Source organism: Neobacillus camarae (assembly GCF_054950115.1).
Genome location: NZ_JBUCKX010000001.1, coordinates 502,672 through 618,014, shown reverse-complemented (window position 1 = coordinate 618,014; position 115,343 = coordinate 502,672). Strand labels below are relative to the sequence as shown.

117 protein-coding genes, 1 pseudogene and 1 other annotated feature (1 of these 119 running past the window's edge) are annotated in these 115,343 nt (G+C 41.0%); of the genes and pseudogenes, 44 read left to right on the top strand and 74 right to left on the bottom strand.

Annotated features, from left to right (window positions below; translation table 11 throughout):
• On the bottom strand, positions 1-99 hold the 5' end (the start) of the coding sequence (locus ACY8D0_RS02985; RefSeq protein WP_462409003.1) for a DUF1360 domain-containing protein. The gene continues 258 nt to the left of window position 1, outside the view; only the first 99 of its 357 coding nucleotides appear in the window; its start codon is at positions 97-99; its stop codon lies off the left edge, out of view.
• 141 nt (positions 100-240) lie between these two features.
• Between ACY8D0_RS02985 and ACY8D0_RS02980 the strand changes: the two genes are divergently transcribed.
• A complete protein-coding gene (locus ACY8D0_RS02980; protein WP_462409002.1) occupies positions 241-747 on the top strand; it encodes a CotY/CotZ family spore coat protein in 507 nt (168 codons plus the stop codon).
• A 100-nt stretch (positions 748-847) separates the two neighbouring features.
• On the opposite strand, the gene ACY8D0_RS02975 is transcribed toward ACY8D0_RS02980, so the two are convergent.
• A complete protein-coding gene (locus ACY8D0_RS02975; protein WP_462409001.1) occupies positions 848-1,438 on the bottom strand; it encodes a CotO family spore coat protein in 591 nt (196 codons plus the stop codon).
• Between the two features lie 333 nt (positions 1,439-1,771).
• On the opposite strand from ACY8D0_RS02975, the pseudogene ACY8D0_RS02970 reads away from it, so the two are divergent.
• Positions 1,772-2,912: pseudogene (locus tag ACY8D0_RS02970) on the top strand (IS110 family RNA-guided transposase).
• A gap of 179 nt (positions 2,913-3,091) precedes the next feature.
• Here the strand turns inward: ACY8D0_RS02970 and fabI are convergent.
• A complete protein-coding gene (gene fabI, locus ACY8D0_RS02965; RefSeq protein ID WP_462409000.1) occupies positions 3,092-3,862 on the bottom strand; it encodes an enoyl-ACP reductase FabI in 771 nt (256 codons plus the stop codon).
• Between the two features lie 84 nt (positions 3,863-3,946).
• A complete protein-coding gene (locus ACY8D0_RS02960) occupies positions 3,947-5,821 on the bottom strand; it encodes a cation:proton antiporter domain-containing protein (RefSeq protein ID WP_462408999.1) in 1,875 nt (624 codons plus the stop codon).
• 47 nt (positions 5,822-5,868) lie between these two features.
• On the opposite strand from ACY8D0_RS02960, the gene prpE reads away from it, so the two are divergent.
• Entirely contained in the window at positions 5,869-6,609 is a 741-nt protein-coding gene (gene prpE / locus ACY8D0_RS02955) for a bis(5'-nucleosyl)-tetraphosphatase PrpE (RefSeq protein ID WP_462408998.1), read from the top strand.
• A gap of 204 nt (positions 6,610-6,813) precedes the next feature.
• On the opposite strand, the gene ACY8D0_RS02950 is transcribed toward prpE, so the two are convergent.
• From ACY8D0_RS02950 to ACY8D0_RS02935, 4 genes are read right to left on the bottom strand one after another with little or no spacing between them, the layout of a single operon-like run.
• Positions 6,814-7,716: an RluA family pseudouridine synthase gene (locus tag ACY8D0_RS02950; protein ID WP_462408997.1), complete on the bottom strand. Its 903-nt coding sequence runs from the start codon at positions 7,714-7,716 to the stop codon at positions 6,814-6,816.
• 17 nt (positions 7,717-7,733) lie between these two features.
• Entirely contained in the window at positions 7,734-8,528 is a 795-nt protein-coding gene (locus ACY8D0_RS02945; RefSeq protein ID WP_462408996.1) for an NAD kinase, read from the bottom strand.
• A 41-nt stretch (positions 8,529-8,569) separates the two neighbouring features.
• Positions 8,570-9,208 carry a GTP diphosphokinase gene (locus ACY8D0_RS02940; protein ID WP_462408995.1) on the bottom strand — a complete coding sequence of 213 codons (639 nt, stop codon included), beginning with the start codon at positions 9,206-9,208 and terminating at the stop codon, positions 8,570-8,572.
• 23 nt (positions 9,209-9,231) lie between these two features.
• Positions 9,232-9,597 (bottom strand): UPF0738 family protein, encoded by a 366-nt coding sequence (locus tag ACY8D0_RS02935; RefSeq protein WP_462408994.1) that lies wholly within the window; start codon positions 9,595-9,597, stop codon positions 9,232-9,234.
• Positions 9,598-9,703: 106 nt separating this feature from the next.
• On the opposite strand from ACY8D0_RS02935, the gene ACY8D0_RS02930 reads away from it, so the two are divergent.
• The 3 genes from ACY8D0_RS02930 (at position 9,704) to ACY8D0_RS02920 (ending at position 11,822) form a co-directional block, all read left to right on the top strand.
• The gene (locus ACY8D0_RS02930; protein ID WP_462409932.1) at positions 9,704-10,291 is read left to right on the top strand and encodes a CYTH domain-containing protein; all 588 of its coding nucleotides are present in this window, start codon (positions 9,704-9,706) and stop codon (positions 10,289-10,291) included.
• A 257-nt stretch (positions 10,292-10,548) separates the two neighbouring features.
• The gene (locus ACY8D0_RS02925; RefSeq protein WP_462408993.1) at positions 10,549-10,956 is read left to right on the top strand and encodes a globin domain-containing protein; all 408 of its coding nucleotides are present in this window, start codon (positions 10,549-10,551) and stop codon (positions 10,954-10,956) included.
• A complete protein-coding gene (locus tag ACY8D0_RS02920; RefSeq protein WP_462408992.1) occupies positions 10,953-11,822 on the top strand; it encodes a ClpXP adapter SpxH family protein in 870 nt (289 codons plus the stop codon). Before ACY8D0_RS02925 ends, ACY8D0_RS02920 begins: the two co-directional genes overlap by 4 nt.
• 685 nt (positions 11,823-12,507) lie before the next feature.
• Here the strand turns inward: ACY8D0_RS02920 and pepF are convergent.
• The 5 genes from pepF to spxA form a co-directional block, all read right to left on the bottom strand.
• On the bottom strand, positions 12,508-14,325 hold the full coding sequence (pepF, locus tag ACY8D0_RS02915; protein WP_462408991.1) for an oligoendopeptidase F: 1,818 nt from the start codon (positions 14,323-14,325) through the stop codon (positions 12,508-12,510).
• A gap of 121 nt (positions 14,326-14,446) precedes the next feature.
• The gene (locus ACY8D0_RS02910) at positions 14,447-15,661 is read right to left on the bottom strand and encodes a competence protein CoiA (protein WP_462408990.1); all 1,215 of its coding nucleotides are present in this window, start codon (positions 15,659-15,661) and stop codon (positions 14,447-14,449) included.
• A 106-nt stretch (positions 15,662-15,767) separates the two neighbouring features.
• Positions 15,768-17,279: a cardiolipin synthase gene (cls, locus tag ACY8D0_RS02905; RefSeq protein WP_462409931.1), complete on the bottom strand. Its 1,512-nt coding sequence runs from the start codon at positions 17,277-17,279 to the stop codon at positions 15,768-15,770.
• Between the two features lie 85 nt (positions 17,280-17,364).
• Positions 17,365-18,036: an adaptor protein MecA gene (mecA, locus tag ACY8D0_RS02900; protein WP_462408989.1), complete on the bottom strand. Its 672-nt coding sequence runs from the start codon at positions 18,034-18,036 to the stop codon at positions 17,365-17,367.
• A 346-nt stretch (positions 18,037-18,382) separates the two neighbouring features.
• Positions 18,383-18,778, bottom strand: coding sequence for a transcriptional regulator SpxA (spxA, locus tag ACY8D0_RS02895; protein ID WP_462408988.1), 396 nt, complete (start codon positions 18,776-18,778; stop codon positions 18,383-18,385).
• Positions 18,779-19,327: 549 nt separating this feature from the next.
• Here spxA and ACY8D0_RS02890 point away from each other — a divergent pair.
• Positions 19,328-19,516, top strand: a complete 189-nt coding sequence (locus ACY8D0_RS02890; RefSeq protein ID WP_462408987.1) for a hypothetical protein — start codon at positions 19,328-19,330, stop codon at positions 19,514-19,516.
• A 59-nt stretch (positions 19,517-19,575) separates the two neighbouring features.
• Here ACY8D0_RS02890 and ACY8D0_RS02885 read toward each other — a convergent pair whose 3' ends face one another.
• The 5 genes from ACY8D0_RS02885 to ACY8D0_RS02865 all read right to left on the bottom strand — a co-directional run bounded on the left by ACY8D0_RS02885 (position 19,576) and on the right by ACY8D0_RS02865 (position 25,342).
• Positions 19,576-20,514, bottom strand: a complete 939-nt coding sequence (locus ACY8D0_RS02885; protein ID WP_462408986.1) for an ABC transporter ATP-binding protein — start codon at positions 20,512-20,514, stop codon at positions 19,576-19,578.
• Positions 20,515-21,558, bottom strand: a complete 1,044-nt coding sequence (locus ACY8D0_RS02880; RefSeq protein WP_462409930.1) for an ABC transporter ATP-binding protein — start codon at positions 21,556-21,558, stop codon at positions 20,515-20,517. It abuts the gene before it with no gap.
• 17 nt (positions 21,559-21,575) lie between these two features.
• The gene (gene opp3C / locus ACY8D0_RS02875; RefSeq protein ID WP_462408985.1) at positions 21,576-22,604 is read right to left on the bottom strand and encodes an oligopeptide ABC transporter permease; all 1,029 of its coding nucleotides are present in this window, start codon (positions 22,602-22,604) and stop codon (positions 21,576-21,578) included.
• Complete coding sequence (gene opp3b, locus ACY8D0_RS02870) at positions 22,605-23,534, bottom strand: oligopeptide ABC transporter permease (protein ID WP_462408984.1); 930 nt, start codon at positions 23,532-23,534, stop codon at positions 22,605-22,607.
• 113 nt (positions 23,535-23,647) lie between these two features.
• Entirely contained in the window at positions 23,648-25,342 is a 1,695-nt protein-coding gene (locus tag ACY8D0_RS02865) for a peptide ABC transporter substrate-binding protein (protein WP_462408983.1), read from the bottom strand.
• A gap of 211 nt (positions 25,343-25,553) precedes the next feature.
• Between ACY8D0_RS02865 and ACY8D0_RS02860 the strand changes: the two genes are divergently transcribed.
• Entirely contained in the window at positions 25,554-25,910 is a 357-nt protein-coding gene (locus ACY8D0_RS02860; protein ID WP_462408982.1) for a DUF3899 domain-containing protein, read from the top strand.
• 55 nt (positions 25,911-25,965) lie between these two features.
• Positions 25,966-26,225: a binding site (T-box leader), on the top strand.
• Positions 26,226-26,272: 47 nt separating this feature from the next.
• On the top strand, positions 26,273-27,265 hold the full coding sequence (gene trpS, locus ACY8D0_RS02855; RefSeq protein ID WP_462408981.1) for a tryptophan--tRNA ligase: 993 nt from the start codon (positions 26,273-26,275) through the stop codon (positions 27,263-27,265).
• A gap of 53 nt (positions 27,266-27,318) precedes the next feature.
• Here the strand turns inward: trpS and ACY8D0_RS02850 are convergent, their stop codons facing one another.
• The 4 genes from ACY8D0_RS02850 to ACY8D0_RS02835 form a co-directional block, all read right to left on the bottom strand.
• Complete coding sequence (locus ACY8D0_RS02850) at positions 27,319-28,065, bottom strand: YjbA family protein (RefSeq protein WP_462408980.1); 747 nt, start codon at positions 28,063-28,065, stop codon at positions 27,319-27,321.
• 183 nt (positions 28,066-28,248) lie between these two features.
• Entirely contained in the window at positions 28,249-29,028 is a 780-nt protein-coding gene (locus tag ACY8D0_RS02845) for a DUF2268 domain-containing putative Zn-dependent protease (RefSeq protein WP_462408979.1), read from the bottom strand.
• Positions 29,029-29,148: 120 nt separating this feature from the next.
• Entirely contained in the window at positions 29,149-30,387 is a 1,239-nt protein-coding gene (gene fabF, locus ACY8D0_RS02840; protein ID WP_462408978.1) for a beta-ketoacyl-ACP synthase II, read from the bottom strand.
• A 102-nt stretch (positions 30,388-30,489) separates the two neighbouring features.
• Entirely contained in the window at positions 30,490-31,422 is a 933-nt protein-coding gene (locus tag ACY8D0_RS02835) for a beta-ketoacyl-ACP synthase III (protein WP_462408977.1), read from the bottom strand.
• A gap of 199 nt (positions 31,423-31,621) precedes the next feature.
• Between ACY8D0_RS02835 and ACY8D0_RS02830 the strand changes: the two genes are divergently transcribed.
• Positions 31,622-31,936 carry a hypothetical protein gene (locus tag ACY8D0_RS02830; protein WP_462408976.1) on the top strand — a complete coding sequence of 105 codons (315 nt, stop codon included), beginning with the start codon at positions 31,622-31,624 and terminating at the stop codon, positions 31,934-31,936.
• Positions 31,937-32,005: 69 nt separating this feature from the next.
• Here the strand turns inward: ACY8D0_RS02830 and ACY8D0_RS02825 are convergent, their stop codons facing one another.
• Together ACY8D0_RS02825 and ACY8D0_RS02820 are read right to left on the bottom strand one after the other, a co-directional pair.
• The gene (locus ACY8D0_RS02825; RefSeq protein ID WP_462408975.1) at positions 32,006-32,833 is read right to left on the bottom strand and encodes a hypothetical protein; all 828 of its coding nucleotides are present in this window, start codon (positions 32,831-32,833) and stop codon (positions 32,006-32,008) included.
• Positions 32,834-32,911: 78 nt separating this feature from the next.
• Positions 32,912-33,631, bottom strand: a complete 720-nt coding sequence (locus tag ACY8D0_RS02820) for a hydrolase (protein ID WP_462408974.1) — start codon at positions 33,629-33,631, stop codon at positions 32,912-32,914.
• Between the two features lie 163 nt (positions 33,632-33,794).
• On the opposite strand from ACY8D0_RS02820, the gene ACY8D0_RS02815 reads away from it, so the two are divergent.
• On the top strand, positions 33,795-33,977 hold the full coding sequence (locus ACY8D0_RS02815) for a YjzD family protein (protein WP_462408973.1): 183 nt from the start codon (positions 33,795-33,797) through the stop codon (positions 33,975-33,977).
• A 54-nt stretch (positions 33,978-34,031) separates the two neighbouring features.
• Here ACY8D0_RS02815 and clpB read toward each other — a convergent pair whose 3' ends face one another.
• The gene (clpB, locus tag ACY8D0_RS02810) at positions 34,032-36,629 is read right to left on the bottom strand and encodes an ATP-dependent chaperone ClpB (protein ID WP_462408972.1); all 2,598 of its coding nucleotides are present in this window, start codon (positions 36,627-36,629) and stop codon (positions 34,032-34,034) included.
• 184 nt (positions 36,630-36,813) lie between these two features.
• Positions 36,814-36,993 (bottom strand): YjzC family protein, encoded by a 180-nt coding sequence (locus tag ACY8D0_RS02805; protein WP_462408971.1) that lies wholly within the window; start codon positions 36,991-36,993, stop codon positions 36,814-36,816.
• Between the two features lie 251 nt (positions 36,994-37,244).
• Here ACY8D0_RS02805 and ACY8D0_RS02800 point away from each other — a divergent pair, with 251 nt between their 5' ends.
• Positions 37,245-37,937, top strand: a complete 693-nt coding sequence (locus ACY8D0_RS02800) for a Crp/Fnr family transcriptional regulator (RefSeq protein WP_462408970.1) — start codon at positions 37,245-37,247, stop codon at positions 37,935-37,937.
• 29 nt (positions 37,938-37,966) lie between these two features.
• On the opposite strand, the gene ACY8D0_RS02795 is transcribed toward ACY8D0_RS02800, so the two are convergent.
• The 3 genes from ACY8D0_RS02795 to ACY8D0_RS02785 form a co-directional block, all read right to left on the bottom strand.
• Entirely contained in the window at positions 37,967-38,692 is a 726-nt protein-coding gene (locus tag ACY8D0_RS02795) for a YwiC-like family protein (protein WP_462408969.1), read from the bottom strand.
• 176 nt (positions 38,693-38,868) lie between these two features.
• Positions 38,869-39,414 carry a molybdopterin-guanine dinucleotide biosynthesis protein B gene (gene mobB / locus ACY8D0_RS02790; RefSeq protein ID WP_462408968.1) on the bottom strand — a complete coding sequence of 182 codons (546 nt, stop codon included), beginning with the start codon at positions 39,412-39,414 and terminating at the stop codon, positions 38,869-38,871.
• Positions 39,402-40,667, bottom strand: a complete 1,266-nt coding sequence (locus tag ACY8D0_RS02785; protein ID WP_462408967.1) for a molybdopterin molybdotransferase MoeA — start codon at positions 40,665-40,667, stop codon at positions 39,402-39,404. Before ACY8D0_RS02785 ends, mobB begins: the two co-directional genes overlap by 13 nt.
• A gap of 222 nt (positions 40,668-40,889) precedes the next feature.
• Here ACY8D0_RS02785 and ric point away from each other — a divergent pair, with 222 nt between their 5' ends.
• Positions 40,890-41,588, top strand: coding sequence for an iron-sulfur cluster repair di-iron protein (gene ric, locus ACY8D0_RS02780; protein WP_462408966.1), 699 nt, complete (start codon positions 40,890-40,892; stop codon positions 41,586-41,588).
• An 80-nt stretch (positions 41,589-41,668) separates the two neighbouring features.
• On the opposite strand, the gene moaA is transcribed toward ric, so the two are convergent.
• Positions 41,669-42,685, bottom strand: coding sequence for a GTP 3',8-cyclase MoaA (moaA, locus tag ACY8D0_RS02775; RefSeq protein ID WP_462408965.1), 1,017 nt, complete (start codon positions 42,683-42,685; stop codon positions 41,669-41,671).
• A 234-nt stretch (positions 42,686-42,919) separates the two neighbouring features.
• Between moaA and ACY8D0_RS02770 the strand changes: the two genes are divergently transcribed.
• On the top strand, positions 42,920-43,618 hold the full coding sequence (locus ACY8D0_RS02770; RefSeq protein ID WP_462408964.1) for a Crp/Fnr family transcriptional regulator: 699 nt from the start codon (positions 42,920-42,922) through the stop codon (positions 43,616-43,618).
• 94 nt (positions 43,619-43,712) lie between these two features.
• Here ACY8D0_RS02770 and ACY8D0_RS02765 read toward each other — a convergent pair whose 3' ends face one another.
• The 3 genes from ACY8D0_RS02765 to ACY8D0_RS02755 all read right to left on the bottom strand — a co-directional run bounded on the left by ACY8D0_RS02765 (position 43,713) and on the right by ACY8D0_RS02755 (position 45,665).
• Positions 43,713-44,840: a TIGR04053 family radical SAM/SPASM domain-containing protein gene (locus ACY8D0_RS02765; RefSeq protein WP_462408963.1), complete on the bottom strand. Its 1,128-nt coding sequence runs from the start codon at positions 44,838-44,840 to the stop codon at positions 43,713-43,715.
• A 163-nt stretch (positions 44,841-45,003) separates the two neighbouring features.
• Positions 45,004-45,342: a DsrE family protein gene (locus ACY8D0_RS02760; RefSeq protein WP_462408962.1), complete on the bottom strand. Its 339-nt coding sequence runs from the start codon at positions 45,340-45,342 to the stop codon at positions 45,004-45,006.
• A gap of 14 nt (positions 45,343-45,356) precedes the next feature.
• A complete protein-coding gene (locus ACY8D0_RS02755; protein ID WP_462408961.1) occupies positions 45,357-45,665 on the bottom strand; it encodes a metal-sulfur cluster assembly factor in 309 nt (102 codons plus the stop codon).
• Between the two features lie 434 nt (positions 45,666-46,099).
• On the opposite strand from ACY8D0_RS02755, the gene ACY8D0_RS02750 reads away from it, so the two are divergent.
• From ACY8D0_RS02750 to ACY8D0_RS02740, 3 genes are all read left to right on the top strand, one after another.
• Positions 46,100-46,912 carry a Cof-type HAD-IIB family hydrolase gene (locus ACY8D0_RS02750; protein WP_462408960.1) on the top strand — a complete coding sequence of 271 codons (813 nt, stop codon included), beginning with the start codon at positions 46,100-46,102 and terminating at the stop codon, positions 46,910-46,912.
• A gap of 98 nt (positions 46,913-47,010) precedes the next feature.
• Entirely contained in the window at positions 47,011-47,157 is a 147-nt protein-coding gene (locus ACY8D0_RS02745) for a hypothetical protein (protein ID WP_462408959.1), read from the top strand.
• Between the two features lie 2 nt (positions 47,158-47,159).
• Complete coding sequence (locus tag ACY8D0_RS02740) at positions 47,160-47,345, top strand: DUF3813 domain-containing protein (RefSeq protein ID WP_462408958.1); 186 nt, start codon at positions 47,160-47,162, stop codon at positions 47,343-47,345.
• Between the two features lie 37 nt (positions 47,346-47,382).
• On the opposite strand, the gene ACY8D0_RS02735 is transcribed toward ACY8D0_RS02740, so the two are convergent.
• The gene (locus ACY8D0_RS02735) at positions 47,383-47,748 is read right to left on the bottom strand and encodes a Gmad2 immunoglobulin-like domain-containing protein (RefSeq protein WP_462408957.1); all 366 of its coding nucleotides are present in this window, start codon (positions 47,746-47,748) and stop codon (positions 47,383-47,385) included.
• A gap of 47 nt (positions 47,749-47,795) precedes the next feature.
• Positions 47,796-48,638 carry a YitT family protein gene (locus tag ACY8D0_RS02730; protein ID WP_462408956.1) on the bottom strand — a complete coding sequence of 281 codons (843 nt, stop codon included), beginning with the start codon at positions 48,636-48,638 and terminating at the stop codon, positions 47,796-47,798.
• A gap of 101 nt (positions 48,639-48,739) precedes the next feature.
• Here ACY8D0_RS02730 and ACY8D0_RS02725 point away from each other — a divergent pair, with 101 nt between their 5' ends.
• On the top strand, positions 48,740-49,600 hold the full coding sequence (locus tag ACY8D0_RS02725) for a DegV family protein (protein ID WP_462408955.1): 861 nt from the start codon (positions 48,740-48,742) through the stop codon (positions 49,598-49,600).
• 39 nt (positions 49,601-49,639) lie between these two features.
• Here the strand turns inward: ACY8D0_RS02725 and ACY8D0_RS02720 are convergent, their stop codons facing one another.
• A complete protein-coding gene (locus ACY8D0_RS02720; protein ID WP_462408954.1) occupies positions 49,640-49,771 on the bottom strand; it encodes a DUF3941 domain-containing protein in 132 nt (43 codons plus the stop codon).
• A gap of 67 nt (positions 49,772-49,838) precedes the next feature.
• A complete protein-coding gene (locus ACY8D0_RS02715; protein WP_462408953.1) occupies positions 49,839-50,705 on the bottom strand; it encodes a CvfB family protein in 867 nt (288 codons plus the stop codon).
• 191 nt (positions 50,706-50,896) lie between these two features.
• Here ACY8D0_RS02715 and ACY8D0_RS02710 point away from each other — a divergent pair, with 191 nt between their 5' ends.
• Together ACY8D0_RS02710 and ACY8D0_RS02705 are read left to right on the top strand one after the other, a co-directional pair.
• Entirely contained in the window at positions 50,897-51,388 is a 492-nt protein-coding gene (locus tag ACY8D0_RS02710; protein WP_462408952.1) for a YajQ family cyclic di-GMP-binding protein, read from the top strand.
• Positions 51,389-51,489: 101 nt separating this feature from the next.
• Positions 51,490-52,362 (top strand): SDR family oxidoreductase, encoded by an 873-nt coding sequence (locus ACY8D0_RS02705; protein WP_462408951.1) that lies wholly within the window; start codon positions 51,490-51,492, stop codon positions 52,360-52,362.
• A 51-nt stretch (positions 52,363-52,413) separates the two neighbouring features.
• On the opposite strand, the gene ACY8D0_RS02700 is transcribed toward ACY8D0_RS02705, so the two are convergent.
• Both ACY8D0_RS02700 and asnB read right to left on the bottom strand, forming a co-directional pair.
• Positions 52,414-53,919: an alpha-amylase family glycosyl hydrolase gene (locus tag ACY8D0_RS02700; RefSeq protein WP_462408950.1), complete on the bottom strand. Its 1,506-nt coding sequence runs from the start codon at positions 53,917-53,919 to the stop codon at positions 52,414-52,416.
• A gap of 100 nt (positions 53,920-54,019) precedes the next feature.
• Positions 54,020-55,867 (bottom strand): asparagine synthase (glutamine-hydrolyzing), encoded by a 1,848-nt coding sequence (gene asnB, locus ACY8D0_RS02695; protein ID WP_462408949.1) that lies wholly within the window; start codon positions 55,865-55,867, stop codon positions 54,020-54,022.
• A 219-nt stretch (positions 55,868-56,086) separates the two neighbouring features.
• Between asnB and ACY8D0_RS02690 the strand changes: the two genes are divergently transcribed.
• Complete coding sequence (locus ACY8D0_RS02690) at positions 56,087-56,650, top strand: DUF2777 domain-containing protein (RefSeq protein ID WP_462408948.1); 564 nt, start codon at positions 56,087-56,089, stop codon at positions 56,648-56,650.
• A 47-nt stretch (positions 56,651-56,697) separates the two neighbouring features.
• On the opposite strand, the gene ACY8D0_RS02685 is transcribed toward ACY8D0_RS02690, so the two are convergent.
• On the bottom strand, positions 56,698-57,726 hold the full coding sequence (locus ACY8D0_RS02685) for a ThiF family adenylyltransferase (protein WP_462408947.1): 1,029 nt from the start codon (positions 57,724-57,726) through the stop codon (positions 56,698-56,700).
• Between the two features lie 213 nt (positions 57,727-57,939).
• Here ACY8D0_RS02685 and ACY8D0_RS02680 point away from each other — a divergent pair, with 213 nt between their 5' ends.
• Complete coding sequence (locus ACY8D0_RS02680) at positions 57,940-59,769, top strand: aldehyde ferredoxin oxidoreductase family protein (protein ID WP_462408946.1); 1,830 nt, start codon at positions 57,940-57,942, stop codon at positions 59,767-59,769.
• 46 nt (positions 59,770-59,815) lie between these two features.
• Here the strand turns inward: ACY8D0_RS02680 and ACY8D0_RS02675 are convergent, their stop codons facing one another.
• The 4 genes from ACY8D0_RS02675 to ACY8D0_RS02660 form a co-directional block, all read right to left on the bottom strand.
• Positions 59,816-60,088 carry a MoaD-like domain-containing protein gene (locus ACY8D0_RS02675; protein ID WP_462408945.1) on the bottom strand — a complete coding sequence of 91 codons (273 nt, stop codon included), beginning with the start codon at positions 60,086-60,088 and terminating at the stop codon, positions 59,816-59,818.
• 1 nt (position 60,089) lies between these two features.
• The gene (locus tag ACY8D0_RS02670; RefSeq protein WP_462408944.1) at positions 60,090-60,362 is read right to left on the bottom strand and encodes a ubiquitin-like small modifier protein 1; all 273 of its coding nucleotides are present in this window, start codon (positions 60,360-60,362) and stop codon (positions 60,090-60,092) included.
• Between the two features lie 125 nt (positions 60,363-60,487).
• Positions 60,488-60,847 (bottom strand): YisL family protein, encoded by a 360-nt coding sequence (locus ACY8D0_RS02665; protein ID WP_462408943.1) that lies wholly within the window; start codon positions 60,845-60,847, stop codon positions 60,488-60,490.
• A 119-nt stretch (positions 60,848-60,966) separates the two neighbouring features.
• Complete coding sequence (locus ACY8D0_RS02660) at positions 60,967-61,881, bottom strand: fumarylacetoacetate hydrolase family protein (protein ID WP_462408942.1); 915 nt, start codon at positions 61,879-61,881, stop codon at positions 60,967-60,969.
• A 242-nt stretch (positions 61,882-62,123) separates the two neighbouring features.
• On the opposite strand from ACY8D0_RS02660, the gene ACY8D0_RS02655 reads away from it, so the two are divergent.
• The 6 genes from ACY8D0_RS02655 to ACY8D0_RS02630 all read left to right on the top strand — a co-directional run bounded on the left by ACY8D0_RS02655 (position 62,124) and on the right by ACY8D0_RS02630 (position 64,375).
• Positions 62,124-62,345, top strand: coding sequence for a spore germination protein (locus tag ACY8D0_RS02655; RefSeq protein WP_462408941.1), 222 nt, complete (start codon positions 62,124-62,126; stop codon positions 62,343-62,345).
• A gap of 17 nt (positions 62,346-62,362) precedes the next feature.
• Positions 62,363-62,641: a spore germination protein GerPB gene (locus ACY8D0_RS02650; protein WP_462408940.1), complete on the top strand. Its 279-nt coding sequence runs from the start codon at positions 62,363-62,365 to the stop codon at positions 62,639-62,641.
• 80 nt (positions 62,642-62,721) lie between these two features.
• A complete protein-coding gene (gerPC, locus tag ACY8D0_RS02645; protein ID WP_462408939.1) occupies positions 62,722-63,342 on the top strand; it encodes a spore germination protein GerPC in 621 nt (206 codons plus the stop codon).
• Positions 63,339-63,521, top strand: coding sequence for a spore gernimation protein GerPD (locus ACY8D0_RS02640; protein WP_462408938.1), 183 nt, complete (start codon positions 63,339-63,341; stop codon positions 63,519-63,521). Before gerPC ends, ACY8D0_RS02640 begins: the two co-directional genes overlap by 4 nt.
• Positions 63,522-63,525: 4 nt before the next feature.
• Positions 63,526-63,915, top strand: a complete 390-nt coding sequence (locus ACY8D0_RS02635) for a spore germination protein GerPE (protein ID WP_462408937.1) — start codon at positions 63,526-63,528, stop codon at positions 63,913-63,915.
• A 241-nt stretch (positions 63,916-64,156) separates the two neighbouring features.
• The gene (locus ACY8D0_RS02630; RefSeq protein ID WP_462408936.1) at positions 64,157-64,375 is read left to right on the top strand and encodes a spore germination protein; all 219 of its coding nucleotides are present in this window, start codon (positions 64,157-64,159) and stop codon (positions 64,373-64,375) included.
• Between the two features lie 96 nt (positions 64,376-64,471).
• Here the strand turns inward: ACY8D0_RS02630 and addA are convergent, their stop codons facing one another.
• The 5 genes from addA to ACY8D0_RS02605 form a co-directional block, all read right to left on the bottom strand.
• On the bottom strand, positions 64,472-68,254 hold the full coding sequence (gene addA, locus ACY8D0_RS02625) for a helicase-exonuclease AddAB subunit AddA (RefSeq protein ID WP_462408935.1): 3,783 nt from the start codon (positions 68,252-68,254) through the stop codon (positions 64,472-64,474).
• A complete protein-coding gene (gene addB, locus ACY8D0_RS02620) occupies positions 68,247-71,744 on the bottom strand; it encodes a helicase-exonuclease AddAB subunit AddB (RefSeq protein ID WP_462408934.1) in 3,498 nt (1,165 codons plus the stop codon). The genes addA and addB overlap by 8 nt, the downstream gene beginning before the upstream one ends.
• A gap of 224 nt (positions 71,745-71,968) precedes the next feature.
• Positions 71,969-72,523, bottom strand: coding sequence for a signal peptidase I (gene lepB / locus ACY8D0_RS02615; protein ID WP_462408933.1), 555 nt, complete (start codon positions 72,521-72,523; stop codon positions 71,969-71,971).
• Positions 72,516-73,178 (bottom strand): TVP38/TMEM64 family protein, encoded by a 663-nt coding sequence (locus ACY8D0_RS02610; RefSeq protein ID WP_462408932.1) that lies wholly within the window; start codon positions 73,176-73,178, stop codon positions 72,516-72,518. Before ACY8D0_RS02610 ends, lepB begins: the two co-directional genes overlap by 8 nt.
• Positions 73,179-73,217: 39 nt before the next feature.
• Positions 73,218-74,108 (bottom strand): LCP family protein, encoded by an 891-nt coding sequence (locus tag ACY8D0_RS02605; RefSeq protein WP_462408931.1) that lies wholly within the window; start codon positions 74,106-74,108, stop codon positions 73,218-73,220.
• A 308-nt stretch (positions 74,109-74,416) separates the two neighbouring features.
• Between ACY8D0_RS02605 and ACY8D0_RS02600 the strand changes: the two genes are divergently transcribed.
• Positions 74,417-74,782, top strand: a complete 366-nt coding sequence (locus ACY8D0_RS02600) for a YhjD family protein (RefSeq protein WP_462408930.1) — start codon at positions 74,417-74,419, stop codon at positions 74,780-74,782.
• 18 nt (positions 74,783-74,800) lie between these two features.
• Here the strand turns inward: ACY8D0_RS02600 and ACY8D0_RS02595 are convergent, their stop codons facing one another.
• A complete protein-coding gene (locus tag ACY8D0_RS02595; RefSeq protein ID WP_462408929.1) occupies positions 74,801-75,352 on the bottom strand; it encodes a competence protein ComK in 552 nt (183 codons plus the stop codon).
• A gap of 192 nt (positions 75,353-75,544) precedes the next feature.
• Here ACY8D0_RS02595 and ACY8D0_RS02590 point away from each other — a divergent pair, with 192 nt between their 5' ends.
• Positions 75,545-75,781 (top strand): IDEAL domain-containing protein, encoded by a 237-nt coding sequence (locus ACY8D0_RS02590; RefSeq protein ID WP_462408928.1) that lies wholly within the window; start codon positions 75,545-75,547, stop codon positions 75,779-75,781.
• Positions 75,782-76,101: 320 nt separating this feature from the next.
• Here the strand turns inward: ACY8D0_RS02590 and ACY8D0_RS02585 are convergent, their stop codons facing one another.
• The 7 genes from ACY8D0_RS02585 to hemE form a co-directional block, all read right to left on the bottom strand.
• A complete protein-coding gene (locus ACY8D0_RS02585; RefSeq protein ID WP_462408927.1) occupies positions 76,102-77,373 on the bottom strand; it encodes a M48 family metallopeptidase in 1,272 nt (423 codons plus the stop codon).
• Between the two features lie 172 nt (positions 77,374-77,545).
• Entirely contained in the window at positions 77,546-78,535 is a 990-nt protein-coding gene (locus ACY8D0_RS02580) for a lipoate--protein ligase (RefSeq protein ID WP_462408926.1), read from the bottom strand.
• A gap of 14 nt (positions 78,536-78,549) precedes the next feature.
• Positions 78,550-79,284 (bottom strand): MBL fold metallo-hydrolase, encoded by a 735-nt coding sequence (locus ACY8D0_RS02575; protein ID WP_462408925.1) that lies wholly within the window; start codon positions 79,282-79,284, stop codon positions 78,550-78,552.
• Positions 79,285-79,379: 95 nt separating this feature from the next.
• Entirely contained in the window at positions 79,380-81,533 is a 2,154-nt protein-coding gene (locus ACY8D0_RS02570; protein ID WP_462408924.1) for a YhgE/Pip family protein, read from the bottom strand.
• A gap of 181 nt (positions 81,534-81,714) precedes the next feature.
• Complete coding sequence (gene hemY / locus ACY8D0_RS02565) at positions 81,715-83,139, bottom strand: protoporphyrinogen oxidase (RefSeq protein WP_462408923.1); 1,425 nt, start codon at positions 83,137-83,139, stop codon at positions 81,715-81,717.
• A gap of 38 nt (positions 83,140-83,177) precedes the next feature.
• Positions 83,178-84,110 carry a ferrochelatase gene (gene hemH, locus ACY8D0_RS02560; RefSeq protein ID WP_462408922.1) on the bottom strand — a complete coding sequence of 311 codons (933 nt, stop codon included), beginning with the start codon at positions 84,108-84,110 and terminating at the stop codon, positions 83,178-83,180.
• Between the two features lie 507 nt (positions 84,111-84,617).
• Positions 84,618-85,667: a uroporphyrinogen decarboxylase gene (gene hemE, locus ACY8D0_RS02555; RefSeq protein ID WP_462408921.1), complete on the bottom strand. Its 1,050-nt coding sequence runs from the start codon at positions 85,665-85,667 to the stop codon at positions 84,618-84,620.
• 230 nt (positions 85,668-85,897) lie between these two features.
• Between hemE and ACY8D0_RS02550 the strand changes: the two genes are divergently transcribed.
• On the top strand, positions 85,898-86,392 hold the full coding sequence (locus ACY8D0_RS02550) for an antibiotic biosynthesis monooxygenase family protein (RefSeq protein WP_462408920.1): 495 nt from the start codon (positions 85,898-85,900) through the stop codon (positions 86,390-86,392).
• A 209-nt stretch (positions 86,393-86,601) separates the two neighbouring features.
• Positions 86,602-88,005: a hypothetical protein gene (locus ACY8D0_RS02545; protein ID WP_462408919.1), complete on the top strand. Its 1,404-nt coding sequence runs from the start codon at positions 86,602-86,604 to the stop codon at positions 88,003-88,005.
• Positions 88,006-88,024: 19 nt separating this feature from the next.
• On the opposite strand, the gene ACY8D0_RS02540 is transcribed toward ACY8D0_RS02545, so the two are convergent.
• On the bottom strand, positions 88,025-88,639 hold the full coding sequence (locus ACY8D0_RS02540) for a phosphatase PAP2 family protein (protein ID WP_462408918.1): 615 nt from the start codon (positions 88,637-88,639) through the stop codon (positions 88,025-88,027).
• A gap of 157 nt (positions 88,640-88,796) precedes the next feature.
• Here ACY8D0_RS02540 and ACY8D0_RS02535 point away from each other — a divergent pair, with 157 nt between their 5' ends.
• Positions 88,797-89,972, top strand: a complete 1,176-nt coding sequence (locus ACY8D0_RS02535; protein WP_462408917.1) for a M20 family metallopeptidase — start codon at positions 88,797-88,799, stop codon at positions 89,970-89,972.
• 108 nt (positions 89,973-90,080) lie between these two features.
• On the opposite strand, the gene ACY8D0_RS02530 is transcribed toward ACY8D0_RS02535, so the two are convergent.
• From ACY8D0_RS02530 to ACY8D0_RS02520, 3 genes are all read right to left on the bottom strand, one after another.
• Positions 90,081-90,803 carry an EcsC family protein gene (locus ACY8D0_RS02530; protein WP_462408916.1) on the bottom strand — a complete coding sequence of 241 codons (723 nt, stop codon included), beginning with the start codon at positions 90,801-90,803 and terminating at the stop codon, positions 90,081-90,083.
• A 93-nt stretch (positions 90,804-90,896) separates the two neighbouring features.
• Entirely contained in the window at positions 90,897-92,108 is a 1,212-nt protein-coding gene (locus ACY8D0_RS02525) for an ABC transporter permease (protein ID WP_462408915.1), read from the bottom strand.
• The gene (locus tag ACY8D0_RS02520; RefSeq protein ID WP_462408914.1) at positions 92,101-92,841 is read right to left on the bottom strand and encodes an ABC transporter ATP-binding protein; all 741 of its coding nucleotides are present in this window, start codon (positions 92,839-92,841) and stop codon (positions 92,101-92,103) included. The genes ACY8D0_RS02525 and ACY8D0_RS02520 overlap by 8 nt, the downstream gene beginning before the upstream one ends.
• 689 nt (positions 92,842-93,530) lie before the next feature.
• Here ACY8D0_RS02520 and ACY8D0_RS02515 point away from each other — a divergent pair.
• Together ACY8D0_RS02515 and ACY8D0_RS02510 are read left to right on the top strand one after the other, a co-directional pair.
• On the top strand, positions 93,531-93,953 hold the full coding sequence (locus tag ACY8D0_RS02515; RefSeq protein WP_462408913.1) for an HIT family protein: 423 nt from the start codon (positions 93,531-93,533) through the stop codon (positions 93,951-93,953).
• 137 nt (positions 93,954-94,090) lie between these two features.
• Positions 94,091-94,621 carry a tryptophan transporter gene (locus ACY8D0_RS02510; protein WP_462408912.1) on the top strand — a complete coding sequence of 177 codons (531 nt, stop codon included), beginning with the start codon at positions 94,091-94,093 and terminating at the stop codon, positions 94,619-94,621.
• 59 nt (positions 94,622-94,680) lie between these two features.
• Here the strand turns inward: ACY8D0_RS02510 and ACY8D0_RS02505 are convergent, their stop codons facing one another.
• Positions 94,681-94,872, bottom strand: a complete 192-nt coding sequence (locus ACY8D0_RS02505) for a membrane protein YhzF (RefSeq protein ID WP_462408911.1) — start codon at positions 94,870-94,872, stop codon at positions 94,681-94,683.
• A 292-nt stretch (positions 94,873-95,164) separates the two neighbouring features.
• Between ACY8D0_RS02505 and ACY8D0_RS02500 the strand changes: the two genes are divergently transcribed.
• Complete coding sequence (locus tag ACY8D0_RS02500) at positions 95,165-95,740, top strand: HTH-type transcriptional regulator Hpr (protein ID WP_462408910.1); 576 nt, start codon at positions 95,165-95,167, stop codon at positions 95,738-95,740.
• 7 nt (positions 95,741-95,747) lie between these two features.
• Here ACY8D0_RS02500 and ACY8D0_RS02495 read toward each other — a convergent pair whose 3' ends face one another.
• Positions 95,748-96,086: a DUF1878 family protein gene (locus tag ACY8D0_RS02495; RefSeq protein WP_462408909.1), complete on the bottom strand. Its 339-nt coding sequence runs from the start codon at positions 96,084-96,086 to the stop codon at positions 95,748-95,750.
• Between the two features lie 175 nt (positions 96,087-96,261).
• Between ACY8D0_RS02495 and ACY8D0_RS02490 the strand changes: the two genes are divergently transcribed.
• Positions 96,262-96,441, top strand: coding sequence for a hypothetical protein (locus ACY8D0_RS02490; RefSeq protein ID WP_462408908.1), 180 nt, complete (start codon positions 96,262-96,264; stop codon positions 96,439-96,441).
• Positions 96,442-96,516: 75 nt separating this feature from the next.
• Here ACY8D0_RS02490 and ACY8D0_RS02485 read toward each other — a convergent pair whose 3' ends face one another.
• Entirely contained in the window at positions 96,517-96,609 is a 93-nt protein-coding gene (locus ACY8D0_RS02485) for a YjcZ family sporulation protein (protein ID WP_462408907.1), read from the bottom strand.
• A 310-nt stretch (positions 96,610-96,919) separates the two neighbouring features.
• On the opposite strand from ACY8D0_RS02485, the gene ACY8D0_RS02480 reads away from it, so the two are divergent.
• Positions 96,920-97,798, top strand: coding sequence for a peptidylprolyl isomerase (locus ACY8D0_RS02480; RefSeq protein ID WP_462408906.1), 879 nt, complete (start codon positions 96,920-96,922; stop codon positions 97,796-97,798).
• Between the two features lie 37 nt (positions 97,799-97,835).
• Here the strand turns inward: ACY8D0_RS02480 and ACY8D0_RS02475 are convergent, their stop codons facing one another.
• From ACY8D0_RS02475 to ACY8D0_RS02450, 6 genes are all read right to left on the bottom strand, one after another.
• Entirely contained in the window at positions 97,836-98,033 is a 198-nt protein-coding gene (locus tag ACY8D0_RS02475) for a sporulation YhaL family protein (protein WP_462408905.1), read from the bottom strand.
• A 115-nt stretch (positions 98,034-98,148) separates the two neighbouring features.
• Positions 98,149-99,093: a 3'-5' exoribonuclease YhaM gene (gene yhaM, locus ACY8D0_RS02470; RefSeq protein WP_462408904.1), complete on the bottom strand. Its 945-nt coding sequence runs from the start codon at positions 99,091-99,093 to the stop codon at positions 98,149-98,151.
• A 43-nt stretch (positions 99,094-99,136) separates the two neighbouring features.
• Entirely contained in the window at positions 99,137-102,115 is a 2,979-nt protein-coding gene (locus ACY8D0_RS02465; protein ID WP_462408903.1) for an ATP-binding protein, read from the bottom strand.
• 15 nt (positions 102,116-102,130) lie between these two features.
• Entirely contained in the window at positions 102,131-103,351 is a 1,221-nt protein-coding gene (locus ACY8D0_RS02460; protein WP_462408902.1) for a metallophosphoesterase family protein, read from the bottom strand.
• Between the two features lie 109 nt (positions 103,352-103,460).
• Positions 103,461-104,714 (bottom strand): ABC transporter permease, encoded by a 1,254-nt coding sequence (locus tag ACY8D0_RS02455; protein WP_462408901.1) that lies wholly within the window; start codon positions 104,712-104,714, stop codon positions 103,461-103,463.
• The gene (locus tag ACY8D0_RS02450; protein WP_462408900.1) at positions 104,707-105,606 is read right to left on the bottom strand and encodes an ABC transporter ATP-binding protein; all 900 of its coding nucleotides are present in this window, start codon (positions 105,604-105,606) and stop codon (positions 104,707-104,709) included. Before ACY8D0_RS02450 ends, ACY8D0_RS02455 begins: the two co-directional genes overlap by 8 nt.
• Before the next feature lie 122 nt (positions 105,607-105,728).
• On the opposite strand from ACY8D0_RS02450, the gene ACY8D0_RS02445 reads away from it, so the two are divergent.
• Entirely contained in the window at positions 105,729-105,914 is a 186-nt protein-coding gene (locus ACY8D0_RS02445) for a YhzD family protein (protein WP_462408899.1), read from the top strand.
• Between the two features lie 58 nt (positions 105,915-105,972).
• Here the strand turns inward: ACY8D0_RS02445 and ACY8D0_RS02440 are convergent, their stop codons facing one another.
• The 4 genes from ACY8D0_RS02440 to ACY8D0_RS02425 form a co-directional block, all read right to left on the bottom strand.
• Complete coding sequence (locus tag ACY8D0_RS02440) at positions 105,973-106,764, bottom strand: enoyl-CoA hydratase (RefSeq protein ID WP_462408898.1); 792 nt, start codon at positions 106,762-106,764, stop codon at positions 105,973-105,975.
• 177 nt (positions 106,765-106,941) lie between these two features.
• Positions 106,942-108,459 carry a coproporphyrinogen III oxidase gene (locus ACY8D0_RS02435; RefSeq protein ID WP_462408897.1) on the bottom strand — a complete coding sequence of 506 codons (1,518 nt, stop codon included), beginning with the start codon at positions 108,457-108,459 and terminating at the stop codon, positions 106,942-106,944.
• 130 nt (positions 108,460-108,589) lie between these two features.
• Complete coding sequence (locus tag ACY8D0_RS02430; protein ID WP_462408896.1) at positions 108,590-109,459, bottom strand: Cof-type HAD-IIB family hydrolase; 870 nt, start codon at positions 109,457-109,459, stop codon at positions 108,590-108,592.
• A 207-nt stretch (positions 109,460-109,666) separates the two neighbouring features.
• A complete protein-coding gene (locus ACY8D0_RS02425) occupies positions 109,667-110,014 on the bottom strand; it encodes a YlbF/YmcA family competence regulator (RefSeq protein ID WP_462408895.1) in 348 nt (115 codons plus the stop codon).
• A 143-nt stretch (positions 110,015-110,157) separates the two neighbouring features.
• On the opposite strand from ACY8D0_RS02425, the gene ACY8D0_RS02420 reads away from it, so the two are divergent.
• The 5 genes from ACY8D0_RS02420 to ACY8D0_RS02400 all read left to right on the top strand — a co-directional run bounded on the left by ACY8D0_RS02420 (position 110,158) and on the right by ACY8D0_RS02400 (position 115,301).
• Entirely contained in the window at positions 110,158-111,537 is a 1,380-nt protein-coding gene (locus tag ACY8D0_RS02420; RefSeq protein WP_462408894.1) for a YheC/YheD family endospore coat-associated protein, read from the top strand.
• The gene (locus ACY8D0_RS02415) at positions 111,538-112,641 is read left to right on the top strand and encodes a YheC/YheD family endospore coat-associated protein (RefSeq protein WP_462408893.1); all 1,104 of its coding nucleotides are present in this window, start codon (positions 111,538-111,540) and stop codon (positions 112,639-112,641) included. It begins immediately after the preceding gene.
• A complete protein-coding gene (locus ACY8D0_RS02410; protein ID WP_462408892.1) occupies positions 112,619-113,983 on the top strand; it encodes a YheC/YheD family endospore coat-associated protein in 1,365 nt (454 codons plus the stop codon). Before ACY8D0_RS02415 ends, ACY8D0_RS02410 begins: the two co-directional genes overlap by 23 nt.
• Entirely contained in the window at positions 113,980-115,023 is a 1,044-nt protein-coding gene (locus ACY8D0_RS02405; RefSeq protein WP_462408891.1) for a YheC/YheD family endospore coat-associated protein, read from the top strand. The genes ACY8D0_RS02410 and ACY8D0_RS02405 overlap by 4 nt, the downstream gene beginning before the upstream one ends.
• A 92-nt stretch (positions 115,024-115,115) precedes the next feature.
• Complete coding sequence (locus ACY8D0_RS02400) at positions 115,116-115,301, top strand: hypothetical protein (protein ID WP_462408890.1); 186 nt, start codon at positions 115,116-115,118, stop codon at positions 115,299-115,301.
• Positions 115,302-115,343 lie beyond the last annotated feature (42 nt).

The following is a 115,343-nucleotide window of genomic DNA, read 5'->3' as shown; positions in this document are numbered from 1 at the left end:
CGCCCGAATAAATTCGGTAATCTTATCATAAACCAACAGTCTTGTCAGCCGGAAACTTGCCAGCGATAAAATGAACAGATTCAATAAGGTTATTTCCATAACGAAATTGTCCCTCACTTTTTGCCTATTGTATTGGACCCGCCTAATTTTATTAAAAAAGGCAATTGTCCGTAACCCATAAGGGCTCCCGGAAATATGTTAGTAATGTAAGATACATTACGGGTTAAGGAGGAAAAATAAATGGGTTGTGGAAAACATCGTGACGACCATCACGGCAATTGTGTTTGTGAAGTAGTGCGTGCGATTAAAGATATCCAAGATAATGCTGTTGAAGAAGAATGCCAGCCTTGTACCAGCTGCTTTAACGAGCCGCTCGGTTCTCTTGTTTCACCAGCAAGAACGTCACCCGATACGCGTGTATTCGTATTAAAGACTGCTGACGGTTCACCATTTCACGCATTCTTTCATGAGGAAGGCATCAGTTCCTGCGTATCCATCTATTTCAGGGTAGAAGATGTATTCGATAACTGCTGTGCGACTCTCCGCGTTTTAATACCTGGAACGACAGATTCTGCCGGTCACTTTATGCCAATCAACTTGCTGGGCGGCGAAAAGTGCTGCATTAACCTTTCAAAAGTATGTGAGGTTACTGACTTTGAAGCAACGGATGATTGCGTGACAGTTGACTTAAGCTGTTTCTGTGCGATTCAGTGCATCGCCGATGTAAACTTAGGAATTTGTGATTAAAAAACAAGCCAGTCGGTAATCGGCTGGCCTTTTTTATATTATGTTTTTCACTTTCTCACCAAAAAGTGGCGAACGCTAAGATAATCACTTTTCGAGAAGTTTACCTTCTGATTCCAATCATTGTAATGTTTTTTAATTCCTTCACCGGAATATTGATTGGATCCGTTTGATTTGGTACTTGTATGGAAACTTGATTATTCTCGTTTCCAACAAGAATTCCCAAATATTTAGAAGTTTCGGTGTAAAAGATACATTGGACTGGCGGAATAACTTTCGGAAAATCCAACAAATATTCAATTCGCTCTGTTAAATCCATCTCTTTAAACGGTTTAACCCTGCTTATAGTGGATCGTCTTTTTTGCGGATCTTGTGGTGTCAGCACCTGTTGCGGCACTTCTTGTTGTGACAATTCCATTGGTACCGGACTCTCAACTTTCTCAGGTTCACTCACCGTCTCAAGCATAACCGTTTCTTTAACTTCCGTGGTCTCTATCGTGATTTCTTCTGCTGCTTCTTCTGCTGCTTCTTCTGCTGCTTCTTCTGCTGCTTCTTCCGATACTTGTTCCGATACTTCCTCAGGTTGCATATTATGCCTGCTTGTAAACACCTCTTGCATCTGATGGTTTTGAGGAATCCTGATAAAAGGCTGTTCAATAAATAACCGCGGTCCCTGAAGCTTTTTGTCAGACAAACACGGCACCTCCTTTACCTCACCTTACATTCTATTTGTATGCAAGACGCCCATTTGCGTTAACTTTAATTTTTTACATAAAAAACAATCATGATTTAACACTCCCAACCCAGGCATGAAAATAGTTCTTCTCTGACCATAATGATAGTGACACAAACAGTATGTTATACGTGGCTCTTTTTGGTGGCTCGACCCTGTACAAAAAACTGTTTGAGTGAGCTTGGTGTTCAACCCTTTGTTAGCTCCCTTCGTTGGAGGGATGACTACGTACAGAAAAATGCTTATGTTCAATCTCACTCACTGTTTGTGATCCTATTTAAGAAGGGGATTTTTATGGAGGTATTTATTGAAAGGTGTGCTGGTTTGGACGTTCATTCGGAAATGATTGTGGCTTGTGTCATGACTGGAAATCAAAATGAAGAATTATTCAAGGAGATTGAGACATTTCCTACTTTAACAAAGGATTTATATCGTCTCTTAAAATGGCTTGAAAACCATGAGGTTTCCCATATTGCAATGGAGAGTACCGGAGTATATTGGAAGCCTGTATTCAATATTTTAGAAGGCTTTTTTGATATAACACTGGCTAACGCACAACGTATCAAGAATGTTCCAGGTAGGAAAACAGATGTATCGGATGCAGAATGGATTGCTAAATTATTACGACATGGTTTAATCGAAAAGAGTTTTGTTCCACCAGTCGATCTTCGAGAGCTTCGTGATTTAACTAGACTTAGAAAGAAATGGATTGGTCACTTAACTTCTGAAAAGAATCGAATTCAAAAGGTATTGGAGTGTTCGAATGTAAAATTAAGCACGGTCATTTCTGATGTGTTTGGCGTTTCAGGAAGAAAACTTCTTGAACGACTTATAGAACAAGGATATGTGGACGCCTCCGATGTAGAAGAAAGAATTCACGGCAGAATGGCGATGAAAAAGCAGAGGATTACGGATTCTTTGTTTGGCACACTAAATGATCATCAGCGTTTTCTAATCCGTCAATCCTGGTCGCATATTGAATACTTAGAAAAGCTTATTAAAGAAATTGAAGATCGAGTCGATATCATATTACAAAACTACCAAGACGAACTCCAGTTACTTACAACGATACCCGGCATTAAAAAAGATACTGCAGCGATCATTATTGCCGAAATTGGTGTAGATATGAGTCAGTTTCCAACACCGCACCACCTAGCTTCTTGGGCTGGTGTTTCACCAGGAAACAAACGAAAGTGCAGGGAAACGGTATAGTACAAAGACTGTAAAGGGAAATCCTCATATTAAATCGGCAATGTGCGAAGCTGCATGGGCTGTTTCAAGGTGTAGGAATCGCTGGTTAGCAACGAAATACTGGTCAATAGCTGCAAGAAGAGGAAAGAAAAAAGCACTCGTAGCTTTATCGCATCGAATGCTTCGAATTATTTACTCCATGCTTATCAACAAGGAGCCATTTAGAGAAATGCAAATTAATTAGTATAACCAAAACCAAATAGATATATACAAAGTTACCCTCCTACAGTTAGCTCTGCTTTCTTATTGGCTTTTTAGGTTATTTACAGGGTTTCCAACCTCGATCAATAGTATACGGGAGCCCCGGAGGATATTTATTTTCACAGAAAAGAGACTAGCACATTGTGCCAGCCTCTCCCACCATTAAAGGATATGATAGCCGGAATCGACATGAATATTCTCCCCGGTAATACCCCGGGATAAATCACTAAAAAGAAATACAGCGGTATCCCCAACCTCTTCAGGGGTAGTCGTTCTTCTCAATGGGGCTGTTTCCTCGATTTCTCTTAAAATGGAGTTGAATTCGCCTATCGCTTTTGCCGAAAGAGTTCGAATTGGCCCGGCAGAAATGGAGTTTACGCGTATGTTATCCTTTCCAAGGTCTGCTGCCAAATAGCGGACACTTGCATCAAGAGATGCTTTGGCAACGCCCATGACATTATAGTTGGGAATGGTCCGCTCGCCCCCAAGGTAGGTTAACGTAACAATACTGCCGCCTTCGGTCATGAGACCACGGGCTTCTTTCGCAACTGCTGTTAATGAATAGGAACTGATATTTTGCGCCAAGAGAAAACCATCCCGAGTTACATTCAGATACTCGCCTTTTAGGTCTTCTGTTCTCGCAAACGCAATACAATGGGCAATGCCATGAATGGTCCCGACAGCTTCTTTGATTTCAGCAAAGCATTGGGCTATCGCTTCATCACTTGTCACATCGCAAGGAAGCACCATCGTTCCTTCTGCTCCTAACGAATCAGCCAATTCACGGACACTGCTTTCAATCCGCTCCCCGGCAAAAGTAAAAATTAACCGCGCGCCGTAATTATGAAGCGAGCGGGCAATTCCCCAAGCAATACTGCGTTTATTGGCAACACCCATTACTACAAATGTTTTTCCAGCTAATGAAAAGGTCATATTATGGTTCCTCCTGATATCATAACAAGATATTAGTACTTGGTACTAAGTTTACACTAATTCTAAAAAAATGAAAAGCCGCTGTTAATAAAAATGGTGATCGGGTAAATTTTTAAACTCCAACTCCTGGATGAGTTCATCCACATACTCCTTGCCTCCTGTTACGATCAATCGGTCATTCATTTGCAACTCTGTTTCCCCATGGGGCACAATTGAGTCTTTGCCGCGAAATATCCTGACAAAGATAACATCCCCGGTAAAAGGAAATTTTCGAAGTGAAATGCCATCATATTGCTTATTTTTCATTACAATTTCATAAAGCCCCGTCTCTTGGTTGGTTAAAATGTTGATTACAGCAGGCGACTCAATGAGAGCCCTGAGTAGTACTCTTGTTGACATGAAAGAAGAAAACACTTCAATATCTTTTTGACGAAGGTTTTGTTCCAGCCCCTGGCTCTCAATCCTGGCAATTACCCTTGAAACTCCTCTTTCTTTTGCAACTGTAGCAAGAGAGGCATTGAGGTCATCATTCCCAGTGGAGATCACCACAATTTCCGATTGGAGTGCCTTGGTCTGTTCAATCGTTTCGATGGAGTAATCGGCAATTTCTTCAATTTCGAAAAGAGAATCGGAAATCGGAGCCTCCCCTTTTTCTATTTTCGGGTGGTAGATCACAGGCTGATAATGCCCTGTCTTAAGTTCCCTTGACACAGGAAGTGAGATTTGGTTAGCCCCTAAGAATGATATGGGTATTTTTTTGTTTACTGCCATCTCCCGAGGAAACCATTTTTTAAAGACAATAGGCGTGAATATGGATGTGATGACCGCAACTAATATAAAGGTTCCTTTCATTTGTTCGGAAATAACCCCTATGCGTTCACCAATGGTGGCGGCAGCGATTACCAAAGAAAGAGTGGACGTTAATAAAAATCCGGAAGCGGCTACCGTCCTCGTATCATACCAAATTTTTAATAAATAAACGGGAACTAGCTTAGACAACAATAATCCAAGTAATAACAAGGGGATTAATAACAGCATTTTCGGATCTCTTAACAGTGACCAAATATCCAGTTCTACTCCAACCATGACAAAAAAAATGGGGATTAAAAAACCGTAACCGAATGAATCGAGCTTGTGAACAAGCTCCTGATTGGGGGATAATAATGAGACAAGCACCCCCGCTATAAAGGCACCTAGAATATTTTCCGCACCAACAGTTTCAGACAGCCCGACCAGAACGATAATAAGGGTGAAAACTGCTCTGGTGCCAATTTGAACAGTCCCTGTTGACAATGTTTCCATAATGGACTTATTTTTAAACCGTTTGCCGATGAAATAAAGCACCAATCCGGCTGCTAATAATATCAGTAACAGCCAAGTGCTCCCATGTCCCTCTTCATATAAGGAAACAAAAACAGCAAGCAAAATCATGGTCACCAAGTCGGCTATCACCGCTGTAAGCAAGATGATCTGGCCAATACCGGTTTTCATCAGATGGGCCTCTTTCAAGGTCGGCACGACGACACCTAATGAAATGGTGGAAATGATTAAGGTCATTAAAAATGCATTGTCGATAAATCCTGCTATCACAAATAAATAAGATAATAATAACGATATCATAAATATTCCGGCGAATACTGCACCCGAAGCCATAAAAGAATTCGGTTCTTTCTTTCCACTCGGTAATGTTTCACGCTGTTTCCCGTTTGAAAAGGCAGTAAAGTCGATTTCGAGACCACTTAAAAACATCAAAAAGATAAATCCAAGGGTAGAAAGAGTAGAGAGCCATGTATCTTCATGGACGAGATCGAACCCGCTTTTTCCTAATATCAAGCCGACTATAATTTCAGCGACCACCATCGGGATAACATGCAATTTTAACCGATGAAGAATGATGGGGGTAATAAACGCCATTGTGACAACGATGACTAAAGAAGTGACAGATACACCATGTTCCAAATTACATTCCTCCTTCACATCAATTATTCTAAAAAGGGGTATTTTTTATGAAAATAGATATTATTGGCGATATCCATGGTTGTTTTCATGAGGTGACAGAGCTCACACAAAAGCTGGGCTACCGCTGGGAAGATAAAGTTCCCGTCCATCCTGACAATCGTGTTCTAGGATTTGTAGGTGATTTAACGGACCGTGGCCCTGAGTCATTAAAAGTCATTGAACTCGTCTGGAATTTGGCCATAAAAAGAAACCAGGCCTATTATACCCCGGGAAACCATTGCAACAAGTTATACCGGTACTTTCTGGGCAATAAAGTTCAAGTCAGTCATGGTCTTGAAACAACGGTTGCAGAATATGAAACATTATATAGTGAGGACAAGCAATCAATTCGTACAAAATATATGGAGTTATATGAAAATGCTCCTCTTTATCATGTTTTAGACGACCAAAAATTAATTATTGCACATGCAGGAATTCGTCAGGATTATATTGGCAGGATGGATGCTAAAGTAAAAACTTTTGTTCTGTATGGTGATATTACCGGTGAAAAACATTCTGACGGTTCCCCAGTGAGAAGGGATTGGGCGTTGCACTATCATGGCGGGCCTTGTATTGTTTACGGACATACTCCCGTTAACGAACCAAGAATCATTAATAACACCTATAACATTGATACAGGAGCGGTATTTGGAGGGAGGCTAACCGCCTTGAGATATCCAGAAATGGAAATCGTCTCTGTCCCTTCTACTATGCCATATGTAGAAGAGAAATTTAAGCATTTTGATTAGAAAAGCGTAAGCCCCTGATCAGCGCACGACAGGCCTCCTCGAAAAAGCTAACGCTTTTTCTTCGTGCAATGTAATTACTGTCGAAGCCTTCCTTGTGGAGCTGGACAATTCTCAAAGTTAGAATTTAGGATTTCTTTACAGACCAAAAGCGTCAGCCCCCTGGTAAGCGTATGGCCTCTGAGAATAATGAAGAGGCTGAACCAATCAATACGGTTCAGCCTCTAAAACTGCTCTCATATCTTCAGGAAGTGCTGCAGTAAACATCATTTCCTGTTGGGTAATCGGGTGGACAAACATGATCTTTTTACAATGCAACGCCTGTCTGTTCATTAAGAAGGTATCGCCTCCATAAAGATCATCCCCTAGGAGCGGGTGGCCCAGATAGGACATGTGCACCCGAATTTGATGGGTGCGGCCCGTTTCCAGGTTCAGTTCTATTTGGGTAAAATGTTGATGTCGATTGATCACCCGATAGTGGGTACGGGCAAATTGACCGTCTGGGCGTACTTCGCGCTCAATAATGCTTTGCTCCCTCCTGCCAATCGGAGCCGAAATCGTACCGCTATCATCGGGAATACACCCTTCCGCGAATGCTTCATAGGTCCTGTTCACCAAATGGTTCCGCTGCATCATACTAAACAAATGATGAATATGGCGGTGCTTGGCGATTAACACAATCCCCGAAGTATCCCGGTCAAGCCTGGTCACAATATGGGAAGTAGCTGGCAAACCGATTTTTCTATAATAGCCAATCAGGGCATTCGCAAGACTTCCGGCTGGGTGCTCACGGGATGGAATGGTATTCATTCTGGCAGGTTTATGAACGACCAGCAGGTAGTTATCTTCAAATAAAATGCTTAACGGGATATCCTCGCCGGAGATCCCGGCACTTGGCTCCTCTTGCGGGAAAATCAGTGTCAGCATATCCCTTTCCCGAAGCTGATAACGAACCGTGACCACATCCCCATTGACCAGAATATGGCCGCCTTTAAATTTAATATCCGTCAGGGCCGTGCGGGAAATATCTTTCATTTTTAAAAAATCACGAATGATGAGCCCCGCATCTTTTTCATCTATCAGCCATTGAAATTGAAAACGTGATGACATCTATTCATCCCTCCGCTTTAGTCCGAAATGAACGAATCATGTACCCTTTTCCAAAATGGAAATGGGCGAAAGCGGGCAAAACGGATTTTTTCTTCAGAGACCCTGTACTGAATCGACTTGACATCTTTATGCAGCATGGTCAAGTGATCTACTGTTACTTGAAAGTCAGTTCGATTCACCGGCTTTAACATGGCAGTATGGTGCGCCGGCAATATTAATGGGGAACCAACCGTTCTGAACACCCTATTATTAATGGAGGCCATTTCAGCAATTTGAATGGCCGAAATGGAAGGATGGATAATTGCTCCGCCAAGTGCTTTATTATAAGCAGTACTCCCGGAAGGTGTAGAAACACATAAGCCGTCACCTCGGAATCGTTCAAAATGCTGCCCGCGGATTTCCACATCCATCACCAGAGTCCCTTCGACACTCTTAACGGTCGATTCATTTAATGCCAGATAAGCAGATTCCTTACCGGCATGGGAATAACGGATAATCACCTCGCACAAGGGATATTCCACAACCTGAAAAGGAGTTTTCGCAATGGCTATGACCAGCTTTTCGATTTCATCAGGGGTCCAATCCGCATAAAAACCAAGATGGCCTGTATGAATACCAACAAAAGCGGTTTTACTTAATCGGCTGCTATACCGATGAAAAGCATAAAGCAGCGTTCCATCGCCGCCGATGGAAATCACGATATCCGGCTGGTCCTCATCATATTTTAAATCAAAATCAAGTAGATAGGTTCTCATCTTATGCATGAGAATATTAGAATTTTGATCACCTTTTGAGGTAATGGCAAATTTCATAATGGTTGCTCCTTGTACTAATATGCTTAACATGAATTGGCTTAATTATTTTCTTCTTGTGCCGCTTCTTTCTTTCTAGTGAAAAAGGCTTGGGCTTCCTTGATCTCGCCACGGATCAGCGACATTTCTTCATCAAGGTGAAACGCTGCTTCCGCCGCCCGTTGCAGCCGAAGTTTAATGTCTTCAGGAAATGCTCCCTTGTACTTGTAATTAAGGGAGTGCTCAATGGTTGCCCAGAAATTCATCGCCAATGTCCTGATTTGAATTTCCGCAAGGATTTTCTTTTCCCCATGAATGGTTTGTACCGGGTAGCTGATAACAACGTGATAGGACCTGTATCCGCTTGTTTTCTCATGGGAGATATAGTCCCTTTCTTCCACGATTTCGAAATCATTCCGGTTTCTTAACAGCTCGACAACCCGATAAATATCTTCCACGAATTGACACATAATTCGCAATCCGGCAATGTCCTGCATCTCAGTTTCTAATTTATCCAAAGGGATTCCCTTTTGATTCGCTTTATCCAGGATACTTGCAATCGGCTTCACTCTGCCTGTCACAAATTCTACTGGTGTATGGGTAGAGTCGAGTTCAAATTGTACCCTCATCCCTTTTAATTTGACCTTCAACTCATTTATAGCCTGCTTATAGGGCGCTAAAAACTTGTCCCAGTGTTTCATACCTAACACCTCTGTGCACCGATTTATGCTGAAAATACCGCTTCTACTTTAGAAACAAAGTCGTTTCCATAGTTGCTATTGTCCTTTATATTTGAAATCAAATATTCCATTTCATCATGAAAACATTCTAATTCGATTTTATCTTCCTCGAATTCAATAAACACAGGAAGCTTTTGTTCCAATGCCTCTTTCAAAAATGGCCAGATTGATTCCTGCAAAACAATATATGTATAATCTATTTGTTCCTCCATTAAGTAGATGAACGAAAATCGGTCCGAATCGACAAGGATTTGTCCCCCAGGAATTAACCCAGATACCGGTTCAGCTGCCTGCAGAAAAAGTTTATCATTTAGGGTGACAGCACTTATAATAGAAATACTCTTCTTCATTTATTATTTACCTCCATAACATACGTATTTATTTTAGCATATTTCAAGTAATTCTCCCAAAAATAGCAGCCCCTCGTTATAAGGAGAAAATGAAAGGATGGTAGAATTGTCTCAAAACATAGAAATTGAATTTAAAAACATGCTCACCAAACAGGAATATGGAGATTTATTTAAAAAATTCAGCTTGAATAAAAACGATATATTCTCTCAAGAAAACTATTACTTTGATACCCATGATTTTGCATTAAAAAAGAAAGGCTGTGCCCTAAGGATCAGAAACAAACAAAATACTTATGAAATGACTTTGAAACAACCTGCTGATGTCGGGCTCTTGGAAACGAATCAATTGTTGACCGTCGAAGAAGCAAAACTAGCGATCGATAACCAAAAGCTTCCCAAAGGCACCATCACAAAGTTACTTGAAGATAACGGCATATCCTATTCACAGATTCAGTATTTTGGCTCATTGGTTACCAATCGGGCTGAGACCATTTTCGAACAAGGATTGCTTGTATTAGACCATAGTATATATTTAAATCATGAAGATTACGAATTAGAATATGAAGTCCATGATTTCCAACGAGGCCAGAAGGACTTTTTGGCACTGTTACAAAGCTGTGGCATTCCGGAACGAAAAACAGCGAATAAAATTCAACGCTTTTATAATCAAAAGCTTCGGATTACTAACAAATAAATAAGAGCAGGAATCCTATATTTGCTTCTATTTCCGAAAAAACATCTATAAAATGCATACATTAATATCATAAACAAAAAGATAAAGTTATTATTACGATGCAATTCATTTGAGTTAAAAATAAGCCATTGATAAAATAAAGAAAACACCTGATAATCTAGTCCATTAGTAGCATGGAATTCTAATCGAATTGAAACGTCTGGAATATATCAGTGGCTTTTGTCTAGCCATTAAATGAAGTTAGAGGAGTTGTCAACATGATTGAGAACAAGCTTACACCATTTGAGGCCATTGGGGAACCAACCCTGCACCGGCTTGTGGATACATTTTATGGCCTAGTTGCACAACATCCTGATCTTGCTCCTATATTTCCAAAAGATTTGTCGGAAACAGCCCGTAAACAAAAACAATTCTTAACTCAATATTTAGGGGGGCCTTCCCTTTATACAAATGAGCACGGACATCCAATGATGCGTGCCCGTCATCTTCCGTTTCCGGTTACACCCAAACGGGCTAAAGCTTGGCTTTCCTGCATGAAACAAGCAATGGACACCGTGGGCCTGAACGGACCGATAAGGGATGAATTTTTTTCCCGGCTCTATTTAACTGCCCAGCATATGATTAATACACCCGACAGTGATGATCAATCCGGTGATCAATCGTGAATCATTCATACCCGCAAAGCCAGAAACACTCTTGTCATGGCAGTGACATAAAGCCGATTGAAATTTATATGTTTATCGACCCGCTAAGTCCGGAATGCTGGGCCCTCGAACCGGTATTAAAGAAATTGCGGATTGAATACGGCCGTTACTTTTCCCTTAAGCATGTGTTAAGCGGAAGAATAGCTAATTTAAATCAAACCAAAAAAAAGACTTTTGAGTGCATCACCGAAATTTGGGAGAAATCCGTAAGCAAATCGGGTATATCCTGTGACAGGAATTTATCGTTTGAAAATTCAGTGAATGGTCCCTATTACGTTTCCATTGCCTTAAAGGCCGCAGAGCTGCAAGGAAGAAGAGCAGGTTTTCGCTACATGCGTTGCTTACAAGAAGTCTTATTGGTAGAGAAACAAAATATTACGGATGTTCAAACATTAAAGGATTGCGCACAAAGGGCGGGACTCGATGTTGAAGAATTTATTAACGACATGCATTCGGAAAGTGCGGCAAAGGCATTTCAATGCGATTTAAAAATAACAGCTGAAATGGATGTATACGAAATTCCTACCCTAGTATTTTTCAATGAAAATGTAGAGGATGAAGGGATAAAAATTACCGGGACCTATCCATATGAGGTGTATGAGCAAATACTTGAAGAAATGCTGGCAGACAGGCCGGTGAAATCCTCACCTCCACCCTTGGAGACATTTATAAAAATATATAAATTTGTTACTTCAAATGAAATTGCTTTAATTTATAACATGCCAATTTCTCAGATTGAACGGGAAATGAAAAAATTGATTCTTAAGCAAATGGTGGAACAAATACCCGCGAGGTATGGCACATACTGGAGGTATATTGCTGAATAGGCCAAGGTCAAGTGTTAATTTGACACTGGTCTATTTTTTTATTGGCTTTGTTGAATACGGCTGTGATTTCCGCACCAGTCGCTCAACAAACCCGTGGGCGTGCGGGGGGCTTCCCCTGCCCCGAACTTTCGCAGAGTCGAGTGACCTTCACTTTAATGAACAGAGTTTCTAAAATTAAAAATATCGTTTAACATAGCCTTTTTATTATTATTCCAGAAAACGGAAAATGCCTTGCAGGAGATCTGCAAGGCATTTTTCTATTAATACGAACAAAGGGGATGGGAGAAATTTTTCACGGTCAAACAAAGGGGTATATGTTTGTTGTGATCAACTTCACGTATTTAATATACCATGGTTTCAGGTGAGTGACAATAAGTATGTGCCTTTTTTCACATATTTGTCAAATTATCATAGTTTCACAAGATGGACAATAGACTTTATAAACAGGATCATTTTCAGAAAGGTTGGTTATGATGGGACGATTGCAATTATTGATTATGCTACTGTTTTTCATTGCTGCTTTTTTTCTGCAGATACTGGCATTACTAAAGGTTTTTCCTTGGTTAGTCAGTTTTCCTCTGTTATTTATAGCGATTTTTATCCTCATTTTTACGTTCAATGATCGCAGGAAATTTAAAGGTTTCTAAAAAGGGATAGCACCGTTTCGGTACCATCCCTTTTGTTTTTATGATAATAACTGTTCCAATTCTCCCAGTTTTTCCTCGAATACTTTACAAGCATTTTCAATCGGTTCGGCACTTGTCATGTCAACGCCGGCTTTTTTCAGTACCTCAATTGGATAATCAGAGCTTCCGGCACTTAAATATTCAATATACCGCTTCACGGCAGGCTCCCCTTCTTCGAGGATTTGCTTACTTAAGGCCGTAGCGGCACTGAAACCTGTAGCGTATTGATATACATAGTAGTTGTAATAGAAATGCGGAATTCTCGCCCATTCCAATCCAATTTCCTCATCAATCACGATGTCTTCTTCACCAAAATATTTTTTGTTTAATTCATAATACATACTTGTTAACGAGTCGGCCGTTAACGCTTCATTATTTTGGGCCTTCTGATGGATCAGGTGCTCAAATTCAGCAAACATCGTCTGGCGGAACACGGTTCCCCTAAAGCCTTCCAAATAATGATTTAACAAATAAATGCGCTTTTGCTCATCGCCAATAGTTTTGAGTAAATAATCATTTAACAATGCCTCATTGCATGTGGACGCAACCTCTGCAACGAAGATGGAATAATTTCCGTATGGGTACGGCTGGTTTTTGCGGGTATAGTAGCTGTGAACCGAGTGTCCGAACTCATGAGCCAGGGTAAATAAATTGTTCACATTATCCTGCCAGTTCAACAAGATATACGGATGGGTACCATAGGCCCCCGAAGAATAGGCCCCGCTGCGTTTCCCTTTATTTTCATGGACATCCACCCAACGATTCTCGAACCCTTCTTTTAAGATGTTCAAGTACTCTTCTCCCATTGGGGCAAGTCCCTTTAGAACCAAATCCTTTGCTTCTTCATATTTAATTTCCATCTCGACATCTTTTACGAGCGGTGTATATAAATCGTACATATGAAGCTCATCAAGCCCCAAAACCTTTTTCCGGAGTTTTATATACCGATGCAGTAAGGGCAGATTGTCATTCACTGTCTTTACAAGGTTATCATAAACAGTTTCCGGTATGTTATTGGCTGAAAGTGCCGCATGTCTGGCGGAATTGTATTTCCGAACCCTGGCAAAGAAATTATCCTTTTTGACATTCCCGCTTAAGGTGCTGGCAAATGTATTTTTAAAATTCCCATACGTTTTGTAAACAGCTTTAAAGGCATCACATCTCACCCGCTGGTCCTTGCTCTCCAAGAACCGAATATAGCGGCCATGGGTGATTTCCACCTGCTCCCCTTTTTCATCTTGAATTGATGGGAATTCGATATCCGCATTGTTCAGCATCCCAAACGTATTGCTTGAAGCATCCATTACTTCCCCGGCTTCAGCTAAAAGGGCTTCCTGCTCCGCGGACAGCACATGGGGTTTTTGTAGATTAATCTCTTCAAGGGCGTGTTCATAAAGCTTTAATTCGGGCTTTCTGTTTAAAAATCCGGTTACTTTACTTTCTTCAATCGACAAGATTTCCGGTACGATAAACGCGAGCTGGCTTGCTGCCTGGGTATAAAGGTTTTGGATTCGGCTGTCCAGCCCTTGATAGAAGGAGTTAGTTGTATCCTGGTCATATCTCATATGGGCATATGTATAAAGCTTACCCAGTCTCTCAAGCAGCTGATCCTGGAATTGCAGGGCACTAAAAAGCATCTCTGCACTTTCAACCAACTTCCCCTCATATTTTTTAATTTCAGGAATTAACTTGGTAACCTCTTGGAATTCTTTTTCCCACTCCTGATCGCTCGCGAAAATGTCTTCTAATTTCCATGTTTCTTCAACTTGGATTTCACTCCGTGCAGGAAGTGTTTTTACGGCAGCTTCATTCGCCATTTGTCATCCTCCATTCGAATTACAAACAAATTTCATTACATTATCATATTATTCTTTATATGCATCCATTTTCCTCTATTATGCTTACCATCCCCCATATATTATGCCCCAACTTACGGTTTCATTGATTGTTTTTCATGATGCGGTCACATTTCTCAGTAAAAGCAAGTTTTCTTGCTTCACTTTGGCGGTTGGTCGACGGGATAAGCAGCGGCTGTCTCAAATAAAAGTCATTTGAAAGTTTATTAAGAACAAGTATTTCCATATCTACTAATATATGGAGGTATTCTAGCAGTGGTTTAATGGGGGGATTTTCTGGCTGGTCGAGTTGAGGGAGATGCCTAAGGATCACTTCTCTTCGGTTAATCCGCTGATTCAGATGTGCATTGATCTCGTGAGGGGTAACTCTTTCTCCAGGCTGCTTATTTTTTAAAACGTCCAGAAAGAAATATGTTTGCCAGATGAGCGGAGGGGTTTGTATAAGGAGGGCATGTGGCACAGGAAGTCCAATTTCGGGAGGCAACAAGAAAAGATTAAGACCTTGCCGGTACAACTCCGAGAGAAAAGGGCTGCTGCAAGCATCCGCATGAACCGACCAGGTCAATTTGGTCCGTTCAAGAGTTTTAAGCCATTGGGAAATTCCGGGATGACAATAGATTATTGGTCTAGGTTCCAACAAACCATTCAGCTGCAATTTTTCCAATGTATAAAAAGAATGGCTGGCAAATGCATTTTTTATGGAATAAGGTGTGATCGAGGATACAAAATGAAACAGCTGGTTTTCTGGGCAATAGGCGGGAATATAGAGGTTTCCAGAGGATGAACTTCTTAAAAATAAAAAGTTAAAGCTGGATAGTGTTATGAAATGGCCGTTGTCTTGTTTTAAGCGGTCACTCGATAAAATCCAAAGCGGCACGTAATCATGATCCAAATAACTGGTTGTCCGTTTGATGAAATCTTTTTCCGCAATAGTGGAACACTGGTATTCCAAGGCATACTTTCTGCCATTATATTGAAACATAATATCGGGGCGCTGTTGAATTTCCCGGTCATAATATTCTAACATGCAGGGAATCCTTTGCCTGAAAAGCCATTGATACAATTGACGTTTTCCTTCCATATGGCGGACAGTTTCCCCTTCAAGCGTCAAAGAACAGGCCGTTCCTTTTTTATGGGCAAAATGAAAGATTCGCTGTTCTCCTAGTTTTAGTGTTACTTCTTCCCCGCATATCGGGCAAAGGAACTCCTCCTTGTCCCGAAGCTCCAAAAGCTTTTCCTTTTTGTACTCCAAGCCAAGACTAAGCGATTTTCCAGACTTTGTTTTTGCTGTTAACAATGATTATCTCCTCCCTTTCCAACTATAAAATTCTCTACCCAAAGACAAAATCCTTTCTAAAAAAATAAAAACCCGTCATGGATGACGAGTTTTACTAAACTGTGTTTTAAAGCAGCGGTGATAACAACCTTGCGGTAGATTCAAGTAACCTATAGCCAAAATGACGCTCTTGAAAAGTTTTGAGATCAAGCTGAATTGAATATTCAAGGTCATTTACATATTCAGCGACCAGTTTTTCGGTGCTTTTCGTCCGAAATAAAAATGCATTGACTTCGAAATTTAAGTGGAAGCTTCTCATGTCCATATTTGATGTCCCAATCGAAGCAAGTTCACCGTCAACAATAACAATTTTACTGTGCATAAATCCTCGTTCATATTGGTACACCTTTACACCTGCTTCCAAAAGTTCAGGAAAATAAGATCTGGAAGCGTGGAAAACAATCCGTTTATCAGGGCGGTTTGGCACTAGCAATCTTACATCAACACCGCTTAACGCGGCAATTTTTATCGCTGAAAAAATATCTTCATCCGGAATAAAGTAAGGTGAAGCAATCCAAACGGACTTCTTCGCTGAACTGATCATTGAGAAGAAGATATTTTTTATGACGCTCCATTCATTATCTGGCCCTCCAGCAATTAGCTGAACACCACCATGGGTTTCCTGCCTTATTTGAGGGGATAGATATTCTGCCGTTAAAAAGCTGTGATTGGTCATATAATACCAATCTTGAAGAAAGATAAGCTGCAAGGTACGAACAGCTTCCCCTTTCAACATTAAGTGCGTATCCCTCCAAAATCCAAATTCCGGATTTCTGCCAAGATACTCGTCGCCAATATTGAGTCCGCCAACAAAGCCAATGTTCCCATCAATCACGATAATTTTACGATGATTACGGAAATTAAATTTGTTATTTAAAAAAGGAAGTCTTACTGGACCAAATAATACTGTTTCTACTCCCGCATTTTTTAATTCACTAATATATGCTTTGGAAAGCTGCCAAGACCCCACAGCATCATACATAAACCGAACTTTAACACCTTGGCGCGCTTTTTCCATTAACACATTTTTTATTTCCTGACCGATTTGGTCATGGCGGACAATGTAATATTCCATGTGAATGTGGTGTCTTGCTCTTTTCAACTCCGTCATGATATGGCTAAAGGTTTCATCCCCATTGGTTAAAATCTTTGTTTCCGTATCAAAAGAAATTGGGCTATTCCCCAGTTTTTGGGCCAAGATAAATAATTTCCCCTGGTGTTCCCCCATTAACTGCTGCTTTTCTTCACTTCTTGGGTCATCATCTCCCTCAACCGTTAAAAATGCCTGCTTATCAAGAAAGTACTTTTTGCGGAACATTCTCTCTTTGCGATAGCTTCTTCCGAATAGGAGATAGAAAATAAAGCCAACCAGCGGAAAACTTCCAAGCACCACAAGCCAGGTAATGGTTTGAGTGGGATGACGGTTTTCCAAAAAGATGACAAAGCCAATAAAAATAACGGAAAGCGAAATGAGCACACTCAAAAAACCAAGCACACCACTTTCCAGCCGGTCTTTAAACAAAAATAAGAGGATTGTTAACACCATTAAGTAAAGTAAAACCCTTACAGTGTTTTTCAGTGTCCATCACCTACCAACAAGGATTCACATGAAAAGAATATAACCGAAAGTAAAAAACCGATTTCAACAGAAATCGGTACGTTAGTCAATTAAAATGTTTTCGTAATTCTGCAAAAACATTTTCAGCGATTATTTCTTTGCCGTATTCTTGAATTCGATGTATGGTCAACTGTGTTTCGTACCCGTATTCAAGCAGAATACTCAAAATATCATCTATCTCATCTTCACCAAACAAATCTTCAGGGAATTCTGTATATAAATAATATTTACCTTCAAAGAAATATAATTTTGTTAATAAATCATCTAAACCTGACCGTTTCGATAGCATGATAACATCTTCAAAATCTTTAAATGCTAGGATGAATTCTAAAGTATCTTCTTCAAGCATTATTTCGTCATCGTCAGAGTAATTCGGATGAAAATGCTGATCCAAAAGCTCCTCAATTTTTTCATCCATAGGCAGGTCTTTTAGTTTTTCATTAGGGACAGGAAGTTCAAATTTCTGGCCGTCCTTTGATATTTGTGCTTTGGTCACAAGAATCTCGAGTCCTTTATCAAGGGCTTGAACCTGAATCCATAATGGACCTTCCACAGCAAACTCTTCCTCTTCATGGACCTCATCCATCATTTCCCAAAAAAGTTCTTCACTTCTTTCGCGATTGTACCAAATTTCCTCGCGGTCAAAGCCTCTTTCTTCTATATCAACATAGGAAATATAAAACTTAACAGTATTTTCATTGATACGTTCGATTTCCATCTTCACCTCTCCCTTCCATTGTCCATATTGAAGGGACTAAATACCCCCAAGCAGATAACGCCTATAGCATTTACTCTTATAAAAAAGTTTATTCCCAATAACACCTTTTTTATGAATAAATACTCTTGTACTTTATTTTATGACAAAAGAAGTAAATAGGGAAATAAAAAAGTTCAAAATAACAAAAACAATCATTTATCCTAAACCACGAAAAGAAATGCAGTTATTTATCACATTCCAGGGGGGGCACCCCCGCTATATATTCCTTTCATTATATCAAACCCAAAGAAAAATCACAAATAAAAGCTACATAAAAAGGACTCCCAAATGGAAGTCCAAAGCTTTATTAATTTACCATACGCTGTGCTTCAAGGAGTTGATAAGTTCTTACTTTCCTAGGCAAGAAGCGACGGATTTCGTCTTCGTTATATCCAACCTGCAATCGTTTTTCATCAATGATGATCGGACGGCGAAGCAGTCCAGGATTTTCTTTTATTAATTTAAATAAATCCTGAAGTGGCATTGTATCCAAATTAACGTCTAATTTTTGAAATGTCTTAGATCTGGTGGAGATAATTTCGTCTGTTCCATCCTCTGTCATGCGCAAGATTTCTTTTATCTCTTCCATTGATAAAGGTTCAGAAAAGATATTTCTTTCTTTATATGGGATTTCATGCTCTTCCAACCATGATTTTGCTTTCCGACATGATGTGCAACTTGGTGAGGTGTATAGTGTTACCATCCATCTTCACACTCCTCTAAATTTTACGATGCTTACGATATATTAGGTTATGAAATAATAAACTTGTTCTAAATAAATTAAAATTATTATAAATAAGGAATTTATATCATAGATTATACACCACTGTTTCAAAAAAAGATATGCTTTTTAAAAAATTTATCAGTTCACAAAATATCACGGTAATAGCATTGTAGTCATTAATTAGACGAATATTTCTTATAAAAGTTTCACGAATTTTCGATTATTTACCTTGTATCTTTAAAAGAGTATAGTTTTATTGAAAGATTATTCGTTATTTATTAGCGTTTTTCTGTGGGTCATTGTCCTAATTGCTGATTTTTTCATAATCATTGTTTATGCCCAGTATTATGAGTATAATAAATGGTATATTTGAATTATCAATTAATCATCGTTAATGAAAACGCATACAATTGGATAGTCCTGTATTTTTTGTTTTCCTCTTTCCATCAGGTGAAAGTTCTTTTAAAATAAGAGGTAGGGGAATGTCTATTAGTACGAAAGTGATTATTGAAAAAGTGAGGGATGTTCATGGCAAGCTACATAGCCGATTTACTCGTTGTTGCAGTGTTAATTATAGGAATTACCGCCATCATGGGGGTACTGACAAATGGCATTGGAAAAACCTTATTCTCCAGGAATCGTCGTAGTGAATTTGTAGACCAATCAGCAAAATTCCAAACAGGTTGGAAAATGGTTGGCGGTAAAAAAATTAATTGATATCCATTCATTAAAGCAATTAAAAAACGATCTCAACAAGAGATCGTTTTTTAATTTTATTACTTGGCTTGTGCTTGATAAAGTTTGAACTCTTTTTCAGAACAAAGTACAAAATGCCCAGGAGTCACTTCTCTAAACTCAATAGACTCGTTGTCTTCATATTGATGACTTGCAGGGTCATAACTTTTACGTTTCCGTGTTCTCTCACTTATCGGATCCGGTGATGGAATTGCGGATAATAAGGATTGAGTATATGGATGAAAAGGGTTTTTATATAACTCATCCGCAGGTGCAAGCTCCACCATTCTGCCAAAATACATTACGCCAATCCTGTCACTAATGTATTTTACCATTGAGAGATCGTGGGCAATGAACAAGTAGGTTAACTCCTTTTCCTTTTGCAGTTGCTTCATCAAGTTAACAACTTGGGCCTGGATAGAAACATCTAATGCCGAAATCGGCTCATCCGCGATGATAAATTCAGGCTGTACAGCCAAGGCCCGCGCAATTCCAATCCGCTGCCGCTGGCCGCCAGAAAATTCATGCGGATAACGATTAGCATGTTCTTTATTTAACCCGACAGTTTCGAGAAGCTCATAAACTCTTTCCATCCGTTCTTGGTTCGTTTTTGCCAAACCATGGATGTCTATTCCTTCAGCAATGACATCGGCAATCTTTAATCGTGGGTTTAATGACGCATATGGATCTTGGAAAATCATTTGCATCTTACGATTGAAGTCTTTTAATTCTTTTTTGGATTTTTTCCCGTGGACATTGACACCATCATACAAAACTTCACCGCCGGTTGCATTATACAATCGAATGATTGTACGGCCAGTTGTGGACTTTCCGCAGCCTGATTCCCCTACAAGCCCCATAACTTCACCCTTATAAATATCGAATGATACGTTATCAACTGCCCGAACTTCATTGGGTTTGCCAACATTAAAATATTGTTTTAAGTTTTTTATCTCCAGCAATTTTTTCTGTTCTGCCATCTATTTCCCCCCCTTTACTCCAACGTATTGATTCTGCCGTCTCTTAACAGCCTCCGGCGGTTCTACCTTTGGAGCATCCGGATGCAGCAGCCATGTTGCTGCATAATGGGTATCAGAAACCTTAAAGAAAGGCGGTTGTTGCTCCAAATCAATTTTCATTGCGTATGGGTTTCGTGGTGCGAATGCATCACCTTTCGGAGGATCTAATAAGTCTGGTGGTGTCCCGGGTATAGAGTATAACTCCTCGTCATCCGTATCCATATCCGGCATTGAACTAATGAGTCCCCAAGTGTATGGATGCTGTGGATTATAGAAAATTTCATCTGCCGTTCCGATTTCTACTATCTTCCCGCCATACATAACCGCAACACGGTCGGCCACATTGGCAACAACACCAAGGTCATGAGTAATGAAAATGATGGATGTATCAATTTTCTTTTGCAGGTCTTTCATTAATTCTAGTATTTGGGCCTGGATGGTTACGTCCAATGCTGTGGTTGGTTCATCTGCAATCAAGATTTTAGGATTGCATGCCAAGGCAATCGCGATTACCACCCTTTGTCTCATCCCACCGGAAAACTGGTGCGGGTATTGATTGACCCGAATCTCAGGCTTTGGAATCCCAACGAGTTTCAATAATTCGACTGCCCTTTCCTTTGCGGCATGCTTGCTCATATTTTGATGTTTGATTAACGGCTCCATGATTTGATTCCCGATTTTCATTGTCGGGTTCAAGGAAGTCATTGGGTCTTGGAAAATCATCGAAATATCATGACCGCGGATTTTTTGCATATGTTTATCGTTCAGTTTCGTCAAATCTTTACCATCAAAGAGAATTTCTCCGCCTTTAATCTCTGAGTTATGTTCAGGAAGCAGACGCATGATGGCTTTCGTTGTAACCGACTTACCTGATCCGGATTCTCCAACAATGGCTAAAGTTTCACCTTTAAACAAGTCAAAATTAATCCCCCGAATCGCTTTGACTTCCCCTGAAAAAGTATGGAACGAAATATTTAAATCTTTTACTTCTAGAATTTTCTCCACTGCCATTCACCTCTCTTCTAATCGCGCATTTTTGGATCAAGTGCGTCACGCAAACCATCTGCTACCATATTAAAGCACACCATTATTAAAGCAATCATAATGGAAGGAATAATCATTTGATAAGGAAAAGCAATCATTGATTTATAACCGCTCTCTACCAAAGACCCCAAAGAGGCATGCGGCTCTTGCAATCCTAATCCAATGAAACTTAAAAATGCCTCAAAGAAAATAGCATTTGGGATAGAAAACATTGTGTTGATAATAATGATACCAAACATATTTGGAATCATGTGCTTGAAAATGATAGAAATATTTGATGCCCCTAAAGTTTTGGAAGCCAAAACAAACTCTTGGGCTTTGAATTTTAGTACTTGTGCCCGGACGACACGTGCCATACTTGTCCAACCAGTAATCGTCAAAGCGACAATAATTGGCAGGATTCCCGGTTTCAATACGAGAATCATTAATACCACAATAATTAGGTTTGGAATACCGACAATAATCTCGATAATCCGCTGCAATATACTATCCGTCTTACCGCCCACATAACCTGAAACAGCACCATAGGTTACACCAATTAACATATCAACTAAAGCTGCCATAAAGGCTATGAATAATGAAATTTGGGTACCTTTCCAAACACGGGCAAATAAATCACGGCCCAGGTTGTCAGTGCCAAACCAGTAATAAGCGTCAACTTTCCGAACTTCATAAGCATTATACTCTGTACCATTTCTTCTGGTTAACGTACCATCAAACGGCAGCCAATGGACATTTTCCAAACCTTGGATTCTTGGCGGCAAGTTATTGTGTTTCGTATTTTGTGTATCATACTCATAAGGTGATAATAAAGGTCCTACAAATGCCATGATGATTAATAGAAGGAGAATAACCATACAGACAACGGCACCCTTATTTTTTCGAATACGGAGCCAAGAGTCCTGCCAAAAGTTCAGGCTGGCTTTGGCAATTTTTTCACTTTTAGAAGGATCAACATGGGCAGGTTCAAACATGTCTTTTGTAATCACAATATCTTTATTCGTCATTTAGTTTCCCCCCCCAGAAAGTCGAATACGTGGGTCGATTATTCCATACAGAATATCAACCAGCAATGTGACAGCCACAAATAACACAGCAAACAAAATATTTGTACCCATTATTACCGGATAGTCATTCATGTTAATGGATTTAACAAATTGCTCCCCAATTCCTGGAATCCCAAATATTTGCTCAATAACAAGTGAGCCTGTCATTAAGCTTACAGCCAAAGGACCTAAAACCGTCACAACAGGAATTAAAGCATTTCGCAATGCATGCTTGAGACTAATTTGCCAATAGCTGGCACCTTTAGCTCTTGCTAATGTAATATAATCAGATCCTAATACTTCTACCATTTCAGTCCGCATAAATCTTGCTGAAATGGATAACGGGAACATAGCTAACGCTATGGAAGGCAGAATCGTATACTCCGGCCCTTTCCAGAACATAACCGGAAGCCAGCCTAGTTTAACAGAAATATAATACTGAAGTAACCCAGCAAAGATAAATGAAGGTATGGATTTACCAACAACAGCGACAAAAGTAGATGTGTAGTCTACCCAAGTATTTTGTTTCAGTGCTGCAATAACCCCAAGCAATATACCAACTAATCCACCAAATATCATGGCTTCCAAACCTAAAATTGCGGAAGGGCCTACTCGGTTAGCGAGAAGTTCAGTTACCGGGGTATTATCAAACTGAAAGGAAACTCCCAAATCCCCCTGAATCATATTCTTCATATACGTAACATATTGAACAGGTACGGGATCATTCAGACCATATTTTTGAAGCAAGATATTTTGTTGTGCTTCTGAGAGCTTTTCAAAATTGTTAAATGGACTTCCAGGGATTAGTTTCATGAGGAAAAAAGTAAATGATGCAACTATAAATAGAGTGATAATCATATAAATAATCCGTTGCAAGATATATTTTGCCATCACCTGCACCTCCTAAATTAGTATAAAATTCGTCATATTTCGACAATTCTCTTACAGGTAAAAAGAGAGTATATCTAAATATACTCTCTTTTTTATTAGATTAGCAATAGTTACTATTCTGTAATTTTAATCCATTGGTAACTATAGTCTGGACCAAACGCATGGTGTGCAAAGCCTTTGACTTTTGGATTAATTAACAAGTTAACGGAACGTTGATAAAGTGGTGCAATCGCTGCATCATCTTCTAACAAAATCTTTTCAGCATCTTGCAATGCTTTCCAGCGCTCTTGGCCTTGTAGATTTTCGTTAGCATCTTTGATTAACTTGTCAAATTTCGCATCGCTGTAGCTCATATGGTTCTGACCGCCGCCAGTTACCCATAAATCCATGTAAGTCATAGGGTCAGCATAGTCTGGTCCCCATCCGCCCATTAACAAATCGTAATCTTCAGCGTCTTCACGAGCGATACGGATTTTGAACGGAACACTTTCAATGTTAATTTTCAAACCAGGAAGTGTTGTTTCTAATTGGTCTTTAATAAACGCATCACTAACTTTTGAAGTTTCGGTATCTTGACCGACATAAGTGAATGTTACTTCTTTTTGACCAAGTTCAGAAAGTCCTTTTTCCCAAAGTTCTTTTGCTTTCTTCTTATCAGTGCTCAAATAAGTATCGGTTGTTGCACGGAAGTCTTTGCCATTTTCATCAAAAGAGAAGCCTTTTGGAACAAGATAGTCTGCAACGACTGAACCGTTAGCTAATACATCATCAACCAATGCCTTTTTGTCAACTGCTAAAGCAATAGCTTTACGGATGTTTTGATTTGCTAAAGCAGGATTCTTTTCATTCATTTTTAACCACCAGATGGATGGCTCTTGGTATTGAAGCAATTCATCTGATCCTTCAAATTGAGAAAGAATGGCAGCTTGTGCAAGTTTTGGTGTAATGTCTGCTTCACCTGCAGTAAATGCATTTGCAGAAGCTTGTGGATCTTTCGATACGTTAAAGTTCACTTTATCTAAAGTGACATTTTTTGCATCCCAGTAGTCAGCATTTTTTTCCAGTGTCCACTCTGATCCAGTCGGGCCGTCCCAATTGGCAAGTTTGAATGGACCGTTATATAACACGTGCTCGGAATCTTTTGCATAGTCAGCGCCTTGTGCTTCAACATACTTTTGGCTTTGTGGATAGAACAATGGGAAAGTTAGATAAGATTCAATATATGGAAGCTCTCTTTCTAACGTAATTTCCAATGTATAGTCATCAACCGCTTTGATACCTAAAGTTTGTAAGTCTTGATCTGTTACTTTATCGCCTTTTTCAACAATTTCGCTAGCGCCTTTAATTTTACCTTCCATGAAGTATGCGCCATATGGAGCAGCTACTCGCGGATCGATAGCTCTTTGCCATGCGTAAACAAAGTCTTTTGCAGTAACAGGGTCACCATTTGACCATTTTGTGTCTTTTTTCAATTTAATCGTTAATACAGTTTTATCATCATTGTATTTAGGCATATCGTCAGCTACACCTGGAATAACCTTTTGGTCTGGATCCAAACGATATAAACCTTCATTTACTGCATTGGCCACCGTAAAAGTAAGTACGTCTTGACCCATGACAGTATCCATTGTAGGAATTTCAGCTGACTCAAGAACATTCAGTTCCTGCTTGGCAGCAAGCTTTTCTTCTCCGGCTTTTGAGCCTTTAGTGTCTTTACCTTCATTTTTATCACCGCCTGAACATGCTGCAAGGAACATGCTAAGAACTAGTGATATTACTAGAAGTAGTGAAAGTTTTGATTTCTTCACTTATAGACCTCCCTTTTCTATTATTCTGAAAAATTACTACATTCTCTATTATACATATTTTCATCTTCTTGTACATTACTTTTTTAAAATTAATTTACACAATAGCAACAATTGTAATGTATAGTTTACCATTTATTGTGTTATAATTTATTTTTATAAAGTTGTTTTTTGTTCATTTTTCTTGTTATATCAATGTTTTGGAGGCTCTCATGTGAAAGGCAGACTCAGGAAATATGTCATCATTTTAACAATTATTCAGGCATTAATATTTTCATTTTCATACCTGCGTTACCACGATATAACCATTCTAAGCTATATCAATATATCTTTTTATTTTACATTTTTCTTTTTACTCTCGTCTTTATTAATTTTCACCATACAAGGCGGATTTTTTGATGTCATTGCCAAGTCCTTTAATTTTGCTTTTTCAAGAGGACATGCTAGAAGAAGGTTTGAAGAAATTCCCTCTTTATCCTCCATGGTGACAATCCAATATAAACCGCTCCTTGCATATGGCATCGTGACAGGTGGACTCATGCTGGCAGCCCTGCTTGTTTATTATAATTGACCAACTTGCATCTAAATATGTAATTCTATATAATGTCTTTAGCAAAATGGATTATCCAAAAGCGATGACAAAGAGTAGTACGTATTGAACATTCGTTTTACAGAGAGTTTGTGGCTGGTGGGAACAAACACGAAAGACTTTACGGAATGGACTTTGAAGCTTCTTTCTGAAACCTGAAACATAGTTAGTAGGAAAAGACGTTTCCTTGCGTTAAAAGGAGTTCGGGCCTCTAAAATTCACATTTTTTATAGGCACCGAAGCAAAGTGACTCTTCATGAGTAATTAGGGTGGTACCGCGAGCCATTCGTCCCTATATGTTTTCGGGATGGATGGTTTTTTATTTTTATAAGGAGGAAAAATAAATGAAAACGATTTTTTCAGGCATTCAGCCAAGTGGAACGATAACACTTGGGAACTACATTGGAGCCATGATGCAATTCGTCGAACTCCAACATGAATATAATTGTTTCTTTTGTATTGTCGACCAGCATGCCATTACCGTCCCTCAGGACCCTGCTACACTTCGAAAGAACATTCGAAGTCTGGCCGCATTATATCTTGCAGTAGGAATTGACCCTGAAAAGGCAACCTTATTCATTCAATCCGAAGTGCCGGCACACGCCCAGGCGGGATGGATTATGCAGTGTGTTTCCTACATAGGGGAACTCGAAAGAATGACTCAATTTAAAGATAAATCTGCCGGTAAAGAGGCGGTGTCAGCCAGTTTGTTAACCTATCCGCCATTAATGGCAGCTGATATTCTTCTGTATAATACGGATGTTGTTCCAGTAGGCGAAGACCAGAAGCAGCATATGGAATTAACCCGTGATTTAGCTGAACGGTTTAATAAAAAATACAGGGATGTCCTGACCATTCCGGATATCCGCCTTCCTAAAATTGGCGCAAGGATTATGTCCTTACAGGAACCAACGAAAAAAATGAGCAAGTCTGATCCTAATCAAAAGGCCTTTATCACCCCGTTGGATGAGCCAAATCAGATTATCAAAAAGATAAAAAGCGCTGTAACGGATTCAGAGGGAATTGTAAAATATAATCCTGAACATAAGCCTGGTGTTTCAAATCTTTTGTCAATTTACTCCATCTTGGGCAATAAATCTATTCCTGAATTAGAAGAAATGTACCAAGGTAAGGGTTATGGGGACTTTAAAGGAGATCTGGCTGAAGTCGTCGTTAATGTATTTAAGCCCATACAAGAGAAATATTACAATCTGATTGAATCAAGTGAACTTGACGATATCTTGGACCGCGGTGCTGAACGGGCAAATCAGGTTGCAGGCAGAACTTTGAAGAAAATGGAGAATGCCATGGGCCTTGGACGAAAGAGACGGTTATAAAACAAAAGCCTGTCACCCTAACGATATGTGATACATAACGTTAGGGTGCAGGCTTAATTTACTTTCGGTCCATGTTCCATTTCCCATAGCTTTTCAAAAAATGGTTGTCCTTTAATTATATTTTCACAGAACATTTCGTGTCGTTTGGTCCACCCGAATTTAATTTCTTCATATAACTGTTCCCATGCATCGGCAAAGTTCAATTCTTGTATGCTGGAATAACGCTCTGGGCACCATTCAGTAAACCAGTAACGAATCTCGGCTTCATTTTTGGAAGAGAACAATTGATCAAGTGCCATAAACAACAGTTGTTTTAGCTGTCTCTCTTTTCTTGTCAATCCCAGCATTAAATCAGGTTCCGGGGAAAGAATATGGAATTCTTTTTCTTTGCCCTGGGGCATGAAAGGATAGATCTTTGGCTCATGCGTCCCAATCATTTCATAAACCAATTGTTCTTGCCTAGGTATTAATCTGCTTTTTCGTATTGGAATCGTATAACCGATGGTATCCACAGCTAAAATACCGACTCCATCGGTTACCACAAAGCAATATTCAAGTTGGATTCTCTCGTGGTTTTTTCGCAAGTAAGCTTTTTGGTAAACATCATCCAACAGCTGAGGAGGCAGTTCCGACAGGTCATTTTCAATATACTGAAATATATCCGGTTCGACTTTGAGCAGCGGAACTTGGTCAAGTAACTCCACACCGTCATCCTTACGCCATTCATGAAAGTGGCATACATTGTAGCCATTCTCTTCCCCTTCAAACCAATTTACCCAAACATCATGAAGATATAACATATAATCCCTCACTTCATTGGTACTGTTTGTCAATCAGTATGGGCAGACGTAAGTTAAATTATTCCTCTATATATATTTTGCTCCAAACGTTGTGATTTAGGGACTTTTTACCTATTAACATTTTCATATTATAGAAGTGTCTATAATGCCGGAACCAAACTAGACCTATGATTTTTCATTCAATTATCTGTATGCAAGATATTTCGATGATGGGGCCGTAAAACTTTGTTTTACGGAATAGCTTTCATTTTCATAAAACTTTTGAACAAGATGATAGCCAATTGCGTAACCAAGTAAAGGGGGAACGCCACGTCCGCCGAACAATAGCTCATCATGAATTGGCTGATTTTTACTTTTATCCAATTGCTTTTTTATATAGCGGTCCCAATACACATCCAGTTCTGCTTTTGAATACATATGGCACCAATCCGCAAGATAGTTTTCACCACAGTGTTTTAATACCGCGTACTCAGCAAGGCCTTCAATAATAATTGAGTCAAGCAATGTATAGTTTTCTTGTTTTTTATTTTTTCGATGAAGCCTGCATACATGGTGGTATTCATGGACTAGCAGTGCTTCTATTTCCTTCCCGTCATCATATTCCGACAGGAAAAGAAACATTTTATCCGGAAACGACACACCGCCTTTATCTTTATCCCCTTTTCTGGCAAAAAGGCCTCCTCTCTGGTTTAACGGAAACAGTAAAACTGGGATATCCGGCCCCGCCCATTTCTGTTTATATTTATTAAACAAGTCTTCTACCCGATTCCATGCTTTATAATCCATCATTTTATTGAAATTGTTTCTTGTATTCCATGAAGGCCTGTACATGCCAAAGTGTAATAGTTGTTCATAGATTTCTCCGGTTTTTTGTCCGATGAAATATGGTTTCAAATTTTCACAAATCTTAAGTGGATGTTCAAAATTCTCCTTTAACCATTGATCTGTCCGCACGATTCCCATTTTGGCACCTCAATTTTAAAACATATCTACTCTATTCACATTTTATGTGTAGTTTTTAAATGAGGTTCTACTTCTTTTCAAACGAAAAAGGACCAAGCCAGAGCTTGGTCCCAAGGAATTTTATTCATACTTTTTTAAAACAATCGTGGCATTATGGCCACCGAAGCCTAATGAGTTGCTCATTGCAGCCTTAATTTCTTTTGGCCGGGCAGCATTGGTTACGTAATCCAGGTCACATTCCGGATCTGGAGTCTGGTAATTCATTGTTGGCGGCAAGATGCCGTCTTTTAGGGCTAATGCGGTAAAAATGGCCTCAACACCACCAGCGGCCCCGAGAAGATGTCCTGTCATTGATTTTGTTGAACTTATTGCTAACTTGTAAGCGTGGTCCCCAAATACCTCTTTCACTGCAAGTGTTTCAAATTTATCATTATATTCGGTGCTAGTGCCATGGGCATTTACATAATCAATGTCGCTTGGATTAAGCCCCGCATCCTGGATGGCCATTTTCATCGCTCTTGCCCCGCCTTCACCACCAGGAGCCGGTGCCGTAATATGGTAAGCATCACCAGTAGCTCCGTATCCAACGATTTCGGCGTATATTTTAGCCCCCCGGGCCAATGCGTGCTCTAATTCTTCCAATACGACAATCCCGGCGCCTTCACCAATAACAAATCCATCGCGGTTCTTATCAAATGGCCGGCTGGCAGTATTCGGGTCTGGGTTTGTCGATAGAGCCGTATTTGCGCAGAAGCCAGCAACCGACATTCTAGTGATAGGGGCTTCGGCCCCACCGGATACCATTACATCGGCATCGCCGCGTTGAATAACTTTAAATGCATCCCCGATTGAATTGGTTCCGGTTGCACATGCTGTTACTGTACAAGAATTAAATCCCCTTGCCCCCAACACAATGGATACTTGTCCGGTTGCCATATCAGGGATTAGCATCGGCACAAAAAACGGGCTTACCCTCTTATAACCGCGCTTTTGAAATATTTCAAATTGTTGTTCAAACGTTTCCATACCACCTATTCCCGACCCGATCCAAACTCCGACACGGTGGGAATTTCCTTCATCAATGGTCAGGTCGGCATCCTTAACAGCCATGAGTGAACTGGCGACTGCAAATTGAGTAAACCGGTCCATTTTCCTTGCGTCCTTTCTATCCATAAACAATTCCGGATTGAAGTCCTTTACTTCCGCAGCAACCTTTGCCGGATATTCATCGGCATTTACTCTTGTCAGCGGTCCTACTCCGGACTTACCTTCCAAAATCCCTTTCCATGTTGTTTCAACATCATTACCCAGCGGCGTGACTGCCCCCACACCTGTTACCACGACCCTGCGTTTTTCCATGTCCACATCTCCTTTATCTACTTTTGACAATTGTCTTGTTGAATTATGTCTTATCATGAATCTTTTTAATAAAAAAGCAACAACCGGACATAAGCCGGCTTGTTACTTACCCCAGCGGATAGCAATTGCTCCCCAGGTTAAGCCCCCACCAAACCCGACCATGACAATCAAGTCATCATCTTTGATTTTGCCGGCTTCCAACTCTTCCACTATAGAAATAGGAATCGAGGCTGCGGAGGTATTTCCATATTTATGGACGGTTTTTGACATTTTTTCTGGCGGGAGATCCAGCCTTTGCCTCGATGCTTCCATAATCCTGATATTAGCCTGATGGGGAATCAGAAAGTCAACGTCCTCTTTTCCTAAACCAGCTTTTTCTAAAACATGAATACAGCTTTCTCCCATTTGCCTTACAGCAAATTTAAACACTTCTCGGCCGTTCATAATGATATATTCGTCCTGATACAGGTGTTTTCCTCCTGTACCGTCTGCACCAAGTTCAAATGAGAGAATCCCGCGATCTTCCGAAACAGATCCGATGATGGCCGCGCCGGCTCCATCACCAAAAAGGACAGCTGTATTCCGGTCAGACCAGTCGGTAATTTTGGAGAGCTTTTCAACTCCGACAACCAAAACATATTTATACGTTTTGGACTCAATGAATTGCTTTGCCGTTACAACACCATACATAAAACCGGCACAAGCTGCACTAATATCCATTGCAGCTGCGTTCCAAGCACCCAGCCTTTCTTGAATCTTACAGGAAACGGAAGGGAATGGTGTGTCTGGTGTAACAGTCGCAACTAATATCAGGTCAATCTCTTCCGGCGTAATTCCTGCATCTTGAATGGCCTTTTGTGCAGCAGCGAAGGCCATGTCCGATGTATCCATATCATCCGCTGCAATCCGGCGTTCTTCAATGCCTGTTCTCGTCCGAATCCACTCATCTGACGTATCCATCATTTTTTCTAAATCAAAGTTTGAAACTACTTTCTCGGGTAAATATCTTCCAATGCCAACAATACCTGCTCTCATTATGCCAACTCCTTTTATATTTTATCGGACGGGTACCATCGAATATTAATATCAATTATTATGACTTGGTACTAATTTTATCAAATTGATTCCTGTTTTAGCAACTGTTTCATTCCATTACCTATCCGCTAATATCCATTCCTTTTAAGAAAATATTCATATGTTAAAGTAGAAAATTGTTCCTGGAGGTTTGATTAATTTGGAGGAGACTGAATCACCATTGCAAGATAAACAGGAAGAAGCATTCGTCCCTGAGGAATCAAATGATGCAGAAGGACATCATAGAATCGATCCTTTTACTGCACTCATGTTCGGTCAGCAAAGATATTCCCAGCCGCATTTTGAGTTATTCCCTGATAGCCACCCTTCGCAAAACCCGCCGCCCAATCAGCAGGGGATTGACCTAGATCTGTTGTTGTATCACATCGATACATTAGTGGAATCTGTAAAAGGATTTAAGCCATTATTAGATAAGGCCTATCCCTATGTACAAAAGTATATACTCAAGAAGTAAAGCTGCTGAATCGTATCAGCAGCTTTTCCCTTAAATCTTCATAGTCTTCGATAAGAGCGGTACTAAAAATTAATCCTTTGAACGGAGCCCTATTAATCGGTTTGTATGGTCTCGTTGTCTGGCAAGAGACTCTGTAATCGATGATGGGGTCTTAACAGGCACACTCACCACATTTTGCGGCAATTCTTGACATGAAGGTTGCAGCGGCTCTGTCGAAATGGACAACTCCCGGGCACACTCCATCCATCCATTTTTCCCTCTGCTTTCCAATAAATATTTTCCAGATTTCCCTTCTTCCATTAAATCAATTATTGCCTCTGTTGCATCCTCTACGAAAATAGCATCACCCGTCCATTCTCGGTCCGATGGCTGTTTTAAATCGCTAGAGTGTCCTGAAATTATCGCTTGTTGAAATAAAAATTCATCGGGCTGCCATGGGCCATAAACTGTTGGTAAATAAACCATTTGCAGATCCTGCACCAAGCCCTCAGCCTCCTTTAAAAAGCAGGAAAAATCCTTGCCGCCAGATTGCCCCATCAACAATTGAACCGGTGCCAAAATCATTAATCGATTACCCTTACACTGTTTTTCTTCAATGAGTGACTTAAAATCAAGCTTAGATAATATCGCTTCTTTTCGGGTCATAAAAAAATCGTGGACAGAAATTACCATGATTGTGTTTACGTTGTCCTTTTCCCGCGTACTCTCCCAATCACGCAAAGAATAATCAACAAAATTGGCATTTCTCCCCACTTCAAGTTTTTTTTCCTCCAACAAACCCCAATGTTGATGTTCCTCTATATAAACGCCCTCCACCTTGACACCTTTATTCAAAAGTAACTTACATAGATGGAAACCAACAAAGTCAAATACATCCATTATTACTGCCTTGTCCATAAGAAATTCCTCCCCAAACATGCTTAAAATCATCCTATGCGCTGCATGAAGGAATTATTTATTGGGTTAGGAGAAACATTAGAGTATGGCCTCATGATTTGAAAAAAATTTACTGCAGATTTTACCTAATTGCAGCTTTTTTTCGGGCAGTATAAAATAAGGGCTGATGTTCTTATTACCCAAAATTTGTTGATATTGCTTGGATTGTTTGTACATCCTGCCTCCTGATAATACATGTATAATTTCAATCGGTACTTCATTCAAATAAACTGTTTCCTCCGTATTGAAAACAATTTTTTCAATGGCTGTCCAATCCATCTGAAAGGCGTCTTCTAATTCACGAATTAGCCTTTTATAAAAGAACTTATGTTCCTTCTCTTGTTCCAGATGGTATTTTAATGAAAGAATTGGATTGATTAGTAAGACCGATCGAATATTGCTATAGATTCTTTGCATTAGCTTCACTGCCGTTAACGCACCCATTCCTTCTGCTAAAATATGAATCTTGTTGTTTAAAATTTCACTTCTAATGACGTGGTGGTAAAGTTGTTCTGCCAGTTCTACCGCTGCATCACTTCCCCAGTTGCGCCCATACAGATTGGAGGAAAATATCGTGTATCCCTTTTCTTTCAACTCGTTAATAATCGCCAGTTTCCCTTCATTTTGTGCCCAAAAACATTTATTTTCTTCCACAAAATGCCTTTCATCGCCAATCACTAGGACCCCAAATCCGGTTGGTTTTTCAGGGTAATAGACAATATTCCATTGGGTGCCCATTAGAAAACTCCGACTTTCCATTGGTATAACTCCTTTTACATATTTCCTCACCATATATTGTATGATTAACCCCATAATTTGAAAGGAAATTTGCCTATTTTTCCCCATTTCCTTTTATTAATTGTTTTATTATTTCAACTTCTTATGGTAATATTATATGGAGTAAATTAGGCAGGTGAATATTATGCGGGTTATTTGGACATTTTTCTGGACTTTTCTTTTAACGGAAATGCTAACATATGTGGTTAGTTCCATGTCAGGTGTAGAAGTTAACTTAGTCACTGGTGCTATTCTTTCTGTCGTTGTGACCATTTTCATTTTCATTATCACTGCAATCATTCCAAACGAACCGGTCCATGAACATTAATAATGTTTAAAAGAGGTCTTCCCTTTTGTAAATGGGAAGACCTTTCTCTTTTTCTTAAGCATTGACGGATAAATGTAACTGGCCGCCCGCGACGGATATTTGAACCGTCGAGCCGTCATGCACTTTCCCGGCAATGATTTCACGCGCAAGCTTTGTTTCAATATTTCTTTGAATGTACCGTTTAAGTGGCCTTGCGCCATATATTGGGTCAAATCCATTAACCGCAATGAATTCCTTCGCATCTTCAGCGATGGTAATGTGAATTTGCTGTTCCTTTAATCTATTTTGCAATTCTTTTAACATCTTAACAACTATGTTCTTGATTTCACCTAATGATAATGGTTTAAATAGTATTGTTTCATCAATCCGGTTCAAGAATTCGGGACGGAAATGGGCTCTTAATTGGCCCATCACTTTTTCACGGGCGGATCCGGAAATTTCACTTTCATCCTCAGACCGCTCCAGTAAAAATTGCGATCCGATATTCGATGTCATGATAATAACAGTATTTTTAAAATCTACAACCCTTCCCTGTGAGTCGGTAATTCTTCCATCATCAAGTGCTTGAAGAAGGATATTGAATACTTCTGGATGGGCCTTCTCTATTTCATCCATCAATATAACGGAATATGGCTGCCGTCTGACTGCTTCCGTGAGCTGCCCCCCCTCCTCATACCCCACATAGCCCGGAGGGGCACCAATCAAGCGGGAAACCGCATGTTTTTCCATGTACTCAGACATATCTATCCGAATGATATGCTCTTCGCTGTCAAATAGTGCCTCGGCCAAAGCTTTTGCCAACTCCGTCTTACCAACACCAGTCGGTCCCAAAAACAGGAACGAGCCGATTGGACGATTTGGGTCCTTGATTCCGGCACGGGCACGCAGGACAGCATCCGCTACCAAATTTACAGCTTCATTTTGGCCAATGACCCGTTCTTGGAGGATTGACTCCAAACGTAGTAATTTTTCCCGTTCCCCTTCGACCAATTTAGCGAGGGGAATCCCGGTCCACCTGGAAACGATTGATGAGATTTCTTCTCCGGTCACTTCCTCGCGAAGAAGCCGGTTATCGTTTTCCGCCGCAGATTCGAGCTCTTTCAGTTCTTTTTCCTCCATGGGGATTAGACCGTGCCTAAGCTCAGCTGCCCTGTTTAAATCGTACTTATCCTCTGCCTGCTGAAGCTCACGCCGTAATTTTTCCAACTGTTCTCGTTTCTCCTGCAATTTTTGGATTTTCTGCTTTTCATCTAGCCATTTGGCTTTCTTTGCATTTGCCTGTTCCCGTAAGTCCGCCAATTCCTTTTGTAGTGTTTGCAGCCTTTGTTTGCTGATATCATCCTGTTCCTTAAGCAAAGCTGCCTCTTCTATTTCCAATTGCATGACTCTCCGGGTTACTTCATCTAGCTCGGTCGGCATGGAATCAATCTCCGTTCGAATCATCGCGCAAGCCTCATCGACAAGATCTATCGCTTTATCCGGTAAAAATCGATCCGTAATATACCGGTCAGATAAAGTGGCTGCCGTCACCAAGGCTTGGTCATGGATTTTTACTCCATGGTGCACTTCAAATCGTTCTTTTAATCCACGTAAAATGGAAATGGTATCTTCGACATTTGGTTCCTGGACAAGCACCTGTTGGAAGCGGCGTTCGAGCGCCGGATCCTTCTCAATATATTTCCGATGTTCGTCAAGTGTGGTAGCTCCAATACAATGCAATTCTCCTCGTGCAAGCATAGGCTTTAACATGTTGCCTGCATCCATGGCTCCTTCTGTTCTGCCCGCACCGACAATCGTATGAATTTCATCAATAAATAGAATGATTTGCCCTTCACTTTTTTTAATTTCATTTAAAACTGCTTTTAATCTTTCTTCAAATTCGCCTCTAAATTTGGCTCCAGCGATTAAGGAACTCATGTCCAAAGAGAATATCGTCTTATCCTTTAGGCCTTCCGGAACATCCTTCCGAACAATCCGCTGGGCCAGTCCTTCCACAATCGCTGTTTTCCCTACCCCTGGCTCTCCAATTAAAACTGGATTATTCTTGGTTTTTCGGGATAGAATGCGGATGACGTTGCGGATTTCCGCATCCCGGCCAATAACCGGATCGAGTTTACCTGCCCTCACTTCAGCCACAAGGTCCCTGCCATATTTTTTTAGTGCATCATAACCTGCTTCCGGGTTTTGCGTTGTCACCCTTTGATTCCCCCTTATTTCCTTGACAGCTTTCCATATATCTTCTGCAGTAATGCCAAAAGACCGGATCACCTTGTATAAATCCGATTCGTTCGCTTGGGTGCCTGCCAAAAGAATATGCTCTGCCGATATGTACTCATCGGAAAATTTTTTCATGATTTCTTCCGCGTTGACCAGCAGTTTTTGGAGCTTCCCAGTGATATACAATTTCCCTTGTTCGGCACCTGCTCCGGTAACTTGCGGCTTTTTTGCGAGTATATCTGTTAATTTATTTTGAACTTGTTTAGAAGGCAAGCCTGCTCTTTCTAAGATGGCCGTAATTAAACTATCCTCTTGGCCCATTAATGATAAGAATAAATGGGGTTCGTCAATTTCTTGATGATTATTTTTTATTGCCAGTGTTTGGGCGTCCATTAATCCTGATTGGGTCCGTTCTGTCATTCGATTCAAATCCATGACATATCACCTTCTTTGACCTTTCTTGACCTATTTTCATTATAAAACATTTGATATTTAAATGTAAAATTTAGTTAAGCCTATTCAAGAAAGAAACCTAAATTGATGTTGTTAATCATTCGCTCACCTGGCACTGATTAGCCTACGCATGTAAAAAGCCATCCGGATGGATGACTTGTTTACTTTATGGTTTTCGTGCGTATGTCCAAATTCTTTCGTCATTGGCTGTTTCAGGAAAACGCTCCCCGGCTTTTAGCTTGATCCTTTTCGGATTGACGACCGGGCTTCCAGTGTCACCCACTTCAATATAAATGCCGTTATTAGGGGCTTTTTGCCCCGAACGAAATTGACGATTTTGGCCCATTCGATTCCCTCCTTAACTTACATTCATATTATTTCCGTTTGGCATAAGTCCATTAAAGGAATTTCTTGTATTTTTTCACTATACGGAAATAATATTTCCCAAGGAATAATACAACAGTTTTGACGATTGTATGAACTTATTCAACAATTATTGCCAATTAATCTTCATTAACAATATAATTATAGTAATTTCTAGAGAGATCCAACTTTGTTTGTTAATTTTGGGATATCTCACTAAAGGTGGTTATTCGTATGCAGTTAACTAAAGACCTACCCGTTACATTAGCCCATCTATTCGAGACCGTCCACCATACAAGGAAAATGGAAAAAGGAATGTTTTTATTCCAAGAAGGAATGAAGGCGGATGAATTATATATTGTTCAAAGCGGGATTCTGCAGCTTAGCAAAATGATTCCTGATGGCAGGGAACTCACATTAAAACTGTGCTCCTATGGAGATTTCACAGGAGAAATCAACCTATTTTCTTCTTCACCCAAACACATGTTTAGCGGTCGAGTGATTGAAAGCGGTGTTGTGGCTGTAATTATGAAAAATGACCTTGAGGAAAAACTTTCAATGAACCTTCCACTTGCTCTTGAATTCATCCAATGGATTAGCCTGGAATACCGGAAAACCCAAACAAAGTTTCGCGACTTGGTTTTACATGGCAAAAAAGGGGCACTGTACTCGACATTAATCAGAATCAGTAATAGCTATGGAATCAAAACAAATAAAGGGATTCACATTGATTTGCCCCTAACAAACCAAGAATTGGCAAATTTTTGCGGCACATCAAGAGAAGTCGTTAATCGGTTACTCAGTGAGCTGCGAAAATCCGGCATTATCTCCATTGAAAAAGGGACCATTACCATTCATGATATCCACTATTTACGAAAAGAAATTGACTGTGAGGACTGCCCTATTGAAATTTGCAAAGTTAATTAAAAAAATCGGTCTCATAAAAGACCGATTTTTTAATTGATAAGAATTTGTATTGCCATAATGATGAAAAAGATGGCGGAATTTATAATCTCGTATATACCTATCTGTTTAGGTGAGAGCTTCCGCCCGTAAAATAAAAACGCCCTTGTTAAACTTGGCAAAAATGCCAAGGCCACGATCAACTGCCCCAATACCAGCGTAACAATCATCACAAGTATATGATAAATCCATGATATCCATTTATACTTATTATTGTTCTTCTCTCGAATCATAGTTTTTACATAAAAAGTACTGCCGATAAAAAATAATATCGATGATAGCCATGAAAAAAGAATGGTATGGAGTGTAATCGTTCCGGAACCAAAATAACTGCTGGCCAGTCCCGCCATGGAAAATGCCACTACGGCACTAATATCGTTTAGAAATGCTCGATCACGTTTAATGGATGAAAAATATGCATTAATCACAAAAAATGGAATCATTGCAAAACCAAAATAAATAATGGTTGGATCTTTCACGAGAGGGAAGGAAAGAAATGCTAATGCCAAAACAAGATAAATGGATGACCATTTGATATAAAACCGCATTTTTTTTCTTTTGAATAAAAAAAGTAACGGATAGGTAGCCAGATATAAAAAGAACCAACCTATGAAAAAAGGAATATGCTGCCATACAAATCCTCCATCCATCACCCCAAGCCAAAATGGAATAATCAGCATTGCCCATGCCCCATGCTGTTTTGGTATAAAAAGCTTCATTTTACATACACTCCTTGTCTTCCTTTTCTTTACTATAACCGAACACGGCGGGAGATATTGTGAACCACGTCACATAAAAAAACAAAAGAAGACCCTAGCCTTCTTTTGTTGCTGATAGGAAAGTATATAACTTTCAGGCATAAGTGCACCTACGCCTCTTTTTTCACCCGAGTGGGCTAGCCAATCGGCGAATTTTCTTTATCAATATTTTTTAACAATTGTGCAACCCGGCAAACGGCCAATTCATCATGTATGAAAAAGTGTGGGATAGTTAAATGTTGAATGAAAGGTTCTAACTGTTGCTGCCAATATCCAATCACCACTACATTGGGAACCGAATCAAGTAATAGAAGATCATCCGTGTTCCTCAAGAATAACAGCTTTGGGTACTCTTTCTCCTTGTAACCTTCAATGAGGACCACACCTGGATGAAACATACTTATTAGATCAATTTGCTCTTTTAAAGAATAACCTGAATAGTCCGCTTGCAGGATGAGCCTGCCTCCCCCTTCAACACTGGACACAATGGCACCAGCTTTCAGATATTTGGTGGAATCCTTTTCTCCTGAAATATCCGGTTTGCCGCCGTGGCCATGATGTTTAATCACAGCCGTTTTAACTCCTTGCTCTGTCAAATATTGAATCAGTTTTTCAATGAAAGTGGTTTTGCCGCTATTTTGATACCCGACGACCTGAAAAATAATGGGGGTCACCAAGGCCATTCACTGCCAGTCTGATCTTCCAGCATAAGAACATCTACTTCGGTACCCGAAGTATAACCTCTCGTCCCTCCCGGAAGAATAGTTAGGGAATTGGCCCCGGCTAGGCTCATGATAATATTGGACTTATCCAATCCACTTGGAGTAACCTTCAGTTTTCCAGACTCAATATATAGTGAACTCCGGACAAATCTTGTAAAGGGATTGGCTTTTGGAAAATCCGCTTCAAGGATGGCTGCTTCTCTCCGTAGGTGAGGGGCATTTGAATATAGCATAGTTCGGATAATCGGACGTGCGAATAATTCAAATCCCACATAACACGCGGAAGGATTGCCTGAGAGTCCAAATAAGATTTTTCCGTTTGATTGTGCAACGGTTGTGACACTCCCTGGCCGCATAGCAACCTTATTAAATAGGACCTTGGCCCCCAATTTATCATAAATTTCAGGGAGATAATCAAAGTCCCCAACTGATACCCCGCCGGTGGTGATTAAAATGTCAACTTTATTAAGAGCATTTTTTATGGCCTCGAAGCAGGTATCAAACTCGTCCGGCAATTTTCCAAAATAACGGACTTCTCCTCCGGCTCTTTTAATTTGAGCCGCAATCATGTGTGAATTGCTGTTGCGAATTTTCCCAGGTATTAGTGGCTCATCAACTTCCAACAATTCCGTTCCGGTTGCAAATAAACCGACAACCGGTTTTCTAGCAGCAGGAACCTGATGGTACCCAAACGTTGCCAAGACGGCTTGGATACCAGGATTAATCAGAGTTCCTTTTTTCACAAGTATCTCTCCTTCTTTGGCATCTTCGCCCCTAAAGGATACATTTTCACCTTTTTTAAAACTTCGCTTGATGGTAAAATATGGTCCTTCCTCTTTCTCAAAAGGGTGGACCAATTCAAACATGACCACTGCATCTGTTCCTTCAGGCATCATCGCGCCTGTCATGATTCTGACAGCTTGGTTTTCTTTTACTTGTTTATCCGAGACCATTCCGGCCCCAATATGATCGATGACTTCAAAGTCCACTGGGTTTGATTGGGAGGCATGCATGGTATCAATTGACCTGACAGCAAATCCGTCATATGGGGCCCGGTCAAAATGCGGCACATCACTTGTGGCCACGATATCCTTTGCCAAAAACCGTCCATAGCTCTGATCCAGCGGTATGTATTCGACTGCCCCTTCTACGGGACATTCCATAATCTTTTTAACTGCTTCCCCTATGGGAATGGGTTGTCTTCTTTCAAACAATCTCATCGGCTCCTTCTAAAAAACTGCTGGTCGTTAAAACAATTAAATTCATTATAAGCCTACAAAAATCTTTCCAACATAGCAAATGTCACAAATTCCATTGTTTTATTACGAAAAAAATCACCCAGTAAATCAGAAGGGTGTGATTTAAGTCACCATGTTTAGTTTCCTATTCGATTATCCTTAGATTAAGAAGCAATTCTAACTAAGGAGGAATTTAATATGACCTTTCCGTTTTCAGAGACTACGCTAGTTAAAGATATAGTAAACGAATTACCAAAAACGAGTGACGTGTTTAAGCGTAACCGTATTGATTTTTGCTGTGGGGGCAACATACCGCTGTCAGAGGCAGCTGCCCAAAATAGCCTGGACCTTAAAGTTCTATTGGATGAACTGAAAGTTGTCTATGAAAAGAATGAAAATGGTGAAAAGGATGTGGAAATATGGACCCAATCTGATTCCAACACCATAATTGAACATGTCATTGCCAATTACCATCGAGTATCGGAAGAAGAATTGACGATGCTTAGCCCATACGTCACAAAAGTATCCCGTGTGCATGGCTCCAATCATCCGGAATTGCTAAAAGTTTATGAGCTCTACTATGAATTCAAGAAGGAACTATTGGAACATATGGCTAAAGAAGAAGCAGTTGTTTTCCCATTAATCCGTAAGCTTGCTGACAATACCATTGAAGACCGTGATCAAGCCATTAATCTAATTATCGAACTTGAGAAGGAACATGATCATGCTGGCGAAATTTTACGGCAGATTCGTGCGGTTACATCTGACTTTGCACTTCCACACGATGCCTGCAATACTTACCGCTTAGTATACAATCGTCTGGAAGAACTTGAAGCATTGACTTTCATGCATGTCCATCTTGAAAACAATATCCTGTTTCCAAGATATATTGCCTAAGTGATACAATAAACTTGTTAAAAAAACTCTCTTCATGGTGAAGAGAGTTTTTTTACTATTAAAAGTACAACTGTAAATTTTCAACCGCCGATATAGGACATTTCAATTTTTTTGCGGTTTTTAGCCATTTCTTCTGTTCTTTCATCGGAATATCGATCGTTACGTCCATTCCATATGTTTATGATTCTGTGTGAAATTTCCTCATCAGATGCACCGTTTCTCATAAAGTTCCGAATATCATGCCCATTGCCATTAAACAAACAAGTAAATAGTTGGCCATTAGCAGAAAGGCGGGAACGGGTGCAGCTTGAGCAAAATGATTCTGAAACGGATGTAATAAACCCGACCTTTACTCCGGTATCTTTATAACGGTAATGTTTGGCTACTTCACCAAAGTACGCCGGGTCCACTGGCTCCATTTCAAACTGGTCCTTTAAAATTTCATATATTTGTTTTTTGGTTATCACATCATCCATTTTCCAGCCATTTGTAGAACCAACATCCATATATTCAATGTACCGCAGCTCCAAACCATTTTCTTTACAAAAAGCAGCCATTGGAACAATCTCAGAATCATTGAGGCCCTTTTTTACAACCATGTTTACCTTGACTCCTAATCCAGCTTGTTTGGCTGCTTCAATTCCTTCTAGAACAGGTCCTGTTCCTACACCACGACCGTTGATATTCCCAAACAATTCATCATTCAAGCTGTCAAGGCTTACATTAACCCGTTTTAGTCCGGCCTGTTTCAGCCTTTCTGCCAGTTTAGGGAGCAGGACACCATTAGTGGTTAATCCTAGGTCACTTAGCCCTTCAATTGCAGACAGTTTTTCAACGAGAACTGGCAAATCCCTGCGGAGAAGCGGCTCACCGCCCGTTAACCTGATTTTCTTTACTCCGAGACTTACAAATATTTTGGCAAGCCGTTCAATCTCCTCGTATGTTAAGAGGGCACTTCTGGGAAGAAACTTGAAATCTGGCCCAAATTGGTCAGCCGGCATGCAATATTGGCAGCGGAAATTGCAACGATCTATAACTGAAATTCTTAAATCGCGTAATGGTCGGTTTAATTGATCTGTAACGATCAAATTTTCCATTTCATCAACTCCATATTAAAGGAAGTTAGTTTTATATCCATTGTATCAGATAACCCAGAGAAAAAACTGTTATATTATTCACTATTACAATACTTTTTATCTTTTTCTTAAACAAGTTTTCACTATATTGTCATTGTTTACTTCGTTTTCGTGACTAAATTTACTTTAAAATATGGTTATAGAGAGTGAGACTGAACTTTTTTAATGCATGAATTTTTTGAAGAGGTGATATTAATGATCACACAGGTGAAACCTACACATTCCATTGAAATAAAAGAATTGTTAAAATTTGCAGACCACACATTCAAAAGTGAACGAGGGCGTTACTTATTTCAAGAAGGGGCTTCCGCCGATGAGTTATATGTCATCATTTCCGGTAAAATCCAAATCAGCAAAGTGACCTCCGATGGACGTGAGCTGTATTTAAGAATTTGCGGGGAAAACGATATTTGCGGCGAATTAACGCTTTTCACTGAACATCCTAAATACTTGTTCAGCGCAATGGTAATAGAAGATGGAGAAATAGCTGCCATTAAAAAGGATGTTATTGAAAGAAAGATTTTCGAAAATAGTGCACTTGGTTATGAATTTATGAAGTGGATGAGCGATCATTTCCGAAAAACCCAAACCAAGTTCCGCGATTTAGTCCTCCATGGAAAACGCGGTGCGCTTATTTCAACGCTTATACGGATGTCCAACAGTTATGGGGTCAACAAAGGGAATGAAATTCTTATTGATTTGCCGTTGACTAACCAGGAACTCGCCAATTTTTGCGGCACTTCCCGAGAAAGTACCAATCGGATTCTAAGCGAATTAAAGAAAAACAACATTATTGCCATTAAACGAGGAAAAATATCGATATTGGATTTACAATATTTAAAAGATGAGATTGGCTGTGAGAATTGTCCCGCCATCTATTGCAATATTGAATAAAGCTGGCATTGCGCCAGCTCTTTTTTTGTGCCGAAATCCTCCCGGATACCTTGGGGGGACGCAATCAAACCGATTGCTCCCGTGCCGGCTTTAGTTAAAGGTTTGCTTGTTTTTCCCGCAGTGCTTTAGGAATATAAACGCAAAATGGTTCACTTTCTAGATAATCCCCCGTCATCGCGTAAGCGCGTGACCTTGAACCTCCGCAAACATAACGAAATTCACAAACCCCGCATTTGCCTTTAAAGGAGTCTGGGGCTCGTAACGATTTAAAAATCGGTGACTCTCGATATATCTCAGCAAGAGGTGTTTCTCGGACATTACCGGCCTTAACCGGAAGCAGTCCACTTGGATAAACATCGCCAATATGGGAAATAAACACAAATCCATTTCCATCATTTACACCTTTTGGTGCTCTTCCCAAACCATCGATTGAACCTGTTAAACCTTTTTCCGTCAATGCATTCAAGTAATCAATTTCATCATGTTTGGATTTTGCTTCCCGCATTTTTTGCTGAATCACTACACGACGATAATGCATGGCTTCGGTTGTTTTAATATCAAATGGCACCCGTTTACTAAGCTCGTAAAGCCATCGTAACACCTTCTCGTGTTCAACGGGAGATATCATATCGGATACTTGTCCCCTGCCTGTCGGTACGAGAAAAAAGACGCTCCATAACACACATTTCAGTTCTTCCACTAAATTTGCCATCTCTTCTAAGTATTCATAGTTATATCTCGAGATGACTGTATTGATTTGTACTGGAATTTCCAGTTCATGCAGGTAGCGGATTCGTTCCATTGTCAAATCAAAGGACCCTGCGGTACCGCGGAAATGGTCATGGATCTCGGCATTAGGTCCGTCAAGACTAAACGCCCAGCGGGATAGGCCTACTTCTTTCGCCTTTTGAATGGCCTCTTTCGTTACATTGGGTGTAGCACTTGGGGTCATAGAAACCCGCACCCCTTTATCCACCGCATATTTGGCTATTTCGAATACATCCGGCCTCATAAGCGGGTCGCCGCCGGTAAAGACCAGCAGTGGATTATTCATTTCATATATTTGATCAATTAAGTTCTTACCTTCTTCAAACGTAAGCTCCCGAGGATCTCTTGTGTATTGGGCATCGGCACGGCAATGCAGGCATTTTAACTGACAAGCGCGCGTTAGTTCCCAAATGACAATAAACGGATCCTTATTAAATTCACGGTTAAAATTCATTGTTATGCCCTCCTAAGTACAGCTAGCAACCTGAACTAGATTTGATACTCATCATTATAAAGATGAATATAGGAGAAAGAAGTGAACTATCTCACAGTTCGCAACACAAAAAAAGCGTCAGGATGTCACCCGACGCTTTCGTGTAGATTTTTAAAATAGATTCTTAGGATATGGTAATAATTTCGTATTGGGCGGCAAGGTCAATAAAATCAGCCATGCCACTGATTTTTCCAGCTGTCAATTTATCGGTAACACCATAATGGTCCGCACATGTTTTACAGGCTAATATATCAACACCCTTTTCTTCCAGTTCCTTTAAATGTACCGATACTAATGATTCTTCGGTCATCGTCAAAACCCCACTGTTCATGCAAAAAACAGCTTTCGGGAGCTCTTGTTTTTGCTTAAGGATGGTAAAAAAGGTTTCAAGAATATTCTCACCTAGTTCTTGGTCCCCTCTTCCCAGTTGATTGGAGCTAACTAAAATTACCTTGTTATTCATCGGCTATTGTCTCCTTAACGAATTCCTAAAGCAATTTTTGCGTAGCGTGACATCATATCTTTGTTCCAAGGTGGATTCCAAACAATATTTACATCTGTTTCTTTAATTTCAGGAATATCAGCTATAGCTCGTTTCACTTGATCCACAATCGTACCGGCCAGCGGGCAGCCCATTGCCGTTAAGGTCATCGTAACCGTTAATTTTCCTTCATCGTCCATTTCCAAATCATAAACCAATCCCAAGTTTACTATATCAATCCCGATTTCAGGGTCAATAACCAGTTCCAAAGCACCCATAATATTTTCTCTTAATTCTTCATTCATATTGATTTCACTCCTGTTTATTTTTAAAATGGCTCTGTTAAACAATAATTTTGATTTTTTTCACTCTGTTGAATGGAGCTGATAAGCTCGACTCCTGCGGGAGTACGGGGCTGGGGAGACCCGCAGGCGCTTCCAGCACCGAGGAGGCTCCCCCGGCACGCCCGCGGGTTCGCTGAGCGCCTTTCGCTGCAATCAACAGCCAAATTTAACAATTCTTTAAATTTTACATGTCCCTCTATATAGTATAGAGTGAATTCAAACATTTTAGTGTGAATTTTTTTACACCCATGATACAAACTTGTTAACATAGTGAATATAGTTATAAATAATTCCATTCCGCATATGAATTTTTTATGTTTTTAGTTTAACATGAAGATAAAATTTTTCCTAAAAGAACGCTTAATTATGAAAATACACATTAAAGAGGGATTGAAATGGCCGAAAAACACTTAATTGCATTGGATTTGGATGGAACCTTATTAAAAGATAATAAGACAATATCGGAAAAAAATAAACAAGTTCTCAAAAAAGCAAAAGAAGCGGGACATGTTGTGATGATCGCTACAGGGCGGCCTTACCGGTCAAGCGAAATGTACTATCGGGAACTGGAACTCGATACTCCTATTGTTAATTTTAATGGGGCATTCACGCATCATCCGTTAGACGAAAACTGGGGATTTTATCATGAACCACTTGATATTAAAGTGGCAAAGGACATCGTGGAGGCGTGCCGCAGCTTTCAATTTCATAATATTATTGCCGAAGTAATGGATGAAGTGTATTTTCACTATCATGATGAAAAATTATTGGAAATTTTCAGTTACGGTAATCCCAAAATTACTACCGGTGATTTAACAAACTTTCTGCAAGATTCTCCAACTAGCATGCTGATACATACAGAGGAGGATCAATTGAAGAAAATCCGCAATCATTTAGCAGATGCTCACGCCGAAGTGATTGAACAACGGAGCTGGGCAGCACCATGGCATGTCATTGAAATTATTAAAACCGGATTAAACAAAGCGATTGGTCTTAAAAAAGCAGCCGATTATTATGGAATCCCCCGTGACAGAGTGATTGCCTTTGGCGATGAGGATAATGATTTGGAAATGATAGAGTATGCTGGTCGCGGGGTTGCCATGGGCAATGCGATCGACCAGCTGAAAAATATTGCCAGTGATGTCACATTGTCCAATGAAGAAGACGGAGTCGGAGCCTATTTGGCAAATTTGCTTAATATTAAGTAGCGACATTCCTTGATGAACCCTTTATAGTTTGCACATACTACATTTGAGGCAGCCATGCTGTTTCAACCTGAGCTTTGAAGCATATTGGAGGGATTCGAATGGGTAACAAATCCAGACGCTTTATCCAGCAAGGGAAGGATTCGGTCAACAAACATGCAGAACGAATACCTTATCACATGACCTACGCTGAAGCGGAAGCCCAGAAAATGGCTAACGTGCACAGGTCCCCGCTTGGAGGAATGTAACAATGGGTAACCAATTGTTCCAGGAAGCACGCAGATTTGTTGAGATGGCCATTACAGCCAGCCCAGAAGACCGCGATACCGCAGTGGCAAAGGCGAAAAATGCATTAAGCTCCGCTTATGCTAATTCGACCATCGCGGAGCAAAGCCAGCTCCAAAAAATGCAACAAGAGCTTGATCAATTAAGGTAGCAAAAAGCGGAAGCCTTGGTGCTTCCGCTTTTTGCGTTTAAAACCTTTCTAAAACAACCGGATATTCATATATGATTTGCCCGTTTTGCTTCCGTTGATAGAAGTGAAACATTAGTGTTCCGTTATCCGGCAGCCTTCCTGAAGGGATCCGCACAGAAATACTGAACTGTTGCCACTCCGTTTTTTTTCCACCTGCCAGAACCTTCTGCTCCTCAATATATTGATTATGGCCATCTTCAACAGTGTAAAAGAATCCTTCATTTGCTTCACCCTTGACAGTATAAGTTCCGTTCCCTCCTGATACCATCACATTTCGGATACCTGGAAAATGCACTACTTCATTTGCGTCGGTATTTAACATTAGAGGAAAGAAAATCAAGAGTATACAAATTAGAATACGCATAAATTCCCTCCTGAATCTTACGTTTGAATTTTTCCAAGAAGAGTGACCTAATCCTTACGAAAAAATCCGTAGACATTGGTTGTTTCTATAATATTGGTAAAGGCATTAGGGTCAACTTCCTTTATGACCCTCTCTAAATCAAACAACTCATATCTCGTAATGACTATCATCAGCAAATCTCTTGTTTCGTTGGAAAATGCCCCTTTGGCAGGAATCATGGTAATTCCTCTAACGAGTTTTGCTTGAATGGCTTTTTTCAATTCATCTGCTTTTTTGGTAATTATAAAAGCCGTGAGTTTCGCGTACCGTGTGTGGATAGCATCAATGACCCTTGTTGAAGTGTACAAGAAAACTAATGTATATAACGCTTTTTCCCAACCATACAGAAACCCTGCCGTAATGATGATGAAAAAGTTTAAAATAAACATGTAAGGACCGATTGGTTTATCTTTGATTCTTGACAGCACCATTGCAATGATATCCAGACCACCTGTCGATGCCCCCCATTTTAAAGTTATTCCAATACCTGCAGCCACGATGACTCCCCCAAAAACCGAATTTAGCAGGATATCGTTCGCAATCGGCTTCACCGGAATAAGTTCTAGGAACAAGGACGATAGGGCCACACTTAGGAAACTGTATATCGTAAAAGATTTTCCGACCTTTTTCCACCCCAAAGCTGCAACCGGAATATTTAAAATAAGCAGTAACAGTCCCATTGACACATGAAACGATGTATAATCACTTATCACTCTTGAAAGCAATTGGGCAATCCCGGTAAAACCGCTGGAGTATATATCCGCCGGGACTAAAAATAAATTCATTCCGGCTGCATTTAATAAGGCACCAATCACCACGATGCCAATTTTCCTTATTTGAAGCCAAACCAATATAAATCCCCCTTTTTTCCTGTTAACCATTAAGGTAATTGTATTTTTTATCCGAAACCGCTAAACTGAATATGATAGATTTTTGAAAGCAGGTGAGCTTCATGCAGGTAAAGATACTCGCTGATAGCGCATGCGATTTACCGAAAAGTTTTTATGAAGAAAACAACGTGACATTATTACCTTTAAAGGTCCATATAAACGGAGAAGAATATGAAGATGTAAAAAACGTCGATCCCAAAACCGTATATGATGCAATCAGGAGCGGTCAAATCCCGAAAACATCACAGGCCTCTCCCCTTTTATTCGAGGAAACCTTTACAGAAATGGCAGAAAAAAATGAGTCTGGCATATACATAGCCTTTTCTTCCCAATTATCAGGCACATATTCTACCGCTGTTATGATTCTTGACCAAGTAAAGGAAAAATATCCAAATTTGGATTTAACGATTGTCGATACTAAATGTGCTTCCCTGGGGCAGGGATTAATCGTTATGGAAGCGGCACGCCTCGCTGCCGCCAATACTCCGAAAGATGACATTTTAAAAGATGTCCTGTTCCGTGTCCGACATATGGAACATATTTTTACCGTTGAGGATTTGGATTATTTGGCAAAAGGGGGACGTGTCTCCAAAGCTTCGGCATTTCTTGGTGGTTTACTGAACATCAAACCGATATTGAATATGGAAGACGGAAAGCTTGTCCCGATTGAAAAGATTCGCGGCCAAAAAAAGGTCTGGCGCCGGATTATAGAAATCATGAAAGAACGAGGCAATAACCTTTCAAGCCAAGTGATTGGAATCAGTCATGCCGATAACGAGGAAATGGCAATAGAAATGAAATCAATGATCGAAGCCGAATTTCAGCCCAAACAGGTGTACATTTCTGCTATTGGCGCTGCGATTGGGGCTCATACAGGGGCAGGAACCATTTCCATATTCTTTTTAAATGAAATACCACAATAAAATTTAAGCAAAAAAAGGAGTGAGGTTACCTCACTCCTTTTACTTATGGTCTGTTTTCTTTGAATATTGACTTTTACCCATTTGACGATTCTTTTCCGCAAGCATGTTTTTTTCATGGTTAAACGCATTTGCGTCTTTTGCTTTTTTATCATTATCTGAAGTGTGCGGCATATAGTTTGCTCCTTTCCAATGATTCAAATTTAGTGTGAATCAAACTGGAATAGAGTATGTACCGATATTATTGTTTCTTTTCATAAGTCCAGCCATTCTCTTGGTAGACTTTATTTTCCTTTAACAATTTTCCTAAAGCCCGTTTGAACGCAGCCTTGCTCATTCCAAACCGTTCCTGAATGTCTTCAGCCATGCTTTTATCGCTGTACGGCATCGCCCCATTCCGGCCCATCAAATAATCAAGTATTTTTGTGGCGTCTGCGTCTAGAGATTCCTGTTTCCTGGCAAGCAGGGAAACATTAACCGTACCATCTTCCTTCACATCAATAACCCGGCCTTCCACTCTTTCCCCCAGACGCGGTTCCGTATGTCTCTGTGATTCATGAATAAATCCTTTATAGCCTTCAATCGTATAAACCCAGCTTCCGACTTTGGCAGTCCGATATATGTGGCCTTGGACATTTTTGTTAAAAATGCTGCGATCTGCTTTAATAGAAATATCTTTTATCACCTGGTCACTGGCCAGCTTTGCATAAAGAAGAAAGGTACGATTGACTCTTAAGGTAATATAGACCAAATCTCCTTCCTTTGGCCAAACCGATTTATGCGCAGGCAAGTCATCCTTCCCCAACAAGATATCCTTTGGTAAGCCTATATTGATAAAAACGCCGATATCTGGCTGAACATCTGTTACCTTCACCCATGCATATTGGCCAACGGACACTTCCGGAATAAAAGACGAAGCAGCCACTCTTCCTTCCGAATCCACATAAAGAAATACCTCTATCTCGTCGCCTTCCTCTAATGGATGCTTGGCTTGGTTTTTATGGAGCAGAACATCTTCTTCCTCATCATTTGTTAAAAAATATCCAAAGTCTGTGATTCGAGCTGTTTTTAGTACGGTTGTCTGCCCAATGAATTCTTTTAATGACATCTATCATTCCCCATTTCTTTAGGAGCTTTTTAGTAGTTTAAACATGATTTTATTTTTCTATTTGACCTGACGTTGATTCTTTAACATGACAGGCTATTCTTGTTCGAACTGCTATATTTTACTATAATGTAGGGATAAAGGGAAACTTTATCAGGGGTTGATCCCAATAAGTAAATGATGGAGGTTTTGACATGTCTAAAGACAGCTCATTCGATATTGTATCCAAAGTAGACTTTTCTGAAGTGACAAACGCTGTAACCCAAACAATGAAAGAGATTAGCACCCGCTACGATTTTAAGGGGAGCAAAAGCAATGTGACACTTGAAAAAGAGGAACTGGTCCTTGTCTCTGATGATGAATATAAAATGGAACAGTTAAAAGATGTGTTACTTAGTAAGCTCATCAAGCGCGAGGTTCCCATCAAAAACCTCGACTACGGAAAATTAGAAGGGGCTTCCGGCGGCACTGTCCGGCAGCGGGCCAAGCTGGTTCAAGGGATTGATAAGGAAAACGCAAAAAAAATTAATACGATTATTAAAAACAGCGGAGTTAAGGTAAAAACCCAAGTCCAAGATGACCAAATACGTGTCAGCGGCAAGAGTCGTGATGATTTGCAAAAAATCATCTCCTTGATTCGGGATGCCGACCTCAGCGTAGACGTCCAATTTATTAACTATCGATAGCAGCATAAAGCTTCCGCTTTATGCTTTTTTCATTCTTCAACATAATTTCCGGCACATTTCTTAAACTAATAATCGTAATGAATTGTGTGGAGGTTAAAAAAATGAGCAGCAATCAAAATCAAAAGAAGCAAAGTTTTCCGCCACAGCACCAAAACAGACAGCCTGGAATTGAAAGTGAAATGAATCCAAGACCGCTTTCCGATGGTCCTGCGTATAAAGCAGCCGGCAAGTTGGCCGGTAAAACAGCCATAATCACAGGAGGGGACAGCGGTATCGGGAAAGCCGTCGCGATACATTTTGCCAAAGAAGGCGCGGATGTTGGAATCGTGTACTTAAATGAGCATCAGGATGCAGAGGAGACAAAGAGATCAATAGTGGCAGAAGGCCGCAAATGCCAGCTTTTTTCCGGAGATATCGGGGACGAAGAATTTTGCCTGCAGGTTGTTCAAAAAACGATCGATGAATTCGGGAAGCTCGATGTCCTTGTTAATAATGCGGCTGAACAGCATCCGCAAAAAAGCTTATCGGATATCAGTTCAACGCAATTAGAAAGAACGTTCCGAACCAATATTTTTTCTTACTTTTACATGACGAAAATGGCCCTCCCCTATTTAAAGCAAGGGGCATCGATCATCAACACGGCATCGATCACTGCTTATGAAGGGAGTGAACAACTCCTGGATTATTCTGCGACAAAAGGTGCCGTCGTCAGTTTTACCCGATCTTTAGCCATGTCTTTGGCAAAGGACGGTATCCGCGTCAACGGTGTTGCACCAGGACCGATTTGGACACCGCTTATACCTTCCACTTTTTCCGCCGAACAGGTGGCATCATTCGGGTCCAATACCCCAATGGGAAGAGCAGGCCAGCCATTTGAACTTGCGCCAAGTTATGTTTTTCTTGCATCAGATGACTCTTCCTATGTCAGCGGGCAAATGATTCATGTAAATGGAGGAACCATTGTCGGGGGATAGGTCTAATAATACTATAAAAAGCATCAAGGTTTATCCTTGATGCTTTCCATGTTATGCCCTGTTCTGTTTTCCCCGTTTGATAATGAAGAGCAGGAACAATAATATTAATAACACAGATATAATGGTCACCGTAATATACGGCAGGTTGAACCCGGTTTTATCTGCCAATAGGAATATTTCAGAATTGTCCCGGTCTATGATCAGCATATATTCACCTTTCTGGCTGCGAACCACATTATCACTCAGCAATGAGCGAAGTTCTTTGTTCCCTTCCAATTGGTCGCTCGTTAATGTCACATTTTGTGATTCTCTCGTATTATTGATGGCAATGACAGTTGTTACTCCTTTATATTCCCTCTTATAGACTGCCATCCCGTTTTTGTCATACAACACCGTGAAGGTTCCCCGCGTTAATGAAGGCTGTTCTGCTCTTACTTCCGCAATGCGGGTGATATAATCAATCAGTTCTTTTTCTGCCCGAAAGCTCATTAGCCTGCGGTTATCCGGAGTCTCACCGCCCGTTAAAGCAATTTCTGTTCCATAATAAACCACTGGGATGCCGGGGGTTGTATAGAGATACGTCAAGGCTGTCTTCCAACGGGAACCGGGAAACTGCCTTTCCTCCACGATGTCACCAGTAAATCTTGTTGTATATTCATCATCAAAGAAATTTGCCGCCAGCGGCTGTTGTTGCGGCGTAACTGTCTTAAATGAGTGATTGGTAGTAGCAAAAACCTGCCGCAGTTTTCCGCTTTGAGAATAATCAAATAAGCTGTCTATACCGGCATTTTGATATTGTTCCAGGTTCACATTTGTATCTTTGGAGGGAATTCCTAAAAGAAAAAGGTTGTCTTTTTCGCCCTTTACCTCATCCGTAAACTGCTTCCAAAAATCCATCGGTACCCGGTTAACATCAGGAAGGCTATACCCGTCAATATCCGTATTCTTAATCCACCACTTTGCCGCATCAATTAGATATTGGCTCACCTCAGGATTTTCTTGGTTTAAATCAGGCAAACCATCCACCCAGCCGTTCTCGGCTTGCTCTTGGTTTGTCCAATCTACATTTTCTTGTTGTTTATGGTACCAATCCCGTTTATCTGGGTCATTTACCCACGGGTGATTTTTGGCCGTGTTATTGGCAACGAAATCAATCAGCACCCTAATCTTCCGTTTATGGGCTTCCTTGACCAGCGTTTGAAACTCTTTCAGGGTTCCAAAATGCTCGTCCACTTTGTAAAAATCCGTAACCCAATAACCATGGTACCCGCCATTTGCGTTTTCAAAAATGGGAGATAGCCGGATTGCTGTAAACCCCATGCTTTTTATGTAATCCAGTTTATCGATGATCCCTTGAAAATCACCGCCATTATATTGATTAGGATCATTTGTATTAACATCCAAATTATTTTTCTGGACCGAATCATTGAACCGATCCACCATAATGGAATAAATGGTTTCATCCTGCCACTGACGATCCTTTTCATTTACCTTTGCGTTGGCAGGCATTGCCGATAGTAAAAAAAAGATTAAAACAAATGGAATTATTTTATTCATGTAATTTCCCCCTATAAAAAAGAAGGGGATTCCCCCTTCCCTACACTCATTTTATACGAATACTCTATATATTCCAAATGGAATAACTGATTTTGTGTAATTAGTTCACTATATTAATATTATAGTCCTTGAACCATGTGTGGAGCTGCACAAAGTACGCTAATAGCTGTGGACCTGTCATCAACTGGCCAAACCATGGTTCCTGAAAAGAAGCCCCTCCTGATTCTACCAGTCTTTCTAATTGGTTTTTATCGAATATCTCATGTAATGCTGAAGAGGAATCTTGAAGTATCTCCTTCATCCATTTTTGTACCATGGAAGTATATTCTGGGTTATGTGTTTTAGGATATGGACTCTTTTTTCGATACAGGACTTCCTCAGGCAATATTCCTTCAAATGCCTTGCGAAGAATTCCTTTTTCCCTGTTGCCGTGCATTTTAATATCCCATGGGATGTTCCAAACATACTCCACCAATCGATGGTCGGCAAACGGAACCCTTACCTCCAGGCTCGCTCCCATACTCATCCTATCTTTGCGGTCAAGAAGTGTTGTCATAAACCAAATCATATTAATATAGAATAACTCCCGGCGTTTTGATTCTTCCAAACTTTCTCCCTCTAATTTAGGGGTTTCGGCAATGGTTTGGCGATATTGACTGATTGAGTACTCCGCCAGGTTCAAACGTTCCCGCCAATATGGGTTCAATAAACTCTCCCGCTCTGACACTGAGCGCATCCACGGGAAACCTGCCCGCTCGAGGTCCTGTTGCCGACGGAACCACGGGTAGCCCCCAAAGATTTCATCCGCGCATTCCCCGGATAAGCTCACCGTAAAATCTTGTTTTATCTCCTTGCAAAACCATAACAGCGATGAATCGACATCCGCCATTCCTGGCAAATCCCGTACATGAACAGCTTCCGTTAAATCATGGACCAATTGTTCCTGTGTAATGATCTTTTTATGGTGTTCGGTAGCGAAATGCTGCTTTATTAACTTGATATATTTCTCGTCAGAGTCTGGCTGGAATTCACTTGCGGTAAAATGCTTATCGTTGCCCTCATAATCAATGGAATAAGTATGAAGCTGCCCTCTTCCTTCTGTTTCGAAACCTTTAGCAGCAATAGCGGTTATGATACTGGAATCAAGTCCTCCCGATAAAAATGTGCACAACGGGACATCCGATACAAGTTGTCTTGTAATGGCATCACTGACTAGGTGTCGGACCCTTTCCGCTGTTTCCTCTACCGTTTCTTGATGTTCCACACTTTTCACATTCCAATACCGCCAAGTTTTTAAACCATTTTTGGAAAATACCAACGCATGAGCAGGTCTTAATTCATTAATTCCTCTAAACACCCCTGAACCGGGCGACCTGGACGGGCCAACCCCCAGCACTTGGGCCAAGCCTTCTCGTGTGATTTCTGTCTTTACTTCGGGGTGAGCAAGGATGGCTTTAAGCTCGGAGGCAAACAATAATCCTGATTTATGTTCTTTAAAGAATAATGGTTTTACCCCCAAGCGGTCACGGCCAATAAATAGCTGTTCTCTTTTGCTGTCCCAAATAGCAAAAGCATAAATTCCATTTAAATGATTTACACATTCTTCAGCCCATTCTATATAGGCAGTTAACAGAACTTCAGTGTCAGAATGACCTTTAAAGGAATATCCTTTAGTAAGGAGAATTTTGCGCAGGTCTTCTGTGTTGTACAACTCTCCATTATAACAAATGGTATAACTAAAACCTTCTTTCTGTTTGGACATGGGCTGCCTTCCTCCAGCGGGGTCCACTACTATAAGGCGTTTATGACCAAAAGCCACATGAGTATCCGTCCAAATATTGGTTTCATCAGGACCTCGCTTTGAGAGGGTTTGGGCCATGCTTGTTAAGATATCGGTTTGATTTTTTAATGGTTGTTGAAAATCAATCCAGCCTGATATTCCACACATGTATCGTTGCTCCTTTCCGCTCGAAAAACTGGTGGTTTTTCTGACATGTTCTATACTATTCAGCCCAGATTAAATCGTTAATTGTCCAAAACAAAAAGCGCCTAGATCGTAAAAATACTATGGTAAATTACCTGACATCCATTTTTAATAAAATCCGGTTATAAATTTTCAGAAAGATGTCTAAAAAGAAGAGTGAAGTATCTGGCACGGAGGTAAACAATGAATCGACAGCAACGAATCCATCTATTGGATATTCAAAAGCGGGCATATACCGAGGGATCGGTGGAACAGATTAATGAACAATGGATATTTTTCGATGAGGAAACGGAAGAAGCTTCCATGTTAGAGGACCATCTGCAACAGGAAATAGAGATCTTTCGATTAAACCGGTGGAGAAAAGGGATATTGCTCGAGCCAGGTAAAATCCGTATTGGACACGATCTGGTCATGCTCCGTGACCATGATTTGGTAAGAATCAGAAAGCACTTGATTTATTCTCTTGAACGGTTGTTAGAGGGGATTAGTGATGATGCTTTTATCCAATTCGTCACTACCTTAAACTCGCTGAGCTTCTCAATTTTCGATTGTATATACTGTTATAATCATTTATCCTTTTTATCCGATGATAATCGTAAAGACGGGGTAAACTTCATGGTTTTTGACAACCAGGAACAAATCTGCAACGTACAGCACCATTTTTGCTATTTTGAAAAGGTGAATGACCGGTTTGAATTCACCTTAAACACTGGCAAACGTCTGATTATCGAGAAATTAATTTCATAATATGAGAGGCTGCCTTTTACTAATTTGGCAGCCTTATTCATTATTGCTTAGTTGCCAATGTATTTCGAGTAAAGAGATTTTGCTTTCACCAGGTCATTTGTTCCATGGATTAACACTCTGGCATCCTTAAACACAACCATTGTGATCTCCTCCTCAGGTGAAAACCTCAACAAGAATTCATTTGCTGTCACCTTCCCGCTCTTTCCTAGCTTTTCCGCCGTCATTTTTAAATCCATTATCCGCTGGCTTCCTGGATTCACTTGGACCGTATCCCGGCCACAAAGAGTCGAATAGGTCTCTTGAAGCACCGATGATCGATTAAGAAAGTCAAATTGTCCCTTTGCACAGGCAGGACAGTTCGGATTTTTTCCTTTGGAGATATCCATCTGCAGGGCCGCATGATCCCAAACATCTATTTGCTCCAAATTGGGAGTCGTTTGGTGCCCAGTTAACAATTTTATCGTTTCCATTGCCTGGAAAGAACCTATAATATCGGTCAACGGTGAAAGCACTCCAACGGTATCGCAGGTCTCCCCCATTCCCGCTGGAACAATTGGATATAAACATCGGTAACATGGGGTAATGCCAGGCTTAAACACCGCAAACATGCCCCTTGAACTTACGGCTGCGCCATGAACCCAAGGAATTCCAGACTTAACCGCCACGTCATTAATCAAAAACCTGGACATAAAATTATCCGTGCCATCGACAATGACATCCATCCCAGTCAATAAATTTTCTGCATTTTCGAGGTTCAAATCGGCAATGACGGCCTCAACGGTTACCGTGGAATTAATCTTCATTAATCTTTTTTGTGCGGCAACGGCTTTAGGCAAATTTAATTTGGCGTCCTCCTCATCAAACAAAGTCTGCCGCTGCAAATTGGACAGTTCCACTAAATCCCTATCAATCAAGCGGATATACCCTACCCCGGAACGGACTAGATGATTGGAAATAACCGTTCCCAGTGCTCCTGCACCCACAACAGCCACACGCGAATTCAACAAGTCTCTTTGTCCTGTCTCACCAATCCCAGCAAAAAGGATTTGCCTCGAATAACGGTCTAAATCACCCATGAAATTCCTCATTTCCACCCTTACTGTGAATTTCGTTATAACTCTATCCATATTTATCATAACAAAAGATGATTTTAAGTTCCCTACTAAGTTTTAATTTTAAAAATATTATAACAATGGTATAATAATAATTGGATTTTAAGGTAATTTTTTGAATTTCCTCTTAATCTATTAAGAGATTCCATCCTTTATATCAGGAAAGAAGGGATATCAATGAATCTAGGCGGATTTAAGAACAAAGAAGTAATGGTCGATCTCACTAACGGAAAAGTTTCTTACAACTCAATCAACGAGGAGGATGCCAAAAAGTACATTGGCGGTAGAGGGCTTGGCGTTAAATATGTGTTAGACAACGGGCCAGATGTGGAACCGCTTTCTCTGGAAAATATTTTATGCATTATGACAGGTCCGGTGACAGGTTCCCGCTCTGCAATGAGCGGACGTTTATGTGTCGTTACTAAATCTCCGCTTACAGGAACGGTAACCGATTCCCATATGGGCGGTTGGACAGCTGCACGCCTAAAATGGGCTGGTTTTGATAATATCATCGTAAAAGGTAAAAGTGACAAACCTGTTTATCTTTATATCGAAGACGGCAAAGCGGAAATTCGTGATGCCTCAAATCTTTGGGGGACTAGTACCCGAGCCTTTATAAAAGCGATGCAAGACCAATACGGTGAAAAAGACCTTAGTGTCATGGCCATCGGTCAAGCTGGTGAAAATACGGTTCGTTTCTCTTCCTTTATTAATGAACACGACCGTTCAGCGGGACGCGGTGGTACTGCTGCCGTTGCAGGCTATAAAAAGCTAAAGGCCATTGTCATTAAGGCATCGCAAAAGGGAAATATGCCGGTGGCAAAATTAGATACCGAATATAAAGAAGCAAACAAAAAGGCTTTGAAAGCCGTTCTTGAAGGTGGGTTGACCGCTCCTAACAAGGGTGGGTTATCCGTTTACGGAACCAACGTATTAACCAACCTCATCAACGAAGTCGGGGCATTGCCAACGAAGAACTCACAGTTGACTCACTGGGATGAAGCCGAAAAGCACAGTGGTGAATATGTGAACCAGCATCTTCGCATTGCCAATAAGTCCTGCCACGCATGCCCCGTTGGCTGTAAGATTGAGGTCGAAGTTAAAGACGGCAAGTATAAAACCCGGGTGGAAAGCATCGAGTTCGAATCCGCTTGGTCACTTGGTTCAAACTGTTTATTAAGTGATGCGGAAGCCATTTCTTACCTAATCGACCGCTGTAACGAATACGGTCTCGATACAATCGAACTGGGCCATGCCTTCTCGATTACTATGGAAGCGTATGAGAAAGGGATTATTTCCGAAAAATTGAACTGGGGCGATGCAGACGCCATGATTGAACTGACAAGGAAGATTGCTTACCGTGAAGGTCTTGGCGGCCTGCTTGCAGAAGGACCGGCACGGGCGGCTGCAGCTTGGGGAGCTCCTGCACTATCCATGTCTGTTAAGGGACAGTCCATACCAGCCTATGATCCGCGTGGAATTCAGGGTATTGGACTAGGTTACGCAACAAGCAACCGCGGCGCCTGCCATTTGCGCGGCTATACCGTAGCAAGTGAGATTGCTGGTATACCGGAACCAACTGACCGGTTAAAGCCGGAAGGAAAAGGCGAACTATTAAAGATTTTCCAAGATATGCTTGCCTTCTCCGACTCTATGAATATTTGTAAATTCTCTTCCTTCTCGGAAAACGCCGAGCATTATGCGGAGCAGTACAGCACGATGACAGGTATTCCGATGACCGCTGAAGATGTGATGAAAGCTGGGGAAAGAATTTATAATCTGGAACGTTATTATAACAATTTGGCCGGCTTTAATAAACGCGAGAACGATTTCCTTCCTAAGCGTTTTACGGAAGAGCCAGCTACAGGAAATAGTGCGGGACATGTCAGCCGTATGGATATCATGCTCGAAGAATACTATCAAGTGCGTGGCTGGGTTGACGGCGTCGTTCCGGAGGCCAAACTTCGCGAACTAGGCATAATCGATCCTGAAAGCCAGACTGTATAAGCACAAACTAGTGAAAGGCTTCTGCTTAACCAAGCAGAAGCCTTTTTTATCCGCCAACCCTAGTTGTTTTATATCGATAGTTTTTAATCAGATCATTTAAATCAGACTCGTTTTCTGCTTGAAACCGTACGGTAACGGCATTCACTTTAAAAGAAGATGTGAACGCAATCTCCTGTTCTGATACGATTTCTCCTGTCCAGTTGTTCGCTGAAAAAACAAAAGGAAAATCATTTGTTTTTCGTCTTGCCCCAAGCTCTTCAAAATATAGACCAAGATGTTCTCGATTTATCCCACGAAACTCTAGCAGTTTATCTGGCATCTTAGCCACCAGCTACCGGCGGAAATAACGCAAATTGATCTGTCTCCTCCACCTTTGTGTCAAGCTCATTCAGATGAATAATATTTTGGCCATTTACATAGACATGAACAAATGGCTTCAAGCTTTTTTCCACTGTAAAGATTTCATCCTGTAACTCTGGAAACATATCAATCATCTTATTCAAAACATCAATAACCCGATCTCCATCAGGGCTAACTTCCACCGTTACTCCCCCACATATCTGCCGGAGATTTGCAAATACTTTTACGTGCACACAAATCCTCCTCTCTCCCTTTCTTTTCATATTAAATCCAAAAAAGGAAGTTGTCACCTTGTTTGAGTTAAAAAAAGATAAAAGGCTGCCAATTTTCGGCAGCCCTGTAGTGTAGAATATTCATGTTATGGGTTTAAAAATGACATCGGAAGCTTTACAAAGCCTAAATATAGAACCAAAAGCCATGCTACCACAAATTGGATCCAAAAAACAGAGGTTCTGCGGTCACTAGCGATGCGGCCGAGCAGCATTTCAAAAATTCCAATCACCCATAACCCCACAATAGCCTTCAAAATGTACCAAACATCAATTTTATATACCGAGAACAAAAGCCCGGCCCCGGTGGCGATAATCAGCAAATAAAGGACACGCAAAATCATTTGGACAATTTTAAAAGCTTTTGCCTTCCCATTTTTATGTAAGCTAATGGCAACAAAAAATAAAATCAGCGCTAAAATCCATGCCGTAATGTGACTATGTATCATTGTTAAATCCTCCTTATGTAAGGTTCTTTTTTCCAACCTATCATAACATAGGAAGGAAAGAAACACGAAGAAAAAAAGTAAGATACAGTATTTATCTAACTAATAGATAAAGGTACTGATTACGCCTCAACCTGGACCGTTGACCGCAGTGTTCCAATTTTCTCAATCGAAATTTCAATTTTATCACCTGGCTGCAGAAATCTAGGTGGTCTTAACCCCTTGCCGACTCCAGCTGGTGTGCCTGTAGCAATAATATCCCCTGGCTCCAATGTCATTCCAGCTGACAGTATGGCAATGATTTCTTCAACCGGGAAAATAAAATGTTTGGTATTAGAAGATTGGCGCACTTCCCCATTCACTTTTGTTTCAATGTTTAACTGATTGGGATTGTCAATTAAACTTTTGTGGACAATCCAAGGCCCCATCGGACAGGTGGTATCTAAGCTTTTGCCAATGAAATATTGTTTGTGCTTCGATTGCAGGTCTCGGGCGGTAATATCGTTAAGTACGGTATAGCCAAAAACATAATCAAGTGCCTCTTCTCTTTTAATTCCTCGGCCAGTTTTTCCGATAATAACAGCCAATTCTCCTTCATAGTCTAACTGCTCAGTAACTCCTTTATGATTGAGCACGTTTTCATTAGGACCAATAATAGTGGTCGGCGCTTTGGTAAAAACGAGTGGGTCTTTTGGGATATCCTCTTTACTACCCATCTCTAATGCATGTTCAACATAGTTTTTCCCTACACAAAAAATATTTTTGCTGGGTCTCGGAATCGGCGCAAGCAAGCTAATCTCCGTAAACGGGATATAATAGGAATTTGGTTCCTCTTGCGCTTGAACCCATTCCAGCAATTGTCTTACTTGTTGAATGTGCAGGTCACCATCTGATACAAACTCCAACATGGATTCAGGGAAGGCTTTATTACCGGTTCTCGCAGTTTCAGTTCGATTAAGCGGCAATACTGCCTTTTTGCCTTCTTCCACCAAGCATACAAATATTTCTTCCCGTTGCTTTGCAGTCGCAAATTTCATCTCCATCACCCTTTCTGTTCCTATATAATCAGAATAAATGAAAATCGGCTGTTGAACAAATTTAGATTTAGTTTTTTCATGAGATTAGTACCTTGGATATAAATTTGGGCGATTTAATCACATTACAAACGCCCATACATAAGATGAAGATAAGTAAGCGCAACTGGCTGTTTATTGTCATTTGCTCATGACCATTGTCAAAAGATGGTTTATCTTCTTAATTTCAAAAAAGGGTGTTGTTTATGCCAGCAATTGTTGGAGTTGCCCAGGTGATTACACTTGGAAACAGTTCCACTTTTCACATTGGGGATGTATATAAAATCATGCCTTTTTCAAGTGCCAAAACGTTCTCGGGAGCGGGTTCTTTTAATACAGGGGAACAATTAACGGTTCGAAACCAATTAAGCTCGACCAACACATATGATTCAGATGTCATTGACCAAGCCAATGCCTTTAATATGTAATCAATAGGTGGGTTACCATGAATGTTTATATTCAGCAATCGATTCATATTAATACCCTCAGAGTAGGCGGCATTACCAATTCCTCTGTTCTTCAGATTGGCAGTGCCGGAATTATCAAGCCTGCTGCTTATCTGTACAATACCGGAGGATTTACAGGACCTGCGCCTTCTGCAGTAAAACCAACCGAAAAGCCTGTACCCTATGCTTCTCATGCCTTTGGAACACCTCCCCCTACATTAACGGAACAGCCGTCGGTCCCTTTACAGGCTGCAGTTAGGGAGAAGAATCCAAAATAATCAGGAGTTCCTGTTTGATGTTAATAAATCGACTGCTGCTGGTTTCACTGTGGTCAGCTAAAGTCAAATAGCGGGGTGATATGATGTATCAAGACTTTTCACAGTACCTAGGGTGGCTTCAGATGTGCCTCCAAGCACAAGAGAATCGAATTGCCACATTGGAAGCTGCCGTTCAGCAAATGCGGGAAGAAATCAAAACATTACATGGAGCGAAAACGATTCACGTCGATCGCATTGAATACAAGTTTGACCAATTAAAGGTGGAGACCCTTGAAGGCACACTAAACATTGGTTTAAACCCAAATGATTTGTCTGGCATTGAAGAACTTGAGGTACAAAATCAAGCATTAAACACCCAATTCACTCCTGCCGATCAAATGCAACGGTCAATGAAAATTGAAGAAGCTATTTATCAATATTTAGAATCTGATTTACCGCAAATCGTAGAACATACCCAAAGAAGATTAAACATTTACCCTAATGAATCTTATTTATCTTTTATCAAACAGGATATTATGAAACAACTCCCAGACAGGGTAAATTATCACCTGAAGAATTTCCAAGCTGCCAATCGAATGGCAGATTCCTCCTTACCAGTCGACGATCAAATTATTGAACTCATCAAACAAGAAATCCAAAATGGGGTCCTTGCCTTCCTAAATCAGCTGCCTGAGAATGTGAAAGGAATGAAACCGGAATGATTTTTGAAGTTTATAACCGAGAACTTTGTGTAGGAAACATCATTATTACAGGTGTAGCAAGCTCCTCTATGGTTTTTGTTGGTGACACCGAGACCATCCAGCTTGCTTCTGCCTTTGATACTCCAGCAGAATCTCTAATAATCGGACCATTTGTCCCGCTTCAGCCGAGTGTGGAGTGAAAGTATGCTCCAGAGAACATCCTGTGTTGATCATATTCAAGTAAAGCTAGTCTCATTTTCCTCCACTTTTCAAATCGGAGATTCCTGGTTTATTAACCAATTTTCGAGGGCCATTGCCTTGCAGAGGGAGGCGGAACTGTTTTTTGGATCAGAAGTGAATTTTTCAAATTATCGAGTGTTTACTGACCCCATTCCTTTCGAACCAATTGACGAACAGGTTACCTTCATCCGCCACAATACTCCACCCTTAATTAAAGTAGGTAATATTGATATCACAGGGGTATCTTCTTCTTCCCTGCTGCATGTAGGAAATAGCGGCCATATCTATTCAGAGGCAAGGGTAAAACATATTCGTCAGCTCCTGCTGTATGGGCATGAACAAGACATCAGATAATGAATTGTTGCTGTGTGGCAACTCCCAAGAGATTTTAATCAATGGCTCTGTTAAATATTGCTGTTGAATTCCGCTCCAGGCGCTCAGCGAACCTGCGGGCGTGCCGGGGAGCTTCCTCGAATCCGCCCACGCACGAAGAAAATGCGATAGCATTTTCGAGGAGTCAAGCGCCTTCCGCCAATCAACAGAGTAAAAAAAAAATCGTTTAACAGAGCCTAATCAATTGAAAAGGATGTTTATAATGCCAGCGATTATAGGACCAGTTCAAATTGTTAACGTTTCTGGGGGTGTCGTCCAATTTGGCGACACATTATATATCTCTCCAAAGTCCGGTTCAAAAACCTTTGGGGGTTCAGGGGGGTTTAATACTGGAGGTTTCATTATTACTAATAATGGGTTAAGCGGAACAAATACCTTGGATACCAAACTGCTTGACCAGCCAATAGTCGGGAACAATTAGGGCACGATCATGTATTGGATGCGATTGCTTATGTTCCCGCTAAATGTGGATTAAAAAATGACATAAGCCATTTCTGGTTTATGTCATTTTTTATGGCTATTCTTCCTCAATTTTCAAAACATGGGCCCCGTCAAAGAAAAATAAATACTTGTCTGTCAATGGCCGTTTCCAAATCTGTTCAATCGCCCTTGCATATAAATTAACCTGAAGTTTATATCTGTCCTCCAAGATGGATTTTGCCTGTTCGAATCCACCTTTGTAGCGGTCGGTAATCCCATCAGATTTATAATCAATAAGAATGATTCCCGTTTCATCCTCCAAGATACAGTCAATAATTCCTTGAATAAAGATCTGCTCATCGCCTTCATTCCAATCAGGGTATACATCATGGGCAGGCAAAGACAAGGTAAATGGCACTTCCCTATGGACAGCTTTCGCCTTAAAGAATTTTTTCCCAAGTTCTGTTTCAAAAAATTGGACAATCAAAGGAATATTAATGATCCCTGCTTGTTCATCCGTTAATAATTCATTAGCAACCATCCAATGAACTTGATCAGAAACCGACTTCTCGGTCACAGGCTGTGTCAAATCCACATGCTGCATGACCATGTGCATAGCCGTGCCTCGCTCTGTTGGGCTCATTGATTTTTCTTGCATGAATTTCGGACGTTTTAAAATTGGTTTGCGGAACCGTTGGATGATATCTGTTCCGCTTTGTTCATCCATTACTTCCCGCTGTCGCTTCAATTCAGAAACAGACTGCTTAGAGCGATGAGTGGAAGAACTCAAGAAGGGATATTGCCATGAAAGTCTGGAAATGACCTCATCCGCATATATCGATGTTACCGGAACTGGTTGGCCTTTTTGGACCATACCCAAATAGGTGTGGTCGACTGACTCGCTGACCATTTCTTCTTTGCTGATTTCTTCAGCTTTTACAAGCGATAGTTTCCAAGAAGAAGGGTGCGTCGAAATATCCTGCGGTATTTCCCTTTCCACCTCTGGGCCTCTTACTTCCTTGAAGTCCTGATGGCGAATGAGGGCAGGGCCAATCCAATCTATATAACTTGTTGCAGACGCCCTTTTGTAATCAGGCAGTAACCAATCAGGATGGCGAGCCGCATCTAGCCAGTCTTCCATGTGTTTAGCGGCATCCTTTAGTGAGGCCGTTAGATAGAGCTTTTCCTTTGCTCTTGTCATGGCCACATATAGGACGCGCATTTCTTCAGCCAGCATTTCCATTTTCTTTTTTCGTTTAAAGGCAATTTGCGGCAAAGACGGGTACGTAATTCGCTTTTCTATATTTACGTATTTGGCCGCAAATCCAAAATCCTTATCAAGCATGTATGGCTTCTTCATATCCATCATGTTGAAATTACGCGCCATTCCCGCCATAAACACCACTGGAAACTCAAGTCCCTTACTGCTGTGGATCGTCATAATCCGGACGACATCCTCTTGTTCCCCTAGTGCCTTTGCAGCCCCAAGGTCATCCCCTCTATCGATCATGCGCTCGATAAAGCGCAAAAAACGAAACAAACCGCGGAAGGAGGTCTGTTCATACTGGCGTGCCCGATCATATAAGGCTCTTAAGTTAGCTTGGCGTTGTTTCCCGCCAGGCAGGCCGCCTACAAAATCATAATATTGGGTATCGCGAAACAACTGCCAGATTAGCTCGGAAAGAGCCCCTTGGCGGGCCATGGACCGCCATTTTTTCAGCATGTCATGGAATTGTCTAACACGATCGTAACAGCTTTCATTCTTTTGAGCATTTCCATCCTTGCAAAAAGAGGTTACAGCCTCCCAAAACGTTCCCCGTTTCTGGAAAATTCTTATTTTGGCCAGTTCCTCCTCATTCAATCCGACAATAGGAGAACGCAGTACCGAAGCTAAAGGAATGTCTTGGAATGGATTATCAATAATCCGCAGCAACGAAACCATTACCGATACCTCTGTTGCTTCGAAATATCCTGTCGATAATTCCGCGTATATCGGGATTCCCTGCTGTTTAAATTCCTCCATAATCGCTGGCGCCCATGTCATGGACCGAAGCAAAATCACAAAATCACGGTACATAATCGGTCGAGCTGATTTTGTTTTTGTATTGTAAACCGGAAAGCTATTAGCAATCAAATCCCTGATTTTAGACGCCATGACCCTCGCCTCAAGCTGTGATTGCTCCATATCGGCCCGATCAAGGTCTTCAGATGTCTCCGTTGCCGATTCTGGATCTGGAGTTGTTTCTTTCCCCATATCCGTTGATTGGTCAATTAAGATTATCTCAACTGGAAAAGGCTCCTCCTCCGGATATGGGGCTCCATTTCTCAATTCTGCCGCTTCATCATATTCAATTTCCCCAACCATGACACCCATTAATTGTTTGAATAAATAATTGGTACCATCAAGCACCTCTTTACGGCTTCGGAAGTTCCTGGCTAAATCGATTCTTAATCCTGAAGACTGGCCATCAGGTGTAAACCGGTTATATTTATCCAGGAAAAGATTGGGTTCAGCTAAACGGAAACGATAAATCGACTGTTTTACATCCCCGACCATAAATAGATTTCCAGTTTTCTCGTCTTCCTTGGAAACAAATTTTAATATCGTTTCTTGGACCATATTGGTATCTTGATACTCATCCACAAAAACCTCTTTAAAGTGGCGGCGATAGGATATCGCTGCTTCTGAGGGAGTATTGACACCGTTTTTGTCGGATTCTCCCATTAAAATCTCCAAGCAGAAATGCTCCAAATCTGAATAATCGACGATTCCTTTTTCTTTTTTTACTTGTTCAAAGCGAGCAGAAAACTTCCTGACGAGATCAGCTAACGTTAGAACGAAGGGATACATTTCCTCCATATCTCGCAGGAAGTTCTCCGGCTTGCGGGAAAACAGTTCATCTTTCAAATCTTGGATTTTCTTCTTGGCCTTTTCACGGAGCTTTTGAGCTTTTTCTGTCAGTTCCTTATCAAATTGGTCCCCTTTTACCGGTTTGGCTCTGGTGAAAGCCCAGGTTTGCATGGCCTGATAGAGTGTTTCCCATGAATCTTGTTTGGCCAGCATAAGTGTATGAATCCCCTTAAGGTCATCCTCAAAATTCTCTGCTTTTGGTGCCGGGCCATTCGGAAGTTTTGTCAAATTTAGAGCTTGTTTCAGCATTTCCTCTGCCGATTGCAATTGAAGGTCAATATCCAAAAGTAATGATTGAATAAATGGCAGTTCATCAAGCCCGGTGATTCCCGATACATCGTACATGGAAACTATTGATTGTAAATATTGCTCGGGTAATGGATTTGATCTGGCAAAATCGTAAACATTTTGAACAATTTCCTGAAGAGCGGTATCACTCCGGTCGTTAGTAAACGCATCTACCAATTGGTAAAATGCTTCATTATCCGGTTTCCCGTATTCCTCTTCAAATAATTCATCCATTACTTCGTCCCTTATTAATTGTGTTTCCGTTTGATCGGCGATTCGAAAATTTGGATCGACATCGATTAAGTAATAATATCTTCGGATGACTTCCATACAAAAGGAATGAAGTGTAGAGATGGAAGCTTTATTGAGCAAACTGAGCTGCTTTCTTAAATGACGGGAAGTGGGATTTTGATCAATGGCCTTTTCTAACGCTTCGCCAATCCGATGGCGCATCTCCGCTGCCGATGCACTGGTGAATGTTACGATTAACAATTCATCCACATTAATTGGGTCTTGTTCCGAAAGGACTTTTTGAATGATTCTTTCCACCAGAACGGCTGTCTTGCCCGAACCCGCCGCAGCTGCCACTAAAATATCTTTATTTCCTGCCATAATTGCCTTCCATTGGTCGTCTGTCCAAGTGGCATCTTTTGGTTTAGCCGGCATGGTCAAGTTACTCATGATCAGTATCCTCCTTTCTGATCAGTTCCAGAACATCTTCCTTGGAATAAGGAGTTAAAAGTCGAAAACGGTTGGTTTCAAGAGAGGCATCAAATTGACATACAGATTTAAACTCGCAAAAGGCACAGGGCGTTTTATCCTTCAACTTGTAAGGAGCGATATCAACCTGTCCACCCATGATGTTATTGCCCGCTTCCAGGTAAAGATCTCGTACATGGTTCTTTAGCTGGTCAAATTCTTCTATGCTGGCAGCTTTTGAATTTTTGGTCAACTGGCCATCTTTTTTAATTCCTGCAGCAATAATCCGGGAATTCCCTGATTCAAGCGTTTGGTCCATCAACCGAACCACATCCGGGTCTCTAAGCACCAAACCATTCATTTTAAACTTTTTCATCATTTCCGTTTCAATTTCATCCATGTTCAGCATTTTAGACGACTGGATAAATGGGTTGTGGACATGGAAATATAAAACTCCTGCTGGGCTCGCTTTTATGTCAACCAACTTGTCCGAATGCGTGATGATAATATCAAGATAAGTCAGCATTTGCAGTGCCAAACCGTAATAAACCTCTGTTAAATTAACATCCTTTTCACTAGATTTATAATCAATCACTCTCAAGAAAACACCATGATCCTCTTGCCGGGCTTGGTCCACTCTGTCAATCCTTCCAGCGAGTTCCATGCGCTTGCCATTTTTCAAGGAAAAAGAAAGAGGAGGCAGGTCCCCGTTCGGGCCAAAACCCAATTCCAACCCTACCGGTGAAAATCCGCTGGCTCTGGCATGCTCGCTTAAAACTAGGGATGCGCGGGTGATAATTTGCTCTAATTTCCGTTTGATATAATGATGGCGCTGTGAGCTCAGTAAAATTTCGTTCTGGAGTTTAGGAGCCAATGTGTTAACCGCCTCTTTCGATAACTCCTCACATTGCTGCCGGGACAGCATGGCCCAAGATAACTTTTGTTCGTTTACGGTTTCTGATATTTGTTTTAGGGCGGCATGAAACAGTTCTCCAATATCAGGGGCATCCAACCGAAAAATCTGGCGCTCTCTAAGTTTTAGTCCATGCTGGGCAAAATGGGAAAAGGCACAAGCATGGAACAGCTCCATCCGCGAAACACTGGCTTGTATGGTGTCGCCGTATAATTCCTCTGCGGTTGATTCTGAAAGCTGTACTGCTTGGTTGGTATAGAACAGGCTGGAAAATACCTTCCAAGCTTCGTCTTTCCCGCTGCTATTCATGTAATAGTTATAGACATCCCACCACAAATCAGGGATAGGATAATTTCGTTTGTTCATCTGCAGCTGGGCAGTAAGGTAAGCCATAGTCACAGCAAAGTTAGAAACAAAATCCAGTTGGTCTGCTGCAGTGAGTTCAGCAGGGTCCAGAACAAACATCGACTCACACGCATCGGGGAACATATCTTTTATTCTCTTAATATAGGAAGATGGCATTAATGCCTTCCCTTCATCATTCGCTAACGGGTAACAAATATAAAGTCTTTCTGTTGGCGCTGTAAATGCTTGATAAGCCAAGAAATTCTCATCCAGCAGGCGTATCCTGCTGCCAGGGGCTACCTGAATTCCCGCCGACATCAGGATTTCCCTGTCTTCGTCTGCAAGGATTCCTTCATCTGCCACTTTTGCTGGCAGAACACCCTCATTTACGCCGATTACGAACACGGCCTTGACCGATTTTAGGCGGGACTTTTCCAAATCACCAATCAAAACCTGATCCAGTGCAGGGGGAATCAACGAAAAATGCAATGATTCAAGCCCGGCTTCTAATACCGAAGCAAAAGTGGCAAGCGTTGCATCTTCTTCCTCCAAAATCTCCACATACTGGTCCAACAGGTCTATAACAGCATTCCAAACCTGTTCGTGTTCCCTTGCTTTTATAAGGCTTCCCTCTGCTTCGGCCTTCATTTTCCAGTTTTCCAGCTTAGCGGGAATATCCAGTTCTTCCAAATATAAATAAACGGCTTCACAAAGTTTTCGTCCATTATCAGCCTTTTTCAAACGTCTGGATAACCGAAGCAGCGGAGCTGTAACCATAAGCTTTAACTCATTAAATTCTTGCTCCACCTGCTTTTCGGACTCCGTTTGTACATTTACCCCAGACTCCAAACCTCTGATTCTCCGATAAATCCAACGATCCTTGCTTGTCCACTTACTGCCGTTGATTCCGTATGCTAGGCAATAGTTTTCAAGCCTGTCCATTTTTTCTCTCATAGCATCCGAATTCTCATTCAGCGGATAAACCAATTCTGTTTTTATTACCCGGAACACCGCTTCGTGACGCCAGAAAGATTGAATGACTTCAAGGCTGGAGCGGATTAGTTCAATTAACGGATGGTTGAGCATCGTCCTTTTTTGATCAATGAAAAAAGGAACCTGATAATCTGTAAAAACAGGCTCAATGATTTCGTGATAATCGCCTCCGTTCCGGACCAGCAAGGCTATATCCCGATATCGGTACCCCTTTGTCCTTACGAGTTCACGGATTTCACGGGCGATTCCTTCCACTTCAGCCCGACGGTTCACTGCTTGACAAAGTTGGATTTCCGTTTTCCCATGAAAGGACACCACCGGCCGGGAATCAAAATTTTCTTCTAAATGGCATAACGAAGGATCAAATGATTTCTCTTGTCCTTTTAGAATGAGTGGATGTTCCAATTCAACACCTGCTGTTTGGGCCATCCGGTAAATGGTAAAACAAGCCTCTTTTGAAGCTCGGAACAAGTCAAGTTCATCCGGAGGAGAATTGATTGCCAATGAATCGGCTGTCAAAGCAATTGAAACACGTTTACACTGCTTCATTAGCTCTTGGATGATCTGATATTCCTGTTGCGAAAAACGAAAGAACCCATCAATATAAATTTCCGCTTCCTTTAAATGCTTAGATGCCGAAATCTTCTCAGACAATAGACGAAAATAATCTTCCGAATCAATATACTTTCCAAAGGTTTCATCCTCTAGGCGTTGATAGATAATTTCCAAATCAGCCAGTTTATCATGTAAAGCCTTCGCGTCAAACGTGTTTTCTGACTCGAATTGCCTTAAACCTTGCAATAGATTATCGGGACTGACACAGTACCGCTTTAGTTCAATGATCATTTGTTCAACTTGCTGGATAAAACCGGTTTTATCCGCTGCGTTTTGAAAAAGCGTTAAGCGTTCCTTTTCCTCATTGATAATCTTTCGTATTAGCATATTCATCCCAACACTGCTTAAATGCATCCGGCTAATTCCGCCTGTCTCTTGGAGAACCCGCCAAGCAAGACGTGAAAAACTAAAGACCTCCGCCCTTATCATTCCGCCAATCTTTAGGTCGGTGACAAGTTCATACTCAGACATAAATGTCATCTGTTCAGGAACAATATAAACAATCGGGGCTCCTTCTGGATTTTCCATTAGCCTGCTGCGAATTTCGTTGAGAAACAAAGCCGACTTTCCGCTTCCCGACCTTCCAACTGTGATTCTTAAAGACATCGGACACCGCTCTCCCTTTACCAAAAACTCTGTATCCCCCATTTTACCACAAAATGAGCACAAACGTTTGGAAGAGCTAAACCCAGAATTGGTAAAACTTTTTTTAAAGATAAGGCTTTGTTAAACGATAATGTTGTTTTTTTAAACATCAACAGCCTAATTTTACAGAGCCATAGATAAAAAAAAAAAACACGACCAAATTATCGTGTGTTAGAAGAGATTTATTAAAAATGAACATCCATTTCGTTTAATGGCCAGTAGCGAAGGTCTACTTTACCCACCACCTGATTGACCGAAATAAAGCCAAAGTGCCGGCTGTCCCAACTGCCAAGCCGATTATCGCCAAGGACGAATAATTCACCTTCGGGAACCATATTCTCACCAGTAATTTCCTGTAAACTAAAATCACCGGTAATATTCACACCTGGTGACTTTTCCTTGTAAGCCTTCAAAAAGGGTTCAGCGTACCTATGGCCATTGACATACAACTGGTCATCACGATACTCAATTTTGTCCCCCGGCATGCCAATAATCCGTTTAACATAATCCTCTTTTTCATTCGCATGAAACACAATCACATCGAAGCGATTCAAATCCCCTGCTTGATAGCCCAATTTATTCACAACTAGTTTATTGCCATCTTGCAGGGTTGGCATCATGGACTCACCCTCAACCACATAATTGGAAAAGAAAAACGTTCGAATAAAGATAAAAATGATGATGCCTATGATAAAAGCCTTCATCCATTCGATTCCTTCCTGTTTCCATTCACTATTCATTGAATCCCCTCCGTTTTTTCTGCTCATTGAATGAATCTATTTTTCCATTATCGTCATTTTCGAGGCCCTTATTCAATCTTAGTTCAATTCTTTTTCCCACATACCAAAGAATAAATATCACACCCAAAACAATAGCCGTTCGGTATGGCTGGTTAATCAATGAACGAAGGTCATAGCCTATAAAACTCATTGTAAAAATCATCACCATTTTGCCAATAACCACGGCAAGTATGTATTGGGCAGCGCTAAGTTTGGAAAGGCCCGCCACAATATTAACAAGGGCGGATGGGGTAAAAGGAAAACAGATCAGTAAGAAGAGAGGCCCGAAACCATGACGGTCCACCCAATCCATTAATTTACGGACTTTAGGGTGCTTCGAAATAAACACCAATAACCGTTTTTGACCAAACTTTCTAATAAGCGAGAACACGAGAAAGGCTCCAACACAAGCCCCAAGCCAAGAATATAAAAATCCCAGCCAAAGTCCGAATGCATTTGCATTCGCCATTACAAAAACGACTAGAGGAAGAAACGGCAGGAACGCTTCAAGAACGGTTAAGCCGATTCCCGGAAGCGGTCCCAGTGCTCGATATTCTTGTATGAGGTTCATAATATTATCAAGTGTAAACCAGGCTCTAATGACTTCCATATCCATCCGTTTTCCCCTTCTATCTTTAACCAGATTTACTATGAACTACTTTGTAATAAATTCGTGGAGAGCATCTTTATTTTTCTGGAGGTTTATATCCAGAACAGCACCGTCAGGGGAAACTCTCTCCTCTGTAAAACTGTTGTCAATAGGAATACGCAGTGTATCCACATTCCCCCGATCACCCGAGAAGAAATCTTTGGCCATGAATAACATATCGGAAGTGCCCATATTTGTATTGATATATGGGGTAACCACACCAATCAGCTTGGGGATTTTGGCAACGGTTTCGACACTGGCCAATTGGTCTCCAATCGCCTTGAGCGCTTTCTGCTGGCGTTCAACCCTCCCAAAGTCGCCGACCGCATCATGCCGGAACCGGACATAGCTGAGCATTTGTTTCCCGTTTAATCTTTGCAGGCCAGGCTGGAGGGGCACGTCTACATATTGGGTCATTTTCTTTTCAACATCGATTTCCACACCATTTGGAAACGCCTCATCAATCAGCTGGACAAAGCCTTGAAAATCAACAATAGCGTAGTATTGCAAATCAATATCAAAATTTTGTTTTATCGTTTTTCTCATTAATTCTGGACCGCCACGTGCGAAAGCTGAGTTTATTTTATGCTTGCCATAACCGGGAATCTGGACGTAAGTGTCTCTCATGATAGAGGTCAGTTTAAAAGTCCCTTTATCTTCGTTATAGTGGGCTATCATAATCGTATCTGCCCTTGAAGCCTCGTCCCCTCGAGCATCACTGCCTAGCAATAAGATATTTGTATCCCCATATTGATCCTTTTGGCCCTCAAATGCATAGTTGACTTTAGTATCTTCTTGGTCTTTGTTAATCTTTTTTAAAGATTGGTTAACACCCTGCTTATATTGGTAGTATGAATACCCGACAGCCCCGCCAATCAGGATCAGAAATATAATCAAAATGGATGTCCATCTTCGCTTTTTTTTATTTTGATGCTTGTCCGCTCTCATTAAATCACCTATTACGTAAGTATTTGTAAAATCATTATTTACTGTTACTGTCTATCTTTAATTCATTTTCCCCCATCCGATATCCTTCTATTAATAAAAACTTTCTCATGAAAAAGATGAATTTTGCAATAAAAAAGCTCGCTATTAAGCGGGCTTTTTTCACATACTTCAATATAGAGGCATTATTGCGTTTTTCAACGGTTTTTAGTAAAATCAAATAAGAACATTAGTTCGCTTTTAGGGAGGTGTGAGTAATAATGACCAGAATTCCAGAAAACGATCGCGACATAATGGAAAAGGCCATTTATTTGCCTATGGTATTAACCATTCTAAACCGTGATCTCCAAGTGGTTGATAAAAGTCCTTTCAAGCTAAAAAAACCTTATTTGGAGTTAATAGAAGCCGTAATGAAAGAAATTCAAAGTGAGTTATTTAAGGTGAAACAATATATGAAAAAGAATCAACTACAAGTAATGGAAACAAAACGGGATGAAGCCTTTACCATGTTTATGTTTATTTATAAAGGATATGAAGAAAATCATAATTACTTTAATCCAAGAATCAGGAATAAGGTCCAAGAATTAATGCAGGACTATTTGTTAAATGGGCGCCAATCGTCATGAGATTTCATTATGGAACCGTTACTTTTCCGGTCCGTAATCCTTTCCGCTTTCTGAGGCATTCAATGTCTTAGGCCCATGGAGCAAATAAATCGATTTCTTGTGACTATCCATTCTTTGCAAAAGTTTGGTTTTAAGGAATGAGGTTCTTAGCATTTGTCCTTCTATGGTGCTAAAGGAAACCGGGAAAAGGTGAGAAGATTTATTCCGGAAAGTGATTAAGGTTTCATGTGGTCCTATTCGCCGATAGTTTTCAACATATTCATGGGAAATCCAAATACACTCCGGGCGGTTGGGTGAAGTGGTAGGGAAAAAGAAAATTTGATTAGATGGCTCAATGACAATTGGGATTTTACGGCTATACCCGATAAGCTGTCTGGTTCCCTTCTTTCTGCTTTCATAATCAACACCAAAATAATCACAGCTTCTTTTCACAATGTCCAAGGGTTTAATGGGGGAAACGTATTCATCTTCAACTTCAGCAATCTGTGAGAATATTTTACTGCCATATTCCACAGGGAACAAAAACATGGTACAAGAATTAATTTCATAATCCTGAATTTGATGCTTCAAACAAATCATCTCCTCATTTAAGATTCGAAACTATCTTAACATTTCCAAAACCATTCTCCCTTGTATTTCTGGATTGTTGCTAATTTATTCACAAAAATGTGTCAAAAAAAAGTACAATCAGAAAATTTTAAATATTATTGATATTCTCCCGAAAACTCCATATAATAGAAAAAAGCATTCGGGGTGATTTTCATGAAGGAAAAATCATATGCGGAATTAATGAAAATTGCAGCCATGAAACGAACTCGGTTAAAAGAAAACTTTGTCCAGGACCTTTATATCGATATGCTCCTAATGGAAATTCAATTAACGGTGGAAAAGGAAAAGCTATTACAAAAGATTGATTTGGCGATTGACCGTGGGGATAGAAAGTCATTTCTACAATTATCCAGCCAGCTTAAAGAAGTAAATAAAAAGTTTGGAACCTAAAAGACTTATTCCCGCCGTCCTAGACGGTTTTTCTTTTTTTAAAGCTTGTTAAATATGGCTGTTGATTGCAGTGAAAGAAGCCCAGCAACCAACCCCGCGGGCGCGCCGGGGAGCCGCCTCAGCCTCCTACTCCCGCAGGACACTGAAATTCATCAACGAATCCGCCACACACAAAGAAAATGCGATAGCATAATTGAGGATTTTCGAGGAGTCGAGCTTATCCGCTCCAATCAACAGAGGGAAATAAATCAACCTTATCGTTTAACAGATCCTTATCATAAATAAAGGCTGGGGCATAGCCCCAGCTTTTTCAATAAGTTTTAGTCCTGACGATGTTCGATTTCATATTGTTCAAGCCTGGAAATGCGTTCAAGCATCGTAGGGTGAGTGTACCGAAAAATCTTTACTAATAACGGAGGGTCAACTTGAGTCAATCCAGACTTGGCAAGCTCCTGAAAAGAGGTAATGGCAGCTTCCGGATTTTTGGTCATTTCAATGGCATACCGATCAGCCCTGGTTTCCTCATAACGAGAAGCCAGATTGGTAAACGGACTTGAGGCAAACATCAGCATCGAAATAATCATAAAGAATAACGGCAGTGAACGTATATCTCCCGTTTTAACATACTTTAAGCGGTTTCCAAATCGGTTTTGAGCCCAATTCATTATCCGGTATGTTAAATATAGTCCTAACAGTGAAAGCAGTAAATAACCGCCGATTCCCCAATATATATGTTTTTCCACATAATGACACATTTCATGGGCCATTATGAATAAAATTTGATTATCATTCAGGCGGTTCAGGGTGGTATCCCAAAGAACAATTCTGGCATTGGAACCTATTCCCGTTACGTAGGCATTTAATGCATTGGTTTTTTCAGCCATGTCCACTTCAAATACATTTTTGGCAGGAATATCCGCCTTATCGGCCATGGTTAAAATTTTTGCTTCCAGTTCCTTATTCTTCAACGGATAAAAATCATTGTAAAGCGGGTCGATAATTACTGGCTGCAGGAACATCATAAATAACGTAAATGGGACTGATAACAGCCATCCGTACAACCACCAGCGTTTTTTGCTTTTTTTCATCAGCCAGTACAGGACTGGAACAATCACTAACCATGTCCCATAATTGAGCCAAAAGTCAATCAACTCATCCTTCATCCATGATGGAAAGGTTTGTGTGGAGATATGATATGTCTTGGATAGGGTATAGCTGATATAACTTAACGGCAGAGTGGCCATAAAAGCGAATAATGATAACCAAAATAGATAAATCGGCGTATGCAGCAGTCTGTATTTGGACGAATCCTCTGCCCATCGTTTAAACCTATTAGTCAGACCGAAAATAAAAATGAGAAAATAAATAATCCATTCTAATGGAGTTGCCAGGAAAAATAATAGGTTGCGAATTTTCGAATATTCTTCACTAAGCATGAGCTCACGGCCGTTTAAGAACGTCGCCGGGTCTGCTTTTGTTCCCTGAAATTCGAAAGGCAGTTTTGGATCGGCCAAATGGAATAAATACCAGTAAAAAAATAAACCATATAAAACAAAGGCCAATACTGCATAGACCCCCAGTTTCCTCACCATGTTTTGTCCCCCTTTTTGTACAGCCTCCTATTCTTAGTTTAGTAAAAAACTTATGATTTAGAACCAGACATGTCCTATTAAACAAAAATAGGAGCAACTGCTTAAGGGGATATTGACTATTAAAATAAGTGAAAAGGCACCTCCATTTAAAGGTGCCTTTCCTTCAGTCTTATTAGTATAGTAAGTTAATGAAATCCGTCTTGGATATATTTCCAAAGTAATGGGCGGCGTCCAGATCTTCCAACGCTTTTTCAATCTCACTTTTTTCATAACGAATCCCTTTGAGCCTGGTTTCGAGGTCGCTCACATCGCCCACACCAAAGAAGTCCCCATAGATTTTACAATTTTCAATTAAACCTTTATTTACTTCCAACCGGACATCAATCGTGCCTGCTGGGAAACGGTGGGAGTGCTGCAAATTAAATTTCGGTGACTTCCCATAATTCCACTCCCAATTTTGATAACGCTCCTCCGAGAGCTTTTGAATGTTTTCCCAATCTTCTTCGGTCAAAATGTATTCGGGTATTTCACCCTGGCCTTCAAAAATGGATTTAAGTAAAATGGAACGGAATTCTTCAATTTCCAGTCTTTCAGGAAGAAATTCCGAAATGTTAGCCACACGGCTGCGAACCGATTTAATCCCTTTAGATTCGATCTTTTCTTTTTTTACTCTTAAGGCAGAAACCACGTTGTCCATTTCAGAATTCAGCATCAACGTGCCATGGCTGAACATCCTGCCTTTTGTTGAAAACTGGGCATTCCCAGAGATTTTTCGTCCTCCCACTTCAATATCATTTCTTCCGCTTAACTCCGCGTTCACGCCTAGTTTTCTCAACGCACCAATAACCGGCTCGGTAAACTTGCGGTAATTATGGAAGCTTTCTCCATCATCTTTTGTAATAAAGCTAAAGTTTAGATTGCCAAGGTCATGATAAACTGCCCCTCCGCCCGATAATCTCCGAACGACATGAATTCCATTCTTCTCCACATACTCGGTGTTGATTTCTTCAATCGTATTTTGGTTTTTCCCTATAATAATCGAAGGCTCATTTATATAAAACAATAAATAGGTTTCATTAATATCCAAATGTTTTAACGCATACTCCTCGATTGCAAGATTAATGCGAGGATCATTAATTCCTTTATTATCTATGAATAACATGGCGCATATCCTTTCTACACTGTAATCACAAGAAATTCTTCAGCAAGTTTTATTATACCAGTATATTCTTTTGATGCCTCTTCTAAAAGCTCAACTACATTCCCGTAATGCGGCAGATGGGTTAAAATTAATTGCTTAACACCTGCTTCACGTGCAAATCGTCCCGCATCCGTACTGTTCATGTGGCCCGCGGATTTTCCATTTTGATTGGCATAAAAGTTACATTCGCAGACAAGAACCTCTGCTCCTTGGCTGAAAGAGATGAATTCCTCTTTAAAGGAACTATCAGCCGTATAGACAATCGCCTTGCCTCCTGCTTCAATCCTCATGGCATAGCACGGTACAGGATGGTCTGTTTTTAGGAACGTGATTTGAAAAGGACCCACCGATAACTGTTGATGGGGATCATAGGCGATACCTTTCATAATATTTTTATAAGAAAGCTTGGCAAACTCCTGCTGGTCCAATGGATGACCGTATACAGGCAAGGTGTCCATTTGTTTTCCCAAGTATCCCTGAATTAATCTGGCATGTTGCAATACCCCGATATCAGCGATATGGTCAGGGTGATAGTGGGAGATAATAGCAGCATCCAGTTGTTCCGGCTGAATGATATTCTGCATCTTAGCCAGAACCCCGCTTCCGCAATCAATCAACATATGAAATCCCTCATGCTCCAGCAGATATCCGGCGCTAGCAGCATTCACCTTAGGATATCCGCCCCATGGTCCAATAATGGTTAGTTTCATTCCCATTCCTCCAAATAATAGTTACATATCTATAATATACGCTATTATCAGGATAAGCAGTAAAAAACCAGCCCAAATTATAGGCTGGTTTCCGGTCATGCTTCATTTTCAATCGGCTTGTGGAAGCTTGATTTGAACCTTTTTGTTAAATAGCTTAGGGTACAGATGGCAAAAATGACGATGTATCCCGCCAATATGGAAAGATTTTGCCACATATATCCGGAATCCCCACTTGAAATCACTGCTTTGAACCCTTTTACTGAATAGGTCATTGGCAGCAGGGCATGGAAAAACTGCAAGAAATCAGGAATGGTTTCTAGCGGGAATGTTCCGGCGCTTGTTGTTAATTGGAAAATCAGGATCAAGATAGCAATGAAACGCCCTACATCCTTTAGAGATGTCACGAGCAATTGAATTAATGCCACAAAGGTTAAACTTGTAAAAATCGTAAATAAGATAAATCTCGGCACACTTTGAACATCAAGGTCCAAAGCCGTCAATATGATAGTATCAGCCAGCAAGGCTTGAATGATTCCCATGCCCGCAAGAATCGAGAACTTGCTGATGAACCAGTTAAAGCCATTAGCCGGTTGTACAGCAGGTTCAGCAATTGGGAAGACAATTGATAAAATCAGCGCACCTACAAACAAGCCCAGTGACAGAAAGTATGGGGTAAATCCTGTTCCATAGTTTGGCACATGATTGACACTATCCGTGTCGAGTTTGACAGGTTTAGACATCATGTCATAGGTCTTATCATTTCCATTCACCTTTGAAGCTTCGGTGGCTCCTTCGGCCAATTTATCGGCTAATTCTTTGGCCCCCTGGGATACTTTTGCTGTTCCGTCGGTTAATTGATTGGAGCCTTGTGCCAATTGATTGGAACCATCAGATAATTGGTCCGCGCCGTTCGATAACTGATTCATGCCAGATGTCAGATCACTTGCACCGCTTGTTAAAGCTTGTGACCCAAGATAGAGTTGATGAACCCCTTGCTGTAATTCTTTTTGGCCATTATTTACCGAGCCAATGCCCACAAGCAGTTTATCAAAATATGGGTTGGTCTGGCTGGCCAGTTTTTGGTCAAGACCATTAGTGGAAGATGCCAACTGTTGATTGACTGTCGTTTTGAATTGCCCAAACGCACCATCTAATTTAGGGTTTAATTCAGCTAAAATCTCCTGCTGAACTTGCTCTTTTGTTGGTGCATTCTTCTGGGCTTGGCTTATGATATTCGCGGCTAGATCCGGACTCATTTGACCTGCCTCTTGTGCCAACTGGGTTATGGTTTGGCTTTGCTGCTGGATGATTTTATCCGCCATCTCGGAAGCCAGAGAAGCAGCTAATTGTGACTCAAAACTATCAATACCAGAGTTAAGTGCTGTTACGCTCCCCGCCATTTGGCTATTGATCCCTTTGGCTATTTCAACAGGTAGAGTGGTTTTTAATTGCTCGGCCCCAGCATATACTTGGTTCGTTCCATCAATCAATGTCGGCATGCTGGAATCGGCTTTTTCAAGCCCGGCATTGAGCTCGGTCGATCCAGATGCCAGTTTTTGTGAACCGGAAGAAGCTTGTTTGACCCCTTGATTAAACTCGATTGATTTCTCGGCCAAGGTTGCCAATCCTTGACTCAAATCTTTGGACCCGCCTGCTAGTTCATTCGTTCCTGAACTCAAATCTCCGGCACCGTCACTCGCTTGGCCGATACCGTCCGCAAGATCGGTTACCTTATCAAACATTGTCTCCGCGTAGGTTTTCGTCACTTGTTCCGCAACAGCGGTTTTAATTTTTTCTACGGCTGTTCCACCAATCTGTGCGGAGAGAAAGTTAAAGCTTTCGTTAGGTGTATAAATCAATTCCAACTTTTTCGGATTTTGGTCCATTAACGTGGTTGCATTTTCGGAAAAATCCTTTGGGATTTCAATCAGCATATAAAACTTTTGATTGTTAAGCTGTTTAAATGCTTCATCTTTGGATAATGTCTGAAATTTAAATTGGTTACCGTTTGTTAACTTTTTAACGAGATCCTTTCCAAGCTTCAGTTGCTGCCCATCCAATTCCGCCCCTTTATCTTGATTGACAATGGCAACCGGCAGCTGATCGAGTTTAGCATACGGATCCCAAAAAGCCCATAAAAACATCCCTGCATACAGGATAGGAATAAATAATACGGCGAGGATGGGTATGAGAATTTTTTTGTTTTTGAAAATCGTTGAGAGTTCTTCCTTTAACAGAACATTTTTCACCTCGGATGCCCCCTTACTTCAAAATAATTGACTATTTCATTCAAATGGTCATTCAATCCCAAAAACAAAGGACTATCAAACTAAAGATAATCCTTTAATGACCAAATGAACATTTTAGTCATTTGATACCTAATGAGTATACTCCCTTTTTTACATGTTTACAAGAAAAAAGAAGCTGCTATCATGGAGCAGCTTCTAGTAAATATTTTAGGACTTTTTGAACCGCAGCCTCTCCTTGGTCAATACAATCAGGTACTCCGACACCACCGTAAGAAGCGCCAGCTAAATAAACACCTGGCAATTCAGCACTCATTTGTTCCAATATTTTTGCCATTCGCTGCTTATGGCCCACCGTATATTGGGGCATCGCATTTTTCCAGCGAGAAACAATGAAGAAATCTGGATTCATTGTAATATCCATTGTTTTCTTCAGGTCATCAAGAACTATTCTTACAATTTGGTCATCTGACAGGTCGACAATCGTCTCGTCCCCTGCTTTTCCCACATAACAGCGGAGCAGGACTTTACCTTTTGGAGCCGCATGTACCCACTTTTTATGCGTCCAAGTGCAAGCAGTAATCGAGTAGTCATTGTTTCTTGACACAACAAATCCCGTTCCTTCAATATCCTGCTTGATTGCTTCCTCCGGAAAAGCGAGGGCAACGGTAGCAACCGACGTGGAGGGAACGGATTTAAACGGATCAAAAAAACGATAGTCAGAAAACATGGATTGCGTTACTTTATGGGGGGTAGCGGCAATAATGCTGTCTGCCGTCAGCATTTCCCCGTTATTCAGGTAAATTTCATAATGTTGGTTTACCCTGCTGATACTTTGAACCCGATGCCCTCTTAAAATCGATTCCCGTGCAAGGTGTGCCTCAATAGCTTCGGCAAAGGATTGCAGGCCCGTCCGGAAGGTTAAAAAACCGCCTGTTTTTTTGTCCTTCATTTCCTTTGGTTTGGGCTGGGCCGGAGTAGCCTTTTTCATTCCAATAATAAGGCTTCTGTATTTTTGTTCTACCTCAAAAAATTGGGGAAAAGTGGCCTGCAGGCTTAATTGGTCAATATCACCGGCATAGATTCCCGACAATAATGGTTCAATTAAATTCTCAACCAGTTCATCGCCCAGTCTTCTTCTGAAAAATTGGCCTAAGGATTGGTCTTTGCCACTTTCTGAACGGGGCAAAATTAAATCAGCGGCAGCTCTTATTTTACCGGGGATAGAAATAAGGCCAGTTGTGATAAACGGCCCTATTTCCGTTGGGATTCCCATCATGGCCCCGCCAGGAATGGAATGCAGCTTTTCGTTAACCAAAACGAATGACTTCCCAGTTGAATTAGGCACCAGTTTGTCATCCATCCCAACTTCTTTAGCCAGTTTTTTAATGCTTGTTTTTCTCGCCAGAAAAGAATCAGGACCCCGCTCAATGGTAAAACCGTCCCTAATGACAGTTTGCATTTTACCCCCAAGGCGGTGTGATGCTTCAATAAGTTGAACGTCTAAGGGAAGGTGTTTTTCCTTAATGGACTTCTGCAAGTAGTATGTGGCTGCCAGGCCGGAAATTCCCCCGCCAATAATGACAACCTTTTGTTTATGTTCCGCCACGGGATATCACCTTCTTCCAGTTATGTTACGTTTCCGAGTTATTCCACTGCTTTTTTCAGGACTACTTCCGCCAATACTCCAATAAATTCGTCCTTGGCATTAGGCATTTCTGGTCGATAATAGCTTACTCCCAAGTCTTCCGTAACAGCCCTGCATTCCACATCATTATCATATAGAACCTCTAAATGGTCACAGACAAAACCTACTGGCGCATACACAAATGCTTTGTATTGATGCTCTTCATATAAGCTTCTTGTTAAGTCCTGGACATCAGGCCCCAGCCAAGGGTCCGGCGTATTTCCGGCACTTTGCCAGCCGATGCGATAATTTTTCACACCTGCTTGCTCTGCAATCAAATCCGCTGTTTCCCGCAACTGTTCAGGGTATGGATCGCCCATCTGGAGAATCTTTTCCGGAAGGCTGTGAGCCGATACAATCAAAACGGCATTTTCCTTTTCCTCTTCAGGCATCTGGTCAAAGATATGTTTAATCTGGTCAGACCAATAACGAATAAATTTCGGTTCCTGATACCAGCTGTCAATCGATTTGATCAAGAGCCCACCTTGTTTTTCCGCTTCCTCCGCAGCCCTGCTGTTATAGGACTTAATGCTGAAGGTTGAATAGTGCGGCGCCAGCACAAGACTCACGGCCTCTTTTATCCCATCCTTAACCATCTGCTGGACGGCATCTTCAATAAATGGTTCGATATGTTTTAATCCAAGATACATTTTAAATTCTATGTCCGTTTGTATCGCATTGAGATCCTTTTCCAGCTTTTCAGCTTGTTCAAGTGTTATTTTTGCGAGGGGTGATATCCCCCCGATTGCTTCATAACGATTGCGCAAATCCTCTATCATTTCAGGAGTTGGCTTCCGGCCATGGCGAATATGTGTATAATATCGTTCTAAGTCATCAGCAGTATAAGGCGTTCCGTATGCCATGACCAGCAATCCCATCTTCTTTTTTGTCATCTATTGCACCTCGTTTTTACAAGTTCTTCAGTATATCCCACTATTACTATCACTGGTGAATCTCTTTACTGATAGTTTCACTTAATTTTGCCAAAAAAATCGTTGGCCTGCCAATTTAATGCTTAAAAATGAAGGCTGTTTTCGTAGATATTGCTGTTTTCCTTCTTACGTTTATCAAAGAATAATAAACATTGAAAGGTAAAACACATCTTCCAATATTTGAGATTATGTAAGATATATTAGCGACCGTTCTGGCTTTTTTTCTGAGCGTACGGTCGTTAATTAATCGCTATTAACGACCCTACTGGCGATTTTTCTGAGTGTATGGTCGCAATAAGGGCTATTAACGACCGACCTGGTGATTCTTTCGAGCGTACAGTCGCTAATAAAGGCTATTAACGACCGTACCAGTCATTTCAAGTGAACAGTCGTTTATCACTATACATCTTCCCAGCAGTCTATTAATGTAGAAAAAGCAATAATCCTTTAGAAAAGAGCCAAAAAGAATTAGGAATGACTGCGTCTGGATGCGGAATATTCATGAATAAACGCTGTTAATTTTTTTAACGTTTCTGGATTTACAGATGGGAATACTCCATGGCCTAGGTTAAATATGTAGCCATCATGCTCCATTCCCTGATCCAAAATGGCTTTTGCCTTCTGCTCAATGACCTCCCAAGGAGCCAATAAAACGGCCGGGTCCAGATTCCCTTGAACCGTTTTGGTAATTCCCATTTCCCTTGCCTGACGGATTGGAAGGCGCCAATCTAATCCGACGACATCAAGCGGCAGGTCATTCCATTCCAATGCCAGGTGGCTGGCCCCGACACCAAACATGATGAGAGGCACATTTTCTTCTTGCAAAGAAGTAAATATCCGATTCATAACTGGTTTAATAAAGTAGCGATAATCCTCGACATTCAACGCGCCAACCCAAGAATCAAAAATTTGGATGGCTTTTGCGCCGGCATGGATTTGTGCTTTCACGTATGTAATAATCATATCGCCCAACTTTTCCATTAAAGCAAACCAAGCTTTTGGCTCCGAATACATGAAAGCTTTTGTTTTATTATAATTTTTCGAAGGACCGCCTTCGATCATATAACTGGCAAGTGTGAACGGTGCTCCGGAAAAACCGATTAATGGAACGGCTAATTGCTCTTCCGTTAAAAGTTTAATGGTATCAAGCACATAGGGAATATGCTCTTCAGGATGAAGCTCCTGGAGCTGCTCCACATCGGCTAGTGTTTGGATTGGATTATCAATAACGGGGCCCACTCCCCCTTGTATTTCCACGTGCATCCCCATTCCAGGCAGCGGCGTCATGATATCCTTATATAGTATTGCCGCATCGACTTGATAATTCTCAACCGGCAGCCGTGTCACATAGGCACATAATTCCGGTTGATGGGTAATCTCAAAAAGGGAGTATTTTTCTTTAATTTCCCGATATTCCGGCTGTGAACGCCCAGCCTGTCTCATGTACCAAACAGGTACATGGTCTGTTTTCTCACCTCTAGCTGCTTTTAGAAACGTTTCATTAATCGGTTTGTTCATTCCATTGGCCCCTTTCATAGACACATCTGTTTACCATTTTAATATATAAAGATTAAATTTAAAAACTTCATTTTACAACAGACTGTCTACACTATATCGATTAACCTCATTTGTGTATAGTAAATACTATTAACTGTCAAAAAATAGTCGATTTTGAAAGTCCGTATACCTTATTGCAGGGGAGTAAGCTTCCCGCGTACACTATTAATAATCCTAGGAGGGAAAACATCATGAATGTTTATTTAACCACCGGAACAATAGAGTATCTAAAGAAAATAATGGAAAAACATCCTGAGGAGAAACTAGTGGCCATGGAAAACGCCGATGGCGCATTATTAATCCATGAAACTAAAAGAGAAACTGTCTTTAAACTGCCTAGGCGATATGAGGCTATTGAATCCCGTGGAGAGTTGGCCAAGGAAGGTTTGGTTGTCATGAATCACATCCCGGTTACAGATGAAGGCCGCCCGTTATTTGAACACAAAATGAAGCTTCAAAATTGGTTGTTCGAGAATGAACCTGGATTACTTGCCCTAAGGTGCCTCCGGCCAATAGCATCGAAAACCTATATAATCCTCACCATCTGGGAAAAAGAGGCCTCCTTTGAAAAATGGCAAAGCAGCAATGCTCCTTTTTCCGAAAAAGTCAATAGTAGTTTCGGCATCGGACAGCCAGGCATCTTTGAGAATGCCCCTTATATTCGGAAATATTTCATTACTGAATAGGGTTTGTGTTTACGTTCAGAACTTAAAACATGCGGCAAGACTAAAATCTTGTACTGGGAATGGACTGGTGTCCATTCCTTTTTTTTATTTAATTCCGCTTCCCGCCATTTTCCCCTCACCACTTGAAGTGTTATTTAATATTCTGTATTACATCCATCAGGGCGAATACCCAATAAAAGCCTTATGGAATCGGAAAGGAGGTCAATTATATGCTTGTTGAGCTTACTGCTCTCCATTGGATTTATGTTGTTTTTATTGCTTTAATCATCGGTTTCATGGTCATGAGAAGGGATACAACCATCGTTTGCATAGCCGGAATCTTTTTAATTGCCATTACGGCCACTGGCAGTTTAAGCCATGCTGTCAGCAGTATTTTTAATAGCTTTAGTTATGCGATAACAGAATTGTTATCTACCATTCTCGTTATTTCCATTATCGTGGGCATGAGCCATACGCTAACCGTAACAGGGATTAACGATGTAATGATATCGCCGTTTCGAAAACTGATTCGCAACCCCGGCTTGGCTTATTGGACGATTGGGTTATTAATGATGGTGATTTCGTGGTTTTTTTGGCCATCGCCTGCTGTTGCTTTACTCGGGGCGGTCCTCCTCCCAGCAGCGATCAGAGCAGGACTACCTGCACTAGGTGCCGCAATGGCCATGAACTTGTTTGGCCATGGGATTGCACTGTCCGGGGATTTCGTCATCCAAGCAGCACCAAAACTGACAGCTGATGCAGCGGGACTCCCAATTGACGAGGTGATTCACTCCAGTGTGCCATTGGTATTTATCATGGGTATTGTCACAACGATAGTTGCTTATTATTTTCTGCGAAGGGATATGAAACGAGGGCTTTTGAAGGCCGAACCCCCTTCTGAAACCGCTTCTTCACACGAGGAGGTTTCCGGTTCACCTCCTCCACTTTTATCACTGCCCCAAAAACGTTTTTTCGCACTTTTGGTACCTATACTCTTTGTAGCCGACGTCGCGGCCATGGTCGCGTTGGATTTAACCGGCGGCGATGCCACAGCCTTAATTGGTGGTACTTCCATCCTGATTCTTCTGCTTATTTCACTAGTCGGGTATAAAAACAAAGGACTTGAAAAAACTACCCATTTTTTAATTGAAGGTTTTCAATTTGGCTTTAAGGTATTCGGACCAGTGATCCCGATTGCTGCCTTCTTTTACTTGGGGGATGCGGGATTCACAAAAATTGTCGGGGATTTCCTTCCAAAAGCCTCTCAGGGGATTGTAAATGATTTGGGCCTTGCGCTTGCCAGCATAGTTCCGTTAAGTAAAACCGTTGGGGCTGTAACTCTAACCGCAGTTGGCGCCATAACAGGATTGGATGGGTCGGGGTTCTCAGGAATATCTCTTGCCGGCTCGGTTGCCAGCTTGTTTGCAGCCGCTATTGGCAAAGGAGCAGCCACTCTGACTGCTTTGGGTCAAATCGCAGCCATTTGGGTTGGTGGCGGAACGCTGGTCCCATGGGCGTTAATCCCTGCGGCAGCTATCTGTAATGTCGACCCATTCGAACTGGCCCGAAGAAACCTGCTGCCAGTTCTAATTGGACTAATTGTTACCACAATAGCCGCTATTTTTATCATTTAATTTTAAAAAAAGAGGCCTATTAGCCTCTTTTTTTAGTGGGACGATTCTTAAAATATTTATATAATCCAATCCATATAGAAACCCATAAAAATCCTAAGGCATAGCCCCCAATCACATCCGTGAAGTAGTGAACCTGCAAAATCAACCGGCTCGCCCCTATTAACAGCAGCAAACAAGCCGTTATCCCAATCGTTACCCATTTACCGACTCTGGATTGAATGGATTCCAAGACCAGGTAGGCAATGAAAAAATACATAACTATCCCTACCATGGCATGTCCGCTCGGGAAGCTATAGCTTGAAACATGAACAAGATGTTCAAGCTCGGGCCTTGGCCGTGCAACAGCATCTTTAATAAGATTACTGACCTCATTACCGAGTGCTACAGCCAAAGCTAAAACTGCCGACCCCAAATAATTTTTCTTTTTAAACAGTAACCATAAAAGGGCCAATAAACAAACCGCTCCGATTCCCTTTTTATCACCCATTTCTGTGACTTGTATAAAAAATGGATTGACGGAGTCAGGCACCCCAGAAAACCAACCCGCGCTTCTTTTGTCCAGCCAGAATGGACTGTTTGCCCCCACTTTTATCATTATGATGGCAGAGACAATGCCGGCCAAGATGATCATCATGATGAAAAAAACTGTTTTGTTGAAAACTCGCATTTTTTAACTTTCACGCCTTTTCCTATTAAATACTTTAAAAGTATAAAGAAAAATCCCAGAAAAATCTATATAATAGTAAAAGTAGTTATAATAATTTGAAAAAACAGTTATGAAGGGGGTTCCTATGCTGCAAAAACTTTATGCAAAGTTAGAAGAATACTATGAAGATATGGTGTCGATCCGCAGGTACTTGCACCAGCATCCAGAGCTGTCATTTCAGGAATACGAAACGGCTCAGTATATTGAATCATTCTATAAAAATCTCAACATTGACGTGCGCGGCAAGGTGGGCGGCAACGGGGTTGTCGCAAAAATAACAGGGGGCAAACCGGGTAAAACGGTGGCGTTAAGGGCCGATTTTGATGCCTTGCCGATACAAGATGAAAAAGAGGTACCCTATAAATCCCTTGTGCCAGGCGTCATGCATGCCTGTGGCCATGATGGGCATACAGCCTCACTCCTGATTCTGGCAAAAGCACTCAATGAACTGAGGCCCGAAATCGAAGGAAACATTGTCTTCATTCATCAGCACGCGGAGGAATTTGCCCCCGGTGGAGCGATTGCCATGATAAAAGACGGCTGCTTGGACGGGGTGGATGTGATTTTCGGAACCCATTTATGGGCTAGTGAGCTCTTAGGCACGATTCAATATAGAACTGGACCGATTATGGCTGCAGCAGACCGATTTGAAATCGACATACAGGGACAAGGTGGACATGGCGCTCAGCCGCATAAAACAAAAGATGCGATTGTTACCGCATCGCAGCTTGTATTAAACCTGCAGCAAATTGTCAGCCGCAAGGTGAATCCCGTTGATTCCGCTGTCGTAACCGTGGCATCCTTTATGGCCCCAAATGCCTTTAATGTCATTGCTGACAAAGCAAAGTTAGTCGGGACAGTGCGGACATTTAAAGAAGAGGTCCGTTCTTTTATTGAGCAAGAAATGGCAAGGATTATCCATGGAACTTGTTATTTATCCGATTCTGACTATGAGTTCAAATATGAAAGAGGTTATCCTGCTGTAGTGAATCATGATGCGGAGACGGAACTCCTGATATCATGTGCAAAGGAAGTATCTGAGGTCAATTTGATTGAAGAATCCGAGTTGCAAATGGGCGCTGAAGACTTTGCTTATTACTTGGAAAAAGTTCCTGGCACTTTCTTTTTCACCGGGGCGGAACCAGCTACAGCAAATCCTGGTTATCCACATCATCACCCTAAATTTGATATTAATGAGAAAGCCATGCTGATTGCCGCGAAAACATTGGGAACCTCTGCAATCAAATTCAATAACGCCTAACTTAATTGATGTGAAACCTTTCTGTCTTAGGAAGCCTCTTCGGGTTCCAAGTGGCCCAATATTTTTCGGCTTTGGTCACGTGGAGCCCCCTTCTTTCACAGCACTTGCCTAAGCTTCAGGGGCCATCCTTAAAATTCTCATCCGGTACGCGTTCATGGCAGTCTCACCCAAATGCTTAAGGAGGTTATTGTTTGCGTAAGCTCCCACAAAGGCACCAATGCCAGGGACCAGTTGAAGCAATTTGGCAAGGTCAATATAATCACGATACTCCTGCTGGAACTGGCGCCAATCCATTTCCGCCAATTCCCGCTTACGATTCTCCCATTTTTCTATCTCAGATAAGGTTTGCTTGCGGATTTCATCACTCGAAAAAGCAAGCTGAAACACATGCAGGATAAACAGCCGCTCCTCATAGTCCTTTGTATTGAAGCCATAGATTGCAGCGGTATCATATAAAAATTTCATTTTAATGGTCAACAAGAGCGGAAAATCAGCCAATCCCAGTAATAGTCCGCCTGCGCCGGTTCCGGCTCCTTCCACCATAGCAGTTTTCCGGTAAGTGTCCATTTTTTTTCGAAGGAGTTCATCTCTCTCCTGAAGTGAGAGTCCTCTTGCCTGTTCAGGATTAGTCGTCACCTGCGATCCCAGCAGTGTTGCTTTGACCATGGCTTTAATACTTTCGGTCATGACCTCATGAACCTTCTCCGGAATCAGTTCGTTCATTTTCCCTTGGGCCTTTTTGGAAACGCGGCTCAACATTCCCGAGCGTCTGGTTATCCTTCTCTTCCATTCTTGGATTTCATCGTAAACCTCTAGCTCGTATTGATTCATTCAAGCAACACCTCCACATCATTTTTACGAAAAAAAAGGCAAAAAGGTTTCAAGAAAAGCGGCTGGCCCGGAAATTCGAGTCAGCCCATTCCTCTACAATTTCAAACGTTTTTTACTGTAAACATGAACAAATAAATAGTTAAACACTAAACCAGCCGCAAAACCACCAATGGCCAATAAAATCTCGCCTTTGATTAAGATCATCACAGCAAATACGATTAATTGAACCGACATAACAACCAATATTAATTTTGCAAAAGCTGCCCACTTGGTTTTATCCGCAGACGGATATAAATCAACCCATAGTTTATTCTGGTGATGATGGATAAGAGGTTGAAGCTGGAAACCAGTTAAATATAAAAACAAGACTAACAGGATAATTTGCCCGATTCCAAATGATATGAAATATATGGCAAGTGTTCCAATAACCGTCAACCGGATAAATAGTCCCAGGTAATCCGAGGACCGCAGAAACGTCCGCGAATACAGGTACAAATACGTGTTTTCTTGGGAAAACTCCACGCCACGGAGCAAGAAGTCGAGCCACTTTCTTCGCTTCACGGTTTCTTTTAAATGTGGCACATCTGTAAACAAGTTTGCCAATCGATAAAATGAGGCCATCCTTTTTTGCTCATGGTCAATTAATAGGTCCCATTTTAGTCCGAGGGTACTTGTCCGAACATGGAAAAATCCGTAATAAGCAACCATGATCAAACCTAGCATTAGAATAATGTAAAAACTGGCTTGCACTAGCAGCAAATAAGCAAAGATGATATTCATCAACAAACGGACCGTCATATCCCATCTATGGACAGATGGCTGAACAAAAAAGTCAATCCTCCATCCTACGGCCACATTCCATGCTTTAATGACCAATAACACAATAAAAATCGGCAAAAAAAGATGAAAGCCATTAGGATTGACGTGTGCATACAACGGCATAAACACCGCCAATACCATTAACAGGATATATCCTTGAAAGGCAATGCTTGCCAGTCCGGAACGCAGGAAATACCCTTTTAGTTTTGTTTCCAACGGAATTAAAAATACCCTGTCGGCTTCAAGCAAAAAATTGTAAACAGGACTACCCGTTAAAAAAATCCCGATTACAGTTGCCGTTATAAGTTCCGCTGGGAAATCAGCCGGTAAGGTTGCAATCCATTGCTGATAATAGTACGCTGCCGTTCCAATCAGGAATAACATAACGATGACAATATGGCCATTAAATATATACTTTAAATATCTTGCTAATTCTTTAACGCGCGCTCCGGCCCTGTCCCTCCATAATTTCTTCTCATCAAACATAATTTTCTTCCTTTGTCAGTTGTATGTACAAATCATCTAAAGTAGCATTTGGCATGGAAAATTGCTGTCTTAATTCCTCCAACGTCCCTTTGGCCCGAATTTTTCCTTCATGGAGAATGACAAAGCGATCACAATATCGTTCTGCTGTAGCCAATATATGGGTGGACATTAAGATGCCGGCTCCGCTTTCTTTTGCTTTTTTCATTAAATCCAATAGCGATTGAATGCCGAGCGGATCTAATCCGACAAACGGTTCATCGACAATATACAGCGAAGGCTGCACCAAAAAAGCGCACATGATCATGACTTTTTGTTTCATCCCTTTTGAAAAATGGGCTGGAAACCAGTTTAACCGTTTTTCCATTCTAAACTCCTTCAGTAATGGGTGGACTCTTTTCTCAAACTCCTCCTCCTTCAGACCGTAGGCCATGGCCGTTAGGCGCAAATGCTCAGCTAGCGTTAATTCCTCATAAAGAATCGGGGTTTCCGGCACAAAGGTAAACATCCGGCGGTAGGCCTCCTTATCCTGCGAAATGGTTTGGCCCTTTATTTTAATGACACCCTGATGCGGTTCCATTAATCCAATAATATGCTTGATGGTGGTGCTCTTTCCTGCTCCATTTAAGCCAATTAGGCCGACCAGTTCGTTTTCATTCACTTCAAAGGAAACATCTTTTAAAACGGGGTTCCTTGTATATCCCCCCACCAAATTTTCAATCGTTAATAACGACATTGACAACGTCCTTCCATTATCATGATTTCTTAATATTTTACCAAATCCTTGCCGATAAAGAAATCTCGCCGACTGGCAAGCCCCAAGGGCGAAGACAGAGGCGTAGTTGCACTTATGCGTTAAAAAAATATAAAGCTTTCGCAAGAAAGTTTATATTTTTTTATTAGCTAAAATATAGAAATTGCAAACCGCAAAATTTTATATGTATATTACTCTTACCATTGGACATCATAATTTACGAAGGGGAATGACGATGAAGTGATTCATCAAAACTTGAGATGAGGTGTTTGTAAAAGACACTTATCATTCAAAGACGCTCGCTTCACAAACGTTTCAAATAAGGGGATGGTTGTAGTGTACAACGTGCAGGATAACCATTTTGAGTTCAAATAACACCAGGTTTATCGACAATAAACTGAAAATGAGGTGTTTATCGCAGATCGTCAACCGTTTTTATAGGTAGGAAACCATAAAAACAAACAGGGGATGGTCAGCTTGAACAATGGTGTTTCTTTATAAAATGCACTTTAAAGCCAAATGAGGTGTTTATCAAAGAACATTCCTAAAATGAACGTGTTAATGGAAGCATTTCCCCTTCGGAAGGGTGGGATCCCAAGCGATCCCGCCTTTTTCTTTTGTTTAGCCTATGGTAAAATAATACAAACTGCAAATGAAAGGTTGTGCATTACATGAGTGACTGTATTTTTTGCAAAATTATCAATGGGGAAATCCCTTCTGCCAAGGTGTACGAAAATGAGCATGTATTAGCATTTTTAGATATCAGTCAAGTGACGAAAGGACACACATTGGTCATTCCAAAAGTACATAAAGAAAACCTGTTTGAATTAACACCGGAAATTGCCGGCCAGGTATATTCCGCAGTGCCTGCAATTGCCAATGCCTTAAAGCAGGAGTTTGAACCTGTTGCCCTAAATACAATCAATAACAACGGAGAACTTGCGGGGCAAACGGTCTTCCATTTCCACATCCATTTAATCCCGCGTTATGGAAAGGGAGATGGACTGGGAGTCGTATGGAAAAGCAACCAAAGTGACTACACCTCCGGACAGCTTCAGGAAATGGCCGCAAATATCAGCAGCCGGTTAGGATAAAGATACTATTATCTGAAAATTTGTATCTTCCTTATCATTATATTAATATGCTATAATGTACCTAGGTTCTTCGCTGCAGGCAACGAGTGCACTGCAGGAGGGGCAAATAGCTTAGTCAAGCAGAGGAGAGATGAGAAATGAATACGAAAAACCTTGTGGTATTAGCACTTTTAGCCGGGATTGGGGTTGTCCTGCATACGTTAATGCCAGCATTCTTGCAAATCAAGCCAGATATGATGCTCGCCATGATGTTTTTGGGTATTGTACTGATACCAAACATTAAAAGCGCGACACTCATGGGTATTGTAACCGGCATCCTGTCAGCTTTAACCACTAGTTTTCCTGGAGGCCAGCTTCCAAATATAATTGATAAGGTGCTTACCTCCCTAATCATTTTTGGATTAATTATTGCCTTCAAAAAATATTCAAATACTACGGTTGGGGTTGCTGTTTTGACAGCTGTTGGCACAATCATTTCCGGTTCCATCTTTTTGGGTTCAGCCTTTTTTATTGTCGGCCTGCCTGGTCCATTTGCAGCATTGTTTGTGGCAGGAGTCCTTCCAGCAGTGGTTATTAATACCATTACAATGGTTATTTTGTATCCAATAGCCCGGTCGATATTCAAAAGAACAAGTCTATCATCAACAGCTTCCGTCGTACAGAAATAATCGGCGGGATCCTTATTAAGAAAAAGAACCCCGCAAGGGTTCTTTTTCTTAAATCCACCTTATTGCAGTGAAGAAAGCAGGAAGGCAATCAAGAAACAGATGGCTCCCCCCAAAAAAAGAGTAACCGTTCGTTTTTTGATTATTTGTTTGGGAGGGTAAACGCCTGGCCTTTTTAAATTAACTGCCTGCTTGCCCGCACCTAAAAACAGGACCGCACTTAAAATAAAAAACAGGATAGCAGCACTTTTCATTCTATTATCCCCCTGAAGGTTACCGATTAAGATGGTTGTAACTATTTATATGATTTTTCGTCCATTCGTATGAAGAGTTTCCTCCATAACTATTCAAAGAAATTATTTTTTTATCGGAAATATTCTAAAAGTTGCCATTTTTCCTGGTGAACCTTTAAAATAGATTAAAAGATATGTATTTTCAGTATAAAAAAATAGTAATTTCTAAAAATTTTGTTAATTTTTACTTTATTAATTTTTATTTTATTGGCATAATGAAAATAGAGTAATATAAAAGTAGGTGAATATGGGGATGGCAGAGAAACAATTTTCAATGAAGGAAGCGTTCTTTTTTAGTCAAAGAATTGCACAATTAAGTAAAGCTCTTTGGAAATCTATTGAAAAAGATTGGCAGCAATGGATTAAGCCTTTTGACCTGAATATTAATGAACACCATATTCTTTGGATCGCCTATCATTTAAATGGCGCCTCCATATCAGATGTGGCAAAGTTTGGTGTCATGCACGTGTCAACAGCTTTCAATTTTTCAAAAAAGTTGGAAGAAAGGGGTTTGCTCCAATTTTCTAAAAAAGAAAATGATAAGCGCAATACGTATATCCAGCTCACACCAGAGGGTGAAAATATCTTGCTGCAGTTAGTGGAAACCTATCAGCCTGACGGAAATGCGGTGTTATCCGGGGCCCTGCCACTCCGAAACCTTTATGGCAAGTTCCCTGATATCATTGAAATCATGGCAATCGTCCGAAATATTTATGGCGATGATTTTATGGAAATCTTTGAACGTTCCTTTAACAACATTGAAAACCAGTTTATTGAAGAGGACGGAAAAATCAAAAAGAATGAAAAACCTGAAACTGAGCTTGCTTAACAGCCGGCTAAATGAATTTTTGGAGTTCCAGAAAAAGTGGTACGTAGAGCCCTTGTGTTAAACATGCCTTAATGACAGATTTTTGGTTTAGGTTCCTCGGCAATGCGGCTGCAAACTCTTCAAAAAGCGGATGAAAGTGTATATATCCATCCGCTTTTTGTTCTGCAAATTTTCGGTTCAATTTATTACATAAAGTAAAGAGTCGTTCCACTTCTTGTTCTGTAATGCCATTTTCAATAATTAGTCGGAAAAGCTCCAGCTCGGGGTTCTTGGTCAGCTTAACTAACAGTTTTTGATGATATTCCAGAATCCTCACTTTTTCCCATAATACGTCTTGGTCCTTCATGGTTAAAGCCTTCTTTCAAGATTATGCTGGTATTAGGTTCATCATTGCCATTTCCTGATGGTCATAAACGTTTTTGCAAAGCATAGGCACAAGACTTTCCCGGATAATAGGTATCTTTTTTTGTGTATTTCTGATATTGTAGTAGGGAAAATGTACAACAAGGAGGGAATCAGTGATGATCTCCATTTTTATTATTTTAGCCATCTTTATATTATTTTATATTAATAAAATGACCAGTATACTTTGTCTACAAAAGGAAATACCGGAGGAACGACAGCATAAAGTGTTTCGAACCATCAATATTTTGGTTACCATTCTGCTGATTTCTTCATATATTGAAATTCTGTTTACATAGACCGGTTATTTTTGAAACAAATGACAAAAAAAATACAAGCGATGAGTCAAATCTCATCGCTTTTTTTATGCTGTATTACCAAACCCAAGCAGCACCAACAATAATCAAGAGAATGAACAGAACAACGATTAACGCAAATCCTGCTCCGTATCCACCGCCACCAGACATATTCGTGCCTCCTTCCCATATCGAAGTTGTTAATAGTCTTTTGGCTCGCCATTCCTTTTATCGAAACGGGTCAAATCATGAGCCAAATATGCAGGAACCCCTGTGCTTATTACAGGTTCTACCTTATACTATTCAACTGCATTTCATTTCGCCTAGGCGGTTATCTTATTTTTGTGGAAAAGGTACTTGAGAATTTTGTCTTAATTTACAAATGATTTGCATTTTCTTTTTGCAGTACTAACCATTTATGATATAGTAAATCATATGGACAAACCACCATAAGAATTTATTTTTAGGAGAGATTGAAAATATGAAGAAATGGATAATTGCCTTAACTTTAACCGGCACTATGCTAACGTTAGGTGCCTGTAATGCCGGTTCCGATAAAGTTGCGGAAAGTAAGGCAGGAGATGTCACCCAAGAAGAACTTTACAATATGATGAAGGATAAGATTGGTGACCAAGCGCTGCAGCAGCTGGTATATGAAAAGGTGCTTTCGAAAAAATATAAAGTGACTGACGCGGAATTAAACAAAAAGATTGACGATTTAAAAACACAGCTTGGAGATAATTTCGAAACCACACTTAGTCAATATGGCTATAAGGATGAAAGTGATCTAAAGAAAACCATGAAAATTGGCATGCTTCAAGAAAAAGCAGCCATGAAAAATGTAAAAGTAACGGATAAGGAACTAAAAGAGTATTACGATAACTATAAGCCGGAAATTACGGTTCGTCACATTCTCGTGGCTGATGAAGCGAAAGCAAATGAAGTGAAACAAAAATTAGATGCTGGCGGCAAATTTGAAGATCTTGCCAAGGAATATTCCACTGATACTGGTACCAAAGATAATGGCGGGGATCTTGGCACAATCAACAACCAAAACTACTCTTCTTATGATCAAGATTTCATTAATGGGGCATACGCGCTCAAAAAAGGCGAAATTAGCGGTCCTGTAAAATCATCGTTTGGATATCATATTATTCAAGTGACTGATCGGAAAGAAAAAGAATCTTATGATAAGATGAAGGACGATTTGGAATATGAACTTAAGTCATCCAAAATAACCAGCGATGACATTAATAAAGCCATGCAAAAAGAACTTAAAGATGCAGATGTTAAAGTGGACGATAAAGATTTAAAAGACGCACTTGACCTTTCCACTTCTACTTCAACTTCAGGCCAATAAAAAAAAGCGGAGGTGCCCCAGGGCACTTCCGCTTTCCTTATTCATTGGTTGCTTTTAATCCTTTTCTGGTTTCCTTTTCTTGTTCAAGCCGTTTCATATAGGCTTCACCCTCGCGTTCGATGTCTTCCATTTCAAGCTGCCGCTCTTCTCTCCCCGTTTTTATGGCCATGAGCGCGCTTATGATAATGCCAGCCACGACGGCATAAATCCAAATAGGTATTGTCAACTGTCCCATACTCCCTTCATATGGTTGTCCACTTTTTATTACATGATATTTCGGTCGAACATGAATTATGCCCGCTAAGAGCAAAAAAATAACCCAAAGCATGGGTTATTTTTTGTTTAATGATTTATTTGTGGAATACGGGTTTATAAAAGGAGCGATTATCCAAAGCAAAAATACGCTCGGTAAATTCACCTGGTTTCACTTTCTCTAATGCCCTGTCCATCATGTTCATTTTTGCATCAAGATTATCAATATAATGCAGGATCTCGGCTTCTTTCACAAGAGGAGGCTTCGGGCTGCCCCACTCTGCTTTTCCATGATGGCTTAGGACCAAATGTTGCAAAATCAGCACCTCTTCACCGGAAATCCCTAGCTCTTCGGCCGCTTTCCCGATTTCATTAATCATAATCGTAATATGACCCAGCAGATTGCCTTCAAGCGTATATACAGTAGAGATTGGTCCCGATAATTCCATTACCTTTCCCATATCATGCAATATGACTCCTGCATACAGCAAGTCGGTATCCAGGCTTGGATACAGGGATGCAATGGACTTAGCCAGATCGAGCATGCTAACTACGTGGAAGGCAAGGCCTGAGACAAATTCATGATGATTCCTTGTGGCAGCTGGGTATTCCAAAAATGCCTTCTGATGCTTTTTAATCAAGTGGCGGGTAATCCTCTGGATATTGGGGTTTTTCATCTCAAAGATATACTGGGTTAATTTACTGGCCATCTGGTCTTGGTTCAAAGGAGCCGTCTCCAGGAAATCCTCCAGATTCCTCCCATCTGCCAGGCCCGATTTGCGGATTTGCCGAATTCTCAGCTGGTTCTTTCCCCTGTAATTTTGCAGGTCTCCCGAGACTTTGACCACGTTTTGCGCCGCATACGTTTTTTCATCCTCTTCATTGACGTCCCATAGCTTAGCCTCGATTTCTCCGCTTTTATCCTGAAGAATCAGCGTCAAAAAGGGCTTACCATTACTCGCAATCCCTTTTGTCGAACTTTTTATCAGCAGAAACAATTCTACCTGTTCCCCGACTTCATAATGCGCGATCCCTTTTCCCAACCGACTCACTCCCTGCTTAATATAAACGTGCTGTCCTGTTTCTCTATGATACTTTCACGGCGTCTAATCTAATAACGTGTTCCTTTGGAAAATAAGGCAGCAGATGTTTATGGCATGTGAAAAACAAAATTTGATTTTGACCTAGCTGCTGCAATAAATGTATCACTTTTTCCGTTCTATTAGAATCAAAATTAACAAAGCTGTCATCAATAATAATTGGAAACTGGTATTTTTCATAAATCGTTAATGCCAGAGCCAGTCTGATGGACACATAAAGCTGTTCTGTCGTTGCCTGGCTTAATTCATTTGCCTCAAATATTGCATGGTCGTGCCGCTCCACTTGATACCCCGTACCTGCCGGATGTAAAAAGATTCTATGGTAAGATCCATTCGTGAGGAATACGAAAAGTTCCTCCGCTTTCGAAAGCATCCTTGGTAAGTGTTCATTTTGATATTTATCAACAGTGCGATAAAGAAGGTCTTGAGCAAGGGAATACACTGCCCATTCTTTTGCAGCCTGTTCAAGCTCGAATTTCTTTTGCTTAAAGCGATGGAGAATATCAGAGTATACGCCGCCTTCTTCAAGAATTTGAATTTCGTAGTTCACTGAAGCCTGGCTTTCTTGGTGGGTGTTTAGCACTTCTTTTAGGCGCTCGATCTCATGGGCCGTTACGGCGATGGCATCCTCCACCTGATGGACTTGCAAATAATTTTCTCTTTCCTGGGGAGAGAGAATGGAAAAGTGAAGTTGTCCTTGGATTGTGACAAGCCTCTCATTCAGTTCGGTTATTTTGGCAGCTTTTTTTCCAAGTTCATAGAATTGCGGTTCCGTTTCCGCACCTGCATCCTTTATCCACCTTTTATATTCTTCTTGGAGGTGGTCTCTCTCCACGCTTTTTTGTGCTAATTCCGTCTTCAGGTCTGTCAGTTTGGTTTGTCTCTCGCGAAGGGTGATCCTTTTTTCGTGCTCTTCCTTCAACCTTTTTCGTAATAAATAGGCGATTCTGCCGATATCCCCGCTCTGTTCTGTTAAATAACGATGTTCATAAAAGTTAAACTGCCCGTCCAGCTTTGTCTGTTGGCTGTTTATTTGACTTAGCTTCGTGGAGCATTTTTGTTTTTCCCTGCATATCGTCTTGAATTGCTCCATTAATTGAAAGGCATCAAGTAAATAGGAGGTGGCCAGGTAATCCGGAATCCTTAACTCCCTGCTAAGGGAAATAAGCCTGGCATTGTTTTCAGCCAGCTCTGCTTCCCATTCCTCAAACTTCGTAATAACCCGGTCAAATTGGGATTGTTGCTGATTCAGCTTCAAGGTTACTAAGCGCAGCTGCTCCTTGTGCTGGTCATCTTGTTTTAATCGGGTAACCAATTTGTCATATTCCTGATATTCCGCCGAATTTAATTTTTCGCTGAGCTGCTTTTCTTCGTCCCTGAGCTGCTCAAGTGCCCTTGTGTGCTGGTTATCCTTTTGATTTCTTAAATGGATAACGAAATATACCGCAAGCAGCAAACCGCCTGTCATCCCTATAGCAAGCAATACCCATTGTTCAGTTAGCCCCCCATAAAGAGCCAAGCCGGCTAGGACAAAAGCAAATATGATCAGCTGAAGCTTTAGCCGGTTATCAGAAATCCGGTTCTGTGTAAGGGATTCCTGATAAAAGGTGATTTTATCTTTTATCCGGTTTAATTGTTCCTCTAAACTCTTTTGATCATTGCCACGCATATAATCTTCAAGCTTTGCGCGCTCGTGTAGTGTTAAGCACAGACTTTCGGCTAATCCTACTTCTTTTTCAATCGCCTCGAGTTGAACCTTTTCTTCTTGATATTGTTTTTCCAAATCCTGCTTTGTTTCTTCTAATTTTCTACTGGCTCTTGTCAGTGATTCTACTTGATTCTTCATGAACAGATTGGTATTAACGGACAAGACTTCAGCTTCTTCTAATGGCAAATGCAGTTTCTCTTTGATAATGGAAAGCTCCTCATCAAGGCTGTCTAGTTTTAAACGGCACTGCTGTGCTTCCATTTTTAATTGCTCATAAATGGAGCTTTGGTCAATAACCGATAAAATGGATGCTTCCTCATCCAAAAAAGCGTCATCCGGCTGATAAGCATCCAAATCCTTTTTGGCGTTTTCAATCCGCTCACTAATGCTAGCTATTTCCGCATTTAACGGAAGAATCAGCTGCTTTAAATTTTCCAGGATTTCAATTCCACGAACGGGAAAGTTCAAAGCGCCTAGTTCTTTCAGTTCTTGTCGCGTCCACATTTCCTCTTTTACCAGCGGTTCGATCTTTTTCCATTCTTTCAACTTATCAAGCCTATCCTGGAGCCCGGTTAGCCGGTTTTTAACTTCGGATAATTGCACCTGCAACGAATGTTTTGTTGCAAGGAGAGTTTCATATTCTCCGTTTTTGGCGGCAGCCTTTTTTAATTCCCGACTGATTCCATGAAGTTCTTGTAGTTTCTCATTGAGGAGCGGTTTTTTTCCACTTGGCTTAAAACGCGACTCAAGCTCTTTTTGGAGCTCCGCTTCCGTTTTCGAGAGACGCTCAGTCCCCAACATGCCGGCAGAAAATAAGAATTTCCCCAACTCTTCTCCTTTCATCTGATGAATATTTTGCAATCCATGCAAATTAAAGGAGAAAATAGCCTGGAATATACTTTTATCAAAGTGATCCAGTAACTTGCCCAAAAGTTCCTCCCCACCAGTCGTTCCATCATCCGTCACGACGGTGACATCACCAGCAGCTTTCCCTTTCACCCGTTCAATCACGCATATGCCGTACTTTTCATGGTAGACTTTTAGATTTCCGCCATATTTGGTACTATGTTTTGGTTCATACCGGAGTTCTGACTGCTGCCTAGTGGGAAAGCCAAATAAAATACTGGTAATAAATGCCGACAAGGTAGATTTTCCCGCCTCATTCTCACCAAAGAAAACTTGAAAATCGCCAAAATGGTCAATTTTAACGTTTTCCAATTGGCCGAAGCCATAAATGTTGGCCGAAATAATTTTCATGACACCCCTCCTCATCTATTGTTGATATAGCATTTGAATCAGCAGTTTCTCGGCACGGGCCATGAGTTCCTGTTTCTCCCGCTCCGTCAGGCTGGATATATATTTACGGCCTAAAGAATGGTCATATAATGGAGCCAATGCATGGTCATGCTTTTGATAAAGATCAATAGTCTCAAATAGTTCAGCATAAAAATTAGCTTCGAGTTTTAATTGGTCCCGGTCCACCTGGCCCCCAGCCACCACGTTCAGATCCACAATCCAGACAAACGACTGTTCACCCTTCTCATCTTCCAATAACAGCTCCAGCAGATCTCGGTCTAAACTTCTCATCTCGTGTTCATCCGTCAAGTGGACATTTTCCAAAGTTATACTGATAAGCGTTCCTGTCCCGTCCTTGCGAAATTGATCCATCCCTTGCAGGCATAGTTGGTAGATTTCATGGAAACTAACAGCCGTGCTTGCATCAATAACGGTTTCTTCCCAAACAATATCGGATGCTTCGATAAAATCCAATCCGCTGCCATGTTCTGTTAAGGTAACATGATAGCAACCTTTTCTTCCGGTTTCTTTTTTGTTTCTTCCTTGAATGTTGCCCGGATAAATAATAGGCGGTTCTTGCAATAATACGGTCCGTTTATGGATATGCCCCAATGCCCAGTAATCAAATTCCTTTTCTTGCAAATCACGAACCGAAAAAGGGGCATAGTTTTCATGATCAGTTCTTGTGGTTTCATTGCCGTGTAGAATCCCGATATGAAAATCAGCACCTGGTTTCTTTTGATACGCATCAATTTTCCGATCAAAGACATGCCTTGTTTCATAGCTGAAACCATATATATGGACGATTTCCCCTGTTTTGGTCTGTAAAGCTTTACTGTCCACCTGCCCATCAAACACATGCACATTTTCAGGCATTTCCAGATGGATCCATGAACCATTTAGGTGATCGTGGTTGCCGTGAACAACGAAAACAGGAATACCCTTTTCATTTAGTTTCAGCATCTCCGTACGGAACTGGGATTGGGCCCGGAGACTGCGGTCTTCTCCGTCAAACAGATCGCCAGCAATAATCACAAAATCAACTTTCCGTTCAATCGCAGCAACGGTAACTTTTTTAAAGGCCGTGAACGTACTTTCCTTTACTCTAGCTAAAATATTGGCAGGAAGGTATTTTAACCCGACCATCGGACTGTCCAAGTGTAAGTCAGCTGCATGAATAAACGATATCTTTCCCATAAAATAATTCCTTTCCGTGTCGGCTTTTCTATATTGTACCATCCCCAAAATACGAATGCACGTTCTGCACAAAAAAAGCTTTACCTGAAAAAGGCAAAGCTTCACGTATTTACTGATTTTTTGTTAATTGCAGGGCTTTTTTAATATCCTTAAAGGAATTTGACTGTCCATACATGAGCACTCCGCCCCGGTAAACCCGAGCACCGAATACCGCTAAGACAATGATGGTCCCCGTAAGATTTACAATCCCCAATATGGCCTCCCATGCAGGAATCGTCAGCATCCCCACACGCAGGAACATAATCATTGGAGTAAAAAACGGAATATAGGATGTTACCGTAATAAAAGGTGCATCCGGCTTTCCCAGCCCAAACATGGAAATCATAAATCCAGCGACCACAAGCAGGGTCATCGGTGTAATCATTTGTTGAACATCCTCAATCCTGCTCACAAGCGACCCGAGGAAAGCTGCAAGTGTCGCATACAGAAAGTAACCAAGGACAAAGAAAATGACTGCGTAAAAAATGGTAGCGGCAGGAATATTTCCAAAGCCAAATTCACTGAAAAATCCGTCTTTCATAGAGTCCAGATTACTCCTCAAAGAAAAATAACCAACAATTAGAAAAACAGCTAGCTGGGTTATACTTAACAAACCAATCCCCAATATTTTGGCAAACATTTGCTTGATTGGAGAGACACTCGAAATCAATATCTCCATGACTCTTGAAGACTTCTCCGTTGCGACTTCCATTGCAATCATATTAGCGTACATGATGACAGCAAAATAAATGATAAATAAGAGGACATAAACAAGCCCTCTTGCCTGATTCAGTTGCTCTTCAGTTTTTGCATTTTTCTCAAGAGCCGTTTTGTCAAAATGAATAGGCTCATATAATTTCTGTAACTGCTCAGGAGTTAAGTTAATCTTTGAAGCGGCCAGCATGGTCTTTACTTGTTGCAAGCTGGTCTGGAGATCCGTAAACAAAGCGGTGTCTGCAATACTCATAGCTTTAAAACTGGCTTCCGGCATTTGTTCATCATTTAGACGCAGTCGAATAAGTGCCTGGTAATCGCCTTTTTCTACGGCTTGTTCGGCTTGTGTAACACTGCCCTTATATAAAGATAGCTTAATATCTTTATTAATGGTTGTGACTTGCTGCCTTAACGGTTCGTATAGCTGTCCTGTCTCATCGAGGACTGCCACCTTCTCGGTATTGCCATTTTTATCAAAAAAATCGATGATATTTTGAAGATTGGTTAAAGCCAGAACAATCACCATAGTCATAAGTGTCGTGACAATAAACGATTTAGTCTTTAATTTCGTAAGGTATGTATGAAGTAAAATAATCCAAAAACTATTCATAGGAATTCCCTGCTTTCTCGATAAAGATATCATTTAATGACGGCTCTTCGAGGGCAAATTTTCGAATGAATCCTTTGCCGACAATATCCTGAAGAATCTTTTCCGCAATATCTTCCCCTTCAATCTGCAATTCTGCACCCTCCATAGTCATTCTGATTTTGACAACACCAGGATGGTCCTTTAAAAATTCTAACGGAAAATCGGCATGAATAATCAGGTTCTTCTTTCCAAAGGCCCGCTTTATTTCCTTTAATGCCCCGTGAACTACGCGTCTGCCTTTGTGCAAAATACACAAGTGTTCACACATTTCTTCCACATGATGCATTTGATGGCTGGAAAAAACGATGGTGGCCCCGTGTTCCTTTAACGACATCACTGCTCCTTTTAATAACTCTACATTTACCGGATCGAGACCGCTAAAAGGCTCATCTAGAATAATTAATTTCGGTTTATGGATAACAGCTGCAATGAATTGGATTTTTTGTTGGTTCCCCTTTGATAGTTCTTCTACTTTTTTATTCTCGTATTCTGGTATTTTAAAGCGCTCCAGCCACCATTTTAGTTCTGTAGCAGCCTCGTTTTTAGGCATCCCTCTTAATCTTGCCAAGTAAATTAGTTGGTCACGCACTTTTAGCTTTGGGTATAGTCCTCTTTCTTCAGGAAGATAACCGATCAGATGGCTCGTGCGGTAATTCAATGGATGACCATCCCAAGTAATCTGTCCTTCGCTTGCGTCAAGCAATCCTAAAATCATTCGAAAGGTAGTCGTCTTGCCCGCACCATTTGCCCCTAGAAAGCCAAACATTTCCCTTTCAGGAATCTCCAGTGATAAATCGTTTACGGCCGTGAATTGTCCAAATCTTTTTGTTACATTTTCCAGCTTTAAGACCATTTTTAACACCCCTTCCTGACTAGTACAATTATACCATAATTTGGTTAGTTGGTTTTCCTTTGCAGAATTGACGGAATTATGCAAAAATAGTAGTTGATAATCGATTTAAGTTGAGGGGGAAGATGAAGATGTACAAATTAACCGCTTTTGAAGCAAACGGGGAAAAGATATTGGACGAAACCTTCCAAGCTGAAAACGATGAAGCTGCCAAAAAACTCGGGGAAGAATTGTTGGCTGAGAAAAATCTGCTGGATAAAACACATCGCTGCACCTCTCCGGCAGGTAAACTATTACTATTTCACTCTTAGCAAAGAGGCAATCAAAAAAGGATGACCCACTGTATAATGCCAGAGTCATCCTTACTTTTTATTTACCGTTAAATACAGGTCTTCTTTTTTCAATAAATGCCCTAATGCCTTCCTTATGATCCTCTGTTTCACGCATTTTCTGCTGGCCGAACTTTTCTAATTCCAATATTTTAAGCAATTGCGGACGATTCTTCTCGGCAAGTATTTTCTTTGTCTTAATCATTGCTTGAACCGGGCGGCTTAACCAATCCGTGGTTCTTTTATGTACTGCCTCTTTAATGCTGCCTTCTGCAACCTCTTGAATCAGTCCCAGCTTGAATGCTTCCTCTGCCCCCATCTTCTTTCCATCCCAGATAACCTGCTTTGCTTTTAATTCACCAATTCTTTTTTCCAAAAAGAAATGAGCACCGCCATCTGGAATTAAGCCGATCCCGATGAAATTCATGGCTAGCATACTGGTCTGGTCCGCAATGATATAATCAGTAGCTAGCGCTAAACTAAAGCCTAACCCCGCAGCAGCACCGGATATCGCGCTTATTGTTAATTTAGGCATACTGTAGAGCGTGATAACAAGTTCGCTGATGTTGTCCATTAACGGGAAGAAATCGCTTCCATCCATGTTCGAAAGCATGGTTTTAATATCGCCGCCGGAGGAGAAGGCACGGCCCTGTCCTGTTAACACAACAATATCAATATCATCCGATTCACTTATTTCTTTCAGTCTGCAAACCAAACCCTTTATCATTTCAACATCCATGGCATTTAAGCTTTCAGGCCGGTTCATTTCCAGTGTCGCCACCCGGCCTTCCACCTTCAGATTGACCTTATCGGTTAAAAAATGAGTTGACACATGTAACCCCTCCCGCTTCCTTATTCCCTTCAATACCATTATATAAGGAAATCAGTGAATAAAAAATAAAATTTCTCAATATATCGAATTTTCCCTCGACCATTTTTGGCAAATAAAAGGCACAGACAATTTCGCAAAAAGAATGAAATTCCTGTGCCTTGGTTTTCTACTTCACGATTAAGACTTGTTTTGTGCCTGTTCGGTGGAAAAAATTTCTTCCAAAATTCTTATTTTTTGATCCGTATAGGCTTCATACCCATCATTGTAGGATTTCGGATCCTTTGGATTGGCAAAATGGGTGATTTTACCTGTTGCAGGATGGATAAATTTGCTGGATGCCCCGCAGCCAAGCCCAATAATTGTCTGTTGTTCTTCCATAATCATGATATTGTAGATGCTTTCTTGTTCGGGAAGTGAATATCCAACATTTTCCAAATTACCAAGAATGTTTTTCTGCCTGTATAAGTAATATGGGACATATCCATGAGTTGCCGTCCAGTCTTGTGCTAGTTCCATCATTTTTTCCACTTCGTATCTGTCGGCCACCTTATACTTTTCTTTATTTTTAGTCATTTCAGATGCACGTTTAAACGACAATGTGTGTACCGTCAATGATTCTGGCATTAATTTTTCTGTTTCGGCCAATGAATGGGAGAATTCATTCATGCCCTCACCTGGCAATCCGATAATCAAATCCATATTAATATTATTCATGCCCAGCTCACGGGCCAGATGGAATTTATCTACCGTTTCAGTCACAGTATGATGACGCCCAATTGCCTTCAGTGTTTCCTGGGTGTAGGATTGTGGATTAATGCTGATACGGTCAATTTTCCATTTCTTGAGAATTTCCAATTTTTCAGGAGTAATCGTATCAGGACGTCCCGCTTCGACCGTGATTTCACGGATGTTTTCCACGTCAGGAAATGAGTTGTACATTTCTTCGTAAAGCATGTCCATTTCTTCGGCGGTAATACTAGTCGGTGTTCCACCTCCATAATAGACGGTTGTAATGCGAATGCCAGCTTTTCGGAGCCACTCGCCCATTTTTCTCATTTCATAATGAAGTCCGCCTAAAAACGAATCCACTGAACCTTGACGGCCATTGATGGCATAGGCCGGGAACGTGCAATAGGCACATTTTGTCGGACAGAAGGGGATGCCAATATAAATACTGACTTCTTCATTTAACGAGTATAAGTCCGGAACAACGGCCAGCTGCCGGTCCACAATTTGCTGCATTAACTGTATTTTCTCATCCGTAATCAGATAATCTTCCCTTAACTGTTGATGTGCCTGCTCCCTTTGGATGCCTTCCTGCATTTTTTTATGAAGCAATTTTGTCGGCCGGACACCAGTCAGGATCCCCCATTTTTGCCTAATGCCAGTAAAGTCTTGAAGGACTATCAAATATACATGGGATACAGCATTTTTCAACTGCTTGAAATACTCCTTTTCCGTATCGGACGGGAGTATATCCTGTTCGTAATTTGAACGGAACACCTTCCCGTCCTCACTCATTAGTTCTGCCGCAACAGTAATTTTTTCTTCAACATTCAACTGGAATTTTATCTGCAAATCATGCTGTTCATCAGCAGATGCAATAATCTCTGTCTCTTCAAAAAATAAATTGGCAATCAGCTGTAACGGCCGATTAAACCTTTCGTCTTCTAGTCCTGCTATTAATATTCGCAAACAAATCACCTTTCAAATTAAACTCCCTTAAGTTTACAAAATCACAAAAATAAGGTCAATATAGTGGAAAAGATTCCCCTCAAAAAACAAAACGATATCAAAGGCCTCCTGCCAATGATATCGTAAGGGCTCATTTCTTTATGATTTTCATTTTTCTTAAAAATTCTATCGGCTGCTGCTTCCTAAAGTGTTCCTTTACCATATAAGCAACGCCTTGCTCATTATGTGACCTTGTGATCCAATCTGACGCCTTTTTCACTTCGAAATCCGCATTCCACATCGAAACACCGAGTCCGGCAGCTTCGATTAGCGGAATGTCATCCCAACCGTCGCCAATGTAGACCATTTCCTTTAAATCAAACCCAAGCTGGCTTCCAAGATAGGCTACTCCCGTTAGTTTTGAAACCCCTGCAGGCACTATGTCCAGACGCAACGGATCAAGCTGGACCGTTTCAATTTCAGTAAACATAGACAACAAGGCCTGTTTCGCATCAGCCAAATCACGCTTTTCCTCAAAGTACACCTCGATTTTAGGTGGAGTCACAGGTTGATCGTGCAAATACTCGCTTAAGGAAGGTACAAATTGCTGGGAATAAACAAATGGATCGCCCGTTGTAAATACCGTTTTTGCCAACAGGTTATGATGGATCTTATATTTGTTGGCCAAGGAAAACTGTTCATGCACAAGGCGGATTTGACAGGGAAGCGCCTCGAGAAATTGAATGACATCGTAAGTTATATCTTCAGATATACGCTTCACATATATCGGTTTCTTTTCTTCCCTTGCGATGTAGGCACCCTGGTGTGTCACAAGCGGTGTTCTTATTTTTAATGCTCTCGCTATCTTTTTGGCGGCGGGAAAGGCACGGGAGGTTACGAGAGTTACACAGATGCCTTTTTGCTGAACATACTCAATCGCATCTTTTGTTGACTTATGGATTTTGCCATTTGTTTGAAGCACGGTACCATCAATATTTAACGCAAGCAAGCGATAAATCATAATGTTGCCCCCTTGTTCTTGGTGAAAATTCCTCTACTACCACATTTATGTTTTTCCACCCGTTTATAGAACAAACAGAGGATGCAAATGGCTCATTTGACACTCCTGGATTGTTGACATATCGCCTTTTACAGTTTATGGATATTTCTAAAGTTATATAAAAAAGATGCTCCCGGCCCTTACGGGAACCGGAAGCATCTTTACAAGTTAAAACTGGCCGTATAACTCTGCCAATGGTTTCATAATAATTTGATTTAGCTCTCCAATAAGCATATTCATTCGTTGCTCCGCCTGCATCAGACGAGAAATTTTTTCATTTTGCTGCACAAGCATTTCAATGGACTGGGCTCTTTGTACATCTTGCTCCGTGATATTCTGTCCCTCCATTTGCTTTTGATGGAGGCTCATTTGGATTTGTCTGAATTGGTCAAATACTTGTTTGGCTGCGGGGTCATCATTTACCTCTTTATAAACCAGTTGCAATCCTCTAAACTCTTCGCTTTGGCGGATGGCAGTTTCTAAGCTTTGGGCTGAATCATATAAATTGATAGCCATTTAGGCACACTCCTTTTATAAACAATATTCCTAAACTATAACAAACTATTCGGTTAAATGCGAGAAGGTTCAACTCACCTTTGGGCCACACAACACATACCATACTACAAATGCCTATATTGAATAACAAATGAGGAGTGGTTATGGCCCTTTCATTAACCTCTTTTATGATAAAAGAAGAAGATTCCTTGAGCCCAATGGATGGGTTCGTTCAAATATCCCGTCTTCTTTTGGAGGAATTAAACATCAAACTCGACCGGCAAGTAAAAATTATCCTGGGGCGGAAAGAAATTATTACGGAATTTCATGCCATTGATTCCGCAGCAAAGGAACTGGTGATGCCGAAAAAAATGATGAAAGCGTTTGGGCTGCCTGTTCAAAACTGCCGATTGTCGGGAAAATTTGTGCCAAACCAGAATACAATCCATCTTGGTCCTGTTATTGGACTTTTGACGGATTTTAAATTAGGAGGAAAAATAGAACCGGATTTTCGCTCGATACATGCGTTTTGCGAAGAACTGGATCAATGGATCCGTGAGATGGGCGGCCTTTTTTACGTTTTTTCCCATGATCAATTTCCATCCCAAGGCTATTATTTTGAAAACGGGAAATGGAATGCGGCCACTCTCCCCCTTCCTGATGTTGTTTACAACAGAATACATTCCCGTAAATTGGAACACTCCAATTCTTTTAAGCAATTTCGTAATGTCCTTGGGCAATGGGGGATTCCCATCTTTAATGACCGGTTTCTCTCGAAATGGGAAGTGTATCTGGAATTAAACAGCGCGATTCATTTATCTCCATATTTGCCGGAAACAAATATTTTGTCCAAGGAATCCTTGATTGAAATGATTCAAAAATATGAAACTGTCTTTATTAAACCAGTCCACGGGAGTCAGGGCAGAAACATTATGAAACTTACGAAAACGGGTCAGAATACGTTCACACTAATTTCCTCCGCCAAAAAGCCTGCCGAATTTTTTGAAATCAACCTCTCCCCGTCAGAGCTGTACCAACATATCAAACCATTAGTGCAGAATCGAATCTTTATTGTTCAACAAGGGATCTCCTTTCTTGCTTACCAGGACTGCCCGATTGATTTTCGGGTCTTATGCCATAAAAAACCTGATCACAGTTGGAAAGCCACCTCAATGATTGCAAGGGTGGCTGCAAGAAATGATTTTGTTTCCAATTTGGCCAGAGGGGGAAGCGTCATGAAGCCATTGGCCGCCTTAATGGCTTGCATGGACCGGAAGAAATCGATACAGTCACTCGGTTGGATTAAAGAATTGGCTTGCAAAACCGCCGAGAACATCGGGAACACCAGCCAAGGACTCGTGGGGGAACTTGGAATCGACATTGGGGTTGACGCAAGCGGCAAACCATGGCTGATTGAGGTGAATTCCAAGCCTTCGAAATCATTTGAAGATCATAAGGGAAAAATCAGACCTTCAGCAAAAGCGATTACCGCCATTTGCACCACACTTGCTTTCGACTTTATGACAGATAAGGAGTTTGACTGAATGATACTATTTGGAATTATGAGTTTAGACTTAGAAAGCGAAGCCCCCTATATTGATGAAATAGCGTCACTTGCCCAATCGTATGGGATGGAATGTTGCCGGTTTATTCCGTCTCAAATTAATCCGCATACTCAGCAGGTTAAGGGCAAAATGTATGTTCCCGAAGCAAACAGTTGGATGGATTCGGAATTTCCTGTCCCGGCTATTTTATATGACCGCTGCTTTTACGGGGATGACGAACACTCCAAGCAGTGCTTGACAATCGTATCCTGGCTAAAAGACCGGAAGGATGTTACCTTCTTGGGCTACGGACTGCCAAATAAACTGGAACTATATCATTCACTAAAAACTACTAATTTATCTCCCTATTTGCCCCCGAGCCAGTCCTTAGAGGATTCAAGGGCTGTTTTAAAAGAACTTGAAAACCAGAATAAAATCATTCTTAAGCCTATAAACGGATCACAGGGGCATGGCATTTACTTTTTAAAGAAAAGCCACAAAACCATCCAAGTAAAAACTGAAAAGCAACAAAAATTAATTTCGAGAATTTTTCCCAATGAGGCCAAATTTCTAAAATGGCTTGATTCCTTGGTAACGAAATATCCCTACTTGATGCAACCTTATTATGAATTGTATGACCAAAACCTGCAGCCCTTTGATGTGCGGGTACTGTTGCAAAAAAATGGGCAGGGAAAATGGCGCGAACTTGGCCGGGGACTTCGGACCGGCCAGCCAGGAGGAATTTTATCAAATTTAAGTGCCGGCGGATCGGTTTCCCAGTTTTCCGAATGGATTTCGTCCCTTCCTCCAGCAACATCAGAGTATATACAGCAAGAACTGCACTATATTCTAACAGAGCTCCCCAAGCTTTTGGAAAGTCAATTCCTGCCTTTATTTGAAATTGGTGTTGATATTGGTATCGCCAAAAATGGATCGATATGGATACTGGATATCAATTCTAAGCCAGGAAGGAAGGTTTTGCTTCAAACTCACCCAGAGCTATCGGAAATCCTTTATCGGGCTCCTCTCCTTTATGGAAGGTACCTTTCCCAAAAGGAACAAACAGAAAGGAAGAGCATTTATGCGAGAACGTTATCACATTGAGGTTGTACAAAATGATCAGCCCATTGTATTTTGCCCTCCCCGGCTTTGCCAGGGTAAACAGCTTAAACGAATCGCTTTCGGTTCATGCTCCATGGAAGTAGAATTCCTCCCGCATCCGGATAAAAACGACCGAATTGTCTATAACCGGGACATCCAAAAAGGCCTGCTTTTCCCAAAAGCACGACATGCCATGCATGCTTTCTTGGAAAACGAAACACTGTATATTGGACCGCTTGTGGGAATTTTCACGGCAGGAATTACAGAGGATCCACTCCAACCATTAGGTGAACGGACAGATTTTTTTAAAAAATTGCTGTCGGTCAGCAAAACGGTTGGTGCCCTTCCATTCCTGTTTGGTGATCAGGACATTAACTGGGAGCAAGGAACCATTGACGGATATTTTTATCAACAGCATACCTGGTTCCGGCAGGAGGTTCCCTTCCCAAATGTGATTTACGACCGGCTTCCGAACCGTAGAATCGAAAGGAGCCCAAAACTAATCAAAACCAAGCACCGACTGCAACAGGAATACTTGATTCCATGGTATAATCCCGGATTTTTTAATAAACTCGATATCTATGACCGCCTCCAGCAGGATGACTTCGTGGTGGGCTATCTTCCAGAAACCCATCCATTTACCTCCTTCTCGTCGATTGAAACCATGCTGGCCAAGTATGGACACGTATATATTAAGCCTAAAAACGGCAGTCTCGGCTTAGGTGTGCATCAAATTCTTTACGATAAACACTCGACTGATTATTTCTGCCGGTATCAAGACCAAGATGGTTCGAACCGCTTGCGCAAGTTTACTAGTCTTGAACTATTGTTTAAATGGGTGTTTCCTGACCAAGCCCTGGAAAATATGATTGTCCAGCAAGGGATTCATTTACTCCGGATCAACAAGCGGCCGGTGGATTTCCGCGTCCATACAAATAAAGACGATTTGGGGAATTGGCATGTATCAGCGATTGCCGCAAAAGTGGCCGGTCAAGGCAGTGTCACCACCCACAAACGAAATGGCGGCGAAGTCAAAACTCTGAATGAAATATTTCCTCAAGAAGAATCCGAAATATTTACGGAAAAGCTGTCGAAAGCGGCATTGCAATTAAGTAAAGTTTTGGAACAAAATATGGAGGGCATTATTGGCGAAATCGGGTTTGATTTGGGAATCGACCGCGATGGCGAAGTTTGGCTGTTTGAAGCTAATTCAAAACCTGGACGGTCTATTTTTAGCCATCCCGAACTAAAGCCGTTTGATTATGAGACACACAAATTATCTCTGGCATTTGCCATATTTTTAACAGAGCAATCCTTATTGCATCCAGAGGAACTCTATAAATGAATGCAGCCAGTCCCCTCATCGGCATTATGACCGCACGAAATACAAAAGGAGCCATTGCCGGTAATCTCCAGCTTTTTACCGCCTTGCAAAAAGAGCTAATTACCCACAATGGTTCCAGTTACATTTTTGCCATAGACGGCGTGGAAAGGGAGTCTATTACCGGCTACAGTTATTCATTCAGTAAAGGGAAGTGGTTAAAAGGGAAGTTTCCATACCCAAATCTTGTCTATAACCGGATTCCCTTTCGAAAAACAGAACAGGACCAGGCATCCCAACAGTTTTTTGACAGCTTAAAAGAAAGGAATATCCCTTTCTTTAATCCATGTTTTATCGACAAATTGGAACTTTATCAAGTATTGGGCAACCATCCAATCTTAAAAAAACATTTGCCGGCAACGATACTTGTCAATGACAAGACAGACCTTTGGTTATTTCTTAACCGTCATTCACAGATTTATCTAAAACCGGCCAAATCCTCAAAAGGCAGAGGCATTTACCGTCTTGGATACTGTACCGATCATCAAATTAAACTTGAGGGCATACATGAAAGCTTTACCTATCCTTCCTTTGAGCCATTCTGGGATGACTGGTCCGAATTGCTAATAAAAAAACATTATATTGCCCAGCAAGACATCCAGTCGGCCGAATTTCAAGGTTATCGCTATGATTTTCGGATACTTGCCCACGCTGGACAATCAGGTTACGAATTGACGGGGATTGGCATTCGCCAGTCGCAAAAACAAGACATCACCACCCATATTCCTGCTGGAGGAAGATTGCTCCCATATGAACGGCTGCAATCAAACACACATGACCAATTTGTTCAATCGATACTGCCTGCCGTTGGCGCCGCATTAACGGAACGGTATGGGTTTTTTGGCGAATTTACAATTGACGCTGGACTCAGTCAATCGGGCCAATATTTTATTTACGAGGTAAACTCAAAACCCATGACCTTTGATGAACTCGAAATAGAAGAAAAAAAAATCAATCGACTCTGTCAGTTATTCCTCCAATTGGCCGTAAAAGATGCAACATGAGCCTATGCTTCTAGTTTTTGAATAACCATAATCCCGAATACTATCACACTCATTCGGAAAACTTAATAAAAAATGCAGTAAGGATGGGTGCTATGGAAGAGAAAAAATCCGGGCAGGCTCTGGATGACCTAGAGTTTGAAGGCAAGGACAAAGTGTTTATGGATATTGACCGGATGATGAACGAAGGATTATCGGGCGGGGCGGTCCATTCCCGCGAAGACACAGCAAATATTGAGGAGTCACATGAGTTCAAAGAAGAACAACCGCCCAAAAGCTGAGGAAAAATTCTCAGCTTTTTTTATTTTCCTCAGCTGATATAA

What these genes read in the sequence shown, in the direction of transcription:
- ACY8D0_RS02980 (WP_462409002.1), top strand. Translation starts at nt 241, where the DNA reads ATGGGTTGTGGAAAACATCGTGACGACCATCACGGCAATTGTGTTTGT.
- fabI (WP_462409000.1), bottom strand. Translation starts at nt 3,862, where the DNA reads ATGACCTTTTCATTAGCTGGAAAAACATTTGTAGTAATGGGTGTTGCC.
- prpE (WP_462408998.1), top strand. Translation starts at nt 5,869, where the DNA reads ATGAAAATAGATATTATTGGCGATATCCATGGTTGTTTTCATGAGGTG.
- ACY8D0_RS02950 (WP_462408997.1), bottom strand. Translation starts at nt 7,716, where the DNA reads ATGTCATCACGTTTTCAATTTCAATGGCTGATAGATGAAAAAGATGCG.
- ACY8D0_RS02945 (WP_462408996.1), bottom strand. Translation starts at nt 8,528, where the DNA reads ATGAAATTTGCCATTACCTCAAAAGGTGATCAAAATTCTAATATTCTC.
- ACY8D0_RS02940 (WP_462408995.1), bottom strand. Translation starts at nt 9,208, where the DNA reads ATGAAACACTGGGACAAGTTTTTAGCGCCCTATAAGCAGGCTATAAAT.
- ACY8D0_RS02935 (WP_462408994.1), bottom strand. Translation starts at nt 9,597, where the DNA reads ATGAAGAAGAGTATTTCTATTATAAGTGCTGTCACCCTAAATGATAAA.
- ACY8D0_RS02925 (WP_462408993.1), top strand. Translation starts at nt 10,549, where the DNA reads ATGATTGAGAACAAGCTTACACCATTTGAGGCCATTGGGGAACCAACC.
- pepF (WP_462408991.1), bottom strand. Translation starts at nt 14,325, where the DNA reads ATGGCGAATGAAGCTGCCGTAAAAACACTTCCTGCACGGAGTGAAATC.
- mecA (WP_462408989.1), bottom strand. Translation starts at nt 18,036, where the DNA reads ATGGAAATCGAACGTATCAATGAAAATACTGTTAAGTTTTATATTTCC.
- spxA (WP_462408988.1), bottom strand. Translation starts at nt 18,778, where the DNA reads ATGGTAACACTATACACCTCACCAAGTTGCACATCATGTCGGAAAGCA.
- ACY8D0_RS02890 (WP_462408987.1), top strand. Translation starts at nt 19,328, where the DNA reads ATGGCAAGCTACATAGCCGATTTACTCGTTGTTGCAGTGTTAATTATA.
- ACY8D0_RS02885 (WP_462408986.1), bottom strand. Translation starts at nt 20,514, where the DNA reads ATGGCAGAACAGAAAAAATTGCTGGAGATAAAAAACTTAAAACAATAT.
- opp3C (WP_462408985.1), bottom strand. Translation starts at nt 22,604, where the DNA reads ATGACGAATAAAGATATTGTGATTACAAAAGACATGTTTGAACCTGCC.
- opp3b (WP_462408984.1), bottom strand. Translation starts at nt 23,534, where the DNA reads ATGGCAAAATATATCTTGCAACGGATTATTTATATGATTATCACTCTA.
- trpS (WP_462408981.1), top strand. Translation starts at nt 26,273, where the DNA reads ATGAAAACGATTTTTTCAGGCATTCAGCCAAGTGGAACGATAACACTT.
- ACY8D0_RS02850 (WP_462408980.1), bottom strand. Translation starts at nt 28,065, where the DNA reads ATGTTATATCTTCATGATGTTTGGGTAAATTGGTTTGAAGGGGAAGAG.
- ACY8D0_RS02845 (WP_462408979.1), bottom strand. Translation starts at nt 29,028, where the DNA reads ATGGGAATCGTGCGGACAGATCAATGGTTAAAGGAGAATTTTGAACAT.
- fabF (WP_462408978.1), bottom strand. Translation starts at nt 30,387, where the DNA reads ATGGAAAAACGCAGGGTCGTGGTAACAGGTGTGGGGGCAGTCACGCCG.
- ACY8D0_RS02835 (WP_462408977.1), bottom strand. Translation starts at nt 31,422, where the DNA reads ATGAGAGCAGGTATTGTTGGCATTGGAAGATATTTACCCGAGAAAGTA.
- ACY8D0_RS02825 (WP_462408975.1), bottom strand. Translation starts at nt 32,833, where the DNA reads ATGGACAAGGCAGTAATAATGGATGTATTTGACTTTGTTGGTTTCCAT.
- ACY8D0_RS02820 (WP_462408974.1), bottom strand. Translation starts at nt 33,631, where the DNA reads ATGGAAAGTCGGAGTTTTCTAATGGGCACCCAATGGAATATTGTCTAT.
- ACY8D0_RS02815 (WP_462408973.1), top strand. Translation starts at nt 33,795, where the DNA reads ATGCGGGTTATTTGGACATTTTTCTGGACTTTTCTTTTAACGGAAATG.
- clpB (WP_462408972.1), bottom strand. Translation starts at nt 36,629, where the DNA reads ATGGATTTGAATCGAATGACAGAACGGACCCAATCAGGATTAATGGAC.
- ACY8D0_RS02805 (WP_462408971.1), bottom strand. Translation starts at nt 36,993, where the DNA reads ATGGGCCAAAATCGTCAATTTCGTTCGGGGCAAAAAGCCCCTAATAAC.
- ACY8D0_RS02800 (WP_462408970.1), top strand. Translation starts at nt 37,245, where the DNA reads ATGCAGTTAACTAAAGACCTACCCGTTACATTAGCCCATCTATTCGAG.
- ACY8D0_RS02795 (WP_462408969.1), bottom strand. Translation starts at nt 38,692, where the DNA reads ATGAAGCTTTTTATACCAAAACAGCATGGGGCATGGGCAATGCTGATT.
- mobB (WP_462408968.1), bottom strand. Translation starts at nt 39,414, where the DNA reads ATGGCCTTGGTGACCCCCATTATTTTTCAGGTCGTCGGGTATCAAAAT.
- ric (WP_462408966.1), top strand. Translation starts at nt 40,890, where the DNA reads ATGACCTTTCCGTTTTCAGAGACTACGCTAGTTAAAGATATAGTAAAC.
- moaA (WP_462408965.1), bottom strand. Translation starts at nt 42,685, where the DNA reads ATGGAAAATTTGATCGTTACAGATCAATTAAACCGACCATTACGCGAT.
- ACY8D0_RS02770 (WP_462408964.1), top strand. Translation starts at nt 42,920, where the DNA reads ATGATCACACAGGTGAAACCTACACATTCCATTGAAATAAAAGAATTG.
- ACY8D0_RS02765 (WP_462408963.1), bottom strand. Translation starts at nt 44,840, where the DNA reads ATGAATTTTAACCGTGAATTTAATAAGGATCCGTTTATTGTCATTTGG.
- ACY8D0_RS02760 (WP_462408962.1), bottom strand. Translation starts at nt 45,342, where the DNA reads ATGAATAACAAGGTAATTTTAGTTAGCTCCAATCAACTGGGAAGAGGG.
- ACY8D0_RS02755 (WP_462408961.1), bottom strand. Translation starts at nt 45,665, where the DNA reads ATGAATGAAGAATTAAGAGAAAATATTATGGGTGCTTTGGAACTGGTT.
- ACY8D0_RS02750 (WP_462408960.1), top strand. Translation starts at nt 46,100, where the DNA reads ATGGCCGAAAAACACTTAATTGCATTGGATTTGGATGGAACCTTATTA.
- ACY8D0_RS02745 (WP_462408959.1), top strand. Translation starts at nt 47,011, where the DNA reads ATGGGTAACAAATCCAGACGCTTTATCCAGCAAGGGAAGGATTCGGTC.
- ACY8D0_RS02740 (WP_462408958.1), top strand. Translation starts at nt 47,160, where the DNA reads ATGGGTAACCAATTGTTCCAGGAAGCACGCAGATTTGTTGAGATGGCC.
- ACY8D0_RS02735 (WP_462408957.1), bottom strand. Translation starts at nt 47,748, where the DNA reads ATGCGTATTCTAATTTGTATACTCTTGATTTTCTTTCCTCTAATGTTA.
- ACY8D0_RS02725 (WP_462408955.1), top strand. Translation starts at nt 48,740, where the DNA reads ATGCAGGTAAAGATACTCGCTGATAGCGCATGCGATTTACCGAAAAGT.
- ACY8D0_RS02720 (WP_462408954.1), bottom strand. Translation starts at nt 49,771, where the DNA reads ATGCCGCACACTTCAGATAATGATAAAAAAGCAAAAGACGCAAATGCG.
- ACY8D0_RS02715 (WP_462408953.1), bottom strand. Translation starts at nt 50,705, where the DNA reads ATGTCATTAAAAGAATTCATTGGGCAGACAACCGTACTAAAAACAGCT.
- ACY8D0_RS02710 (WP_462408952.1), top strand. Translation starts at nt 50,897, where the DNA reads ATGTCTAAAGACAGCTCATTCGATATTGTATCCAAAGTAGACTTTTCT.
- ACY8D0_RS02705 (WP_462408951.1), top strand. Translation starts at nt 51,490, where the DNA reads ATGAGCAGCAATCAAAATCAAAAGAAGCAAAGTTTTCCGCCACAGCAC.
- ACY8D0_RS02700 (WP_462408950.1), bottom strand. Translation starts at nt 53,919, where the DNA reads ATGAATAAAATAATTCCATTTGTTTTAATCTTTTTTTTACTATCGGCA.
- asnB (WP_462408949.1), bottom strand. Translation starts at nt 55,867, where the DNA reads ATGTGTGGAATATCAGGCTGGATTGATTTTCAACAACCATTAAAAAAT.
- ACY8D0_RS02690 (WP_462408948.1), top strand. Translation starts at nt 56,087, where the DNA reads ATGAATCGACAGCAACGAATCCATCTATTGGATATTCAAAAGCGGGCA.
- ACY8D0_RS02685 (WP_462408947.1), bottom strand. Translation starts at nt 57,726, where the DNA reads ATGGGTGATTTAGACCGTTATTCGAGGCAAATCCTTTTTGCTGGGATT.
- ACY8D0_RS02680 (WP_462408946.1), top strand. Translation starts at nt 57,940, where the DNA reads ATGAATCTAGGCGGATTTAAGAACAAAGAAGTAATGGTCGATCTCACT.
- ACY8D0_RS02675 (WP_462408945.1), bottom strand. Translation starts at nt 60,088, where the DNA reads ATGCCAGATAAACTGCTAGAGTTTCGTGGGATAAATCGAGAACATCTT.
- ACY8D0_RS02665 (WP_462408943.1), bottom strand. Translation starts at nt 60,847, where the DNA reads ATGATACATAGTCACATTACGGCATGGATTTTAGCGCTGATTTTATTT.
- ACY8D0_RS02660 (WP_462408942.1), bottom strand. Translation starts at nt 61,881, where the DNA reads ATGAAATTTGCGACTGCAAAGCAACGGGAAGAAATATTTGTATGCTTG.
- ACY8D0_RS02655 (WP_462408941.1), top strand. Translation starts at nt 62,124, where the DNA reads ATGCCAGCAATTGTTGGAGTTGCCCAGGTGATTACACTTGGAAACAGT.
- ACY8D0_RS02650 (WP_462408940.1), top strand. Translation starts at nt 62,363, where the DNA reads ATGAATGTTTATATTCAGCAATCGATTCATATTAATACCCTCAGAGTA.
- gerPC (WP_462408939.1), top strand. Translation starts at nt 62,722, where the DNA reads ATGATGTATCAAGACTTTTCACAGTACCTAGGGTGGCTTCAGATGTGC.
- ACY8D0_RS02640 (WP_462408938.1), top strand. Translation starts at nt 63,339, where the DNA reads ATGATTTTTGAAGTTTATAACCGAGAACTTTGTGTAGGAAACATCATT.
- ACY8D0_RS02635 (WP_462408937.1), top strand. Translation starts at nt 63,526, where the DNA reads ATGCTCCAGAGAACATCCTGTGTTGATCATATTCAAGTAAAGCTAGTC.
- ACY8D0_RS02630 (WP_462408936.1), top strand. Translation starts at nt 64,157, where the DNA reads ATGCCAGCGATTATAGGACCAGTTCAAATTGTTAACGTTTCTGGGGGT.
- addA (WP_462408935.1), bottom strand. Translation starts at nt 68,254, where the DNA reads ATGAGTAACTTGACCATGCCGGCTAAACCAAAAGATGCCACTTGGACA.
- addB (WP_462408934.1), bottom strand. Translation starts at nt 71,744, where the DNA reads ATGTCTTTAAGAATCACAGTTGGAAGGTCGGGAAGCGGAAAGTCGGCT.
- lepB (WP_462408933.1), bottom strand. Translation starts at nt 72,523, where the DNA reads ATGAATAGTGAATGGAAACAGGAAGGAATCGAATGGATGAAGGCTTTT.
- ACY8D0_RS02610 (WP_462408932.1), bottom strand. Translation starts at nt 73,178, where the DNA reads ATGGATATGGAAGTCATTAGAGCCTGGTTTACACTTGATAATATTATG.
- ACY8D0_RS02600 (WP_462408930.1), top strand. Translation starts at nt 74,417, where the DNA reads ATGACCAGAATTCCAGAAAACGATCGCGACATAATGGAAAAGGCCATT.
- ACY8D0_RS02590 (WP_462408928.1), top strand. Translation starts at nt 75,545, where the DNA reads ATGAAGGAAAAATCATATGCGGAATTAATGAAAATTGCAGCCATGAAA.
- ACY8D0_RS02585 (WP_462408927.1), bottom strand. Translation starts at nt 77,373, where the DNA reads ATGGTGAGGAAACTGGGGGTCTATGCAGTATTGGCCTTTGTTTTATAT.
- ACY8D0_RS02580 (WP_462408926.1), bottom strand. Translation starts at nt 78,535, where the DNA reads ATGTTATTCATAGATAATAAAGGAATTAATGATCCTCGCATTAATCTT.
- ACY8D0_RS02575 (WP_462408925.1), bottom strand. Translation starts at nt 79,284, where the DNA reads ATGAAACTAACCATTATTGGACCATGGGGCGGATATCCTAAGGTGAAT.
- hemH (WP_462408922.1), bottom strand. Translation starts at nt 84,110, where the DNA reads ATGACAAAAAAGAAGATGGGATTGCTGGTCATGGCATACGGAACGCCT.
- hemE (WP_462408921.1), bottom strand. Translation starts at nt 85,667, where the DNA reads ATGAACAAACCGATTAATGAAACGTTTCTAAAAGCAGCTAGAGGTGAG.
- ACY8D0_RS02550 (WP_462408920.1), top strand. Translation starts at nt 85,898, where the DNA reads ATGAATGTTTATTTAACCACCGGAACAATAGAGTATCTAAAGAAAATA.
- ACY8D0_RS02545 (WP_462408919.1), top strand. Translation starts at nt 86,602, where the DNA reads ATGCTTGTTGAGCTTACTGCTCTCCATTGGATTTATGTTGTTTTTATT.
- ACY8D0_RS02540 (WP_462408918.1), bottom strand. Translation starts at nt 88,639, where the DNA reads ATGATGATCATCTTGGCCGGCATTGTCTCTGCCATCATAATGATAAAA.
- ACY8D0_RS02535 (WP_462408917.1), top strand. Translation starts at nt 88,797, where the DNA reads ATGCTGCAAAAACTTTATGCAAAGTTAGAAGAATACTATGAAGATATG.
- ACY8D0_RS02530 (WP_462408916.1), bottom strand. Translation starts at nt 90,803, where the DNA reads ATGAATCAATACGAGCTAGAGGTTTACGATGAAATCCAAGAATGGAAG.
- ACY8D0_RS02525 (WP_462408915.1), bottom strand. Translation starts at nt 92,108, where the DNA reads ATGTTTGATGAGAAGAAATTATGGAGGGACAGGGCCGGAGCGCGCGTT.
- ACY8D0_RS02520 (WP_462408914.1), bottom strand. Translation starts at nt 92,841, where the DNA reads ATGTCGTTATTAACGATTGAAAATTTGGTGGGGGGATATACAAGGAAC.
- ACY8D0_RS02515 (WP_462408913.1), top strand. Translation starts at nt 93,531, where the DNA reads ATGAGTGACTGTATTTTTTGCAAAATTATCAATGGGGAAATCCCTTCT.
- ACY8D0_RS02510 (WP_462408912.1), top strand. Translation starts at nt 94,091, where the DNA reads ATGAATACGAAAAACCTTGTGGTATTAGCACTTTTAGCCGGGATTGGG.
- ACY8D0_RS02505 (WP_462408911.1), bottom strand. Translation starts at nt 94,872, where the DNA reads ATGAAAAGTGCTGCTATCCTGTTTTTTATTTTAAGTGCGGTCCTGTTT.
- ACY8D0_RS02500 (WP_462408910.1), top strand. Translation starts at nt 95,165, where the DNA reads ATGGCAGAGAAACAATTTTCAATGAAGGAAGCGTTCTTTTTTAGTCAA.
- ACY8D0_RS02495 (WP_462408909.1), bottom strand. Translation starts at nt 96,086, where the DNA reads ATGAAGGACCAAGACGTATTATGGGAAAAAGTGAGGATTCTGGAATAT.
- ACY8D0_RS02490 (WP_462408908.1), top strand. Translation starts at nt 96,262, where the DNA reads ATGATCTCCATTTTTATTATTTTAGCCATCTTTATATTATTTTATATT.
- ACY8D0_RS02485 (WP_462408907.1), bottom strand. Translation starts at nt 96,609, where the DNA reads ATGTCTGGTGGCGGTGGATACGGAGCAGGATTTGCGTTAATCGTTGTT.
- ACY8D0_RS02480 (WP_462408906.1), top strand. Translation starts at nt 96,920, where the DNA reads ATGAAGAAATGGATAATTGCCTTAACTTTAACCGGCACTATGCTAACG.
- ACY8D0_RS02475 (WP_462408905.1), bottom strand. Translation starts at nt 98,033, where the DNA reads ATGGGACAGTTGACAATACCTATTTGGATTTATGCCGTCGTGGCTGGC.
- ACY8D0_RS02465 (WP_462408903.1), bottom strand. Translation starts at nt 102,115, where the DNA reads ATGAAAATTATTTCGGCCAACATTTATGGCTTCGGCCAATTGGAAAAC.
- ACY8D0_RS02460 (WP_462408902.1), bottom strand. Translation starts at nt 103,351, where the DNA reads ATGGGAAAGATATCGTTTATTCATGCAGCTGACTTACACTTGGACAGT.
- ACY8D0_RS02455 (WP_462408901.1), bottom strand. Translation starts at nt 104,714, where the DNA reads ATGAATAGTTTTTGGATTATTTTACTTCATACATACCTTACGAAATTA.
- ACY8D0_RS02450 (WP_462408900.1), bottom strand. Translation starts at nt 105,606, where the DNA reads ATGGTCTTAAAGCTGGAAAATGTAACAAAAAGATTTGGACAATTCACG.
- ACY8D0_RS02445 (WP_462408899.1), top strand. Translation starts at nt 105,729, where the DNA reads ATGAAGATGTACAAATTAACCGCTTTTGAAGCAAACGGGGAAAAGATA.
- ACY8D0_RS02430 (WP_462408896.1), bottom strand. Translation starts at nt 109,459, where the DNA reads ATGATTTATCGCTTGCTTGCGTTAAATATTGATGGTACCGTGCTTCAA.
- ACY8D0_RS02425 (WP_462408895.1), bottom strand. Translation starts at nt 110,014, where the DNA reads ATGGCTATCAATTTATATGATTCAGCCCAAAGCTTAGAAACTGCCATC.
- ACY8D0_RS02420 (WP_462408894.1), top strand. Translation starts at nt 110,158, where the DNA reads ATGGCCCTTTCATTAACCTCTTTTATGATAAAAGAAGAAGATTCCTTG.
- ACY8D0_RS02415 (WP_462408893.1), top strand. Translation starts at nt 111,538, where the DNA reads ATGATACTATTTGGAATTATGAGTTTAGACTTAGAAAGCGAAGCCCCC.
- ACY8D0_RS02410 (WP_462408892.1), top strand. Translation starts at nt 112,619, where the DNA reads ATGCGAGAACGTTATCACATTGAGGTTGTACAAAATGATCAGCCCATT.
- ACY8D0_RS02405 (WP_462408891.1), top strand. Translation starts at nt 113,980, where the DNA reads ATGAATGCAGCCAGTCCCCTCATCGGCATTATGACCGCACGAAATACA.
- ACY8D0_RS02400 (WP_462408890.1), top strand. Translation starts at nt 115,116, where the DNA reads ATGGAAGAGAAAAAATCCGGGCAGGCTCTGGATGACCTAGAGTTTGAA.